Source organism: Veillonella parvula (assembly GCF_002005185.1).
In the GTDB taxonomy this organism is placed as follows: Bacteria; Bacillota; Negativicutes; order Veillonellales; family Veillonellaceae; genus Veillonella; species Veillonella parvula_M.
The window spans coordinates 57,672-173,014 of record NZ_CP019721.1 but is presented as its reverse complement, the minus strand read 5'-3'; the positions used below and the strand labels follow the sequence as shown (position 1 = coordinate 173,014).

Genomic DNA, 115,343 nt, shown 5'->3' with positions numbered 1-115,343 from the left:
AATGCTCGTGTAGAAGCACAACAAATTGTTGAAAAAGCAATTCAAGAAGCAGAAAATACTACACGAGAACAATTGGCAACAGCTCGCGAGCAAATTGAACAAGAAAAAAATCGTGCTCGTCAAGATATTGCCATCGAACGCGATCGTGCTATGAACAGCTTGCGTAACGAAGTGGTATCTTTATCTGTAGCTATGGCTGGTAAAGTTGTTGCTAAAGATATGAACAGCGAAACTAATACAAAATTGATCGAAGACGCTATTCGTCAACTTGATAGTAAAACGATAGGGTTGTGATACGATGAGCATAGAAATTGTAGCAGATAAATATGGTTCGGCTATGTTTGAATTAGCTCAAGAACAAAATATTTTGGAACTCATGGAGGAGCAATTAGGTTATGTAGCGTCCGTTATGGCGGAACAGCCTGAACTTCGTTTATTCCTTGAAAATCCAATCGTTACAGAAGATGCAAAGATTAAGTTAGTTGGTTCCATCTTTGAATCTAGTATCGACAAAGTTGCTTTACACTTTATCTATGTGATGATTAAACGCGGGCGCCATCGTTATATTGCACAGGCCATTGCAGCGTTTATTCAAAAATCACGAGAGGCTCGTGGTATTTTGGAAGCTACTGTAACTGTAGCAGAACCAATCACAGCTGATGTAGAAGCATCTGTACAAGCTAAATTACGAGAAGTAACAGGGAAAGATGTTATTTTATCTGTGCGTCAAGATCTATCTATTATGGGTGGTATTATTATCCAAGTAGGGGATAAACGCATTGATGGCTCTGTATCTCGTCGTTTAGAGGAATTAGAAAAATCTTTATTAAGAACGAACTCTATTAGATAGGGGTGAATGGGTATATATGAAAATGAAGCCTGAAGAAATCACTGCTATAATCAAACAGCAGATTCAGGACTATGATGTTGACCTCAATGTCGATGATGTGGGTACTGTTCTCGACGTAGGGGATGGCATCGCCCATATTTATGGTCTTGAAAGAGCCATGGCCGGTGAGTTGCTAGAATTACCACACGGCGTATATGGCTTGGTTTTGAACTTAGAATTAGATAATGTGGGTGCCGTACTATTAGGTGATGACTTCTTGATTAAAGAAGGGGACCAAGTGCGCCGTACTGGCAAAATTATGGACGTTCCTGCCGGAGATGCCTTGATTGGTCGCGTAGTAAACCCTCTTGGTCAACCTCTTGATGGCAAGGGTGCTATTCAAGCTACAGAACGTCGTCCTATCGAACATCCAGCACCTGGTATTGCGGATCGTCAATCCGTAAATGAACCATTGCAAACAGGTCTTAAAGCAATTGATGCGATGGTACCAATCGGCCGTGGTCAACGTGAGCTTATCATCGGTGACCGTGGTACAGGTAAAACTGCGATTGCCTTAGATACTATTCTGAACCAAAAAGGCAAAGATGTTATTTGTATTTATGTAGCTATTGGTCAAAAAGAATCTACAGTTGCTCGCGTAGTACAAAAACTTGAAGAAGCAGGCGCTATGGAATATACAATCGTAGTTTCTGCGAGTGCTTCCACAGGTGCACCTCTTCAATACATTGCCCCATATGCTGGTGTTGCCATGGGTGAATACTTTATGTACCAAGGTAAACACGTATTATGCGTATATGATGACTTAACAAAACAAGCGGCTGCATATCGTGCTATGTCCCTATTATTGCGCCGTCCACCAGGGCGTGAAGCATATCCAGGCGACGTATTCTACTTACATAGTCGTCTATTAGAGCGGGCTGCGAAACTTTCATCTGAACTTGGTGGAGGTTCTATTACAGCGTTGCCAATCATTGAAACACAAGCAGGTGACGTATCTGCATACATTCCAACAAACGTAATTTCCATTACTGATGGTCAAATTTTCTTGGGAACAGATATGTTCTATTCTGGTATTCGTCCAGCTGTTGACGTAGGTCTGTCCGTATCCCGTGTAGGTGGTAGCGCACAAACTAAAGCGATGAAGCAAGTGGCGGGCCAATTGCGTTTGGACCTTGCTCAATATCGTGAGTTGGCTGCTTTCGCTCAGTTTGGTTCTGACCTTGATGCGGCTACACGCGCTCAACTTGATCGTGGTGAACGCTTAACTGAAATGTTAAAACAAGGTCAATATGAGCCTATGAGTGTAGCGGAAATGGTTATCAACCTTTACGCTGGTACTAAAGGGTACTTAGCAGATATTCAAGTGGCAGATGTATTGTCCTTTGAAGCTGAACTTTTACGTTATGTAAAAGCAAATTATCCTGAAATCATCACTAACATTGAAACGTCTAAGAAAATTGACGAAGAAACTGAAAATCTATTGAAGCAAGCAATCCCAGAATGTGTTGAAGCATTTGGCTCTACACATACATTAGTGTCTCGTAAGGAGGCGTAATGTATGGCTAGTGCACAAGATTTGCGAAAACGCATAAAAAGTGTTACCAATACGCAACAAATTACAAAAGCGATGAAGATGGTAGCTTCTGCTCGTCTTCGTAGGGCACAAACAAAAGCGGAAGCTACTCGTCCTTACGCAGAAAAGATAGGGCAAATCTTGCGTCATATGTCTAATAGTGATTTAGAAGGCTTTGAAAGTCCTCTTTTAGATGTGCGACCTGTAGAGCGCACTTGCTATATTGTAGTAGGTGCAGATAAAGGTCTTGCAGGGGCATTTTCGTCTAATGTATTGAAATTTGCCATGGAACAATTACATGGTAAATCTCCTGATACATACCGTGTTATCACGGCAGGCAGAAAGCCTAGAGACAGCATGAAATCTAGAGGTGTTCGCATCGATAAGTCTTATGCGGGCTTCTCGGATAAACCATCCTATGAACATGCGCGTACTATTATGCATGAAGCACTTTCACTATATGAACGTCATGAAGTAGACGAAGTCATCATGATCTATACACGTTTTGTAAATTCTATGACGCAAATTGCACAGGCTGAGCGCTTGTTGCCAATAGAGCAACCACAAGATGAGGTAAAAGGCGAAGAGTATGATTTCATGCCGTCCGCCGTATCCGTCTTGGAGGCGTTGCTGCCAAAATACTTAGAAATTACAGTTTATAATGGATTGTTGCAATCTGCAGCTAGTGAATTAGGTGCTCGTATGACGGCCATGACATCGGCTACAGATAATGCAGGGGAACTCATTGAGTCCTTAGGCCTTGAATACAACAAGTTGCGTCAATCTAGTATTACAAACGAAATTTCTGAAATCGTTGGTGGCGCTAATGCCTTGCAATAGATAAGGAGACATCTGTCGATGAGTAATAATATTGGTAAAGTTGTGCAGGTCATCGGCCCAGTTGTAGACGTGCGCTTTGATGCTGGTCATTTACCAGCTATCTACAACGCCATCCACATCTACCATGACCACAAGGCACACGATAGACAAAAAATCGTAGTAGAGGTTATGCAACACTTAGGCGACGATACAGTTCGTTGCGTTGCCATGAGTTCTACTGACGGTATGACACGTAATATGGAAGCAGAAGATACTGGTGCTCCAATTTCCGTTCCTGTAGGGGAAGGCGTATTGGGTCGTATCTTTAACGTACTTGGTGAAACTGTAGACCATGATCCAGCTCCAGTTGTGGCTGATGAAAAATGGCCTATTCACCGTCCAGCACCTAAATTTGATGACCTTTCTCCAGATACACAAATCTTGGAAACAGGTATTAAGGTCGTTGACCTTATCGCTCCATACGTAAAAGGTGGTAAAATCGGTCTTTTCGGTGGTGCCGGTGTAGGTAAAACCGTATTGATTATGGAATTGATTCACAATGTTGCTACAGAGCACGGCGGCTATTCCGTATTCTCCGGTGTAGGGGAACGTACTCGTGAAGGTAATGACTTGTGGAACGAAATGAAAGAGTCTGGCGTTATCAATAAAACAGCCCTCGTATATGGACAAATGAATGAGCCACCAGGGGCTCGTATGCGCGTAGGTCTTACTGGTCTTACAATGGCTGAATACTTCCGTGATGTGAAAAAACAAGACGTGCTCTTGTTCATCGATAACATCTTCCGCTTTATTCAAGCGGGGTCCGAAGTATCCGCCCTCTTAGGTCGTATGCCATCTGCCGTAGGTTACCAACCTACATTGGCTAATGACGTAGGGGCATTGCAAGAGCGTATTACATCTACAAAAGAAGGCTCTATTACCTCCGTACAAGCTGTATATGTACCTGCCGATGACTTGACTGACCCGGCTCCAGCAGCGACATTCGCTCACTTGGATGCGACAACAGTATTGTCTCGTTCCATTGCGGAACTTGGTATCTATCCAGCGGTGGATCCTCTGGACTCTACAAGCCGTATTTTGGACCCACATGTACTTGGTGAAGAGCACTACGCAGTAGCTCGTGGAGTACAAGAAGTATTGCAAAAATATCGCGATCTTCAAGATATTATCGCAATCCTCGGTATGGAAGAATTGTCTGACGAAGATAAACTCACTGTATCTCGCGCTCGTAAGATTCAACGTTTCTTGAGTCAACCATTCTTCGTAGCAGAAGTATTTACCGGTTCTCCTGGTAAATATGTGCCATTGTCCGAAACATTGAGAGGCTTCAGAGAGATCTTGGATGGTAAACATGATGAATTGCCAGAAGGTGCATTCTACATGGTTGGTACCATTGATGAAGCCATTCAAAAAGCAAAGGAAATGCAAGAGAAGGGGGAATAATCCATGGCGGAACCTATGACCCTACAGATAATTACACCTGATGCAATCGTATTCGAGGGCCAATCTACATTCTTTGTAGGTAAAGCTATCGATGGTGGTTTTGGTATTTTGCCAAATCATGCGCCTATGATTATTGCATTAGACTTGGCACCTTTACGCATTGAACAACCAGATGGAACATCTCGTGAATATGCTGTATTTGGTGGCTTCTGTGAAATTGAACATAATAAGGTGAGTATTGTAACCCCTGACTGTCAAGATCCAACATCCATTGATGTGGAACGTGCTCGTCGAGCTAAAGAGCGTGCAGAAGGTCGGTTATCAAATCCTACACCTGATATTGATGTAGAAAGAGCGGAAGCAGCATTGCAACGTGCTTTACTGCGCTTGCATGTTACAAAAATGTTATAAGAAAAAGGCTAGCCATCTGGCTAGCCTTTTTATCTTTCTAATTTTGATTATAAAACGCTCACACCTTTTAAGGAGTATGCAGTATTCTTAGGTTGTTCTACTTGAAAATCTAATACAACAGGTGCCTCAGAATTGATACCAGGTGCTTGGTAGCGGTCACGATCTGTTGGAATTCGTTTGTATGGTAATTTATCAAGTAATATAGTCATAACTTTGTTCCAAACTGATTTATGTGTTGGCATAGTTAAAGAGTCATCAGTTTGGTTGAAGCCCGTACGAACAGTATGGATTACCTTATCGTTTACATCATAATAGTATAAAAGGGCATTAACCTTTGCAGCGATATAAATTTCATGATTATCCTTATTGTATGGATCTGGGCTGTTAATAGTATTAACTTGTACATATACGTCTTGTAATGGTACAGGCATAATAACGATTTCAGAATTTTGGGCCTCTGCAATTTGAGCAAGATCAGCGGCTTTAATTTCTGCAGTTGGTGTGTTAGTACTTACAATGGTTGTATCATAGTAAGGATATTTAAGTGTATTTGATAAGCGATCTGTCATGTAGTGACCAAATTGAGCTGTGTTTTCATTGCGCAAATTTGCTGGTACAACAATAGTTACTTTGCGGCTTGGAAAGTTTTCCAAGTGACCATCATGACTTGTACTAGTAGCATTAATAGTTGCTTTTTCTGAAACTCCAGAAATTGGTGTAGATGTTGGTGTGGCAGCTACTTTTATGACAGGCTCCATATTTGTTTTAGGGGTCAATGTAGAAGCCTCATTACTTGTGTTACTTTGTATAGTGCTAAGAACCACAGGTTGCGTTGTATTTGGTGTTAGCTGACTCAAATCGATCATAGCGGCACTGGCTGTTGTAAATGCAGTTGTGAGTAGTACAGCAAGTACTGTAAGTAGTGGACGTTTATAGAGTCCGAAGTTATGTAACATAATTCCTCCTCTTAATAAAACTCTTTTAAAATTACAAATTATACAATTTATATTATTATATCATATATATAAAAAAAAGGAGCAAGCTTAACAGCTTGCTCCTTTAGTTTGGTGGACGATGACAGGATCGAACTGCCGACATCCTGCTTGTAAGGCAGGCGCTCTCCCAGCTGAGCTAATCGTCCATATGTGGTGACCCGTCCGGGAATCGAACCCGGGATACCGCCGTGAAAGGGCGGTGTCTTAACCGCTTGACCAACGGGCCAGAATGGCTCCTCGAGTAGGACTCGAACCTACGACCGATCGGTTAACAGCCGATTGCTCTACCGACTGAGCTATCGAGGAATGGTACGATTGTTATTATATGTTAGATTAATTATAAAAGCAAGCATTTTTTTTAGAACACTATAAAATAGATACTATCAATTATGACTAAAAGACATAACTTTATAAATAAAATTGGTTATCAATAATTTTGATGAGAGAGTCATTAAAATTAATAAAATCTATAGAGCTTAATAATTATAGATATTTACTGTGTTCTAAGGTGATTGTATGACTCCAAATGCATGGGAGTTAGCAATATAAGTATATTGAAGATAATCGGTATACATATGCATTATAGAAAAGTTTAAAAGATTTAGTTGAAAAGTAGTATCAGTTAAGAAAGAAGTGTATTTATCTTATTAGATATAGCCTATGTTTGTGGTTCATTTTAAACCAAATCTATATATAATAAAGTAGGTAAAAATATAAGATATAAAAATCTTATTGATATATGATAGACTATGACTTTTATCACAATGCAGGGCTATTTTAGTGACTAGAGAATAAGGTCTATATAGCCTATTGAAAAACCGAAATATATACAAAAATATTCATGAAAACAATTCTCAAAAACCGAAAAAGCATTGAGAAAACTGTATAGGTAAGGCGTTGAATCCCCCTATATTGTGTGCTACGATTTATGTATAGAGTTAATCTCATCGGTTTGAGATAGATATTCTTTCATATGTTTGAGAATTTTATTTTATCTCATCGGTATTAGAATTAATATTCAACTATTTTCCTGAGGAGGGATTATCTTGCGCGAGATTCAAGTATCTGAAATCACAAAAACAGTCCGTCAAATGTGTATGGACGCAGCTTACCACTTGCCAAAAGACATCTATGAAGGTTTGAAAAAAGGCCGTGAAACAGAAGAGTCTTCAGTAGGTCGTATCGTTCTTGATCAAATTATTAAAAATGCAGAAATTGCCGATGCTGAAGATCGTCCATACTGCCAAGATACTGGTATGACTATGGTATTCTTAAAAGTTGGTCAAGATGTTCATTTCGTTGGTGGTGATCTTACAGAAGCTATCAATGCTGGTGTTGCAGCTGGTTATGTTGAAGGTTATCTTCGTAAATCCGTTGTAGCTGAACCATTGTTCAATCGTAAAAATACACAAAATAACACACCTGCAATCATCTATACTGAAATCGTTCCTGGCGATAAAGTAGATATTCAAGTAGAATTAAAAGGTTTCGGTTCTGAAAATAAATCCGATGTAGCTATGCTCGTACCTGCTGATGGTGTGGAAGGCGTTAAAAATGCAGTCCTTGAAATCGTAAAACATGCAGGTCCTAACCCATGCCCTCCAATTGTACTCGGCATTGGTATTGGCGGTACTATGGACCAAGCAGCAGTTATGTCCAAAAAAGCGTTGCTTCGTGACATTAGCGTACCTCATAAAGATGCAGACTATGCAAAATTAGAAGAAGAAATCATGGAAATGGTTAACAAAACTGGTATTGGACCACAATTGGGTGGCACTACAACTTGTATCGGTGTAAACATCGAATGGGGTGCAACTCACATCGCAGGTCTTCCTGTTGCAGTTACTATCATGTGCCATGCTGCTCGTCATGCTCACGTAGTACTTTAATCGATAGGAGGTAAAAACAATGGCTGAATCAATTCGCATTAATACTGAAGAATATAATGAAGAGTTTTCCCGCAAATTAAAAGTTGGTGATAGCGTTCTTATCACTGGTAAAATTTACTCCGCTCGTGACGCTGCTCATAAAGTTATGACTGAAGCTTTAGCGCGTGGTGAAAAATTACCAATCGACTGGACAAATAAATTCGTTTATTATCTTGGACCAACACCTGCAAAACCTGGTGATCCAATTGGTTCCGCTGGTCCTACAACTTCCGGTCGTATGGATGCTTACACACCAACAATGCTTGACCAAGGTATCAAAGGCATGATTGGTAAAGGTTCCCGTAAACCAGAAGTAGTTGAATCCATGAAGAAAAATGGTTGCACATACTTCGCAGCAGTTGGTGGCGCAGCAGCATTGATTGCAAAATCCATCAAAAAATATGAAGTACTTGCTTATGGTGAACTTGGACCAGAAGCTTTGGCTGAATTGACTGTTGAAGATTTCCCTTGCATCGTGGTTGGCGATACTGAAGGTAATAACTTCTACGAATTAGGCCAAAAACCTTACAGAAAAATCTAATATCACCATTGAGTGATTGAAAGAGGCTTGCTAAAGCAAGCCTCTTTTTGTTGTTAAGCCATAATCATAAGATGTTCATCCGTTACGTGTAGAGTTTAGTCTACCGATTCTGTCGGTTTTATGATAATATACATATAGATTTTATACATTCAATTTGAGTGAGGCGATAACATGACTTCTGTAGAAACTATTCGTCAGTCAACTCGCAACGCGATGGCTGAATTACTTGATTTAGCAAAGGTTCGCGAAGGTCAATTATTCGTTGTTGGCTGTTCCACTAGCGAAATTGTAGGTAAAAAAATCGGCACTGACTCTCACCTTGATGTGGCTCAGGTCGTATTTGATGAAATATACAATGCTGTTAAGGCTAAAGGACTTAACTTGGCTATTCAATGTTGTGAACATATTAATCGTGCACTTGTTATGGAACGTAGTGCGATGACATGGGAGGAGGAAGTTAATGTTGTTCCTCAACGTCATGCGGGTGGTGCCCTGGCTGTGATGGCGTACGAATATTTTGATGATCCTGTGATGGTTGAATTTATTCAAGCTGATGTAGGCATCGATATTGGAGATACTTTCATTGGTATGCACATGAAACACGTTGCAGTGCCTGTACGTCTTTGTGTGAAAGAAATTGGGAAAGCACATGTGACCGCTTGTCGTGTTCGTCCGAAGAGCATTGGCGGTGAGCGTGCTGTATATAATGAAGCATTGATGTAGGGGGATAGTATGTCAAACCTAATACCGTATTTTGTATTAGCCGTCGTGGCATTGGGATTCTTTGCTGTTTGCTATGCTGTATTTAGCGGTGGTGATGGTGAAAGTAAGGCAAAAGAAAAATCCTATAAAAACATAAGTAATAAAAATAATCCTAAAGCGCATAATGATGTTATATTTGCAACGGAGTCGCAAGAGGGCAATGTAACAATCACACATACGAGTGGAACTAATGTATATACTGCATCAATTCCGGATACAGTTGAAACGGTGGTCGGTGAAGAGCGAGAACCGGCTGAACCTCTGGTTGATCCTATAGATACCTCTTATAATAAAAGAAGTACTCTAAAGTCTAATTCAAGTCATGTTTCAGAGGGAGAATATGCGTTAGCATTAGGTTCGGATAATGGAACACCAATAGGTTCGGATAATGGCACACCAATAGGGGATGAAACCATTGTGATGACAGCTGTATCAGATCTTAAGCAAGCTAATCAAGCCAATCAAGGTGTTACTCCGTTGGTGGATAAAACTATTGTCCTCGATGTTGTTACAGATGAACTTCTCAATAGCGCAAACTCTGTTGAAGATACAATTGCTATGGGTGAATCTGTGGAAGCCTTTGAAGCTGATGAAGCGGATAGCATAGATGCTACACAAATGATAGGTGGTGCAAACGAAATACAAACCGCGGAAGGTCCATCGGTATTAGATGAAACGCGTTTGTTTGATGCTTCTGAAATTGAAGCACAATTGGCGGCAACAAGTTTAGCTGAAGAGGAGGAACCGCATGGTCAATGGGCAAAAACGGCACATGAGGATAAATGCGTTGAGTTGGCTATAGCACCATTTGTTCATTCCTTTGGGGTGTTACATGGTGATACGCAACACTATGTAGAATCTATTACAAGAGATGCTTTAGCGGCTCTCAATATTACAAAAATTGTTGAAGTGAATGCATTACTAGAGAATATTGTTATTCAAGAAGCGTTGATGAGTATGCAAAAGGCATATGCCGCTACAAATACAGAGTGGATGAAGTCCGCTGCGTTAGGTGCTTTTCTAGATGTGGTTCAATCTCCTAAATCTAGTACGCCATACCTCGTAGCTTTTGATGCATTACGTGTATTACCTCATTTAACATTAGGTCACTTCCAAGTTATGGCCTTAACATTATTGTTACAATATTCTAGAAATTCTAATAACTATGGATTGATTCACTTCCAACATTATGTGGAAAAATATATTGAGCCATTCATCTCTGATTTACCTCGAAATGATTCCTTCTATCGCCAGCTGGACTACTTACGCTGTACACAAGAAGAACAAGAGCCTATCACTTTATGCCAAGTGTTGTCGAATTCATATCCGTTTGTATTCAACTATCGTGGTTTCTCTAAGGAAGAACTCTTCCGTGCTACAGATGGTCATGGTGTGGATCCACGTTATGTGGTGCGTAGCTTGAACTCCAATCTTTATAAATTAGCCTTGGTAGATGAGTCTTTAGCACCACAATTCTTTAGACAAACACGAATTTCTAATGCTATGGTTCAACGTGATCTTTTAGCTCTGATGAAGAGCAAACCTACTGCTTTCAGGGGACAAGAGGCGCGTGATATCATGGATGATATTTCACCGGTTCTATTGGACTTAGCTGATGTCTTTGATAGCACGCCAATGTCTAAAATTAGCTTAACATTGTTAGGCCTTTACTTAGGTCGTGCTCATGTGAAAGCAACCATTGGTGAAGAATTTGATTTGTCTCATTGGTTCTAATTTACAATTTTAAGCACTATATAGTTTGAAAAATTATATTATATAGTTATTATATACTTAAAACCGTTATATATTTTATGAGTCGTGTAATAAAAAAGTCTCTCAAGATAATCTTGAGAGACTTTTTAGTTTGTTAAATTTAATAGACATTAAGTATTAAAAGGTGTTAAAGCCGAATTCTTCAATGTCTTCAATATTTTTAATTGTTACGGTGCGCCCTGTAATATCAATGAGACCTTCATCGCGAAGGCGTCCTAATTCACGGCTAAGGGCTGTGCGAGATACATTGAGAACCTCAGCCATTTGCTCGCGGTTGTGGGGTAATTGAATTGTGTTAGAATGCTGACGTTTATAAATATCTGTTAAGTACGCAAAAATCTTTTCGCGCATCCCTTTTAATGTGAGGTAGTGGACTTTTCTGGTTAATAGAATTGCTTTTTCAGATAAATCCTCTAATAGATTAGATAGGATTTTAGTTTGGCATTGATGACAATCCGGTAATGTTTTAATAAAGGTTTCAAGGGGAATAAACATAATTTTAGTTGCTTTTGTTGCTTTAATGGTAGCAGGCCATAAAGGCTGTTTGCTAAATAGTAGTGCTTCTCCAAAAATATCTGATTGCTCTAAGTTTGCCATAATAACCCGTTGCCCCATTACATTTTCACGAGTCAGTAAAGCGCTGCCTTCAAGAATGACACCAATACCCTCCATAGGATCTCCAGCGAGGGCTATAAAATCATTTTTTTGGTAACTGTGGATGATAACTTTGGCATTATTTAAATAGCTACGCAGCTCTGGCTCTCCTAATGTATTGAATAAAGGACATTTCACGAGGGTGGGCATATATTGATTAATGATATCGTTTGAAAGTATTTGTTTCATAAGCACCTCCGGTGTGATAAAGTCTATAGCAATTAAAAATGATTATTGTATAATAAAAGTATAAGACTAAATGGTCTACCTGTTCCATAAGGGAAGTCAGGAAAATTTTTGAAAAAGTTTTTATTTGTTGCTCAAGCTACAGAAATTGTATCATCTTTACGTTATACTTTCAAATGTAATCAATCAGACAACTGATAAAACATCAGTGTAATGTATAGGTTTTATATTATCTAGCTTGACTGCGAGGAAGTCTCGCAAAGGAGGATTTTTAAATGAGTATGTTCTGTTATCAATGCGAACAATCTGCAGCACCAGGTGGCTGTACTGTACAAGGTGTATGTGGTAAAACTGCACCAGTTGCTAACTTACAAGACGAATTAACTGCTGCCTTAGTTGGCTTGGCTCGCGCTTTAGACGTAAAGGGTCATACTAAAGAAGGTATCGATTATATTATGCGCGGTTTGTTCATGTGTGTAACAAACGTAAACTTCTCTGAAGACCGCGTTCAAGAATTCATTGACGAAGTAAATGCTTACCATGCAAAAGTGGATAGCGCTCAACAAAATTTCGATTGGGAACAATTGTGGAAAGGTGAAGAAGACATCGTATCCCTTCGTTCCACATTATTGTTAGGTATGCGTGGTATGGCTGCATATGCATGGCATGCTGCTCGCCTTGGCTTCCACGATGCTGATGTTGACGCTTGGTTCGTTAAAGGCATGGTAGAATTCGCTAAAGATCACAGTGCTGAAGAATGGCTTGATCTTTTGATGGAATTTGGTCAAATTAACTTGAAATGTATGGCTGTTCTTGATAAAGCTAATACTGAAACATATGGTACACCTGTACCAACTACAGTTCCTTTGACTGTAGAACCAGGTCCTTTCATCGTTGTAACTGGTCATGACCTTCATGACTTGAAACAATTATTGGAACAAACTGATGGTAAAGGTGTAAATATCTATACTCATGGTGAAATGTTGCCTTGCCACGCTTATCCTGAATTGAAGAAACATCCTCAATTGAAAGGTAACTTCGGTACAGCATGGCAAAACCAACAAAAAGAATTTGTTGATGTTCCTGGTGCATTCTTGTTCACTACAAACTGCATTATGCCACCAAAAGAAAACTACAAAGCTAATATCTTCACTACAGATATGGTAGGTTTCGATGGTTGTGCACATATCGAAGAAAAAGAAGATGGTACTAAAGACTTCTCCGCAGTTATCAACCGTGCTATCGAATTGGGCGGCTACAAAGAAGCTCAAGAATTCACTGGTATCAACGGTGGTCATGAAGTAACTACTGGTTTCGGTCATGGCACAGTATTGGGTATTGCTGATAAAGTAATTGACGCTGTAAAAGCTGGCGCTATTAAACACTTCTTCTTGGTAGGTGGTTGTGACGGTGCTAAAGTAGGCCGTAACTACTACACTGAATTCGTTAAACAAACTCCAAATGATACTGTAGTATTGACATTGGCTTGTGGTAAATTCCGTTTCAACGACATGAACATCGGCGAAATCGGTGGTATCCCTCGTATCCTTGATATGGGTCAGTGTAACGATGCTTACTCCGCTATTCAAGTAGCAGTAGCTTTGGCTGGTGCATTTGAATGTGATGTAAACGACTTGCCATTGACATTGGTATTGTCTTGGTACGAACAAAAAGCGGTATGTATCTTGTTAACATTGTTGGCATTGGGTATCCGTAACATTTACATCGGACCTTCCTTGCCTAAATTCTTCTCCAGCAATGTATTGAACATTTTGGTAGAAAAATTCCAATTACATCCAATTACAACTCCAGAAGCTGACATGAAAGCTATCTTGGGCTAATAGGATCTATTAATCTGTTAACTACAGTCCTACGTCCCCTCTCTTTTATGATTTAGGACTGTTGTTATAAATAACGCACCTAGGGTTATCCTTAGGTGCGTTTTTTTACTATTATTGTGAAAGCTATCTATCGAGTGTTTGTATATTGATGGGGCCCAGTTTTGTATCCACAACTTAGTTAAAAAGGAAAGACTATACTTCTTTGCTCCTCGTGACCTGATGTCGCTGCATAAGTATAGTCTTTCCTTTTTATAACTGTAGATATGGATGCGTCCCATCAATATACAAAGTTTTAGAACAGCTTTCACAAGAATAGTAGTCCTCTGTAGACAAACAAATATGCCTCTAATGTGCATATAGACAAGGCTCGATATTGGTTGCTATACTATAGGTGAAATAGGATTTTTTCACATGGTTTATGTGTATATAGAGGTATGTATGAACAGTATTTTTGATATTATAGGGCCTATTATGATTGGTCCGTCTAGTTCGCATACAGCGGGTGCTGCGCGATTAGGCAAGATGGCGCGGTGTATTTTTCGTGCTACTCCTAAAAAGGTAGATTTAACATTATATGGATCTTTTGCAAAAACTTATAAAGGGCATGGTACGGATCGTGCTTTGATTGGCGGCTTATTAGGTTATAAAGAGGATGATGCGAACATCCGAGTTGCCCATGAATTAGCGAAAAAAGAGGGGATGGAGTTTTCTTTTATTGAGTCTCCTCTTGATGTAGGGCATCCGAATGTGGTGCGTTTTGATATGTATGATGAACATAATCGTCATATGACTGTTATTGGTCGCTCTCTCGGCGGTGGTCAGATTATGATTACCGAAGTAGATGGAAATGATATGTCCATTACAGGAGATGAGTTTACGCTCGTTGTGTTCCATGAGGATAGACCTGGTGCGATTTCTCTTGTGAGCCAAGCATTGAGTGAGTCTGATATTAACATCGCTACGATGCACGTATTCCGTAAGGGCAAGCATAAGGATGCAGTCATGGTTATTACTACAGATACAGTGGTAAATCCTATTACAGTTCAGTTTATGCGCGAGTTTCCAGGCATCCAGGATGTGATGACCTTTGAAGCATTATAGGAGGGCGAATGATGAGTTATGCATATGATACAATTGCAGATATTATTCGCCTAGGTGAGGAAAACAATATTTCTTTTGGCGATGTAGTATTGCGTTATGAATTAGAGAATTACGACCGCAGTGAAGACGCGGTTGTTCGTGAAATAGAGAATCGCTTAGATATTTTTGAAAGCTCCATTCAAGATGGCATAGCTTATGCGGAGAAAACGGCTTCTGGTATGTCCGGTGGTCAAGCGGCACAGCTTAATGGGCAAACACCTCGTTTTATGAGTGATATTGCGTATAAGGCAATGACGTATGCTATTGCTGTAAATGAGGCAAATGCAAAGATGTTCCGCATTGTTGCTTGTCCTACGGCGGGTTCTTGTGGTGTTATGCCTGGTGCTGTGAAAGCCGTAGCGGACCACTACCAATTAGATAGAGCTACAGTGGTAAAAGGCTTCTTAGCTGCGTCTGGTATTGGTAATGTAGTAGCAAATCGCGCTTGTGTTGCTGGTGCTGTTGGCGGTTGCCAAGCGGAAATCGGTACAGCGGCGTGTATGGCGGCAGGAGCCATTGTTGAAATGATGGGTGGATCACCACGTCAAGTAGGTCATGCTATTGCATTGTGCATGAAAAATCTATTGGGACTTGCTTGTGATCCGGTAGCAGGGCTCGTAGAGGTGCCATGTGTTAAGCGTAATGGCTTTTATGCAGTCCATGCTATTACTGCATCTGAAATGGCGTTAATGAATATTGAAAGCCAAATTCCACCAGATGAAGTCATTGAAGCGATGAATAATATAGGTCGCGCTATGCCGGCAGCATTGCGTGAAACAAGTGATGGCGGCCTTGCGGTGACACCGACAGGTACAGCTATTGCAGAACGAGTGCAATCCTTATAAGGATTGCACTTTTTTCATGCTTTCATTTGTAGTAAAATAAAGATTAGACTAGTTCAGAAAGGAGCGTGTATGATGGAACAAGCAAATCGAATATTGACCATATTAGAAGAAGCCGGCCATGAAGCTTATATCATAGGCGGCGCTGTGCGCGATATGTTGATGCATCAAAAGCCACATGACTTCGATATTGTGACGTCTGCACGTCCCGATACAGTGATTGAGGTTCTTCGCGGTCATGATATTCAAACGACAGACCTCGTAGGAAAATCTTTTGGTGTAGTGGTAGCTACATTAGAGGGCAAGCAATACGAAATCGCTACATATAGAACAGAACGATATGGTGCAGATAGCCATCGTCCCGAAGAAATTACTTATGCCGATACCTTAGAAGAAGATGTGTTGCGTCGTGATTTTACTGTCAACGGCATAGCTATGAACCGTTATGGTGAAGTTATAGACCTTGTAGGTGGACGACGTGATATCAAACATAAAACGTTACGAACCATTGGTAATGCGCAGAAACGTTTTGAAGAAGATGCATTACGATTATTTAGAGCATGCCGTTTTGTGGCGAAGTTGGATTTTTTGCCGAGTAAAGACCTATTAGAGGCTATGCCCAAGGCTTTTCACCGCGTACCTGGATTGTCATTAGAACGTGTACGAAATGAGATTAATCGTCTCATGTTAGAGCCTGCAGTGGCTAAGGGCCTTGATGTTCTTGTTCAATCCCGCTTGGCAGAATGCTCTTGTCGTGTTGTAGAAAATGGTGCGGCTCGGGAGATTCCCATCTTGCCTGAACTATATCATCTCGTGAATTTGCCCCAAGAAAAGGACTTTCACGAATTCGATGGTTGGTACCATACACTAGCCGTTGTGTCCCATACGGAGCCGGATTTGGTGCTGCGTTGGGGTGCCTTATTACATGATGTGGCAAAGGGAATGCCAGCGGTACGTGCTGTTATCAATGGACGCCTTACGGATCGTGGCCATGATACACTAGGCGCGGAAATGGCAGAAACGTTATTAACCCGACTAGGATATCCGAAGGCCTTTGTAAAACGCGTGGCGTGGATTGTGAAAAATCACATGCGCTTTCACTATTTTGTACAAAATGGCGATGCAAACGAGAAAAAATGGCTTCGCAAGGAAGCCCGTAGTGGTGAATTCCGAGATAGCCAAATTATGCGCACTGCATGGGAGCAATTAGCTAAGGTTTGTGCTGCCGATGTATTAGGTTGTGGGAAACCTTACTCGTCTACAGACGGAACATTAGCCTTTGGAGAATGTATGGCAGATCTTAGTTTAGAGATGCCTGTACATACCAAGGACTTAAATTATGACGAACGAGTGATTAAGCTCGCTGGGAAACAAGTAGGGGAAGGATTGCAGTATTTATTAGGTCAGGTACAAAATGGGGTTATTCCTAATAAACCAGATGCGCTATATGACGCATTAGACCATAAGTTACGCCGTCCAGTGGAGAAATGATGAAGTTATTAAATAAAGCGTTATTACGCATGAGTGATTGGAGTCGCACTACATGGTGCCTTGCCATACTCATGACCGTTGCTTTCGTCCTTATCGGTCGTTTAGCACAGTTACAGGTCTTTGATACCTTTGACCTAGAGAAGAAAAACTTATTACAAGTTCAAGTAGATAGAAAATTACAATCGCCGCGGGGTACAATCTATGACCGTAATGGCAAGCCATTGGCGATGAGTGTAGTTACAAAATCTTTATATGCGGATCCGAAGATGATTAAACAGTCTCCTCAAGAGATTGCGGAGCTCATCTCACCGTATGTAACGATGTCAAAAGAGAATATTGTAAAAGCTTTGCAAGAGGATACCGCCTTTGTCTGGTTGAATCGTATGATGGATGCAGACAAATCAAAAGCGGTACAACAAGTTATTAAGGATAATAATATTGCAGGCCTCAATTTCGTTGAAGAATCTAAGCGCTATTATCCAAATGGTGTCTTAGCGGCACAAGTATTAGGCTTTGTCGGCACTGATGATAAAGGTCTTGATGGTCTAGAAATGGTTCTTGATGACGAATTAAAGGGGGGCGTACAACAAGAAATTGTAGCTACTGATAATAAAGGGAATGCCATCTTTGGTTCCGTATTATCTAAATTTTTACCAGATAAGGGTAAAAGCGTAACCTTAACCATCGATGCAACAATTCAATTTATTGCAGAACGCGCTCTTGATAAGGCGATGGTTGATACAGGAGCTAAGCATGCCAGCGTTATCGTTATGGATCCAAAGAACGGTGAAATATTAGCGATGGCCAATCGTCCAAGTTATGATCCTAATAACTACAACCAAAGTGGTGAAGAGGCTTTCAAAAATATTGCGGTTACCAATTTATATGAACCAGGCTCTACATTCAAACCTATCATTGCATCTGCAGCTCTTGCAGCAGGCAAATGGAAGTTAGACACTGTGTATAACGATAAAGGGGCCTTCGCTGCCAATGGACATATCATTAGAAACTGGAATGGTGAGGGATATGGTCCTGTTCGTTTGCTAGATATTTTGAAGTACTCTATTAATACTGGTATGGCTGAAATTGGTACATTAACAGGTGCAGATATTCTCTCGAAATATATACGTGATTATGGCTTTGGCTCTGAAACAGGTATTGAATTGCCTGGTGAAGGAGCAGGTATTTTGTATAATCCAGAGGATATGAGTAAGCTAGACGTTGCGACTATGTCCATCGGTCAAGGTATTGCGGTTACACCATTACAAATGGTTCGCGCCTTTGGTGCACTTTCTAATGGTGGGGCTATGATGAAACCACATATCATCAAGTCTTATAGTAACTCTCAAGGCGATGTTACAAGTACGACTGAAACATCTGTTGTGGGACAACCAGTTCCGGCGGAAACCGCTAAAACCATTGTAGATATTCTAGAAAAAGAAGTATCCGAAGGTGGCGGTACAAAAGCGATGGTAGAAGGTTATCACTTCGGCGGTAAAACTGGTACGGCGCAAAAACTAGATACCAAACATGGCGGTTATCTCGACGGACAATACATTGCGTCCTTTATTGGCTTTGGCCCTGTAGAGGATCCAAAATTTGTAGTTCTTGTCGTTATTGATGACCCACAAAAGGGTTCTTATTATGGTAGTCAAATTGTAGCCCCTGTATTTAAGGACATCGTATCTCAACTTGTACGGTATTACCAAATGAGTCCGTATGTTAAAGAAAGTACACCAGTAGCTGTTAAAGCTGCTAATACATTACCTGAACCAAAACCGGGAAGTGATGGTTCTGTTACATTGCCTAACTTTACTGGTTTTACCTATGGTGAAGTGCGTGATTGGTTACATAAGGCGGGACTTGCCTTTAAACCGGATGGAACTGGTACGGCTACATCTCAAGATGAAAGTAGCGGTACAACTGTTCAGGCTGGTACAGCAATTACTGTTCATTTCCGTAGATAAAACGAATTCGGTCATAATTAGAAATTATAGACAGTTCGTTATATAATAGAATAAGAGACTTAGGTGCCTCTCCGGAGGCACCTTATTTTATAGATAGTTTGAATGAATGGAGATACTTATGATCGAATTACGCGGTAAAGCAGTAGCAGACGCTCACAAGGCGATTTTACAAGAAAAAGTTGCAGCAGTTGGCGACTCTGTAATTACTATGGCAGTATTACTCGTTGGTGAAGACCACGGTGCTCATATGTACGCTACATTTATGGAAAAGACAGCCAAGAACTTTGGCTATGGCTTTGTGTTAAAACAATTACCTGAAACGGCTACACAGGATGAAGTAGTTACAGCATTGCAAGAATTAAATAATGATGCGGCTGTTCATGGGATTTTACCGTTAATGCCGATGCCTAAACACATTGATACAGAGGCTCTTATCGATATGCTAGATCCTAAAAAAGATATCGATGGTCTAACTACGTATAATATTGGTCTTGTAACTGCCGGTAAAGGTGGCTTTGCCCCTTGTACTGCCAAGGCGTGCATGGCGATTTTAAACCACTATGATATTCCTGTAGAGGGTAAACATGTGGTAGTAATCGGTCGTAGCCAAGTGATTGGTAAGCCGGTAGCTCTTATGACACTTGGTGCACATGGTACGGTTACAATGTGCCATTCCAGAACCCCTGATTTGGCAGAACAAGTAAAACGTGGCGATATCGTTATTGCTGCAGCGGGTCGTGCTCATATGATTACAGCAGATATGATTAAGCCAGGTGCTGTTGTTATCGATGTAGGCATTAATGAACTAGAAGGTAAGACGGTAGGCGATGTTGATTATGAAGCGGTAAAAGATATTGCGTCTGCAATTACTCCAGTGCCAGGAGGTGTTGGATCCGTAACAACGACAATGATGTTAGAAGCGGTATACGAGGCATACCATGCATGAGATGTCTATAGCAGAAGGTATTCTTGATGTAGCGCTCGATACCTTACGTCAACACGATGCGACAGTCATTCATTCTATTCAACTAGACTTAGGGTTAATGAGTGGGGTAGAACCTGATTCATTGTTATTTTGTTGGGAAGCCATTACAAAGGGAACCCCTGCGGAAGGCTCACGCATAGAAATCAATACTATTCCTATTGAAGGAAAGTGTTTAGATTGTGATAAAATATTTTCTGTAAAAAATTATACGTTTATTTGTCCTTATTGTGACAGCCATTTCGTACAAACTATAGGCGGTCGTGAGTTACAAGTGACCTCTATGGATATCGATTGATAGAAAGGTTAGGGCATGCAAGTTCAAGTTAAAACTAATGTACTGGCAAAAAACGATGCTATTGCAGAGGCTTTACAACAGTTGTTTAAGGAAAAGAATATATTTGTATTTAATCTGTTAGGTTCACCTGGGGCAGGTAAGACTTCCCTTTTGGAGGCAACCCTACAAGATTTAAAAAAGGAGTATCGCTTAGCCGTTATTGAAGGCGATTTATTTACGGCAAAGGATGCCAAGCGCATTCATGAGTTGGGTGTGCCTGTTATCCAGATTAATACGGTTGGTGGGTGCCATCTCGATGCACAGATGATTCAAGATGCCTTAGGTGATCTGAATCTTGATGACCTCGATATGATTATTATCGAAAATGTAGGCAATTTAGTGTGCCCTGCGGAATTTGAGATTGGTGAAAGCATGAAAGTAACGGTTTTATCTGTTACCGAAGGTGAAGATAAGCCCCTTAAGTATCCGTTAATCTTTAAAGAGTCTAAGGCCATCCTTATTAACAAGATTGATTTATTGCCCTATGTGCCTTTCAAAAAGGAGCAGGCAATACAAGATATCCGTAATTTAAATCCAAATGGAGAAATTTTTGAAGTAAGTTGCACCGCCCACAACGGTCTTGAACCATGGTTGAATTGGTTGCGTGCACAGTTGGAGAATAATCGATGAACTATTCTATGAAGAGCCGTATTGTAGCGGCCCTCCTTGTGGGTTTGTGTGCTACTACAATCAGTTATGCAGCAGAGCCTGCCATTTCCACTTTTAATCCAGTTGCAGTAGAAACTACTGATGACACTAACGTTGTAGCTCAAGATTCCGCTAATGCGAGCAATGATGGTAGTGTAGATGGAACTGGTGAGGTTGATAGCTTGTCTTACCTTGATAATGCACCAGTTAGAGTTGTTAAGCTAGATCCAAAAACGAAACAGGAAGGTTCTAAAACCGGATGGCTCGCAGAGCAAATGGCTGTAACTGAATTTGGTGATTCTATACAATTCTGGCAAGCGGCTAGTGAGAACGAAGGTTCTTTGCCGAGTATCACTCAAAATAATTTAGCTGATATTGGTAAGTCTTATACGGCAAACAGTTTACCGCCTTTAGGTTCTCAGGATGACTATGCTATCGGCACATACCGATTGGGAGATCAGTTTGAAGTTCCAAAAGATGTAGAAAAAACTGAGGTACGTGATAACTTTACTACGTATTACATGAAAGATGTAGCAGTAACTGTATATACTGGACCTGCTCAAGAATTGTTGGTTAACAATCAATTACGTGGGCAAGGGGCGACTTACTTCTTTGAACCAAATACTATTACAAATATTCATAGTACGAAAAAAGGCTCTAATACAGTACGCGACATTGGTCCTGGTAGCACACGGATGGAATTGATATTTGCCTATGGCAGTCCTAATGCGATGTGGCGTGATAAGAAAAATGAGACATATATTTTCCTTTATGAGGGGCATTCCGAAAATTCATTGCCTCAAAAAAAGGAGTTTAAGAGTCCCGTAGAGAATACAAATAGTGATAGCCAACAACAATCTATGCTTGGTCAGCAAAAAGAATATATTGCTTTCACCATTAAACAAAGTAATATAGAGGCTGTAGATATTATTAGTGGACAAGTATGGCCTAGATTTGGATTGCCGAAAGCTGAAGTGTATGATTTTGAAGCTGGTACACTTACGGCTGATGATTTTGTATTGCGTGGGTTCAAGTTGAATGACCATTTTGTTAATGATCCTAATAATGATTGGAAACATCAAGGCATATTGTTTGGTTCCACTTTTATTGGCTATAATGAATACGGTGTGAGTGTAGATAAAAAAGATCTTATCAATCGCGTATTATTAAATGTGTATACGCCTACACGTCGTGGAATCGCAATGGGTGATACCAAATATTTATTGCTCTTTGTGTATGGTATGCCAACTCGTATTGTTGAATCTACAACAAAGGCGGGGACGTCTACCGTATATGAATATAAAAATCCAGCGGCAAGCAACTCTTATTTACAGTTTGCCCTAGATGATAAAAACCAATATATCAAATCCGTTATGTTATCTGACCGTCCTGTAAAATAGGATAGGTCACAGCGAGGAGGCAAAGGGTATGGTTACTGTACAAGATGTAAAAGAACGTTGGGAAAAGATTCAAGGTGATGATGAACGTATATTGTTTATCGTTGGTGGTCCAGGTTCTGGTAAAAGTTTGCTAATTCGTGAACTGTCTGAGCAGAAGGGCTGGAAATACTTGGAAGCTAAGCAACTCATCGAGGAAGAGTTTTTGCTCGTGCCTCGTGATGAACGGCCTCAATTAGCGGAAGAAGTTATTTGCCGTGCTCTTAGCCGTAGCGATACGGAAGTAGTTTTGCTAGATGGTATTAATGTATTCTTTGCACCTATCTTAAATCTAAAACCATTTGAGTTGTTAAAAACTATTAGTAAGAAGTATCCTATTGTCGTTGGCTGGCGTGGACATATTGAAGGGGACCAGTTGTACTTAGAACATAACAATAATCCTAAACATGCTGTAGTTAGTATTGCACATCCAGATCATGTTATTGCAATCGATTAAATGTATGTTTGAACATATTGGTTGAATATAGAAAAAACTATAAATGTATAGAAGGAGATAGCGGTCTATCTCCTTTTTTAGTTATATAATTACAGTTATTAGGTAAAATATAGTTCTGTAACTTCCTATTATTTGATTCTACTAAACCTGAAATATGGATGGTAGTAAGTATGGACTGGTAAGGAATGCAACTATGTAAAGGTATATAAAGAATATACTAGTAAATAAAAGTTGATTACTGGATATATCCTGAAAACAAGGCATTTTATAGAGGATTGATAAAATATAAATTTTTTTTGACAAAATACTTGCATAGGGTATCGTTTCATGTTATTATGATTAAGCACTAAGGGTGACCACAGTGAACGAAAAAACTTCAAAAAAGTTTTTAAAAGGTTCTTGACACTTAGTGTGCTAGGTGATACAATTCATCTTGTCGTAATGATGCTGGCGTAGCTCAATAGGTAGAGCAGCTGACTTGTAATCAGCAGGTTGTGGGTTCAATTCCTATCGCCAGCTCCATTTTATTTATGGAGGGATTCCCGAGCGGCCAAAGGGAGCAGACTGTAAATCTGCCGTCTTCGACTTCGAAGGTTCGAATCCTTCTCCCTCCACCATTCATAGCGGGGTGGAGCAGTTGGTAGCTCGTCGGGCTCATAACCCGAAGGTCGCAGGTTCAAGTCCTGTCCCCGCAACCATAAAAACCACAGTGAAATGATCGTTCATTGTGCTGGTGTAGCTCAGTCGGCAGAGCGTATCCTTGGTAAGGATAAGGTCACCGGTTCAATCCCGGTCACTAGCTCCATACATGGCGGCATAGCTCAGTTGGCTAGAGCAATCGGTTCATACCCGGTGTGTCCGCGGTTCAAATCCGTGTGCCGCCACCATTAAACCTCACCTTGGTGGGGATTTTTTTATTTCTTTACATATGACATGCTATTCTAAGACTTTGTATATATGGTATAATAATAGGTAAGGAAATCTTATATTCCATTGATAAATTAGGGTTAATATATTATATTAATACTAGAATGTAATTTGTTTTTGTGAAGGAGGATATAATCCTAATGGCAAAAGAAAAATTTGAACGTACGAAACCGCATGTTAACATCGGTACAATCGGTCACGTTGACCATGGTAAAACTACTTTGACTGCTGCAATCACTAAAGTATTGGCTGAAAAAGGTCAAGCTGACTTCCAAGATTACAGCATGATTGATAAAGCTCCAGAAGAACGTGAACGCGGTATCACAATCAACACTGCACACGTTGAGTATGAAACTGCTAACCGTCACTATGCACACGTTGACTGCCCAGGCCATGCTGACTATGTTAAAAACATGATTACTGGTGCGGCTCAAATGGACGGCGCTATCTTGGTTGTATCCGCAGCTGACGGCCCTATGCCTCAAACTCGCGAACACATCTTGTTGGCTCGCCAAGTTGGTGTTCCTGCAATCGTAGTATTCTTGAACAAAGCTGACATGGTTGACGATGAAGAATTGATCGAATTGGTAGAAATGGAAGTTCGTGAACTTCTTTCTTCCTACGAATTCCCTGGCGACGAAGTACCTATCGTTGTAGGTTCCGCGTTGAAAGCTTTGGAAGGCGATGCTCAATATGTAGCTAAAATTGACGAATTGATGGACGCTGTAGACTCCTACATCCCAACACCAGTTCGTGATACTGATAAACCATTCTTGATGCCTGTGGAAGACGTTTTCACAATCACTGGTCGTGGTACAGTAGCAACTGGCCGTGTTGAACGTGGTCAAGTAAACGTTGGTGATACTGTTGAAGTAGTAGGCTTGAAAGAAAAAGCTGAACAATATGTAGTAACAGGTCTTGAAATGTTCCGTAAAGTGTTGGATTCTGCAGTAGCAGGTGACAACGTAGGTGCATTGCTTCGTGGTGTTGATCGTAAAGACATCGAACGTGGTCAAGTATTGGCTAAACCAGGCTCCATCAACCCACACACAAAATTCAAAGCAGAAGTATACGTATTGACTAAAGAAGAAGGTGGCCGTCATACTCCATTCTTCTCCAACTACCGTCCACAATTCTACTTCCGTACAACAGACGTAACAGGTGTTGTAAACCTTCCTGAAGGTGTAGAAATGTGTATGCCTGGCGATAACGTAACAATGGAAATCGAATTGATTACTCCAATCGCTATCGAAGAAGGTCTTCGCTTCGCGATCCGCGAAGGTGGCCATACAGTAGGCGCTGGCGTAGTAACAGAAATCGAAGGTTAATACAAGTTTATAGCTCAATGTATCGATACATTAGCTATATAATTGAATTTTAGATTCAATAAAAGGGACCCGTTGGGTCCCTTTTATTTTATATATTTTGATGATTAAGAGTATAGGATTGAATCACTAATATATTGAAACAATGATGATTTTGTAATGTGACATATACGTTGTATTCAGGCTTCAAAGAATAATCATACTATTGATACAAATTGAGAAGAAATTTTAATATATTGTAACCTTAGATACAACTTTATTTATAAAATTAGTGTATATTATATATAAGGAGAGCATAGGCTCTCTTTTTGTGCTTTTATAGAAAAGGAGGTAATGTGATGGGCGAATACAAAAAGTATTGGATAGCCGTAGTAGCAGTTCTTATTATTGGATTCTCTATTCTTGGCTATTTGGGTACTGATGTATATCATCAAGCGCCACCGGTACCAACCGCGTATGTATCTCAAGATGGACAGGTTTTGTTCACTAAGGATGATATCTTACATGGTCAATCGGCTTGGCAATCTACAGGTGGTCAATCTGTAGGGACCGTACTAGGTCATGGCGCATATCAAGCCCCGGACTGGACAGCTGATTGGTTGCACAAAGAAGTGTCCGTAATGCTTGATATCAAGTCTCAAGAAGCTTTTGGTGTTCTTTATGAACAGTTAGGTGATGTGCAGAAAGCGGCTGTTAAAGAAGCAGTTAAAGCAGAGTACTTTAACAGTGCTGTTCGTGAAGATGGAACTGTTGTGCTTTCACCGGAACGTATTACAGCGATGAATTTAACCGGACAATATTTTATTGAACTGTATGGTGATAACCCTAAATTGTCCGAAACACGCGATCATTTTGCGATGAAAGACAATACGTTGCCAGAATTAAAAGATCGTATTGATATGGCACGATTCTTCTTCTGGACTACGTGGATGGCATCGACTCAACGCCCTGGTACAGATGCAACATACACCAACAATTGGCCTCACGAGCCATTGTTAGATCATAATCCAACACCGGAAAGCGTAGCTTGGTCTGTTGTGAGTGTTATTATTTTACTTTGTGGTATTGGTATTGTCGTATGGATGTGGGCATTCGGTCGCAAACAAGATGAACATGAATTAACACCACCTGCGGAAGATCCAATTTCCAAATTGCATCTCACACCATCTCAACGGTCTTTAGGAAAATATTTATTTACGATTTTGGCATTATTTTTACTCCAACTTGGTATGGGTGGTATCATTGCGCACTACACCGTAGAAGGACAGGCTTTCTATGGCATTCCATTGGCGCAGTATTTCCCATATTCTATTGCTCGTACTTGGCATATTCAAGCATCCTTGTTCTGGATTGCGATGGCATTCTTGAGTGCCGGTTTATTCTTGGCGCCGATTATTAATGGCGGTAAAGATCCTAAGTTCCAAAAATTGGGCGTGGATATTTTGTTCTGGGCACTCGTTGTGTTGGTAGTGGGTTCCTTTACAGGTACATATTTAGGTGTTGCTCATGAGATTCCGGCGTCTCTAAACTTCTACTTGGGTCACCAAGGATATGAGTTTATCGAGTTGGGGCGCGTATGGCAATGGATTGAATATATCGGCATTCTATTTTGGCTTGTACTCATGGTGCGCAGCATCATTGGTGCTTTCAAAAATAAAGGGGATAAAAACCTTATTGCTGCCTTTATTTTCTCCGTTGTGATGGTCGGTATTTTCTATGGACCAGGTCTTTTCTACGGAGAACACAGCCACTTGGCAATCATGGAATACTGGCGCTGGTGGGTTATTCACCTTTGGGTAGAAGGATTCTTTGAAGTATTCTCTACTACGTTGATGGCCTTTATTTTCGTAACACTTGGTCTCGTATCTTACCGTGCAGGTACCATAGCAGCGATTTCGTCCGGTGCCATTTACCTTATCGGCGGTATCCCTGGTACATTCCATCATCTTTATTTCACCGGTGTTACATCGACTATCGTGGCCACAGGGGCATCGTTCTCCGCGTTGGAAGTAGTGCCTCTTGTACTCTTGGGATATGAAGCGTTTGAAAATTATACACGCCTTCATAGTGCTCCTTGGATGCATCGACTAAAATGGCCTGTATACTGCTTCATTGCCGTATCCTTCTGGAACTTGGTGGGTGCAGGCATCTTCGGCTTCTTAATTAATATGCCGGTTTCCTTGTTCTATATTCAAGGTCTAAATACGACAGCTGTTCATGCTCATACGGCGTTGTTCGGCGTATACGGGTTCTTGAGTTTAGGCTTTGTATTCCTCATCGCTCGTTATATTCGACCTGAAGTGGAATTTAACGACAAGTTGATGAAATTCGGTTTCTGGGCATTGAATTGGGGCCTTGCGTTAATGGTTCTTATCAGTCTATTGCCAATTGGCTTGATTCAAAGTTGGGCAAGTGTTACACAAGGCTTATGGCTCGCTCGCAGTGAAGACTTTATGCAACAACCATTGTTACAAAATTTGCGTTGGCTTCGCATGGTTGGCGATACCATCATGATATTGGGGGCATTGGCCTTCTTCTGGCAAATCGTGAAAGTAACTTTCACAAAGAAACAGTAATAAACGAAGCAATAATAGTAAATATGTAATTATAATATTAAATATAATATATATAAGCTAACTATAAGCTAATATGACATGGCGTTCTTTGGGTAGACAAGGGGCGCCATTGTCTGTTATACTATCCATGTCAGGCATACGTGCCTGGCTTTTTTGAGTTGCTTAATTTCTTGACATCGCTTGCTACGTATGATATAGTTTTTTAGTATGTAGTCGAGCGTTTTCGAGTACAAGAGACAGATTAGTAAATATAAAGCGAGGTGTATCCGGATGCGTAATGCCATTACTTTAGCTTGCACAGATTGCAAACAACGCAACTATCAAACGAACAAGAATAAAAAGAACAATCCTGATCGTATTGAAATGATGAAATATTGCAAATTCTGCGGTAAACATACATTACACCGTGAAACAAAATAATTCTTATCATTCATTACCTGTTGATTTGAGGATGTGAAACACAATGGCAAAGTCTAACTCAGCAGTGCAGCAGCGTGGTGGATTTGGAAAATTCTTCCGCGGTGTGAAAGCTGAACTAAAAAAAGTAGTCTGGCCAACAAAAAAAGAGCTTATCAATTACACAATAGTAGTATTCTTAGTGACCATATTCATCGCTTTGATTATTTCTGTGCTTGATGGACTCTTTGCCCAACTTTTTAATACGTTGTTGCACTTTGTTGGATAAGGGGGCCATTACATGGAAGCAGATAAGAAGTGGTATGTAATTCATACCTATTCAGGCTACGAAAATAAAGTAAAAACCACTCTTGAACTTAAAGTTCAATCTATGGGGCTACAAGATGTGATCAGCCGAATTTTGGTGCCTCTTGAAGACGAAATAGATGAAAAAGATGGGGTTAAAAAAGTAGTAAAACGTAAGATATTTCCTGGGTATGTATTGGTGGAAATGGAAGTTAATGACCGTTCTTGGTATGTTGTACGCAACACGCCAGGTGTAACAGGTTTCGTTGGCTCTGCTACAAAACCAGTTCCACTTTCTGATTCCGAAGTAGAACATATACTTAAGTCTCAGGGCTTGGATAAGAAACCAACCATTAACGTTGATGTAGAAGTTGGTGAAACGGTTCGCATTACGTCCGGTGCCTTTGAAGATAAACTAGGTGTTATTACCGAACTTAACCCTGAAAAAGGAACATTGAAACTTAGTGTGGAAATGTTCAATCGAGATACCGAGGTAGAGGTAGAGTTCTCTCAAGTTGAGAAAGCTCTTTAATATATAAATATAACTCTAAAAAGAGCAATCGATTTTGGTTGCCAGTGGGAGGATGTATATCCGTTACCACCACAGTATAAGCATAGGAGGTTTAATTACCCATGGCTAAGAAATTAGTTAAACAAGTAAAACTACAAATTGAAGCCGCTAAAGCTACTCCAGCACCACCAGTTGGTCCTGCACTAGGTCAAGCAGGTGTTAATATCGTTGCTTTCACAAAAGAATTCAACGAACGCACTGCTAAACAAGCTGGCTTAATTATTCCAGTAGTTATTAATGTATATGAAGATCGTAGCTTCGACTTCATCACTAAGACTCCACCAGCTGCAGTATTGTTGAAAAAAGCTGCAGGTATTCCAAAAGGTTCTGGTGTACCTAACCGTGATAAAGTAGCAAAAGTAGGTCGCGATAAAGTTCGTGAAATTGCTGAATTGAAAATGCCTGACTTGAATGCTAATACCGTAGAACAAGGTATGCGCATGGTGGAAGGTACTGCTCGCAGCATGGGCATTGAAATCGTTGACTAATAAGCGTACGACTTGCGCATAAGGCGCAAATCGGTGGGAGGGAATTCCCGTTTGACCACATAAGGAGGATATTATAATGGCAAAAGTAGGTAAGAAATACGCTGAAGCAGTAAAACTTATTGAAGCTGGTAAATTCTACGAACCAGTAGAAGCAATTGAGTTGGTTAAGAAAACTGCAACTGCAAATTTCGATGAAACAGTTGAAATGGCTTTCAACTTGAATGTCGACCCTAAATACGCTGATCAACAAGTTCGTGGTGCAGTAGTATTGCCTCATGGTACTGGCAAAACTAAACGCGTTCTTGTATTCGCAAAAGGCGACAATATTAAGGCAGCTGAAGAAGCTGGTGCAGATTTCGTAGGTTCTGAAGAGTTAGTAGCTAAAATCCAAGGTGGTTGGAGCGACTTCGACGTAGTAGTTGCTACACCAGACATGATGGGTCAAGTTGGCCGTCTTGGTAAAATCTTGGGTCCTAAAGGCTTGATGCCAAACCCTAAAGTTGGTACAGTAACTCCAGACGTTGCTCGTGCAGTAAACGAAATCAAAGCTGGTAAAATCGAATACCGTACTGATAAAGCAGGTATTATCTCTTGTTCTATCGGTAAAGCATCTTTCGATGAAGAAAAATTACTTGACAACTACCGTACAATCGTTGATACTATTATCAAGGCTAAACCTGTAGCAGCTAAAGGTCAATACATTAAATCTGTAACCTTGTCCGCTACAATGGGCCCTGGTGTACCTTTGAACGTGTTCAAATTGAGCACTGTTTCTAAAGAGCAATAATTAAATATGTCTCTTAGCTGTAGACGGCTGGTATGTATAATGGATGAAAATCCGCCCGCTGAGGCTGACACTAGAACAACCTAGGACTAGTTACGACCTCATCGCGTGCGATGGGGTCGTTTTTACGCTAAGATAGTACATAGAGCACCAAAAAAATCTACAAGGAGGTAATCTAATGGCTGTCACTGAATCAAAAAAAGCAATCGTTGCTCAAATGAAAGAAACTCTTTCTGAAGCAAAAGGTGCTGTATTGATTGGTTACTCTGGTTTAACTGTTGCGCAAGCAACTGATCTTCGTCGCAAAATGTTGGCTGAAGGTGTTGAATACAAAGTAATCAAAAATACTTTGACTCGTATCGCTGCAAACGAATTGAATCTTGAAGGTTTCTCTGAGCATTTAGAAGGTCCAACTGCGTTGGCTACTTCTAAAGACGATGCTGTTGCACCTGCTCGTGTAATCGAACAATTCATCAAAGCAACTGAAAAAGAAGTTGTAACAGTTAAAGCTGGTATCGTTGAAGGCGAAGTTATGGACGCAGCAGGCGTTAAAGCAATTGCATCTCTTCCAAATCGCGAAGGTATGCTTTCCATGTTGCTTTCCGTATTGCAAGCTCCTGTTCGCAATGTTGCATACGCTGTCAAAGCTGTTGCAGAAGCAAAACCTGCAGAATAATATTTTTTGCAAAGTATTCGTTGGCCGCTTGAGGCTGGCACTATAAACTAATTTATGGAGGAAATCTAAAATGGCATTGAACATTGAAAACATCGTTGCTGAATTGAAAGAAGCAACAATCCTTGAACTTAATGATCTTGTAAAAGCAATCGAAGAAGAATTTGGCGTAACTGCAGCAGCTCCTGTAGCTGTAGCAGCTGCTGGTGGTGCTGAAGGCGGCACTGCTAAAGATTCCTTCGACGTAATCTTGAAAGATGCTGGCGCATCTAAAATCAACGTAATCAAAGTTGTTCGTGAAGCAACTGGTCTTGGCTTGAAAGAAGCTAAAGCTATCGTTGACGGTGCTCCTGCACCTGTAAAAGAAGGCGTTGCTGCTGAAGCTGCTGAAGCTTTGAAAGCTCAATTAGAAGAAGCTGGCGCATCCGTAGAATTGAAATAATTCTAACCATATTAAAGGCGTACCCTATGGGTACGCCTTTTTTATTGAAGCTTATAAATTGATGCGAGTTTTGTTTTGTTGACTAATTTTGCCTTTGGATACGGTAATGCATTAGAGAAATCCTTGTCATATTTTTTAGGAACGATGACATAGGCACCACGATTATTTGATACATCTTTTAGAAATGTTTCTTTAGTTATTGTAGGCATCAATGTTTTGCCTTCGGTCCATATAGAATCATCTGTTGTATCTACAAAAACTTGGGTAGGTGTAGTGTCCATGTAATATACAATAGAAGTATAGTAACTGCCATATACATATATTGGTTTTGATGTATCTTCGATGAACGTTCTAAACTGTAAACCAGATTGATTAAATAATATTGGTGGTACTGTAATTGTAATAGCTGAGTATAAAGTAATTAGTGGAACTAAAGCATATATTGCTAGTTTAAAAAATGATGTTATGTAGTATCGACCGATTAAAATCATACATACTATAATAAAGGAACCTACGATTAACGGTTTACTATCAAGACTTTTATCAAAAGCTGTAGTAAATGTAAAAATCATGTAGTAAATACCTAGTGGTAGGGTAATTAAATAATTAAACTTTTTGAATGATTGAGTAAATTCACCGGTTTCTTTGTCAGTAACTAATTCACAAATTTTTACAGCCGCCCATATTATACAAGGGATAATGGCAGGTAATGTGTAGGTTAGATACTTTGTAGCTACTAGAGAGTAGAATAGAACTATAACTATAAACCATATAATACCTAATAGATCAAAATCATCTTTCCAGTTAAGATCTTTTAAATGATAGACTATTACAGGTGTCCATGGTAATAGTGAAAGGGGTACAATTAATAGATAGTAATACCATACATTAAATTTAGGATGCTCAGATATAAGAGCTCGATCTACATTGTGTAGACCTAAGAATCCGGAAATAAACTGCTCACCGTGAATGGAATACATAGCGATATACCAAGGGCTAGCTATCGCTATAAAGGCTAATAGTCCTAAGGGATTAAATAGTAATTTAATATCCTTTGAAAGCTGATAACTTTCATCTTTTCTATGGACTATATAGCGAGCGCATACATAAATGAGTAATATCAGGCCGGGCAAGATGATGCCTATAGGTCCTTTGGTAATTACAGCTAAGGCAGCAGCAATGTAAGCTTTCACCATAGCTGACTTGTCATTATTGGTAAAAGCTAAATAGCTATATCCAAATATAGCTAAGGTGAAGAGAAGTAGAAATCCGTCGGTTATAATTGCATGAGATATGTACCAAAACTGTAGTGTACTCATTAATAGAATAGCACAGAGTACACTAGCAAAAGTATTTTTAGATATGCGGTAAATTATATGGTACATTAGGGCCACGCTGGCTCCCGCAACAAGCGTATTTGGTATACGAGATGTAAAGTCAGATATGCCAAATAGTTTGTACGTAATCATAAGTGCCCAATAGGTGAGCGGTGGTTTATCATACCATACGTGATCGTATATCATGGGGGATATCCATGAGTTATGTTTTAGCATGGTGATGGCGGAGAGAACATAGTTGGACTCCACCGGATCAGTGATTGGCAAATAGGCATTATAAAAGCCGTAGCTCAAAACGGTTAATAAAAAGAGCGCACCTATGCGCAGCATGTGATTGTTAATCATAGTTACTCCTTACTTACATAGTTTATATTATTGTACTATAGGGCGTGTAATATTTAAACCAATCAAAGATAAAAACAGAGCCTTTATAAATATGGAGATAATATGGAGATAATTACAAAAAAATAATTATTTATGAAATAATATATTGTATAGAATATTGTTTATTCGGAATACATGAAATAACTTTTATGTATACAAAATACATGCTATAATGAGCGCATAAGATAAAACCGTTTCATTAAACTATCATCTAATATATGAAATAGTGGAAAGAGGATCTATTATGAGAAAAGAACATGATTTCCTAGGTGAATTAGAAGTAGCGGATGAGTTATATTATGGTGTGCAAACGATTCGTGCCTTAGAAAACTTCCATATTACAGGGAAACATTTAGACCAAGATTTTATTAAAGCTCTAGCGATGGTAAAAAAAGCATCTGCTTTAGCTAATATGAAAACAGGTCGTCTCAATGTATCTATCGGTAAAGCGATTGTTCAAGCAGCTGATGAAGTTATTGCAGGTGAATTTGCTGACCAATTTCCAGTTGATCCAATTCAAGGTGGTGCTGGCACTTCTGTGAATATGAATATGAACGAAGTGTTGGCAAATCGTGCTTGTGAAATTTTAGGTCATCCAAAAGGTAGCTATGATATTGTAAGCCCTAACAATCACTGTAACATGGCACAATCTACAAATGACGCTTTCCCAACAGCGATTAAAGTTTGTGCAATTTTGAAATCTAAACCGTTACTTGAAGCTTTGCAACGTCTTGTTGATGAGCTTGAGAAAAAAGCTGAAGAATATAGTGAAATTTTAAAAATGGGACGTACTCATTTACAAGATGCGGTGCCTATTACATTGGGCCAAGAGATGGGCGCTTATGCATCTGGTATTCGTCGTGGTATTAAACGCATTAAATCTGCCGTTGAAGGTGCACATGTAATCAACATGGGTGCCACTGCAGTTGGTACAGGCCTTAATGCTGAGCCTAATTATATTCATGATGTAGCTTATGAACTTAGTGAAGTAGTAGGCGAACCGTTCTACACCGCGGAGAACTTAATCGATGCCACAAACAATACAGACGTATTTGCTGATATCTCTAGCGGTTTGAAGGTAACTGCACTTGTGTTGATTAAGATGGCAAATGATTTTCGCTTAATGGCATCTGGACCTCGCTGTGGCATTGGTGAATTAAAATTGCCTGCCCGTCAACCAGGCTCCTCTATCATGCCAGGAAAAGTAAATCCTGTTATTGCTGAAGTATTGAATCAAGTGTGTTACCAAGTTATCGGTAATGACCTTACTATTACATTAGCTGTAGAAAATGGTCAATTCGAGTTAAATGTTATGGAACCTGTATTGGCATACAACTTGTTCAATAACCTTTGCTACCTTAAAAATGGTGTAAATACATTCGTTGATAAATTGCTCGTTGATCTTGAAGTAGATCGTGAACAATGCGAATACTGGTTGAACCGTTCCGTAGGTATCGTAACAGCATTGTTACCACACCTTGGTTACGAAACTGCATCTGCATTGGCGAAAGAAGCGTATGAAACTGGTCGAGCTATTCGTGATATTATCTTGGATCAAGGCTTATTGACTGAGGATGAAATCAATCATATTCTTTCTCCTAAAGAAATGACTCGCCCTGGTATTGCTGGTGCGAAACTTTTAAAACAAAAAGGTAACTAATCTTATAGTTCTCTTTTGATACATGAATAGAGCATGAAAGTGAAAGACTGTCAACCCTTTTGGTTGACAGTCTTTTTTAATACTGATAAAATTATATATTGCAAAAGTAGCGTTTTCTGCTTTTGGATGTAAAAACTATAACACAAATAGTGATGAGGTTTTCTTCCAAGGTTGTGCTTGGTTAATGGGAAGCAAGGTTATTTTAAAAATGAAATGGACCTTGCTTTATTTGACGTTGCCCGAGCAGGAAAACTGAGACCTGTAAGATGTCTTTTTCATGCCGTTATAGAAAATGGTAGACCAGTGTGTTTTGATAGGGGTGAAAGCAAATATGTTCAAACCTGAACAGGTAGGCAAACGAACTCGTTATACGTACGCTAAAATTAACGAAGTTATCAAGATGCCGCATTTATTGGACATTCAACGTAAATCGTATGAGTGGTTCTTGGAGAGTGGTTTACAAAATATTTTCAACGATATTTCTCCGATTAAAGACAATTCAGGTAATCTAGTACTTTCTTTTGAAGGTTTCAGCTTAGGTGAACCTAAGTATGATATTAATGAATGTAAAAATCGTGATGCTACTTACGCAGCACCACTTCGTGTAAATATTCGCTTGGTAAATAATGATCCAGAAAATATGGACATTAAAGAACAAGAAGTATTCATGGGCGATTTCCCATTGATGACAGATACAGGTACTTTCATCATCAATGGTGCAGAACGTGTTATCGTATCCCAATTGGTACGTTCTCCAGGCGTTTACTACAATAAAGAAATCGATACAATGGGTAACCGTTTGTATGATTCCACAGTTATTCCTAACCGTGGTGCATGGATTGAACTTGAAACAGATGCTAGTGAAGTGGTAGCTGTTCGTATCGACCGTAACCGTAAATTACCAGCCACTGTATTGGTACGTGCATTAGGTTGGGATACTAATGAAAGTATCCTCGACCTCTTCTGGAATGGTAAAACTGATGAGGATGGTTTACCAGTATATGATGAACGCATCGTTCGTACATTAGAAAAAGATACAACTCAATCTGCTGATGAAGCATTGGTTGAAATCTATAAAAAATTACGTCCAGGTGAGCCTCCTACTGTAGAGTCTGCTCGCAACTTGTTCGATAACTTGTTCTTCGATGCACGCCGTTATGACTTAGCGCGCGTTGGTCGTTACAAATTGAACAAAAAACTTGGCTGGCGCCAACGTATGTTGGGTCAAACATTGGCTCAACCAATTGTAGATCCAGAAACTGGCGAAATTATCCTTGATGCAGGCGTACAAGTTGGGGAAGAACAACTTGATATCGTTGCTAATAGCCATGTATTCGATGGTGAAGGTTTCGCTGAATTCTACATTGTAAATAATGATGGTGTAGAGTCCAAAGTTATCTGTAATAACTGCAACTTACCATATGATCACCGTACAGTAACACGTGAAGACATGATCGCTAACATTTCTTACTTGCTCAACCTTATGGATGGTGCAGGTCATACAGATGATATCGACCACTTGGGAAACCGTCGCCTTCGTTGCGTAGGCGAATTGTTGCAAAACCAATTCCGTATCGGTTTAACTCGTATGGAACGTGTTGTTCGTGAGCGCATGACCATTCAAGAAACTGAATCCATTACGCCTCAAGCGTTGATCAATATTCGCCCTGTAGTGGCAGCTATCAAAGAATTCTTTGGTTCCTCCCAGTTGTCCCAGTTCATGGACCAAACAAACCCATTAGCAGAATTGACTCACAAACGTCGTTTATCTGCCCTTGGACCTGGCGGTTTATCTCGTGAGCGTGCAGGCTTCGAAGTCCGTGACGTGCATCACTCTCATTACGGCCGTATGTGTCCTATTGAAACTCCAGAAGGTCCAAATATCGGTTTGATCAACTCTTTGTCCAACTATGCAAAGGTAAACGAATTTGGTTTCATCGAAGCACCATACCGTAAAGTAGAAAAAGTGTATGGTAAAGGCAAGGATGCTGATAAAGTTGTTAAAGTGCGCGTATCTGACAGCGTAGTATATATGACAGCTGATGAAGAAGAAGGCATGACAATTGCCCAAGCAAACTCTCCGCTTGATGCAGAGGGGTACTTCACAACTGAACACGTAGCTTGTCGTCGTGGTCATGACGTATTAGAAGTTACACCGGATAAGGTTGACTATATGGACGTAAGTCCAAAAGAAGTTGTATCCATTGGTACAGCTATGATTCCATTCCTTGAAAATGACGATGCTAACCGTGCCTTGATGGGCGCGAACATGCAACGTCAAGCAGTACCACTTTTGCGCGCTCAAGCACCACTTGTTGGTACAGGTATGGAATATACAGCAGCTACTGACTCTGGTGTTTGCGTATTGGCGCGTGAAGCAGGTAAAGTTGTACGTTGTTGGGGTAATGAAATCCACGTTCTTCGCGACAGCGATGGTCGTGTTGATACATACCGTTTGAATAAATTCCTTCGTTCTAACCAATCCACATGCTTTAACCAAAAACCAATCGTTAATCGTGGCGATCATGTTGTAAAAGGCCAAGTATTGGCTGATGGTCCTGCTACAGATGGCGGCGAATTGGCATTAGGTTATAACGTTCTTGTAGCGTTCATGCCTTGGGAAGGTTATAACTACGAAGATGCTATCTTGCTTAGTGAAGAACTCTGCAAAGAAGATATCTATACATCTATTCATATTGAAGAATACGAATGTGATGCTCGTGACACCAAATTAGGTGCTGAAGAAATTACTCGTGAGTTGCCTAATACAGGTGACGACACACTTAAAAACTTAGACGAAGATGGTATTATCTGCATTGGTGCAGAAGTACATCCTGGCGATATCCTTGTAGGTAAAGCTACACCAAAAGGTGAAACTGAGCTTACTCCAGAAGAACGTTTGTTGCGTGCTATTTTTGGTGACAAAGAACGTGAAGTTCGCGACACTTCCTTGCGCGTGCCTCATGGTGAATCTGGTAAAGTCGTAGATGTAAAAGTCTTTACCCGTGAAAATGGCGACGAATTACAACCAGGTGTAAATAAACTTGTTCGCGTATATATCGCTCAAAAACGTAAGATTCATGAAGGCGATAAAATGGCGGGCCGTCATGGTAACAAAGGTGTCGTTTCTCGCGTTATGAGAAAAGAAGATATGCCATTCCTTCCAGATGGTACTCCAGTACAAATCGTATTGAACCCATTGGGTGTACCTTCTCGTATGAACATCGGTCAAGTTCTTGAAACTCACTTGGGGTGGGCTGTTCAAGGCTTAGGTATGAAAATTAAAGCTACAGACCTTCACATTCAAAACGTGTTGAAAGAAGCCCGTACTGATGCATCTTACTGGGAACAAATCGATGCAATCCGCGACCTTTATGCTCAAATTGAAGCATTGGAAGCGAAAGTTTCGGAAGATGTTACGGTAAATCATTTCGAAGAAAATGAGCAAATCATTACTTTGAAAACTAAAATCTTAAAACATGTAGAAAAAGCAGCGCAAAAGAAATTGGATGCTATGGGTGGTGAAGCTCGTTTCCAAGAGCTTAAAGCTATTGAAGCTAAATACAATGTACTTCATGTAGAATTTTTTGATTCTGAAGAAGAGGCTCCTGAAATGGATCCTGCGCTTGTAGAAGAATTAGAGGCAATTAGCAAAGTCAAGAATACTCTTAACAACATTCACTCTGCTGAAGAAAAACGCGTTGAAATTCGCAAAGAGTTGGAAAGCCTTGGCTATGATTTTGACAAATATGGCATGCCAAAACCAGATGTAGCAGGTATTCATATTGCTACACCTGTATTTGATGGTGCTCACGAAAAGGACGTATTCGAAACATTGGCGATTGCAGGTCGTCCTGATGATGGTAAAACTGTTCTATATGATGGTCGTACTGGTGAACCGATGGATAACCGCGTTACTGTTGGTTACGTTTACATGCTTAAACTCCATCATTTGGTTGATGACAAAATCCATGCTCGTTCTACAGGTCCGTACTCCCTTGTTACACAACAACCTTTGGGCGGTAAAGCTCAGTTCGGTGGCCAACGTTTCGGGGAAATGGAAGTTTGGGCTCTAGAAGCATATGGCGCAGCCTATACCCTTCAAGAGCTATTAACTGTTAAGTCTGACGACGTTGTTGGTCGTGTGAAAGCATACGAAAAAATCGTTAAAGGCGAAAATATCCCTGAACCAGGTGTACCTGAGTCCTTCAAGGTATTGCTTAAAGAACTTCAAAGTATCGGTCTTGATGTAAAAATCTTGAATGAAGATCAAGAAGAAGTTGTTATGAAAGAACTTGAGGACGAAGATGAGGTGGTAGAAACTGGTATTGAAGAAGTTATGGAAGGCAGTGCTGTAGAAACTGATGAAGTAACTGTAGTAGAACCAGAAGTAGAGGAAGAGGAAGACTTACCAGCTGATAATGGCGGTGAAGATGATATCCTTAGCCAATTGGCGTACCCAATGGGCGACTCCTCTAACGATGAAGACTAAAACTATCTATAAGGAAGGGAGCGATAGTAGTGCTAGACGTAAATGAATTCGATTCCATGCGAATCGGTTTAGCCTCTCCAGAGCAGATTTTATCCTGGTCTCATGGGGAAGTTAAGAAACCTGAAACAATTAACTACCGTACGTTGAAGCCAGAACGTGATGGTCTATTCTGTGAACGCATTTTTGGACCAACAAAGGACTGGGAATGTCACTGCGGCAAATATAAACGCATCCGCCATAAAGGCGTAGTCTGCGACAAATGTGGTGTAGAGGTTACCCGTGCGAAAGTACGTCGTGAACGTATGGGCCATATTCAATTGGCTACTCCTGTATCTCACATTTGGTACTTCAAAGGAATCCCATCCCGTATGGGTCTTATCCTTGACATATCACCACGTTCTTTGGAACGCGTATTATACTTTGCTTCCTACATCGTAGTAGATCCAGCTGGTACACCATTGACAAAACGTCAATTGTTGTCCGAGCAAGAATACCGCGAATACGAAGCTCAATTTAATGAAGACGGTTATACTATCGGTGGTAAATCCGTCGTAATCGAAACAGTGGCTCAACGTAATGAACGTTTAGCTATTGTTCGTGAAGCACAACGCAAAGAGCGCTATAATGCGGCTCTTCGTGATGATGCAACAATACCAGAAGCTGATAAGGAATACGAAGAATTAACTCGCGAAGAACGCTATGAGTTAGGCGCTGCTGAAGAGGTTCTCTTCGCATGTATCGACATGGGTGCTGAAGCGGTAAAAGCTCTCTTATCAGAACTTGATCTTGAAGCATTGAATGCCGAATTGCGCGAAGAGTTGAACACTGCTAGTGGTCAACGTAAAATCCGTGCAGTTCGTCGTTTGGAAGTAGTAGAAGCATTCCGTCAATCTGGGAACCGTCCAGAATGGATGATTATGGACATCGTTCCTGTAATCCCACCTGAATTGCGTCCTATGGTCCAATTAGATGGTGGCCGTTTTGCTACATCTGACCTCAACGATTTATACCGTCGTGTTATCAACCGTAACAACCGTTTGAAACGTTTACTCGACTTGGGTGCTCCTGATATCATCGTGCGCAACGAAAAACGCATGCTTCAAGAAGCGGTTGATGCATTGATTGATAATGGCCGTCGCGGTCGTCCTGTTACAGGTCCTGGTAACCGCCCATTGAAATCCTTGTCCGACATGCTTAAAGGTAAACAAGGTCGTTTCCGTCAAAACTTGCTCGGTAAACGTGTTGACTACTCCGGTCGTTCTGTAATCGTAGTAGGTCCTGAACTTAAAATGCACCAATGTGGTTTGCCAAAAGAAATGGCATTGGAATTGTTCAAACCGTTCGTTATGAAACGCTTGGTAGAACGTGGTCAAGCATCCAATATTAAGGCTGCTAAACGCCAAGTCGAAAGAATCGGCCCTGGCGTATGGGAATCCTTAGAAGAGGTAATCAAAGAACATCCAGTTCTCTTGAACCGTGCCCCTACATTGCATAGACTTGGTATTCAAGCCTTCGAACCAATCCTTTGGGAAGGTCGTGCTATCAAATTGCATCCATTAGTATGTACAGCCTTCAATGCCGACTTTGACGGTGACCAAATGGCGTGTCACTTACCATTGTCCGTAGAAGCACAAGCGGAAGCTCGTACATTGATGCTTTCTAGCCATAATATTTTGTCCACTAAGGACGGCAAGCCGGTAGCAGTACCTTCTCAAGATATGATCTTAGGTACATACTATTTAACAGTTGTACGCGAAGATACTCGTGATAAAGCAAAAACATTTGCTACCTATGATGAAGTTATGCTTGCCTATGAGTCTCATATCATTGGTTTGCAAGATATTCTTTATATCCGTTTACCTGATCATGGCCGTGTAGAAACAACAGCAGGTCGCTTGATCTTCAACAATGCTTTATTCCCAGAATTGTGGCAATACGAGAAACGTGAAGATGGCACTTACTCTTTAGGTAAGGTTATGGATAAGAAAACAGTTGGTAAATTGGTTGATCAATGTTTCCAATTGTTTGGTAATGAAAAAACAGCAGAACTATTGGACCGCATCAAGTCCTTGGGTTACTCCTTCGCTCGTCGCGCAGGTATGACGGTAGCTATTGCTGATATTAAAGTACCAGAAGTTAAAACTAGTTTGTTAGATACAGCGGAACAAGAGGTAGAAAAAGTATCTCGTATGTACCGTCGTGGTCTTATTACAGAAGAAGAACGTTATCGTAAAACTATCCAATTATGGACAAAGGCAACAGAAGATGTTACCGATGCGATGATGGATAATATGGCGTGCGATAAAGACGGCTTTAACCCTGTTTACATGATGGCTATCTCTGGTGCCCGTGGTAATAAACAACAGATTCGTCAGCTTGCTGGTATGCGTGGTTTGATGGCCGATCCATCTGGTCGAATCATTGACTTGCCAATTAAAGCAAACTTTAAAGAAGGTTTGACTGTATTGGATTACTTTACATCCTCTCATGGTGCTCGTAAAGGGTTAGCCGATACAGCGCTTCGTACAGCTGACTCCGGTTACTTAACACGTCGTCTTGTTGACGTATCTCAAGACGTAATCGTTCGTGAGGACGATTGTGACGTTGTAGGTATCGATCTCGTTCGTGAACGTGCTCGTTTGGCTACATCTCCACGTCAAGCATTAGAATTGCTTAAAGATAAACTCATTGGTCGCGTTTTAGATAAAGATGTTGTGAATGCTGAAACAGGGGAACTTGTTGTACCAGCTGAAACTATCTTGGATGAACAATGCTTGGCAGATATTGCTGAAGCTGGTGTTACATCTATCGCATTGCGCGGTGCACATTTGGGCTCTGATAGCGATATTAACCATACTAACTTGGTTCAAAAAATTATTCTTGGTGAAAGCGACGATAGCATCCGTGCAACATTGAAAGAAACTATGGTTCAAAATATGTTGAACAAGGATACTGTACAAGCAATCGTTGACAGCGAAGGGGTAGAAATCTTCCCAGCTGATACACGTCTCACTGAAGAAGGTATCGAAGCTATCCTTAACTCCGATGTAAAAGAAGTACAAGTACGCAACAATGAGATCCACGGTATTGAAGTGGAAGCTATCGTTGAAGGTACTGGTGTTATCGAGCCATTAAAAGACCGTATCGTAGGTCGTATTGCAGCTGAAGAATTAGTTAACAAGGAAACTGGCGAAGTCATCGTTCCTCTTAATGGTGAAATCACAGAGGCGTTAGCTGATGAAGTTGTAAAACACTATGAAACAGTAAAAATCCGTTCCGTATTGACTTGTCGTAGCCCATATGGCGTATGTCGCAAGTGCTATGGTCGTGATCTAGGAACTGGCAACCAAGTTCAAGTTGGTGAAGCTGTTGGTATTATTGCGGCACAATCCATCGGTGAACCTGGTACTCAGTTGACAATGCGTACATTCCATACTGGTGGTGTCGCAGGTGATGATATTACACAAGGTTTGCCACGTGTCGAAGAATTGTTCGAAGCTCGTAAACCAAAACGTAATGCTATCATCGCTGAAAATGAAGGTACAGTTCGTGTTGTACCTAATGAAGGTAAGAAAGGTACGAACACTATCTTTATCACTGGTGAAGATGGTATTGAACTTGATTACCTCATTCCTTACGGCTCCCGCATTATCGTTAAAGACGGGGATGTGGTATCCTTGGGAGCTCGTTTGACTGAAGGCTCCATCAATCCTCATGACATCATGCGTGTCATGGGTACTGAAGCAACTCAACGTTACCTCGTATACGAAGTACAAAAAGTATACAAATCCCAAGGTGTAGAAATTAACGATAAACATATCGAAGTTATCGTTCGTCAAATGCTTCATAAAGTTAAAATTGAAACAGCTGGCGATGCGGATATGCTTCCAGGGGATATGGTGGACGTTAATACCTTTGACGAAGAAAACCGTCGTCTTACTCTCAATGGTCGTGAAAATGCTACAGGCAAACGCACGCTATTGGGTATTACGAAAGCCGCTTTGGCAACGGACTCCTTCTTGTCTGCTGCATCATTCCAAGAAACGACACGTGTTCTTACCGATGCTGCTATCAAGGGTAAAATCGATCCATTGTTGGGCTTGAAAGAAAACGTAATCATTGGTAAGTTGATTCCTGCTGGTACAGGTATGAGTCGTTACCGTAAGATTGAAGTTGTAAAAAATACACCTGAAATCATTGATATTACGGAAGAGGTTATGTCTGAAGATTAATTACTTTGGATTAGCCGTTAAGCTATATTAACTGTATAGACCTGTTGCATAGTTGATATTGTGCGACATAATAAAAAGGGTGCACCTGCGAGGTGCACCCTTTTGTTATAGGTATTATTGGTTTCTATTCAGCTGCTTCTTCCGCGTCATGAGACATGATGTCATAACCGACGTCATCCGATAAAGTAAGATATCGTTCGTACTGTCGAATGATATCGGTAATGATATCCTCCCGTGTCATATACTGTGCATCGTATCCGGCGCGCCCGTCACTGAAATATGTCATAGGAATTGCGTTGGTGCTTTCAGTAATGTGAGGAATGTTAGGATCTTCAATGAGATGATCCGATACTTCTTGCGTAACGAGTTTGATGCCGTAGGTAAAGTTGCGCATTGATTCTTTTTCGATGGTTAACTCTACGGAAGCGTCGTTACCATTGAAATGTTTGTCAATTCTCGCAGTTAATCCGTACTCTTCGGTTAATTCTTTATTGAGCTGATACATAGCAGGCAGTGCTGTTGTTTTCATAAAGGAAATAACATCTTCCGACTGCGTTTGGTTGAGTATCTTGGCAAGACCTTGTTTCCAGTTCTTGCTGTCCCAGTAGATGGATGTGGTTGAAAGTTTTGTGTTAAAGTATTGCGTATCTGTCAATAATCCTTGCCATAAGCTGTAGCACATGATAACCATCAAGGCTGCAAATGGTAAGGCGAGAATGAGCGTTACCGATTGTAGTACATTAAGCCCACCGATGCTGAGCAAACTGATGGCAAGAAAGGACATTACAGAGCCCCACATCAAGCATTGCCACTTTGGAGATGAAGTGGATTTATCATAGGCCGCAATATTATTTAACACATAAATACCTGAATCGGCAGATGTAATAAAAAATAATGCTAATACGATAATCGATAGAAGACTAGTTAAACCGGATAAAGGTAAATATTCAAGGAATGCAAAGAGTAGTTGTTCTGGTTTATCGGTTAATGCACCGAGTGCACCGTTTGCTACTGTTTCATCGATATAAATTGCAGTATTACCAAAGATAGTAAACCAAACGATAGTAAAAACAGTTGGAATAATGAGTACCCCAAAGATGAACTCTCGAATAGTCCTACCTTTTGAAATACGCGCAATGAACATGCCCACAAATGGTGCCCAAGATAACCACCAAGCCCAGAATAGTATGGTCCAGCTGAAGAACCATGGACGGGTTTCTGGTGTATAGATAGATGTATAGAAGCTTTGCCCTAAAATATGTGATAGATAGTATCCAAAGTTTTCTACCATTGTATTTAATAGGAGTAATGTAGGACCTGCACATAGTACAAAAAGCATTAAGACTAATGCAACAGATATATTGATTTCGCTGAGCAGCTTAACGCCTTTATCAATACCTGTAACAGCAGATAGAACGGCAATGGACATAATGATGATAATGATGACCGTTTGTGCGGAAAAGTCATTAGTGGAGATGATATCAATATATAGGAACCCTGCACCTAGTTGGGCCGCACCAAATCCTAAGGTGGTTACGATACCTAATAAAGTTACACAAAGTGCGATGATATCAATAATGTGCCCTCGTGGGCCATTGATCTTATCCTTCCACAGCGGATAGAAACATGAACGTAGTGATAATGGCAACTTATAGCGAAAACCAAAATACGCTAATGCTAAAGCCATAATTCCGTATACCGTCCATGCATTGATGCCCCAGTGGAAGATGGAGCGGAATAACGCTTCCTTGGCGCTAGGAACACCATCGACTAAGCCTACAGCGGAGTGATAATGTGAGAGCGGTTCAGCAGTACCGAAGAACATGAGACCTACACCAGTACCTGCCGCAAATAACATGGCGAGCCAAGCTGTATAAGAGAATTCCGCTTCTTCATCGTCGCTACCAAGTTTGATGTCACCTAGCGAACTAAGTGCAAGAAAGATATTGAAGATAAAGAAGAGACTTATGGATAAAACATAAAACCAGCTGAAATCTTCAAATATAATATCACGAATCCCTTGGAGGATCGTTTGAGATATTTGCGGAATCAGAAGGGCACATAAGCTCAGCCCTAAGACGATAGACAAGCTACCTATAATTACAGGGGGATTAAAGTTTGAATAACGTTTAATGAGTTTAATCATATAATCTCCTTTCTTTAGTAACTTATAAATACAAATATTTGTTCTGTATTAATTTATATCATAATAAAATGGTGTTTATATTAATTTTGCATAATTGGTAAAAGAAAAAATAATAGTAAATGCATAGAATGATTATTTATACATAAAAATAATGATATATGAATAAAAAATCACTCTTCATTTATAATTCAAGTTTGAATGGAACACACGGATAAGTGTACACATAAAATGCAGCTGTAGAGCGGTGTGTGACATTGGAAATTGTTTGACATGAACTGCTGTAATTGATATACTTACATAGTGCTTTAGGCGAGGTATGCCTAATGGGCATAATTTCGTAAGGAGAATTAGTACAATGGACATTGCCCATCTGAAGTCGGTGAACAAAACAATCGGTGCCAAGCAAACGTTGAAACAAATTGCTAAAGGTGCTGTGAAGTACGTGTTCCTGGGTTGTGATAGTGATGAACGTGTGGTACAGCCTTTACGGATTGCTTGTGAAGAACAGGGAATACCTGTGAATGACAAACACACCATGGATGATCTCGGTCGTGCGTGTCGCATTAAGGTGCGGGCCACAGCTGTAGGCGTCCTACGTTAATCTTGGTAATATCCGATGTAACACTTTGTTATGACGGATCAATTATAAATCTCAAATTTGGAAAGGAGGTGCCCAAATGCCAACAATTAATCAGCTAGTACGCAAAGGCCGCATGAGCTTGACTAAAAAATCTACAGCTCCTGCCCTTCAAGAATCTCCACAAAAACGTGGTGTATGTACTCGTGTGTACACAGCTACTCCAAAGAAACCAAACTCCGCGCTTCGTAAAGTTGCCCGTGTACGTTTGACAAACGCTATTGAAGTAACTGCTTACATCCCAGGCATTGGTCACAATTTACAAGAACACAGTGTTGTACTTATCAGAGGCGGTCGTGTAAAAGACCTTCCAGGTGTGCGTTATCACATCGTTCGTGGTGCATTGGATACAGCTGGCGTACAAAATCGTATGCAAAGTCGTTCCAAATACGGCGCGAAAAAAGCTAAAAAATAATTTTAGCCATTAAACGAAATTAACACACATCATTATAAAGGAGGAATTGAACATGCCAAGAAAAGGCCCTGTTCCGAAACGTGATGTACTTCCAGATCCGGTGTACAACAGCAAATTAGTAACACGTTTCATTAACAAAGTTATGTACGATGGTAAAAAAGGCATTGCTGAAACTATCGTATATGATGCATTCGAAATTATTCGTTCCAAAATGGGTCAAGACCCAATGGAAGTTTTTGATCAAGCATTGAAAAATGTTATGCCTGTACTTGAAGTACGTGCTCGCCGTATCGGTGGTGCGAACTATCAAGTGCCAGTTGAAGTTCGTGCTGATCGCCGTCAAACCCTCGGTATTCGTTGGGTTGTAAATTATGCTCGTCTTCGTGGTGAACGCACTATGAAAGAACGTTTGGCAGGCGAATTGATGGACGCTTTCAACAATGCAGGCGCTGCAATCAAGAAAAAAGAAGATACTCATAAAATGGCAGAAGCTAATAAAGCATTTGCTCATTATCGTTGGTAATAAGAGGTGACAACTGTGGCAAGAGAGTTTTCCTTAGCAAAAACTCGTAATATCGGTATCATGGCTCACATCGATGCTGGTAAAACAACAACTACAGAACGTATCCTCTACTATACAGGTATCGTTCACAAGATCGGCGAAGTACATGAAGGCGCTGCTACGATGGACTGGATGGAGCAAGAGCAAGAACGTGGTATCACAATCACTTCTGCTGCAACAACTTGTCAATGGAAAGAACATCGTATCAATATCATCGATACTCCTGGTCACGTTGACTTTACTGTAGAAGTAGAACGTTCTCTACGTGTACTTGACGGTTCTGTTGCGGTGTTCAGTGCTAAAGGTGGCGTTGAACCTCAATCCGAAACAGTATGGCGTCAGGCTTCTAACTACGGCGTACCTCGTATCGCTTATGTAAATAAGATGGATACTGTAGGTGCTGACTTCTTCAACGTAGTTGACATGATGAAAGCTCGTTTGGGTGCAAATTCCGTAGCTATCCAAGTACCAATCGGTGCTGAAGATACTTTTGAAGGCATCATTGACTTGATGACTATGAAAGCGGAAATTTATAAATCCGATGACGGTAAAGAATATGAAATCACTGATATCCCTGCTGAATATCAAGAAGTAGCAGAAGCTCGTCGCGAAATGATGATCGATGCTATCGCTGAAACAGATGATGATATCATGATGAAATATTTGGAAGGCGAAGAAATTTCTGTGGAAGAATTGAAAGCGGCATTGCGTAAAGCTGTTATTGCTAACCAATTATTCCCAGTTCTTTGCGGTTCTTCCTATAAAAATAAAGGTGTTCAAATGTTATTGGATGCTGTTATCGATTACATGCCAGCTCCAATCGATATTCCACCTATTAAGGGTGTTGTTCCTGGAACTGAAGAAGAAACAACTCGTCCTTCTTCCGATGAAGAACCATTCTCTGCGTTGGCATTCAAAATCATGGCTGACCCTTATGTTGGTAAATTAGCGTTCTTCCGTGTGTACTCCGGTACATTGGAATCCGGCTCCTACGTTTTCAACTCCACTAAAGGTAAAAAAGAACGTATCGGTCGTATTCTTCAAATGCACGCTAACTCCCGTAAAGAAATCGAACGCGTATATTCTGGTGACATCGCTGCGGCGGTTGGCTTAAAGGATACTACTACAGGCGACACATTGTGTGATGAAAAATCTCCTGTAATTCTTGAGTCCATGGAATTCCCTGAACCAGTTATCTCCGTTGCTGTTGAACCTAAAACAAAAGCTGACCAAGAAAAAATGGGTACAGCTCTTGCTCGTTTGGCAGAAGAAGATCCTACTTTCAAAGTTCGTACTGATGAAGAAACAGGTCAAACTATTATCTCCGGTATGGGCGAACTTCACTTGGATATCATCGTTGACCGTATGAACCGTGAATTCAAAGTAGATTGTAACGTAGGTAAACCTCAAGTAGCATACCGCGAAACTATCCGTAAAGCTGTTAAGGCTGAAGGTAAATTCGTACGTCAATCTGGTGGTCGTGGTCAATATGGTCACTGCTGGTTGGAATTGATTCCTCAAGAACCAGGTGCTGGCTTCGAGTTTGAAAACAAGGTTGTAGGTGGTGCGATTCCTCGTGAATACATCGGACCTGTTGAAAGCGGTGTTAAAGAAGCTATGGAATCCGGTGTTATCGCTGGGTACCCTATGGTTGATGTTAAAGTTATCGTATTTGATGGTTCCTACCATGACGTTGACTCCAACGAAATGGCCTTCAAAATTGCTGGTTCTATGGGCTTCAAAGAAGGTGCTCGCAAAGCAGATCCTGCATTGCTTGAACCATACATGGCTGTAGAAGTAGACGTTCCTGAAGAATATATGGGCGACGTTATCGGTGACTTGAACTCTCGTCGTGGTCGCATGGACGGCATGGAAGCTCGTAATGGTTCCCAACATATCAAAGCATATGTTCCATTGAGCGAAATGTTCGGTTACGCAACTGACCTTCGTTCCAAAACGCAAGGCCGTGGTAACTACTCCATGACATTCGATCATTACGAAGAAGTTCCTAAGAAAATTGCTGAAGAAATTCAAGCAAAGAAAAACGGTTAATCTCATATTAGATTAATAGAATTACTATTTTCCTCGGAGGATAATTTAAAATGGCAAAAGAAAAATTTGAACGTACGAAACCGCATGTTAACATCGGTACAATCGGTCACGTTGACCATGGTAAAACTACTTTGACTGCTGCAATCACTAAAGTATTGGCTGAAAAAGGTCAAGCTGACTTCCAAGATTACAGCATGATCGATAAAGCTCCAGAAGAACGCGAACGCGGTATCACAATCAACACTGCACACGTTGAGTATGAAACTGCTAACCGTCACTATGCACACGTTGACTGCCCAGGCCATGCTGACTATGTTAAAAACATGATTACTGGTGCGGCTCAAATGGACGGCGCTATCTTGGTTGTATCCGCAGCTGACGGCCCTATGCCTCAAACTCGCGAACACATCTTGTTGGCTCGCCAAGTTGGTGTTCCTGCAATCGTAGTATTCTTGAACAAAGCTGACATGGTTGACGATGAAGAATTGATCGAATTGGTAGAAATGGAAGTTCGTGAACTTCTTTCTTCCTACGAATTCCCTGGCGACGAAGTACCTATCGTTGTAGGTTCCGCGTTGAAAGCTTTGGAAGGCGACGCTCAATATGTAGCTAAAATTGACGAATTGATGGACGCTGTAGACTCCTACATCCCAACACCAGTTCGTGATACTGATAAACCATTCTTGATGCCTGTGGAAGACGTTTTCACAATCACTGGTCGTGGTACAGTAGCAACTGGCCGTGTTGAACGTGGTCAAGTAAACGTTGGTGATACTGTTGAAGTAGTAGGCTTGAAAGAAAAAGCTGAACAATATGTAGTAACAGGTCTTGAAATGTTCCGTAAAGTGTTGGATTCTGCAGTAGCAGGTGACAACGTAGGTGCATTGCTTCGTGGTGTTGATCGTAAAGACATCGAACGTGGTCAAGTATTGGCTAAACCAGGCTCCATCAACCCACACACAAAATTCAAAGCAGAAGTATACGTATTGACTAAAGAAGAAGGTGGCCGTCATACTCCATTCTTCTCCAACTACCGTCCACAATTCTACTTCCGTACAACAGACGTAACAGGTGTTGTAAACCTTCCTGAAGGTGTAGAAATGTGTATGCCTGGCGATAACGTAACAATGGAAATCGAATTGATTACTCCAATCGCTATCGAAGAAGGTCTTCGCTTTGCGATCCGCGAAGGTGGCCATACAGTAGGCGCTGGCGTAGTAACAGAAATCGAAGGTTAATTTAACCTTTTATGCTCATCGTAGAATGCGTTGAGCACAATACATGCAGCACTCAGAGCGGCAGATAATGCCGCTCTCGTGTTGTGTTTTTAAACTATGAAGTAGAAGGTTGCCTCTGCGGAGGAGAATTTCTATGGAGCAGCCCATTCACGAAATGGACGACAGGAGGAATTATTAATAATGGCTAAACAGCAAAAAATCCGTATTCGCCTTAAGGCATACGACCACAAAGCTCTCGATCAAAGCGCTGCTAAGATCGTAGACACTGCAAAAAGAAATGGCGCTATGGTATCTGGTCCGATTCCATTGCCAACAGAAAAGAATATCTTCACAATTCTTCGTTCTGTACACGTAAACAAAGATTCTCGTGAACAATTCGAAATGCGTACACATAAACGCTTAATCGATATTCTTGAACCAAATTCGAAAACAGTAGATGCTATCACTCGTTTAGATTTACCAGCTGGTGTATCTATTGAAATAAAACTATAAGGAGGTGCGATAATGTCTAAAGCTATTTTGGGTAAAAAATTAGGAATGACACAAGTCTTCACAGCTGAAGGCCAATTAGTTCCTGTAACAGTAGTGGAAACTACCCCAAGCGTTGTAGTGCGCGTAAAGACTGTAGAAACAGACGGCTACGAAGCAGTACAAATTGGTTACGGTTCCATTAAAGAAAAACATTTAACAAAACCTGTAAAAGGTCAGTTCGACAAAGCTGGCGTAGCTCCAGTGAAATATCTTCGCGAAGTTCGCGTAGCTAATGCAGCTGACTACACAGTAGGCCAAACTCTGGCAGCTGATATCTTCGCAGAAGGTGAATTGGTGGACGTAGTGGGTACAGGTAAAGGTAAGGGTTTTGCTGGCACAATTAAACGCCATAACTTCTCCCGTGGTCCTGAAACTCATGGCTCCAAATCTCACCGTGAACCTGGTTCCATCGGTCCTATGATCTCCGGTGGCGGCGGTAAGGTATACAAAGGTAAAAAACTCCCTGGACAAATGGGTGGTTACAGAGTTACCGTACAACGCTTATCCGTTGTGAAAGTTGATGCTGAACGTAACCTTTTATTGGTTAAAGGTGGTATCCCAGGCGCTAAAGGTAGCTTGGTTATGGTTCGCAACACGGTTAAACCTGTTAAATAATCATTTGTCGAAAGGAGGATTATGTAATGCCTACAGTAGCAACATATAATCAATCCGGCATTAAAGTCGGTGAAATACAGTTAAACGATGCAGTATTCGGCGTTGAAGTTAACGAAGCCGTAATGCATCAAGCCGTAGTTCGTCAATTGTCTAACGAACGTCTCGGCACACATGCAACAAAAACTAGAGGTATGGTTCGTGGCGGTGGCCGCAAACCTTGGAAACAAAAAGGTACTGGCCGTGCTCGTGCAGGCTCCAGCCGTTCCCCAATCTGGATCGGTGGTGGTACTACATTTGGTCCACAACCTCGCAGCTATTACAAAGCTATGCCTCGTAAGGCTAGACGTTTAGCAGTTAAATCTGCTCTTAGCGATAAAGTGAATAATAGCGAATTATACGTTTTGGAAGAAATCACATTAGCAGCTCCTAAAACAAAAGAAGTGTTGAACATTATTAACAGCTTCAACGTTGGTGATGCAAAAGTATTGTTCATCACTGAAGGTGATGTAAATGTTGAACGTTCCGCTCGTAATATCCAAGGTGTTAAAGCTTTGGCTTGCGAAGGTATGAACATTTTCGATCTTCTTCATTACGATAAGCTCTTCATTACTAAAGGCGCTGTCGCAAAAATCGAGGAGGTGCTCGGATAATGCAATTACATGATGTACTAATCCGCCCGGTTATTACCGAAAAATCCACTATGCTTATGGAAGAAGGCAAATACACTTTCCGTGTGCCTTTGACTGCAAATAAAGTGCAAATCCGTCAAGCAGTTGAAAAAATCTTCAATGTAAAAGTAGAAAAAGTAGCTACTATTCGTGTTTTAGGTAAGACTAAACGCATGGGTCGTACACAAGGTAAACGTAGCGATTATAAAAAAGCTATCGTAACCTTAAAAGCTGGCGAATCCATTGAATTCTTTGAAGATGTCTAAGAGTCTAGTTGTAAGGAGGCCCACTAATGGCAATTAAATCATTTAAACCGTACTCCGCTGGTCGCCGGTTTATGACAGTATCCGCCTTCGACGAAATCACAGCAAGCAAACCAGAAAAATCCTTGCTCGCTAAGATTTCTCAAAAAGGTGGTCGTAACAATACTGGTAAAATGACAGTTCGTCACCAAGGTGGCGGTCACAAACGTCAATACCGTATTATTGACTTCAAACGTACTAAAGATAATATTCCAGCTAAAGTAGCAACAATCGAGTATGATCCTAACCGTTCTTCTCGTATCGCTTTGCTTAACTACGCTGATGGTGAAAAACGCTACATTTTAGCTCCTAACGGTCTAAAAGTTGGTGACGTTGTATTCTCCGGTCCTGAGTCCGATATTAAACCTGGTAACTGCTTACCATTGGCTAATATTCCAGACGGTACACAAATCCACAATATCGAATTGAAAATCGGTAAAGGTGGTCAAATCGTTCGTTCCGCTGGTACATCTGCTCAATTGATGGGTAAAGATAATGGCTACGCTATTCTTCGTTTACCATCTGGTGAAATGCGTCGTGTTCGTCAAGAGTGCCGTGCAACAATTGGTGTTGTTGGTAACGCTGACCACAGCAACCTTGTAATTGGTAAAGCTGGTCGTCATCGTTGGATGGGTGTTCGCCCTGGCAACCGTGGTGTTGTAATGAACCCTTGTGACCATCCACATGGTGGTGGTGAAGGTAAATCTCCTGTTGGTCGTAAACATCCTGTTACACCTTGGGGCAAACCAGCACATGGTGTTAAAACTCGCGACAAGAAAAAAGCTTCTAACAGCTTAATCATTAAACGTCGTACAAAATAGGATAAAGGAAAGGAGATAAAATAGTGTCCAGATCTATTAAAAAAGGCCCTTTCGTAGCAGATCATTTGCTTAAGAAAGTTGAAGCTTTAAACGAAACTAACGAAAAGAAAGTTGTAAAAACCTGGTCCCGTGCCTCTACTATTATCCCAAGTTTTGTAGGCCACACAATTGCTGTGCATGATGGTCGCAAACATGTACCTGTATTCATTACAGAAGATATGGTAGGTCATAAATTAGGTGAGTTCGCTCCTACACGTACTTATAGAGGTCATGGTAAGGACGAAAAATCTACAGGCAAAAAATAGGAGGAAATAATACATGGAAGCAAAAGCAATCGCTAGACATATCCGAATCGCGCCTCGTAAAATCCGTATCGTTGCAGATTTAGTGCGCGGTAAAAACATCGGCGAAGCATTTGCCATCTTGAAGTTCACTCCGAAAGTTGGCGCTGATGTAGTAGAAAAAGTTATGCGTTCTGCAATCGCAAACGCTGAACATAATTTCGATATGAATGTTGACAATCTTTACGTATCCGAGATCTTCGTTGATCAAGGCCCTACATTAAAACGCATTCATCCTCGTTCCCGTGGTCAAGCTTTCAAAATTTTGAAACGTACTAGCCACGTAACAGTAGTAGTTAAAGAAAGAGCTTAAGAAGGAGGGAAACAGAGTGGGTCAAAAAGTTAATCCACACGGTTTGCGTGTCGGTATCGTAAAAGATTGGGACGCAAAATGGTATGCAGATAAAGATTTCGCTGCTAATCTTCATGAAGACGTAAAAATTCGTAACTTCTTGAAAGAAACCCTTTTCATTGCTGGTATTTCCCGCATTGAAATCGAGCGTACAAATAAACGTATTAAATTGACTATCCACACTGCGAAACCAGGTATGGTTATCGGTCGTGGTGGTGCTGGTATCGAAGATATCAAAAAAGCAATGACTCGTTTCACTGATAAACAAGTGGACGTTAACATTGCAGAAATTAAACAAGCAGACATGGATGCAACATTAGTTGCTGAAAACATTGCGGGCCAATTGGAACGTCGTATCGGCTTCCGTCGTGCAATGAAACAAGCTGTAGGTCGTACAATGCGCTTAGGTGCAAAAGGTATTAAAATCATGGTAAGCGGTCGTCTTGGCGGTGCTGAAATCGCTCGTAGCGAATCCTATCGTGAAGGTTCTATTCCTTTGCATACACTTCGTGCAGACATCGACTACGGTACTGCTGAAGCTCATACAACATATGGTTGTATCGGCATTAAAGTATGGATTTACAAAGGTGAAGTTTTGCCAGAAGCAAAACAAGCACCTGCTAAGAAGGAAGAAGGTGGCAAGTAATGCTTATTCCAAAGCGCGTAAAACATCGTAAGCAATTCCGCGGCCGTATGAAAGGTCGTGCTATGCGCGGTAATACAGTGTCTCATGGTGAGTTCGGCTTGGTAGCATGCGAACCATCTTGGATCACTAACCGTCAAATCGAAGCTGCCCGTATTGCTATGACTCGTTATATCAAACGTGGTGGTAAAGTATGGATTAAAATTTTCCCTGACAAACCAATCACAGCTAAACCAGCTGGTACTCGTATGGGTTCCGGTAAAGGTTCTCCTGAATACTGGGTAGCAGTGGTTAAACCAGGTCGTGTAATGTTTGAAATGGACGGTGTGCCAGAAGCTACAGCTCGTGAAGCTATGCGTCTTGCAAGCCATAAACTTCCAATCAAATGCAAATTTGTTGTTAAGGGTAAAGAATTGGGTGGTGACGTAAATGAAGGTTAATGACATTCGCAATATGAGCGCTGCCGAAATGGAACAAAAAGTTTCCGGTCTTAAGGAAGAGTTATTTAACCTCCGTTTTCAGCTTGCAACAGGTCAATTAGAAAATCCTATGCGCATTCGTGAAGTTAAGAAGACAATCGCTCGTATTAAAACTGTACAACGTGAAGTTGAACTTAAATCTGAAAACGCATAATAACAGATTTGTTAAAGTTTGAAAAGGAGGCTTAAAATCGTGGCAGAAGAAAGAAACGTACGTAAAGTCCGCGTAGGTAAAGTTGTTAGCGACAAAATGGACAAAACTGTTGTTGTTGCTGTTGAACGTAAAGTACCTCACGCATTATATAACAAGCCAATGGTTAGCACAAAACGCTTCAAAGCTCATGATGAAAATAATGAGTGTCAAATTGGCGATACAGTTAAAATTGTAGAAACTCGTCCACTTTCTAAAGATAAATGTTGGAGAGTTGTTGAAATTCTTGAAAGACAAAAATAAGAGTGATGTAAGGAGGAATAGACGATGATCCAGCAACAAACAATTTTGAATGTTGCCGACAACACTGGTGCTAAACGTATTATGTGCATCCAAGTCATGGGCGGTTCTTATCGCAAATTCGGCAATATCGGTGACGTAATCGTTGCTTCTGTAAAAGATGCATCACCCGGTGGCGTTGTCAAGAAAGGCGACGTAGTTAAAGCTGTTATTGTTCGTTCTAAAAAAGGTATCCGCCGTCAAGACGGTTCCTATATTCGTTTCGATGAAAACGCAGCAGTAGTTATTAAAGATGACAAGACCCCTCGTGGTACTCGTATCTTTGGACCTGTAGCTAGAGAACTTCGTGAAAAAGACTTCATGAAAATCGTTTCTTTGGCTCCAGAAGTATTATAAGAAGGAGGAACGCAGCATATGGCTAAGCTACAAATCAAAAAAGGCGATACAGTTGTTGTTATCTCCGGTAAAGATAAAGGTAAGCAAGGTACAGTTATCGCAACTGAACCTAAAAAAGAACGCGTATTTGTTGAAGGCGTTAACACTGTAAAACGTCACACAAAACCTTCCCAAGCTAACCCACAAGGCGGCATCGTTACTAAAGAAGCTGGCATTCATGTTTCTAACGTAATGGTTGTCGACCCAGAAACTAAAACAGCTACTCGTATCAAAAAGGTAGAAGGCAAGGACGGTAAATTCGTTCGCGCTACTGTTAAATCCGGTACAGTACTTAAATAATCAGGAAAGGAGGAGCTACATAAATGTCTCGTTTGTTTGAACAATACAACTCTGAAATCAAAAAGAGTATGCAAGAAAAATTCCAATACGGCAATGTAATGGAAATTCCTAAATTGGAAAAAATCGTTATCAACATCGGCGTAGGTGATGCAGTAGGCAATGCAAAAGCATTGGAAGCAGCAGTTAATGACTTGACTATTATTGCTGGTCAAAAACCTGTTATCACAAAAGCTAAAAAATCCATTGCGAACTTCAAAGTTCGTGAAGGCATGGCGTTGGGTACAAAAGTTACTCTTCGTGGCGAACGCATGTATGAATTCCTTGATAGATTGATCAATGCGGCATTACCTCGTGTACGTGACTTCCGCGGTATCAGCGCTACTGCATTCGATGGCCGTGGTAACTACGCTTTGGGTCTTAAAGAACAGCTCATCTTCCCTGAAATCGAATATGATCAGGTAGAACGTGTTACTGGTATGGATATCATTATCGTAACAAGTGCTAAGACAGATGAAGAAGCTCGTGAATTGTTGACTCAATTCGGTATGCCTTTTGAAAAATAATAGGAGGAACATATAGATGGCTAAAAAATCTATGATTGAACGCGAAAAGAAACGCGCTAAAATCGTTGAAAAATATGCAGCTAAACGTGAAGCGTTAAAAGCAGCAGGTGATTATGAAGGCTTATCCAAATTACCAGCAAATGCATCCCCAACACGCTTGCACAACCGTTGCAACTTAACTGGTCGTCCTCACGGCTATATGCGTAAATTCGGTATCAGCCGTATTGCGTTCCGTGAATTGGCGTACAAAGGACAAATTCCTGGTGTTAAAAAAGCCAGCTGGTAATATTAGACGAGAGGAGGTTTTTAGATTATGGTAATGACCGATCCTATCGCGGATATGCTTACGCGCATCCGTAATGCAAACGCTGCACTTCATGAAACGGTAAACATTCCTGCATCTAGAATGAAAGCAGCCGTTCTTGACATCCTTTTACAAGAAGGCTTTGTAAAGAACGTTGAAAAAGAAGAAAACACTTTAAAAGTAACTTTGAAATATGGTTCCAATAACGAGAAAGTTATTACAGGAATTAAACGTATTTCCAAACCAGGTTTACGTGTTTACGCGAAAAAGGAAGAACTTCCTCGTGTACTTGGTGGTTTGGGTATCGCAGTTATTTCTACGTCCAAAGGCGTTATGAGCGACAAACAAGCTCGTAAAGAAGGTCTTGGTGGCGAAGTAATCGCATACGTTTGGTAATAGTAGCAATAGGAGGTAGAAATAATGTCACGTATCGGTAGAATGCCTATCGAGATCCCTGCAGGCGTTACTGTTACATATGATAACCATCATATGAACGTAAAAGGCCCTAAAGGTGAATTATCTCGCGATTTGCATCCAGATATGAATATCACTGTAGAAGGTAACACAATCACAGTAACTCGTCCTTCCGACGATAAAAATCATCGTTCCCTTCACGGTTTGACTCGCGCTCTTGTTGCTAATATGGTAACAGGCGTATCTGAAGGATTTACAAAAACTCTTGAAATCAACGGTGTTGGTTACAGAGCGGCTAAACAAGGCAATAAATTAGCTCTTACACTTGGCTTCTCTCATCCAGTAGAAATGGAAGCTCCAGCTGGTATTACAATCGACGTTCCAGCTCCTAACAAAATCGTTGTGTCTGGTGCAGACAAAGAAGTTGTAGGTGCAGTAGCAGCTGATATCCGTAAATGGAGAAAACCTGAACCTTACAAAGGTAAAGGTATCCGCTATGAAGGCGAAGTTGTTCGTCGCAAAGCTGGTAAAGCTGGTGCAAAAGGTAAATAGTAATATCATCTATATGAATGAAAGGAGTGAATATCTTGCCTCGTAAATCTAGTAGAAATATCGCTCGAGCAAAACGTCATCTTCGTATTCGCCGTCACATCTCTGGTACGGCAACTTGCCCACGTTTGAACGTTTACCGTTCTTTGAGCAACATTTACGCACAAGTAATCGATGACGTAGCAGGTACAACTTTGGTTGCTGCTAGCTCTTTAGATAAAGATTTGAACTTATCCTATGGTGGTAACGTAGCTGCTGCTAAAGCTGTTGGTGAAGCAGTTGCTAAAAAAGCTATCGCTAAAGGCATTGACACTGTAGTGTTTGACCGTGGTGGTTACATTTACCACGGCCGCGTAGCAGCCCTTGCAGAAGGTGCTCGTGAAGCAGGCTTAAAATTCTAAGAAGGAGGAACTATAGACATGGCGAGAATTGACTACACCAGTCTTGATCTTAAAGAAAGAGTAGTATTCATCAACCGCGTAGCCAAAGTAGTTAAAGGCGGTCGTCGTTTTTCCTTCAGCGCTCTTGTAGTTGTTGGTGATGGCAACGGTTATGTAGGCGTTGGCTTAGGTAAAGCAGCGGAAGTACCAGAAGCAATTCGCAAAGGTATCGATGATGCTAAGAAAAATATTGTAAACGTAGCTATTAAAAATGGTACAATCCCTCACAGCGTAACAGGCGTATTCGGTGCAGGCCGCGTATTCTTGAAACCAGCTGCTGAAGGTACTGGCGTTATCGCTGGTGGCCCTGTTCGTGCCGTATTGGAATTAGTAGGTGTTCGTAACATCTTGACTAAATCTTTGGGCTCTTCTAACCCTAACAATATGGTTCGCGCTACAATCGAAGGTTTGAAAGATTTGAAACGCGCTAGCGAAGTTGCTGAGCTTCGTGGTAAAACCGTTGAAGAAATCTATAACGCGTAATAAGGAGACAAGAAATGGCACAAGTTAAAGTAACATTAACAAGAAGCTTAATCGGTCGTCCTGAAGATCAACGCGCGACAGTTAAAGCTTTGGGCTTGAAAAAAACTAATTCTCAAGTCGTAAAAGAAGTAACACCTCAAATCGAAGGTATGCTTCATAAAGTTAGACATTTAGTAAAAGTTGAAGAAGTTTAATACTGATAAGGAGGTGCACTGAATGAAACTTCATGAATTACAACCAGCAGCTGGTTCTAAAAAAACTCGTACTCGTGTAGGCCGTGGTTTAGGTTCTGGCTTGGGTAAAACATCTGGTCGTGGTCAAAAAGGTCAAAACTCCCGTTCTGGCGGTGGCGTTCGCTCCGGTTTTGAAGGCGGCCAAATGCCTCTTTATCGTCGTTTACCAAAACGCGGTTTCAACAACAGCGTTTTTGCTAAACAATATGCTGAAGTTAACGTAGCACAATTAAATCGCTTTGAAGATGGTGCAACAGTTGATCCAGTAGCTCTTATTGAAGCTGGCATTTTGAAAAATGTACGCGATGGTATTCGTATTTTAGGTAACGGCACATTGGAAACTAAAAACTTGACTGTTATCGCTAATGGCTTCACTAAAGCTGCTGAAGAAAAAATCACAGCAGCAGGCGGAAAAGTTGAGGTGATCTAGGGTGCTAGATAGCCTCTCGAACATCTTTAAGATTACTGAGTTACGTAACAAGATTTTGTACACATTGATGATGTTTGCTGTGTTTAGAGCCGGCATTCACATCCCAGTACCAGGTGTAGATGCATCTGTTATCGAATCCTTGTTTACATCCGGTAACCTATTTGGTCTATTAGACTTGTTTGCTGGTGGTGCGCTAAGTAAGTTCTCTATCTTTGCGATGAGTATTACCCCTTACATTAATGCTTCCATCATCATGCAACTGCTTCAGTCTGTAGTTCCTCAGTTTGAAGCATGGAGTAAAGATGGTGAAGACGGGCGTAAGAAAATAGCGAAGGTAACTCGTTATGGCACCGTAGTCCTTGGCTTTGTACAAGCCGCTGGTATGGCATTTGCTCTTAGAGCAAACAACGCTTTGGTAAATAATGATTTCCTTAGCGTATTCGTTGTGGCCATCATCCTCACAGCAGGCACATGTTTGTTGATGTGGATTGGTGAGCAAATCACAGCATATGGTATAGGTAATGGTATTTCCTTGATCATCTTTGCTGGTATCGTAGCTCGATTGCCAGATGGTCTCGAAACTATTTATCAATATATCCAAAACGGAACCATTAACATGTTCCAAGCATTCTTATTTGCTGTAATTGCACTTGCGATGATCGCTGTCGTAGTGGCAGTTACACAAGGCCAACGTCGCATTCCTATCCAATACGCAAAACGCGTAGTAGGGCGTAAAATGTACGGTGGTCACTCTACATTCTTGCCGTTGAAAGTCAATCAGGCAGGTGTAATCCCAATTATCTTTGCGTCATCTGTGTTGATGTTCCCTGTAACAATTGCACAATTTATTGACAATGAATTTGTTCATAAAGCTGCTGATTTATTTACATGGGGGACGCCGTTACAAACGGCATTGTATGCGATATTGATCTTTATCTTTACGTATTTCTATACTGCAATCTCTATCAACATTACAGATATGGCAGATAATATGAAAAAATACGGTGGTTTTATCCCAGGTATTCGTGCGGGTAAACCAACTGCTGATTATGTGGATAACGTGATGACCAAGATCACTTTGGCTGGCGCTGTATTCTTAGCTGTCGTTGCTATTATACCGAATTTCCTCGGTAGTATAACCGGCGTCCAAGGCGTATACTTTGGTGGTACGGCTCTTCTCATCGTTGTAGGTGTAGCACTTGATACAATGCAACAAATTGAGTCGCTCATGGTAACACGCCACTATAAAGGCTTTGTGAAATAGGAGGGAAACAATATGTATATTCTATTAATGGGACCTCCTGGTGCTGGTAAAGGCACTCAGGCAGCTCGACTTATTGAAAAATACGGTATTCCCCAAATTTCAACAGGTGATATGTTCCGCGCTGCGATTAAGAACGAAACACCTCTTGGAGTTGAGGCTAAGAAATACATCGATGCCGGTCAATTGGTACCAGACAGTGTAACTGTTGGTATCGTACGTGATCGCTTGGTGAAAGATGACTGCAAATCTGGATTTATTCTTGATGGATTCCCAAGAACTACAGCGCAAGCTGTATCTTTGGATGCAATCCTTAAAGAATTAGGAATTTCTTTGGACGCTGTACTTAACTTAAACGTTCCTTCTGAGGAATTGGTTAAACGTATTAGCGAACGAGCTGTTCTAGAAAATCGTGCTGATGATAACCCTGAAACAGTACAGAAACGTCTAGCTGTGTACGAAGAATCTACTAAACCATTAATTGATTACTATCGCAATAGCGGATTGTATCAAGAAATCAATGGTTTACAAGATGTAGACGCAGTATTTGCTGACATCATTAAGGCGTTGGAGAAATAATCTATGATTATTTTAAAATCGCCCCATGAGATTGAATGTATCCGCAAGGCAAGTAAGCTTACAGCAGACACGTTGTCCTTGTTAGTAGAAAAGGCTAAACCTGGCATCACGACGCTTGAGTTAGATACAATTGCCGAAGAATATATTCGCAGCCACGGTGGTATACCAAGTTGTAAAGGGTACTATGGATTCCCCGCTACAATCTGTGCTTCTATTAACGAAGAAGTCGTTCATGGTATTCCGAGCGCTAAGCGTAAGCTTAAAAACGGCGATGTCCTCAGTATTGATCTCGTATCATCTATTGATGGATATCACGGCGATTCGGCTGTGACGATTCCTATTGGTCACGTCAAACCCGATGTGATGAAATTGTTAAAAGTTACAGAGGAAAGTCTGTTCAAGGGAATTGAACAAGTGAAAGTCGGTAACCGTATTGGTGCTATCGGTCACGCTGTTCAAACGTATTGTGAGAAACATGGTTACGGTGTCGTACGCGACTTCGTAGGTCATGGTTTAGGCCGCGAAATGCATGAAGATCCGCAAATACCAAACTATGGTAGTCCTGATCAAGGACCTCTTATGAAACCAGGTATGGTATTGTGTATTGAACCGATGATAACTCTAGGGACACATCGTGTTCGTGTATTAGGGGATGACTGGACAGCAGTTACAGTAGATGGTAAACCTGCTGCTCATTTCGAACATACAGTGGTTGTTACAGAAAACGGCCCTGAAATATTAACTATGCGGGAAGAACCGCGGTTAATTAAATAAACAGGTAACCGGAGGAAAAGATATGTCAAAAGAAGACGTTATTGAGGTGGAAGGTACGGTCGTTGAGGCATTACCGAATGCCATGTTCCAAGTTGAATTGGAAAATGGTCATATCGTATTGGCTCATGTGTCAGGTAAAATGCGTATGAATTTTATCCGTATTCTTCCTGGTGATAAAGTTACTATGGAACTGACACCGTATGACTTAAATCGTGGTCGCATCACCTATCGCTTTAAATAAGCATAGGGTCCACAAAGGAGGTACTAATGAAGGTTCAACCATCAGTTAAAAAGATATGCGAAAAATGTAAAATCATTAAACGCAAAGGCCGTGTAATGGTTATTTGCGAAAATCCAAAACATAAACAAAAACAAGGATAATCTGATAGGAGGTGGATGATTAGATGGCACGTATCGCCGGTGTAGATTTACCTCGTGATAAACGAGTGGAAATTGGTTTAACTTATATTTATGGTATTGGTCCAACTTTAGCATCTGAAATTATTGCTAAAACTGGCATCAATCCTGACACACGCGTTCGCGATCTTTCTGAAGATGAAGTAGCGAAAATCCGTGAATTGTTAGATGCTGATTACAAAGTAGAAGGTGACCTTCGTCGTGAAGAAGCTCTTAACATTAAACGCTTAATTGAAATCAACTCCTATCGAGGCAAACGTCATCGTATGGGTTTACCACTTCGTGGTCAACGTACTAAAACGAATGCACGTACTCGCAAAGGTCCTAGAAAAGCAATTGCTGGTAAAAAGAAATAAGATAAAGGAGGGATAAAGCGTGGCTAAAAAAGTTGTTAGAACTAAAAGAAAAGAAAAGAAACATATTGAATCCGGTGCGGCTCATATTCGTTCTACATTCAATAACACTATCGTAACTTTGACAGATACAAACGGTAATGCGTTGTCTTGGGCTTCCGCTGGTGGCTTGGGCTTCCGTGGTTCTCGTAAATCCACTCCATTTGCTGCTCAAATGGCTGCTGAACAAGCTGCTAAAGCTGCAATGGAACATGGTCTTCGCACTGTTGAAGTATTCGTAAAAGGTCCTGGATCCGGCCGTGAAGCTGCAATCCGTGCTTTACAAGCTGCAGGTCTTGAAGTTACTTCCATTAAAGACGTAACTCCAATTCCTCACAATGGTTGTCGCCCTCCAAAACGCCGTCGTGTATAATTTATAGTGACCGATATGATACGGTGCTATAATTAACTATGAACGTGTGTTATATAGGAGGATGTTCCTGATGAGCGAAGAAAAGAAACTTAAAATCGAGAAAGTGGACATCGCCGATGGCGGTCGTTATGGTAAGTTCGTATGTGAACCATTAGATCGTGGTTATGGGATCACTCTCGGTAATAGCTTACGCAGAATTTTGCTTTCATCCTTGGATGGGGCAGCTATCACCTCTATCAAAATTGATGGAGTTCTTCATGAATTCTCTACTATTCCTGGTATTCGCGAAGATGTTACGGATATCATCCTTAACTTAAAGCAATTGTGCATCAAAGTTGAAGAAGAAGCACAATTACCTTTGGAAGTTCATTTCGACTTCCAAAAGGATGGAATATTGACAGCTACTGATTTAGCTGAACAATTCCCGCCAGAGGTAGAAGTATTGAATCCTGAACTCGTGATTGCGACAATGGATGAGACAGCTCATCTCGTAATGGACGTAGTAATCGAACGAGGTAAAGGCTATGTTCCTTCAACGAAGAATAAAAAAGATACTGATGTTATTGGTTGTATTCCAATCGATTCCATCTTCTCTCCAATTCTTCGTGCTAAATACGAAGTGAGTGATGTTCGTGTAGGCAATGAAATGGACTTCGACAAGCTTACATTAGAAGTTTGGACTGATGGCTCCATTACTGCTGCTGATGCAGTGGCAAAATCTGCTGCCATTATGATTGGTTATTTAGGGAACTTCACTAAATTAGCGCATTCTGCAGATGTTGTAGATGTAAACACTGGTGAAGGCGGTATCGTTATAGATCCAGTAGGTTCCGATAATGAAGAACCAGCTGTAGATGACGGCCCAGCAAAGATTTCCATCGACGAGTTGGAACTCTCTGTTCGTGCGTATAACTGCTTGAAACGTGCTGGCATTAATACAATTGCAGACCTGCTAGACAAAACCATTGATGACTTAGGAAAAGTTCGCAACTTAGGTAAAAAATCTATCGATGAAATTGAGGAAAAACTCAATAATCACCCAGGTGGTTTTCAACTTAAACAAAAAGGCGAATAAGGAGGAAGACGAATGTACAGAAAATTAGGCCGCGACAGCTCCGCTCGTAAAGCGTTGTTCCGTAGCATGTTAACATCTTTCTTCCAATATGAGCGTATTGAAACGACTGAAGCTAAAGCGAAAGAACTTCGTTCTTTAGCTGATCAAATGGTAACTTTGGCTAAACGTGGTGATCTTCATGCACGTCGCCAAGTTCTTGCATACCTCATGGATGAAAGTGTAGTAAAAAAATTGTTTGATACAATTGCTCCAAAATATGCAGACCGCCAAGGTGGTTACACTCGTGTAATCAAAACTGGTCTCCGCAAAGGTGACGCTGCACCTTTGGCTATTATCGAGTTAGTTTAATCAAACTCATACGGTGTTGTAACTTACGTTGCAGCACCGTTTTTTTATTGTCAATTTTATGGTACAATCGACTAGTATAATATCGTAATATGTTAGCAGTTATCGTAAATAATGAATATGTATTGTCAACTTTTTGCATAATATCTAAGACATTATTAAATTCCAGTTCTATCAATAGGATAAATTGAAATAAGGGAATCATGCACAGTATGAGTATGATAGATGATGCAAATGGTTCTACTTTCATAGAAACGAAATTGACTAGAAAGATATGAGGTTATCCATGAATGAACAAGACATTATGATTGAGGTCAATCATATGAGTCATATTTATACTGATGAAAACGGCAATGATGTACGTGCCTTAGACGATGTGAGTCTAACCATTAAGCACGGCGAATTTGTTTGTATCATTGGTACTAATGGCAGTGGTAAAAGTACGCTTGCCAAGCATTTTAATGTGCTATTACAACCTAGCGAAGGATATATCAACGTGTGTGGTTTTGATACGCGAGATGAAGCGCATATTTGGGAGATTCGCCAACATGTGGGGATGGTATTTCAAAATCCTGATAACCAAATCGTAGCGGCCGTCGTAGAAGAGGACGTTGCCTTTGGTCCAGAAAACTTAGGTATTCCTAGTGCAGAAATTAGACAACGTGTCGATGCAGCGTTAGCCGCTGTTAATATGACTGAATATAGAGAACATGGGCCCCATTTATTATCGGGTGGACAAAAACAACGTATTGCTATCGCAGGTGTATTAGCGATGAAGCCTGATTGCATTGTTCTTGATGAACCAACAGCTATGCTCGACCCCAAAGGTCGTCGTGAGGTTCTTGAAACAGTTCATAAGCTCAATAAAGAAGAAGGTATTACCATTGTATATATTACACACTTCATGGAGGAAGCTGTTACGGCAGACCGCGTTGTGGTTATGAAAAATGGTGTGAAATTACATGATGGTACGCCTCGTGAAATCTTTAGCCATGTAGATACCTTAAAAGGTCTGGGCCTCGATGTACCGGTGGCATCAGAAATTGCTTTTAAACTGAATGCTAAAGGGTATGAAGTTGGTAAGAGCATCATTAATAATGAAGAGTTAGCAGAGGGCCTTAAAGGCTCAAAGTTAGGCAAGCAATTATCCGCTATACACTCAACAGATGCTTCAAGAGGGGAGGAAACCCACTAATGGCGATCGTATTAGATAATATTACATATACTTACGGCATGGGTACTCCTTTTGAAAAGACTGCACTTCGTGGCGTATCTCTTACCATTGAAAATGGGGAGTTTTTAGGTGTTATCGGTCATACTGGTTCCGGTAAATCTACCTTTGTACAGCATCTAAATGGTCTATTACATCCTACAACTGGTACCGTTACGGTCAATGGTGTAGATATTAGCGCTTCCACAGAGGAAGCTAAAAAAATGCGCCATAAGGTTGGTATGGTATTCCAATACCCAGAGCATCAATTGTTTGAAGAAACCATTGCTCAGGATATCGCCTTTGGTCCTAAAAATTTAGGGCTTAGTGCTGATGACGTAGACGAGCGTGTGCGAGATGCGATGAAGTTCGTAGGACTCGATTACGATACATATGCAGAACGTTCTCCATTTCATTTATCTGGTGGTCAAATGCGCCGCGTTGCTATTGCTGGTGTAGTGGCTATGAACCCAGATTTCCTTGTGCTTGATGAACCATCTGCTGGTCTTGATCCATTTGGACGGGAAGAAATTTTTGAAGAAATCATTCGACTTCATAAAGAAAAGGGAATAACTGTAATTCTTGTATCTCACAATATGGAAGATATTTCTCGCATGGCTTCCCGTCTCGTAGTACTCGATAAAGGGCGTGTCGTTCTCGATGGTGAGCCGATGGACATCTTTAATAATCATCGTGATGAGTTACAAGCTGTGGGTGTAGATGTTCCACCAGTATCTGTTACCATGGAATATTTGCGTGAACAAGGCTTTGATGTATCTAATCGCGTACTGTCTGTAGATGATGCGGTACAAGCAATTCTAGAGGGAGGTAGCCATGTTAAATAACATTACTATTGGTCAATACTTCCCAGGGAATTCCTTCTTGCATCGCATGGACCCGCGAGCAAAGATTATTGCTACTACCATCTTCGTAGTGGCTATCTTCTTGGCAAATTCTCCACTAGCCTATGGCATAGTAGGTGGTTTCACCATCTTTGCAATGCTATTATCGCGTTTGCCATTACGCCTGATGTGGTCTGCTATTAAACCGCTTTGGATTATCATCGTATTTACCATGGGTATTCATATTTTTACGACGCCTGGTAATCCAATTTTCCAATGGGGAATTATTAATATTACGGATCATGGGGTGGCAATGGGTCTTCAAATGGCGGCACGATTAATCTTCTTAATCTTGTTCTCTTCTTTGTTGACCTATACCACATCACCGATTCGCTTAACTGATGGCATCGAGCACTTGCTCAATCCATTCCGTCGCATTGGTGTTCCTGCTCATGAACTAGCCATGATGATGACTATTGCGTTGCGTTTCATCCCTACCTTATTGGATGAGACAGATCGTATTATGAAAGCACAATCTGCTCGTGGTGCAGACTTTGTGACAGGCTCTATTATTCAACGAGCGAAAAACATGGTGCCACTTTTAGTGCCATTATTTATCAGTGCGTTTCGACGGGCCGATGAATTAGCTATCGCTATGGAAGCGCGTTGCTATAGAGGTGGTGTCAACCGTACGCGTATGAAGGAATTACAAGTTACTTATGTCGATTATATTGGTGTTGGCGCTGTTGTTTTGGTAACTATTGTACTTGTCGCATTGTGGTGGTTAGATCTATGAGAAACATACAGATCATAGTGGCTTATGATGGTACAGATTTAGCAGGTTATCAAAAGCAACCTAATGATAAGGGGTTAACGGTACAAGGATGTTTGGAATATGGTTTATCACGTATTTGTAATGAACCGATCCAAATTTATGGTGCCTCTCGTACGGATGCGGGTGTGCATGCTAAATTTCAAGTTTGTACATTTCAAACGTCGGGGACTATACCAGTAGAAAATATTCCTCGCGCCATGATAGCTCATATTCCTAAGGATATAGTCGTTCTAGAAGCGGTAGAAATTCCGCTAGATTGGAAGCCACGGTGGAATATATACGGTAAAGAATATATATATACGATTCATAATCAGCTCATTGCAGATCCTTTGACGCAACGATATCATTGGCATGTGAAAAAGCCCTTAAATATTGCTCGTATGCAGGCTGCAGGTAATGAACTAGTAGGTACACATGACTTTACAACCCTAAAGGGAACCAACTCAACTTCGGCGGATCCTGTAAAGACAATTATGGGAATTCGTGTTGAGGCCCGAGGTTCACAGGTGACGATTTCTGTGATTGGTGATGGTTTTTTATATCATATGGTTCGCAATATTGCAGGCTTACTTGTAGATATAGGTCTCGGTCGTCGTAAGGTTGAGGATATTAAAGGATATTTAGCCGCTAAAGACCGGCGTGCTATAGGGAAAACTGCACCTGCTCAAGGCTTATGTTTAGAAGAAATATTCTTCACTGAAGAGCGACAACAAGAGGTATTACGGAATAAATATTTTAGATGATTCGAGAATAAATATTCTATATAATTTTATATAGACTCTTTTTTTGATGTGAAAGTATAAAACGTTGAGCATAAATACTAAAAGGATACTACTTCAAAAGTAGTATCCTTTTTTTCTTATAATTTTTAGTTATAATACCTTAATTTATACCTATTATTATGTGAAATGATACATTGTAAACCTAAAATATACATGATACAATGGCGATATAAGACAGGTTCGTACTATAAAACATTAACATAGTAAGGTAGACTCTTGTCAGCAGTGTAATTTTTATCCTAAGGAGGGTGAATCTCTTGCAAAAACGTAAAGATTTTATCTGGAAAATGGGCGGCCAACAAGGTGAAGGTATCGAGAGTTGCGGCGAAATTATGGCCACAATCCTTGCTAAAGAAGGCTACTCTTTGTATAGCCAACGTTTATTTGCATCTCGCATCAAAGGTGGTCATACTACATTCGCATTGCGCGTAGCATTGGAACAAATTATGTCCATTGGTGAAGGGGTAGACTTCTTGCTTTCCCTTGATCAAGAAACCGTTGATATGCACGGTTCCGAAGTACGTGATGGTGGATATATCATCTGTGATAGCAAAGTTAATCCAGACTTTTCTAAATTTGAAGGTACAAAGATTAATTGCTTATCTTTGCCTATCTCTGAAACAGCAATGAAACAAGGCTCCTTGTTGATGCGTAATATCGTAGCACTTGGGATGTCCGTAGCGCTTCTTGGCTTTGATACTAAGATGTTTAAAGATGCTATTACTGAGAAATTTGCAAAGAAATCCCAAGAGATTATTGATAAAAACTTGGCTGCTTTCGATGATGGTCATAGCCTTGTAATGGAAAAATTAGGCGATGTTGAAATCGATACATTGCCAGCGCCTGGTAAGAAAGATCAAATGTTCTTATTAGGTAACGAAGCATGTGCTCTTGGTGCTATTGCAGCAGGCTCCCGTTTTATGGCGTCTTATCCTATTACGCCAGCATCCGAAGTTATGGAATACATGATTAAAACTATGGATAAGTTGGGCTCAACTGTTGTTCAAACAGAAGACGAAATCGCAGCATGTATGACAGCTATGGGTGGCGTATACGCAGGTGTTCGTGGCTTCACATGTACTTCTGGCCCAGGTCTTTCCTTGATGGCAGAATCCTTGTCCATGGCTTCTATGGCTGAATTGCCAATGGTTGTTATCGACGTTCAACGTTCTGGCCCATCCACTGGTATGGCTACAAAAGTTGAACAATCTGATATTGATGCGGCTTGTTACAATGCACATGGTGACTATTCTGGTATCGTAATTTCTCCAACATCTATCGAAGAATGCTTCTATGAGATTCAAAAAGCTTTCAACTTGGCAGAAATGTACCAATGTCCAGTTATCTTTATGCCTGACTTACAACAAGGTTTGAATAAACAATCCGTTCCTTCCTTCGATTTGAACCGCGTACCTATTAATCGCGGTAAAATGATGAAAGAAGCTGAACTTCCTGAATTGGTACAACCTAACTACTTCAAACGCTTTGAATTGACTGAAGATGGCATTTCTCCGCGTACAATTCCAGGCATGAAAAATGGTCTATTCCTTTCCACAGGTTTAGAGCATAATGAAGAAGGTAAACCAGCAGAAGCGCCTACAATGCACGTAGCGCAAACTGATAAACGTTTCCGCAAATTGGAAACTGTAGCTGATAACTATGAACCATTCTTGAATAATGCTAAATACGACGAAGCAGATGTACTCGTTGTAGGTATGGCTTCTAGCCGTGGTGCTATTGAAGAAGCCGTTGCTGAATTTGATCAAGAAGGCGTTAAAGTTAATCACTTACAATTGCGCTTAATTAAACCATTCCCAGCAAAGCAATTACAACCGTTCTTTGATGCTGCGAAAAAAGTAGTTATTGTAGAACACAATAAAACTGGTCAATTGGCTAACTTATTTAAAATCAACATGCATAAGAAACATAAGATTTCTAGCTGCTTGAAATACGATGGTAATCCATTCACAAAAAGTTATGTGAAAAATGCGATTAAGGAGGTCCTATAATATGACAACAGCTAAAGATTACAGAAATGATATTCGTCCTAACTGGTGTCCAGGCTGTGGCCATTATGGGGTTCAAGCGGCGATTACTGACGCTGTAGTAGCGAAAAATATTCCACCAGAAAAATTAGCCGTAATTTCCGGTATCGGTTGTTCTAGCCGTATCGGTGGCTATTTTTACGCTTATGGTGCGCATACAACTCATGGCCGTGCGCTTCCTTATGCGCAAGGCGTTAAGCTTGCTAACCAAGACCTAGAAGTTATTGCATTTTCTGGTGACGGTGATGCCTTTGCTATCGGTATGGGTCACACCATTCATGCTTTTAAACGTAATGTAAACATGACATACGTAGTAATGGATAACCATGTATATGGTTTGACTAAAGGTCAAGCATCCCCTCGTTCTGACATCGGTTTTGTTACAAAAACAACTCCTCATGGTGCGTTTGAGTCTCCATTGTCCGTTTGTGAAACTGCGATTGCAGCAGGTGCTACATTTGTAGCGCAAAGCTATATGGTGAATCGTAAAGAGCTCGTTGATTTGATTCAACAAGCTATGGATCATGAGGGCTTCTCCTTCATCAATGTATTTAGCCCATGTGTTACATACAACAAACGCAATAGCTATGATTGGTTCAAAGAACATTTAGTAGCATTGCCTGAAGGTTATGACCCAACAGATCGTGCAACAGCGCTTAAAACTTTGGGTGATACTGATGGTTTGGTTACAGGCCTTATCTATCAAAATACATCTAAACCTTCCTTTGAAAAAGCAATGGCTGCAGCAAATGGCGGACCACATCCTCGTCCATTGACTGAAGATGTTGTAAAACCTGACCAAGCATTATTTGATAGTCTTTGCAATCAATTTAAATAATATTAGTATCGTACCCATTAGGTAGGATGCTGATTAAAGAAACGTGTCACCTTTGGGTGGCACGTTTTTTGTATGTACTATTTTATGAAAAACTATTTAGTATATTGCTTTCTGCGATTTGTCCCATGTGGTTATATAACGTGATATAATAAGGACATTGTATGATATTCATTGCAATCGTATCGTATTCATTGCAGAGGTTTTTATGAAAGCATACGAAAAGGGGATTAGTCTATCTATCTGGACTTTGAGTTGGCCTATATTTATTGAAGTGTTCCTACAGATGCTAGTAGGTAATATAGACCAATTGATGATGAGTCACTACTCGCCTCAAGCGGTAGCAGCGGTAGCTAATGCCAATCAGATTTTAAATATCTTTATTATGCTCATCATCGTCATGAGTACAGCTACGACGATTTTGATTGCCCAATATTTAGGAGCGAGAAACCAGTCCAAGCTATCAGAGGTATGTACGGTCAGCTTAGTGATGAATTTTCTCTTTTCATCTATAGCGGCAGTATTCTTTATTACTTGCCATGAATGGATCTTTACATGGCTAGGTATACCACCAGAAACGATGAGTGATACGTCGATATATACTACTATCGTTGCTGCAGGGCTACCGATACAAGCGATGTATTATGCGTTAGTAGCCGTATTTAGAGGTCACTCATTAACACGCGTTACCATGTACATTGCTCTTGTGATGAATATCATTCATATTCTAACAAACTATGTATTAATCTTTGGACATGGTCCAATACCAAGTCTTGGGGTATTAGGCGTTTCTATTTCAACATGGCTATCTAAAGTGGTAGGGCTCGTGATTATTGGATATACTTTTAAGAAATTATTAACCTTAGAGGTGAGCTTTACATTCTTAAAACCATTTCCGTGGCATACGGTTAAATCTTTATTGCATATCAGTGTTCCTTCTGGTGGAGAAACATTGAGCTATCAATTATCTCAAACTACGATTATGAAAATGGTCAATATTTTAGGCTTAGCAGTTATTAATACTAAAGTTTATGTATCTGTTATCGCCATGCTTTGTTATGTATACACCATAGCACTATCCAATGCTTCACAAGTTATCGTAGGTTTCCTAATGGGCGCTAAACGCCAAGAGGAGGTTACTAGTCGTGTATGGAAGTCCATGTATTTAGCGATTGCTATTAACGTAGGTCTTGCTACATTCTTCTATGTGACTAGTGATTTTGTTGTCTCTGTGTTTACTTCGGATCCGGAAATCCTAGAGTTAGCACATAATGTATTACTGGTTGAGATCTTTCTTGAGTTAGGACGTGCAGTAAATATCGTTATGGTTGGTTGTTTGCAGGCTGCCGGTGATATTCGTACACCTATGCTAGTGGGAATCTTTGGCATGTGGTTATGCGCCGTGCCATTATCGTATCTATTTGGTATTTACTGGGGTTGGGGCCTTGTTGGTATATGGATTGCCATGGCCGCTGATGAAATCTTGCGAGGTTTATTGTTTATATATCGTTGGTATAGCGGTAAATGGAGAAACAAGCATCTTATCGAAGCTTAATTTCATTCTCCCTAATTTTGATTTACAATTAGCTAAATAATAATGTAATATAACTAGCATTATATTGGAGAATAGATATTGCTAGTTTTACTTGAAAGTAGGTTTATATGAGTAAGACAGTAGGCATTATTGGCTTAGGCCTATTAGGTGGATCCTTGGCAAAGGCCTTAAAGGAATATACAGATTATGAGGTAGTAGGCTATGCACGTCGTCAAGAGGTCTGTGATGCGGCCATTCAAGATGGTGTGGTAAAAGCTGCGTGGACTGAAGTTGAGCCATTGATTAAGAACTCAGATATCGTTGTGTTCTCCTTGCCACCTGATACAAACGCACGGCTTTTTACTGAAACGGCTCATCTATTTAGACCGGGGCAAGTCGTAACCGATGTATCTAGTGCGAAGGAAAACTTTGTACGAGCCGTTTATGAATCGATTCCTAAGGGGACCGTTTTCGTATCTGTCCATCCTATGGCAGGATCCGAAAAGGGTGGGTATGAAGTATCTCATAAAAACCTATTCAAAGGTATGGGCTGGATCGTGTTAGAAGATAAGGCATCTGATGTATATAGTGAAGAAGTAGCTCAAGAATTAGCTGACATGGGTCGTGCCTTAGGGTCTCGTATCGAGTTTGTCGATATTTATGCTCATGATGCATATCTGGCTATGGTTAGTCATATGCCTCACTTATTGGCCTCTATTTTAACACAAGTTTCGGGAGGCGATGAATTGGGCGAATTGCGTATGAAATTGTCCGCAGGGGGCTTTAGAGACTGTACACGTGTGGCTGGTGGATTACCATCGATGTGGCGCGAAATTATCTATGGCAATCGTCATAATGTTATTGAAGGCCTTACACAAATTGAATCAGAAATTGAACATGTTAAAGTGATACTTTCACAAGATGACGAAGGACAAGAATTAGAAAGCTATCTTGAACGAAGTCGCGAGATTCGAGGAAAGTTACCGTATTTAACTGGTCAAATCAAGGATAATTAAAATGGCGTAGTTTTGTATCCTATAAGAGAGTAAATGTAACTGAAAAAACATGACATATATCAAGAATCGTGTATACTATATATCGATATGAGTATGTAAATATATTATGTTAAGGGAGCTTTTATGAGTTTGTTACAAGAAACTTGTGGCGCTATTACAGGTCGCAGCCTAGAGATTGAACAATATATATTTAATAGTTGGAATGCAGAATCGCCGGTGGAACTATATGGTAGTCTTGTAGATGTTGTGGCTCAATATGGGGCGGCTACAAATCAAGAGCAGGTAACCGTGCCAAAACCATGTATGATTATTGCTTCTGCAGATCATGGCGTAGCTGATATGGGCGTCAGTGCGTATCCAAAAGAAACGACCGTTGGGATGACACAAAATTACCTGATTCCTAAGGGGGCTGGCGCTAATTCTCTAGCGAATTACTGTGGAGCTCAAATGGAAGTTATCGACATGGGCATTGATGCGGATATGAGTTGGGTTCCAGGCCTTCGTATTCATAAACTTGGGATGGGTACGAAAAACTTCGTAGAAGAGCCCGCCATGACGCGCGAACAAGCCGTGGAGGGCATCGAAACAGGGATTCGTCTAGTAAAAGAAAAAATTGATGAAGGCTTCAATGTATTTTTAGTAGGCGAAATGGGCATATCGAATACGACAGCTAGTGCCCTTATGACCGCTAAGTTTGCAGGACTTACAGCGGAAGAGGCGACGGGACGAGGAACGAATATTTCCGATGAACGACTCAAACTAAAACAGCGGATCGTTCATGATGTGCTAGAAAAATATAAGGATATTAGTAAGGATGATGCTCTTGGTATTTTATCTTCTGTAGGCGGTTTTGAATTTGCTTGTATTGTGGGTGTTATCTTAGGCGCTGCAGCAAATCATGGGTTAGTTATTATCGATGGATTTAATACATCGGCTTGTGCATTGGTGGCTAAAACATTGGCTCCAAAAGCGATGGATTATGTGATGGCTTCACATTTATCTGCTGAAAAAGCGGCCAAATCTTCCTTAGAAAATTTAGGCCTTGAAGCCTATGTAGATTTAGGCCTTTGTTTAGGTGAGGCTTCTGGTGGGTCCATACAAATGGGGATGCTAGATCTTGCGGTGCATATGTATATGGCCATTACAGGAGGTAATAAATGAGAACTTTCAAAGTTGAGCCGTTAGATACACAAGCAATGGAAATATGTCGATTCCGTATTGATAATTTGACAAAGCCTATCTATAGCCTGGCTACGTTAGAAACTATAGCGGAGCGTTTTGCAGGAATTTTAGGAGACCCTAAACCGAATCATTTGCGTCAAGGTGTGCTCGTTGTGGCAGCTGATCACTTGGTAGATGGACCGCAAAATAATCAACATGGTAGTGAAAGTTATGCTGCCATAAAACGCTTTAATGAGGGAAGAACAGCTACACAAGGGGCTGCAGCTAAATTAAATGCTGTTGTACACGTGGTGAATGTAGGTCTAGAACAAGACACTTCTGATTTAGCAAATATTGAGCAACAGGTGATTCGAAAAGGATCCCATTTCTTTGGCGTAGAACCTGCTATTTCTCGTGAGGAATTAGAGCGTGCTCTTGAGCTCGGCTTTACCTATGCAGATAGATTACATGCTGATGGATTACAAGTGGTGGCGATTGGTAACGTAGGGGAGAGGGCCTTTCTAGATTCTCTTGTCACGACGGCGACGATCACAGGTTGTGCGTATGAGGATATTCTCGTTCATAATGAATATGGACCTACAGTAGAGCAACGTGCTGCTCATATTCATTCTTTTGTAGATCGATTTAATATCGGTGTTGATGATTGGTCTGCTTTGAGTGAAAGCGAGCGCCGTGATGCGGTATTGAACTTGCTTCATGTAGCAGGTGGTTTAGATATTGCGTTTTTAACGGCCTTCATCTTGGGGGCTGCTAGCCATCGCATGGCTGTAGTCTTTGATAATGTAGTAACTGGTGCAGCTATTTTGGCGGCGGTTACCATTGATCCCCTAGTTAAGGACTATGTGTTCCCATCAGCTGTCTATGATGAGCCTATACATGATGAACCTATACATAAGGAACAATGTCGTTTCTTAGGGGTAAAGCCTTATTTGCACTATAATCTGCTAATCGATGAAGCCTTAGGTTCAACTATGGGACTATCTATAATCGATGCATCCATGCATATGCTAAATGACATGAAGACCTTCATCGAAGCGGAAGTTAGCGTGGCTGAAGATGGGGCTGGTAAAGGTAGACAAAAGGATAAAGAATAATCTATTTTAAAGGGGGATTGTATATCCCCCTTTCTCGGGTAAAAGATGTTCTTGTATGCTATATTTTCAAGGAACTTTACGGAAAAACCATTGACACTATATGTGTAAATTGATATTATTATATGGCAGTCAGGATGGACTTAATTCATCCTTGACGACAGATTGATAATTATGTTATAGTAATTATCGGTTCTGTATGCGGGAATAGCTCAGCGGTAGAGCACCGCCTTGCCAAGGCGGGGGTCGCGAGTTCGAATCTCGTTTCCCGCTCCATACATTCCTCGATAGCTCAGTCGGTAGAGCAATCGGCTGTTAACCGATCGGTCGTAGGTTCGAGTCCTACTCGAGGAGCCACTTGACTCACTAGCTCAGTTGGCAGAGCACCTGACTTTTAATCAGGGTGTCCCGCGTTCGAGTCGCGGGTGAGTCACCATTTCTGGCCCGTTGGTCAAGCGGTTAAGACACCGCCCTTTCACGGCGGTATCCCGGGTTCGATTCCCGGACGGGTCACCACATATGGACGATTAGCTCAGCTGGGAGAGCGCCTGCCTTACAAGCAGGATGTCGGCAGTTCGATCCTGTCATCGTCCACCATTTGCGGGAATAGCTCAGCGGTAGAGCACCGCCTTGCCAAGGCGGGGGTCGCGAGTTCGAATCTCGTTTCCCGCTCCATAAACATTCCTCGATAGCTCAGTCGGTAGAGCAATCGGCTGTTAACCGATCGGTCGTAGGTTCGAGTCCTACTCGAGGAGCCATTTTTATTGGCCCGTTGGTCAAGCGGTTAAGACACCGCCCTTTCACGGCGGTATCCCGGGTTCGATTCCCGGACGGGTCACCACATGGACGATTAGCTCAGCTGGGAGAGCGCCTGCCTTACAAGCAGGATGTCGGCAGTTCGATCCTGTCATCGTCCACCAAAGCAAACGGTTATCTTCGGATAGCCGTTTTTTAGTATGTAAAATTATCGCGGTGCGTACATGATGATATATACACCTACAAGACATACGATACCACCGATGATATCATACATGTCTGGTCGCAAGCCGTCCACAAGCCATCCCCAGAGAATAGAGAGGGCAATGAATACACCGCCATAGGCGGCGTAAACTTTACCAAAACTAGCTTCTGGTTGAAAGGTAGGGATAATACCGTATAAAAATAATATAAATGCACCTGCGATCAGGTAAATCGGTCCTTTGTCATCGCGCATATAAAGCCATACGAGATAGCCACCACCGATTTCCGCAAGTCCTGCCAATATAAAGAAGAGAATAGATAAGAGCATAGTAACCTCACTGTATTCTTGCAGTATTAATTGAAATCTATTCTCTATTTTACAACCTGAGTTAGAAGAGAGCAATTATTTTATACCCTTAGACTATTAACTGTTTAGAATGAAAGAGAAAATTTACTTAAATATAGATTTTAGCAGTGATGGAATTGAGTCGTGTTGTAAATATAACAAAACCCCGTACACCTAAAAAAGTATACGGGGTTTTGTTATTTTTTATAAACGTGGTGGTGATTCGCTTTGTACATAATCCATGAAGGTATGCATGGTTTCTGTTTTAGAATTGTTCTTCTTAAATGCGAAACACACTTGAAGTTTGAATGGTTTTTCTAAAGGTACAAAGCCATCATTGATATTTAAGGAACTTAAAATTTGACGTGCTACAATGCAGCCAGATTTATTCTTTTGACAATAGTCAATCATTGTATATGGATTGGACAGGCGACTACCGCGGATATGTAGGTTTTGCTGACCGTTTCCAACATAGTTTTTTAATGTGCGGTACATAAAGTATTTAGGAGGATACATGAGCAATGGTTGCTGCTGGATAGCTTTCAAACTAGCCGTTTCCATACCGTTCACTAAGTTTGGCGCATAGTATACAAACTCATCTTCTCTAAGTGCAGTGGATTCGTATGCAGACATATCCTTATTGTTTGGCAAATAGAGTAATGCAATGTCGATGCGATTTTCGCGCAAGTCGAGCATCAATTCTTCTTCCTCCATGTCGTAAATACTGACAGAGAATTCAGGATGGTTTTGGAAGAAGTGGGATACGTAACCATTTAGACGGATATCCCCGAGACTACGTAATACGCCAATGTTTAGAATTGGTCGTTCAACCTTGCTGGCCAAACGAATGGATTGGATCGCTCGTTCCAATGTGTCGAGAACTTGTTCTGCTTCTGGTAGAAATAACTCACCTTCTGGTGTTAAACGGCTACCTCTTGTAGAACGGGAGATTAATTTTACACCAACTAAACGCTCTAATTTTTTCATTTGAGCGCTGAAAGCTGATTGTGTAATATTCATAGATTGTGCTGCTAATGTAAAGCTTCCTGTTTTATTATAGGTAATAAAACTTTGTAGCTCTTGCATTGTAGGTAACTCTTTCATGCTATTCCCCCAATTTAGTTATAAGAATCCAATGATACCTATTACCTTACTTATTCATATTGTAGCATACTATAATTGATTTTTCATCTAAATCTATAAAATATGATGAAACATGCACAATCGATATAGAGAGTAGTATTATCGTAAAAAAGTGTAATCAAAAAATGTGATTATGCACTTATTTCAATAACTTTCACAAGTATCGATAATTGACATAAGTAGATGAAAATGATATTATACTTGGGTACCATTATGTGTAGGTACAAGTTTATTTTAATCTTATGAGGTGATAATCACATGGCAACGAGAAGAGAGGCTCGATTCAAACTTTGTCGTCGCTTTGGTGTGAACGTATTCGGTCACGCAAAAGCCTTGAATCGCGTCAAAAAAGACCAACGTCAGAAGAAAATGTCTGAGTATGGCACACAATTATTAGAAAAACAAAAAGTTAAAGCTTACTACAACTTGCTAGAACGCCAGTTCGTACGCTATTATGATAAAGCGAAAAAAATGCAAGGTGTTACAGGTCAAAACATGTTGATCCTTTTGGAACAACGCCTTGATAACCTTGTATATCGCATCGGCTTCGGTAACTCCATTCGTCAAGCTCGTCAAATGGTAAACCATGGCCACATCTTGGTAAACGGTCGTCGTGTAGACATTCCTTCCTTCTCCTGCAAACCAGGCGATGTAATCGAATTACGCGAAGCATCTCGTGACAACGAAATGTTCAAAACTAATTTCCAAGAACTTCGTTCTTTCGAACTTCCTTACATTGAAAAAGACTTGGACGGCTTCAAAGCTACTTTCACTCGTCTTCCTCAACGTGAAGAACTTCCTATCGAAGTTAACGAAACACTTATCGTCGAATTGTACTCCAAATAATTTGGCGCTTTTGGGAAAACCACTCAGAATTGGGTGGTTTTTTCTTTATGAATATTAGTGTCAAAGGGCTATGACAGTGCAAAAAACAATTGACATAGACAACCAAAATCTGTATACTATTTTGAGTAAGCTTTAGTCGTGTTTCCATTAGCCCCGGAAGCAAAGGACAAGCTGATTTTGGTAGAATTATGACGTTATTAGGAGGATATGCAGCATGAAAACTACATATATGGCCAATCCGAACACAATCGAACGGAAATGGTATGTTGTTGACGCTGAAGGTAAAACTTTAGGACGCCTTGCTGCCGAAGTTGCAAAAGTTCTTCGGGGCAAAAATAAACCAACTTTCACACCACACGTAGATACTGGTGACCATGTGATTGTTGTAAACGCAGAAAAAATTCGCGTAACTGGTAAAAAATTGGAACAAAAGGAATACTTCCGTCACTCTGGTTACCCAGGTGGTTCCCGTTTCACTAAATTGTCCATGATGCTTGAAAAACAACCTGAACGTGTTGTTGAGATGGCAGTTCGTGGTATGCTTCCAAAAAATAAATTGGGTGCACAACAATACCGTAAATTAAATGTATACGCTGGTCCTGAGCATCCACATGCAGCTCAAAAACCAGAAGTGTTAGAAATTTCCGTACGATAATCTAGAGGGAGGAATATATAATGGCAGTAGCACAATATTACGGCACTGGTCGTAGAAAATCTTCCGTTGCTAGAGTTCGTCTGGTACCGGGCACAGGTAAAATCACTGTTAACAAACGTGAACTTAATGATTATTTCGGTCGCCAAACTTTGGAATTGATCGTAAAACAACCTTTGAACTTGACTAACACAGTTGAACAATACGATGTTATCGCAACTGTAGCTGGTGGTGGTCCTTCTGGTCAAGCTAGTGCAATTCGTCACGGTATCTCCCGTGCGTTATTGGACGTAGATGGCGAACTTCGTCAATCTTTGAAAAAAGCTGGCTTCTTGACTCGTGACCCACGTATGAAAGAACGTAAAAAATACGGTCTTAAAAAAGCCCGCAAAGCAAGCCAATTCTCCAAACGTTAATATTTGGAATACAGGATATTACACCTGCAGACAATGTCTGCAGGTGTTTTTGCATTATTAGATAATTTTTAATACTCAAGTCAGCTTAATTTTCATTCTTTCATTTACATCTATATTTAATTCTCCTATAATAGATATATAATAATCGAATTTTTTCGAAAATAGATTTTCATATAGGAGAAATCATATGATTTATAATACAATTCAGTACGTAGTGGACAACGGTATTGGTACGTTGTCCTTTAATCGGCCAACCGTAGCCAATGGTTTTAATATCGAGATGTGCAAGGAGATCCTTGAGGTCTTAGATAAAGCTCATAATGATGAAAGCGTGCGTGCATTGCTCATTAATGCAGAGGGTAAGGTATTCTCTGCGGGTGGCGATTTAACAGAGATGGAGCGCGCTGTAAACGAAGGGGATACTGAGTCTTTATTTGAAATTGTTGAGCTGGTAGCTGAGATTTCTATGGCTATGAAGAAATTACCAAAACCTGTTATCATGAGCCTTCAAGGTGCTGCAGCAGGAGCGGCATTTAATATGGCTTTGGCAGCGGACTTTGTTGTGGCTGCTAATAACGTACGCTTTATTCAAGCCTTCGTAAATGTAGGTCTTGCTCCTGATGCGGGCGGGTTATTCTTGTTAACTCGCTCTATTGGTATGAATCGTGCTATGCATATTGTCATGACCGGTGAAGCCGTATCTGCTGAAAAGGGTAAGGAACTTGGCTTTGTGTATAAGGTTTGTGAATTAGAAGATTTAGAGACTGCTACAAGACGCCTTGTTGAGAAATTGGCAAAAGGGCCTGCACAATCTTACCGCGTTATGAAGGAAATGATGTGGAATAGCTTCTTAGCGGGTTGGGAAGAGTACAAGAAGTTTGAAGTAGAAAACCAATGTGCATTAGGTCTTTCAGAGGACTTCAAAGAAGGAGTCCGTGCTTTCACAGAGCGTCGCCGTCCTAAATTTGGTCAACAATAATATTGATTTATGAATATACGGAATGGAATTTCCTGTAATTCATAGGTAAATACAAATATAATTAGAACCGATGTGGCTCCAACTATTGAGTTACATCGGTTTTGCTTTCATTACACAGAAAAAGTGTATATAATAGAACTATTGAAATAGTTTTAGGAGGTCATTATTACATGGCTCAAGATACAATTAAATGTTATGACAGCCCTAGCGATGTAGTTCAAGCATTGGCAGAGGATTTTATTGCTTTCACCAACGAGGAAATCAATCGCACTGAAACGTGTGTTGTTGGTATTACGGGCGGGACTGTTATTAATGGTTTATTAGAATTGCTTAATTCCCCAGAATATATAGAGCGCCTCAATTGGGAACGCATATTCTTTGTGTGGACTGATGAGCGATTCTTACCGCAATCTCATGAGGATAATTACTTCAATCGCGTGAAACCTTATTTGTTGTGTAAGGCGAAAGGGGCGGCTCATTTCTTGCCAATCAATACAGATTCTAAAACTGTAATAGAAGCGGCAGCGGAATACGAGAAAGAGGTTAAGAATGTTCTCAAGGCTTGTAAAAAAAGTGGCCTAGATTTGGCATTGCTCGATCTTGGCGAAGATGGTCATACAGCCGGTCTATTTGCAGGTTCTCATGCATTGCGTGTCACAGATCAAGACGTGGTAGCTGTTGAGGATGGAAAGGTGTGGGAACGTATTTCTATGACCTTTTCGTTCTTAGCAAAATCTGATGCGGTTTGGTTTACCGTAACTGGTGAAAGTAAGCGAACTGCTTTGACAAAGGTATTGTATCAACGCGAAGATTACGAGGATTTACCTTGGGAAAAACGCATTGGTCGTGTATTGCCTGGAGCGGTGCTTTCACAAGAAGCTATGACCTGGTATGTGGACAAGGCAGCCTATGATGATGTACACTAAAGAGTATAAGTAGTAGTAAAAATAAAGGAGATACATATGGGGTCTATAGGAACACCTGAATTAATAGTTATATTAGTGATTGCTCTAGTTATCTTCGGACCTGGTAAATTACCTGAAGTCGGTAAAGCTATTGGTAAAGGCATCAATGAGTTTAAAGATGCTATTTCGGGGCCTAAAAAGGCTGTTGATGAAACGAAAGAAGCCGTTAAGAAAGCGACTACTATCGATGTGACAGCAGGGGCTAAGAACGACGATAAACATAAAGAAGCTAAGGATTAATAGGAGGTAACACTATGTGCAAAGATTGTGGTTGTGGCGAAGATAATGGCGTTGTAACAAAGGTATTTACTGTACCGGGGATGATGTGCAACAACTGTAAAGAAACAGTTGAAGGTGCATCTCTAGGTTTGCCTGGCGTATTAAGTGCAGAAGTAGATTTGCCAGAAAAGACAGCTACCGTTTCTTTTGATCCAACAAAAGCATCTGTAGAAGTTATTACAAAAGCCATTGAACGAACTGGCTTTGAAGTGGCAGGCGTTGCAGACGGTGTACAAAAACATAGTCATGGATTACTAGGCACTTTGAAACGTCTCTTCAAATAATCGAACCGATGGAGCTGTATTGAAACCTTGTTTCGATGCAGCCCTTTTTTGTTTAAAGAGGTAATATGATGATACGTAAGTTTGATGCTAAAAATTTTAAGTGGGACGGTATCGAAACCTTGGTATATAAGCAAGATGGTAGCCCTTTTAAAGATGTAACACGTCAAGTATTATACGATGGTGCTTATGATATTCCGTGTCAATTCCGCTATTTTGAATGTTTGCCAGGGGGATATTCTACCTTGGAGTATCACGATCATACGCATATGGTTATGATATTTCGCGGCAAGGGGCAAGTCTTATTGGGCGATGAAATCCACGATGTAGAAGCTGGTGATTTTATCGAAATTCCAGGCAAAACAATTCATCAGTTCCGTGCTAATAAGGGCGATTATATTGGTTTTCTTTGCTTGGTAAATCAAGATCGAGATAAGGTAAAGTTATTATCCCCTGAAGAGATGGAAATGTTACGAGCAAATCCTAAGATCAAAGAATTCTTGGAAAGTTGTTAAGCCTAATGGAGGTTCTATGAATACTTTTACACGAGCGGCCCTTACCGTTTTAGTGGGCCTCGCCATTTGGTTTTTACCTCATACAGAGGCAATCAAGCCTGAAGGTTGGCATTTATTAGCTATCTTTACGGCTACTATTGTGGGTTTTATCTTGCGACCTTGGCCAACGGGCATTATGGCGCTTTTTGGTATTGTTGTAGCCGTAGCCACTAACTCCATCACTATGGTACAGGCACTAGGTGGCTATGCAGAGGCGAATGTGTGGCTTATCGTAGCAGCCGTATTCTTTTCACGAGGTATTATTAATTCTGGTCTTGGTAAGCGTATTGCGTATACTTTGATTCGCTCCTTTGGCACAAGCTCATTAAAGCTTGCCTATGCTTTGGCCTGTACGGATTTGATTATTTCTCCAGCTACACCATCTAATACGGCGCGTGGCGGTGGTATCGTATTCCCCATCGTACAAAATATTTCTTTAGCTTTTGGCTCTGAACCTTATGGTAATACGGCTCGCCGCATTGGGGCATACTTGATGACGACGGCACATACTATTAACACCATTACAGTAACGATCTTCTTGACTGCATGTAGTGGTAATTTACTTATTACGTCCTTAGGGGCGAAGTTATTCGGCTATGATATATCTTGGTGGGAATGGTTCCAAGCCGGTGTGATTCCTGGTGTGATTTGTATGATTTTGATGCCTTGGTTTATCTATAAAATCTATCCACCAGAAATCAAGGAAACACCAGAGGCTGCAGCAATGGCTCAAAAAGAACTAGATGCTCTTGGTCCTATTACGAAGGCTGAAATTTCTGTTGCCATTATTTTTGTTCTTTGCATCTTGCTTTGGGCTACAGCGATTTGGACTAAGCTTCATCCTACAGTTGTTGCGATGATGGGCGTTCTTGCTTGTGTAGTAACTGGCTCTCTTACTTGGGAGGATATTTTGGGTGAACGCACCGGTTGGGATATCCTCATCTGGATGGGTACGCTCGTGGGCATGGCTGGGCTGCTTGGTAAACTCGGTGTAGTAGCTGTCTTTGCAGATTTTGTAAGTCAACATTTAGCTGGCTTTGACTGGTTCTGGGCGTCTTTTATCATTTCCGCTACCTTTGTGTACTCTCAGTATTTCTTTGCCAGTGGTACGGCGCGTATTACGGCTTTATTCTCCGCCTTTGCGGCCATTTTAGTGGCGATGGGGGCTCCTATTCCGTTTACGATATTGCTCTTTGGTTTGATGAACAGTCCTGGCTGTACATTGACTCACTATAGTTCAGGTGTAACACCGATCTTCTTCGGTGCTGGCTATGTGCCACAAGGTACATGGTGGCGCGTAGGTCTTGCCATTTCCGTGGTGAGCTTCCTCATTCATTTCTGGGGTGGCACCTTTGGCATGTGGCTCTTTGGTATTTTATAATATATTCAATCCCTCACTACGGTGAGGGATTTTTCTTGTTATATCTATATTTTTTATACCTTACTAGGTTTGCTATAGTTTTTGGGTATGGTGAACTTCATAAAAAAACTATGATGAATCTATAGAATTTATTGTGAATTATCTTGCGCGGGATAATATAACGTGTTATTATTATTCCGTGATTAATATTACAGAATATTTTAGGAGGAAACATGTTAGGTTTAGTCATTAGCTTATTGATTATTGCGCTAGTCGTGATTATTAATGACATTCGAATTATGAACAACAACTTAACACGTTTTTGTCTTAGAAGTTCCGCGAATGGTTTAATATACAATCAATAAGATTTGACTATATGGTTTGTTTCTTATGTGTATATTTTCCAAGGGGTACATAGGATTATTTATGTATATAGGAATTCTGTAAACAAAAGGAATATCATTTGTAAACTTTTAAGACGATTCATTGGAATCGTCTTTTTTTATGCGTCGTGAAAGCTGTCCAAGTGGATGCTTTCAAAAGTGAGGAGATTAACATGAGTTGTAGAAGTGACAATTTGAAAACAGGCGTAGCACGTGCACCACACAGATCTTTACTAAAAGCTCTAGGTTTTGTTGATGAAGAAATGGGTAGACCAGTCATCGGTATTGCCAATTCTTTCAATGAAATCATCCCTGGTCACGTAGGCCTGAAAAATATTGTACAAGCCGTAAAAGACGGTATCCGCAACGCAGGTGGTGTGCCAATTGAGTTCAATACTATCGGTATTTGTGATGGTTTGGCAATGAACCATATCGGCATGAAATACTCCTTAGTTACACGTAATATCATTGCAGATTCCATCGAAGCTACTGCTATGGCTACACCATTCGATGCGATGGTATTCATTCCAAACTGTGATAAGGTAGTGCCAGGCATGTTGATTGCAGCTGCTCGCCTTAATATCCCATCTGTATTCGTATCTGGTGGGGCCATGCTCGCTGGTGTACATAAAGGTAAAAAAATTGGTTTGTCCGACGTATTCGAAGCCGTAGGCAAACATCAAACTGGTGAAATGGATGATGCTGAGTTAGCTGATATCGAAAATACGGCATGTCCTACATGTGGTTCTTGCTCTGGTATGTATACGGCAAATACAATGAACTGCTTAACAGAAGCTCTCGGTATGGGCCTTCCTGGCAATGGTACAATCCCAGCGGTATATTCTGAACGTTTGCGTTTAGCTAAGTTAGCTGGTATGCAAGCGGTAGAGATATTAAAAGCAAACCTTCGCCCTAAAGATATTATGACTCGTGAAGCCTTTGAAAATGCGGTAGCTCTTGATATGGCTTTGGGCGGTTCCTCTAATACGGCGCTTCATTTACCGGCTATTGCTCACGAAGCAGGTGTACCATTATCCTTAGACGATTTTGATCGCATCGCTCAAAATACACCTCAATTATCTAAATTATCTCCATCTGGCGTATACTTCATTGAAGACTTGTACGCTGCAGGTGGTGTATCTGCCGTGTTGAAACGTTTAGCAGAAAATGGTCGCCTTCATACAGATTGCAAAACTGTTGCTCTTAAAACACAAGGTGAAATTGCAGCGGCAGCTCATGTTGTGGATGAAGATGTTATTCACCCATGGGATAATCCAGTACATGAAACTGGTGGTATCGCGGTTCTTAAAGGTAACCTTGCTGTAGATGGTTCCGTTGTAAAAGCCGGTGCCGTAGATGCAGATATGCTTGTTCACTCTGGTCCAGCAAAGGTATTCAACAGTGAAGAAGAAGCGGTTGAAGCTATTACAGGCGGTAAAATCGTGAAAGGTGATGTTGTAGTTATCCGTTACGAAGGCCCTAAAGGCGGTCCTGGTATGCGTGAAATGTTGACTCCAACATCTATGATTGCCGGTATGGGTCTAGATAAAGATGTAGCATTGTTGACAGATGGACGCTTCTCCGGTGCTACTCGTGGTGCATCCATCGGACATGTATCTCCAGAAGCAGCTGCAGGCGGTACCATTGCTATCGTTGAAAATGGTGATATTATCAACATCGATATTCCAAACGGTAAATTGGAACTAGCTGTATCTGATGATGAAATCACTCGTCGTAAAGCTGCATTGAAACCGTTCAAATCCAATGTAACTGGATATCTTAAAAAATACGCTCTTCACGTATCCTCTGCTGCACAAGGTGCTATCGAAGTATTTGAAGACTAATACTAGACTTTCATTTAATACTAACTAGAGGAGATAGTGTACATGCACAAATTATATGATTTTATGGAGGCTCGAGAGCGATTAAGCACAATCACGGTGAAAACGAAATTGCTTCACAGCGATGTGTTTTCTGACGAGTGCGAAAATGATGTATATATCAAGCCAGAAAACTTGCAAATAACAGGCTCTTTTAAGGTTCGTGGAGCTTATAATAAAATTGCAAAGCTGACAGAAGAAGAAAAGGCGCGCGGTGTTATCGCTGCGTCTGCCGGTAATCATGCACAAGGCGTGGCCCTTGCTGCGAAACGTCTTGGCATTAAAGCGACTATTGTCATGCCGAAACATACACCTCTTATCAAGGTGAATGCTACAAAACAATATGGTGCAGATGTTGTACTATTTGGCGAGATTTATGACGAAGCCTATCAAAAGGCGATGGAGTTGCAAAAAGAACACGGTTATGTGTTCGTTCATCCGTTTAATGATGAAGATGTAATAGAAGGGCAAGGTACGATTGCCCTTGAAGTTCTTGATGAATTGCCTGATGCGGATATTTTGCTCGTTCCTGTTGGGGGCGGTGGTATCGTATCTGGTATTGCGGCTGCTGCGAAATTAAAAAATCCCCGCGTTAAGATTATCGGTGTAGAACCAGAAGGTGCAGCGAGTGCCCTAGCTGCCTTAAAGGCTGATCATCCTGTACCTCTCGATGAAGTGGCGACGATTGCAGATGGTACGGCAGTACGTCAAATTGGAGAAACTACATTAGAATATATCAAGCAATATGTAGATGAAATTATTACCGTTTCTGATTATGAATTGATGGAAGCATTTTTATTGCTTGTTGAAAAACATAAGTTAGTAGCCGAAAATTCTGGTATTTTACCACTCGCTGGTCTTAAGAAATTAGAGTGCCGCGACAAAAAGGTGGTAGCTATCGTCAGCGGTGGTAATATCGACGTACTTACTATATCGTCCATGATTAATAAAGGTCTCGTATTGCGTGGTCGTATCTTTACCTTCTCCGTTAATCTTCCTGATAAACCAGGTCAATTGGTTGCGGTATCTCAAATGCTGGCGGATGCAGATGCAAATGTTATTAAACTCGACCATAATCAGTTCAAAAACCTTGACCGTTTCCATGAAGTGGAATTGCAAGTAACGGTAGAAACAAATGGTGAAGAGCATATCCAACACATTATTGATACTTTCAAACATAATGGTTACATTATTAAACGTTTAAATTCCAGCGAAATATTGTCTGAATAGCTGGTTGAAAGGGTTCCTATGAGCGCAGAAACAATCAATGGGGCACGCATTGTCCTTGAAACATTGCATCGCTTAGGCGTAACCGATATGTTCGGTTATCCAGGTGGCGCAGTAATCCCAATTTATGATGAAATTTATAGCTTCCCTGAAATTAAACATTACTTCGTCCGTCATGAACAAGGTGCAGCTCATGCGGCAGATGGCTATGCTCGCGTATCTGGTCGCGTAGGTGTATGTCTTGCTACGTCTGGTCCTGGCGCAACGAATCTTGTAACAGGTATTATGACTGCGTACATGGACTCCGTACCTATGGTGGCCATTACTGGTCAGGTTGGTCGCCCTTTTATCGGTAAGGACTCCTTTCAAGAGGCGGATATCCAAGGCATTACGATGCCTATAACCAAGCATAACTATCTTGTTCAAGATATTCATGATTTGCCTCGCATCATTAAAGAGGCGTACTTTATTGCTGGCACAGGTCGTCCAGGCCCTGTACTCATTGATATTCCGAAGGATATTCAAACCGAAAAAATATCCATGGCGGAATACAACAAATTGTACGAAGTACCTATTCATCTTGAAGGCTATGATCCAACCTATAAAGGTCATCAAGGTCAAATCAAAAAAGCAGCTACTCTCATCAAAAATGCAAAGCGTCCACTTATTATTGCTGGGGCAGGCGTATTGAAGTCTGGTGCTATGGATGAGCTTAAAGAATTAGCTGAAAAGGCTCAAATCCCAGTGACGAATACATTAGTTGGCCTTGGTGGCTTCCCGGGAGATCACGAATTGGCCCTTGGTATGGTTGGTATGCACGGTTCTGTTGCAGCTAATAATAGTACAGATGAGGCTGATCTCGTGATTGCTGCAGGGATTCGTTTCCATGACCGCATCACAGGCCATCCAGACTTCTTCTGTAAAAAAGCTAAAATCATCCATATCGATATTGACCCAGCTGAAATTGATAAGAATGTTACAATCAATGTGCCTATCGTAGGGGATTTAAAACAGGTATTAACGGAGCTTAATGCTCTTGTAGAACCTACAACGCATGAAGCGTGGCTTGAGCAAATCCGAGAATGGCAAGCGGAATACCCTATGGTGATACCTGAGTCTAAAAATGGTGTATTGCATGCACAATATGTGTTATCTGAGCTTAATAAAATTGCCAAGGAAGATGCCATAATCGTAAGTGATGTAGGCCAACATCAAATGTGGGCGGCTCAATTCTTAACTCATAAAAAACCTCATACTATCGTTACCTCTGGCGGTGCGGGTACCATGGGGTATGGCTTGCCGGCGGCTATCGGTGCTCAAGTAGGGGCGCCTAAGAAACAAGTTATCCTCGTTGTCGGTGATGGTGGATTCCAGATGACTTGTGAAGAGCTCATGATGGTGCGCCAATATAATTTGCCAATTAAGATTGTTATTATTAATAATGGCTATCTTGGTATGGTTCGTCAATGGCAAGAAATATTCAATAATAGACGCTATTCCTATGTGGACTTAGAAGTGAGTCCGAACTTCTTGAAACTCGCAGATGCATTTGACTTGAAAGCAGCTCGTCTAGATAATGTTGAAACTTTCAATAAAGAATTTAAATCATACATTACATCGGATGAAAGCATTGTCTTGGATTGTCGCGTTGAACGAGAGGATAATGTATTACCAATGATTCCAGCAGGCGGCACGATAAGCGGTATGATGGGGAAGAAAGGGGTGCTATAATGGCGAAAGAACATCAAGTCTTAATCATTGCAAAAAATGCACCGGGTATTGGTACACGTATCTTGGCACTCTTTAACCGTCGTGGCTTTAACGTTACAAAAATGACATCTGGCATTACAAATCAGCCAGGTTATGCACGTATTACTATTACTGTAGAGGCCGATGACCGAATTCTCGATCAAGTGCAAAAGCAAATCTACAAGCTTATCGATGTTGTTAAGGTTAAAGTGTTTGAAGATCATGATGTGGTATGCCGTGAGTTAATGCTTATCAAGGTAAAAGCATCTGCTTCTACAAGATCACAAATTGTACAGATTGCCGATGTATATCGTGGTAATGTGTTAGATATTTCTCCTACATCTATGATCATTGAAGTCATTGGCAGTGTAGAAAAATTACGTGGCTTCATTCAAATTATGGAAACTTATGGTATTCTTGAAATTGCCAAAACAGGTATCACCGCTATGAGCCGCGGAGAAAAAATGTAGGAGTTGATAACGTGGGGCGTGAATTACTCCATTATGAAAATGTCTGCTTTCGCCGTGATGGTAGACCTATTTTAGATAATGTAAATTGGCATATAGAGGACGGTGAACATTGGGCTTTATTAGGGCTTAATGGGGCTGGTAAATCGACGCTGCTCAGCATGATACCTGCTTATCAAATTCCCACAACGGGTACTTTACGTGTGTTTGGCAAGGAATTTGGTAAATATGCGTGGCCCAAAATCAAGGCTAGACTAGGATTTGTTAGCTCTGCGCTTGGACAATTTCAGTCAACCTTGGATAAACAAGTCGTTGAAGATATCGTTATTTCTGGTGCATTTAGTAGTATTGGTATATACCAAGAGGTAGCACCTGAGGTGCGCCAACGAGGTATGCAATTATTATCTGAATTTGGACTAGACTATTTGGAAGGTCATCGTTTTCGCACCTTATCTGCTGGCGAACAGCGCCGGGTATTGTTAGCGAGGTCTATTATGGCAAATCCAGAATTATTGATTTTGGATGAGCCTTGCTCTGGTTTGGACTTACCAGCGAGGGAGCAGTTTTTACGCACCGTATCCACTTTGGTAGCTGAGCAGCAGACACCGATTATCTATGTGTCACATCAAATTGAAGAGATACTATCGTTTATTACTCATGTAGCTATCTTGCGAGAGGGTAAGATGATTCATGCAGGTCCTAAACACAAGGTACTAACTGATGATATTTTATCTGATGTCTTTGGACTTTCCGTACAAGTTGTATGGAAAGATGATCGTCCATGGGTGATGGTTCGCTAGTTATCAAATTTTTTTATCAGAGGCTTAAAACTCGGCTTACTGATACTAAATTAATGTACGCCACATCTTGCAAAAATTTGTTAGATTGTGTACAGTATATATAATCTATATTCTATTGAATATGTTTGGAGGTTGTCTAATATGGCAGGTAAAATTTTAGGTACTACAGTTTATTATGATGCAGATTGTAATTTAAGCAAATTGGAAGGCAAAAAAATTACAGTGTTAGGTTACGGTTCCCAAGGTCATGCTCATGCATTGAACTTGAAAGAAAATGGTATGGACGTAACAATTGGTCTTCGCGGTGGTTCTTCTAGCTGGAAAGCGGCTGAAGAAGCAGGTCTTACAGTAAAAGAAACTGCAGAAGCCGTTAAAGGCGCTGATATCGTTATGGTATTGATTCCAGACGAATTGCAAGCAGACGTATATGCACAAGATATTGCTCCAAACTTGAAACAAGGTGCGTACTTGGCATTTGCTCATGGCTTTAACATTCACTTTGGTAAAATCGTACCTCGTGAAGACATCAATGTATTCATGGTAGCTCCTAAAGGTCCTGGTCATTTAGTTCGTCGTACATACCAAGAAGGTTCTGGCGTTCCTTGTTTGTACGCTGTAGAAAAAGACCCATCTGGCGATACTGAAGAAGTGGCATTAGCATGGGCATCTGGTATCGGTGGTGGCCGTTCTGGTATTTTGGAAACTAACTTCAAATCCGAAACTGAAACTGACCTCTTTGGTGAACAAGCTGTATTGTGTGGTGGTGTTACTGAGTTGATCAAAACTGGCTTTGAAGTATTAACTGAAGCTGGTTATGAACCTGTTAACGCTTACTTCGAATGCTTGCATGAAATGAAATTAATCGTAGACCTTATCTACGAAGGTGGCTTCCAAAAAATGCGCCACTCCATCTCCAACACTGCTGAATACGGCGATTACCATGCAGGTCCTCGCGTAATCACTGCAGATACTAAAAAAGCTATGGAACAAATCTTGGCGGATATTCAATCTGGTAAATTTGCTGATGAATTCTTAGCAGATTCTAAAAATGGTCAAAAATTCCTTAAAGAACATCGTGAAGCAGCTGCTAATCATCCAATTGAACCAGTTGGCGCAGAACTTCGCAACTTGATGAGCTGGTTAAAATAAGAGTATTACTTAGGTAATCTTTTGTGAGATTATATGCTTATTAAAAGCGACCCCGTAAGGGGTCACTATTTTTTATCTTTTCTTACATTATTTTGGGCCATCTTGACGATTACATCGAAAATATTGGAATCAAATATGGTATAATAAAAAGTAATATTTGAAAGGAGTGTAGCATGGATTTTTACACATTAGCCTATGTTGAAAGTCAGGCTGTAATAGGTCAAACTTGGGGCTTTATTATAATTGTAGCTGTTCTGTTAGCATTACTCATTTTGGGAGTACAAGTATTGCGAAATGGTTTTACTAGTCGCTATCGTGACCTGATGATTATATTGTCTTTAATCGTAGTGTTCTTCTTAGGGCTTGAATACCAAGAGTATAATCGGATGAAAACCTATTCTGAGGACTCCTCTCGTATGGCTCAATTTTTACATTCTTTTAGTTCAGATCGTTCCGTACCGAGCGACCAATTGGCGGTTAACTCCTTAAAGATTCGTAATGGTATGATTTTAAAAGTAAGTGACGCTTACTATGAGGTTCAATTTAATCCAGAATTTTCAACCTATACTATTACACGTGTTTATAAGGTAAGCCCTATAGATCGAATTCACGATAAAGAGGATGCATTACAATAAGGAGGACCACATATGACAGAAGCTATGGCCGTCTATGGGATGGTCTTTGCAAAACTCGCCATCGGTCTCTTGGCGATTATTTTACAAATCAATTTAATGGGTAAGGGCAATTTAGCCCCAACCTCTGCCTTAGATCAACTGCAAAACTACGTACTTGGTGGTATTATCGGTGCCATTATTTACAATGATCAAATTGGTATTTTACAATTTATGTTAGTCCTTATTTTATGGACTATCCTCGTAATGACTCTTAAGTTTTTAAAAGGGAATCTTCGTATTTTTAAAGCAATTCTTGATGGTCATCCAGTTATAGTAATCGAAAAAGGTCATATTCTAACAGAAGAATGTATGCGTTATGGTATACAAGCGGCTGAACTTAAATTAAAACTTCGTGCTGCCGGTGTTCAATATGTTACGGATGTTAAGCGTGCCGTATTGGAGCAAAACGGTCAGCTCAACGTGGTTCAATTCGGTGAAGATAATATCCGATTTGATCTTATCGATGATGGTCAAATTAATCAGTTTACCCTCGATGTAATTGAAAAAGATAGAGAGTGGCTTGAACAAGAAATCCAAGCTCAAGGATACTCTGTTAAGGATATATATATTGCAGAATATAAAGATGGAAAAGTTGTTGTATATCCTTACGAAAGAAAACATCGTCCACAAATTGTAAGCACTCTTAAAAGTAAGACCAATTATACTAAAGATAAATTGAAATCTAAATTATAATATCTATTGCTCTTATAGTATAGGCGAGATACGTATTTCGTAGTCTTATAAATATATAAATAATATATATAATGTTATTAAGCCCACTATTCGTAGTGGGCTTATATAGAAAGGAAATTAGTGAATCGTAAAGATTTAATAGATCGATTACAAGAATTATATAAAGATGAAGATAGTCGGGTAACAGTAAATCCTCATGCAGGGCAAAAGGTGGCCATCGTCTATCCAAATACATACTTCGTGGGCATGAGTAATCTTGGACTTCATATCATTTATGAGGAAATCAATTTGCGAAATGATAGCGTTTGCGAACGGATTTTCTTGCCTGAGAAAAAGGAATTAGAAGCTTACGATAAGACTAAGACTCCCCTTATGAGCGTTGAAACACAACGGCCTATGCATCAATTTGATGTAGTCGCTTTTGATGTTACCTTTGAAATGGACTATTTCCATATTCCTTTGATGTTGCGTCATGGCCGAGTCCCTATCATGGGAAAAGACCGTACCGAGTTTGATCCTATCGTTATTGCAGGGGGCCCTTGTGCGACCTTCAACCCTGAGCCTTTTGCTGATTTTATTGATGCTTTCATCATCGGTGAAGGGGAAGGCATCGTAAGTCGTGTACTAGATATCATTCGAGATGGAAAAATGGAAGGCTTGGATCGCCATACTATTTTACGTCAATTAGCGGATATATCGGGCGTGTATGTACCATCCTTATATGTGCCGATTTACAGTGAAGACGGTGAATTTAAAGGCTATGATATTGCAGAGGGCGTGCCTAAAACGATTAAACGGCACTTTGAAATGCTCACTAGCGGTGGTGAAACGGTAGTGGCTACGAACTATACTGAATTTGGTGCTATGTATATCATTGAAGTAGCCCGTGGGTGCGGTCGTCATTGTCGCTTCTGTATGGCTGGGTATTGCTTCCGCGTACCTCGTGTACGTCCTTTAGACATTTTGAAAGAAGGCGTAGAGCGCGCAGAAAAGCTAGGTAAAAAGGTAGGCCTCATGGGCGCTGCTATCTCGGATTATCCTGAGGTAGACGAACTCGTTAATTATATTCGCTCTAAAGATATGCGTTACTCTTGTGCATCCTTGCGTGCTGACTCGTTAACACAAGCCGTGGTGGATGGACTAGCGGATAGTGGACAAAAGACGATTACCATTGCGCCAGAAACGGGCAGTGAACGTTTGCGTCGGGTCATTAACAAGGGAATCAGTGAAGAGCATTTACAAAATGCAGCCACCTTATCTGCGAAGTCAGGTATTCAGCATATGCGCTTGTATATTATGATTGGGTTGCCAACGGAAACCGATGAGGACATTGAGGCTATTGTAGGTCTTGCGGAAAGAACACAGGCTCATATGGAAAAAGTAGGCTGTAAAGGTCGTTTAACGCTCAGTATTAATCCGTTTATTCCTAAACCTTTTACACCGTTCCAATGGATGGCCATGGATAACCAAAAAGTGGTGGAGAAAAAGTTACAATACATAAAGAAAGCATTGCAAAAGAATCGCCGCATCGAGGTTCTCGTAGAGTCGCCTAAAGAGGCGTATATTCAAGGCGTTCTTGCTCGTGGGGATCGCCGCTTAGGCGCTGTTATTGCAGCATGTGCAGCCGATCGAGGCAGTAAATCTTTTAAGTCCGAAATGAAGGCTGCTGGCCTGGATATGGATAATATGAATTATCGTGAACGCAGTTTTGATGAATTCTTGCCGTGGAGCCATTTAGACATGGGCATGCAGGAGGGGTATCTTGAAATGGAATGGCAACGATCCCTCGATGAAGCATATACCCCTCCATGTGCAGCAGGTTGTAAACGCTGTGGCGTTTGTAAATAGGAGGAACAGATGAATCAATCTGTAAAACGTATAGATGTGAAAGGCCCTCATGGAACATGGTCTTATGAGGCGCCAAGCTGGGTTGATCGATTTCCTATTGTAATGGGCGATACTTATCGTCATGGTGGCGTATCTAAAGCCCCTTATGAATCATTAAACCTAGCGTTTCATGTAGGGGATGAAGCTCAAAGCGTACGAGAAAATCGAGCTATTATTGTGAAATATTTAGGTGTTGAACCAAACCGTATTTCTTGTGGCAATCAAGTCCATGGTTTAAAGGCTGTAGAAATCACAGAAGACCTTGTTGGGGCAGGTGCTTTTGGAGAAGATACCGCTATCGATGATTGTGATGCGGTATTTACAAATCTACCGCATGTGCCATTATTTCTGTTCACAGCAGACTGCGTTGGCGTAGGTATTTACGATGCTAAACATCATGCGATTGCTACGGCGCATGCAGGTTGGCGTGGTGCCATTGGCCGTTTACCAGTCCTTACCATTGAGGCCATGAAAGAGGCGTATGGGACCGAGTTCAAAGATTGCTATATATATCTTGGGCCTAGTATTGGACCTGAGTCTTTTGAAGTAGATGTAGAACTAGGTAAACGCTTTGAATTGGCTTGGAGAGATATGACAGACCGAGATTCATCTGATGTTGTCAATTATTCTGCTGATAAATTGGACAAGGCTTATATCAATTTATGGAACTTTATTGGTGAGGATCTCGTTGTAAATGGCGTTCCTCCAGAGAACATCACGATTGGTGGTACCGATAGTGTAACGGAAGTAGATTGTTATTCCTATCGTCGAGAGGCAGGTCGAACCGGTCGTATGGCTTTATTTGCGATGTTACAAGAACGATAAAACTCGACTTTCACAGGAATCATAATAACGTATGATATTTTTATTATATTTGCTTGGATTTGTGGAGGGGATAGCCTTAAATCATGTACATTTGACCTTAAATACTATATAATAAAATAGTCTATACAAATATATTTGATGATTATGATATATAGATTGAAGGGGGCATTCACATGATTGAAGAATCCCTACACGCTATACAGCAGCGCATGGCTGATGCTATGGCGCGTGTTGGTCGCGTAGATACAGCATTATTAGTGGCAGTTACAAAGAATCACCCTGTGTCGGCTGTGGAAGAGGTCGCACGGCTCGGTGTCACTCATGTAGGGGAAAATCGAGTACAAGAAGCCAAAGAAAAACAGCTAACCTATAAGGGGCCACAATTAACATGGCATTTAATTGGCCATTTACAGGTCAATAAGGTGCGTCAAGCGGTTCCTATGTTTGATTTAATTCATTCTGTGGATAGCCGTAAATTATTAGATGAAATCGAAAAGGTTGCTACAAAGCACGACAAGATACAAGATGTATTATTGCAAGTCAATGTGGCCCGCGAAGCTTCTAAAACGGGAATGACCGTTGAAGAGTTTCCAGAAATACGAGACTATGCAAAAACATTGCCTCATGTACGCGTACGAGGCTTGATGTGTATGGCACCATTTTTCGATGATCCACAGGAAGCTCGTCCAATCTTCCGCGTAGCGAATGCCTTGTTTGAGGATATGAAACGCTACTTTGAAGAAGGGCAGATTCAATATTTATCTATGGGGATGACTCACGACTTTGAGGTCGCTTTGGAAGAAGGGGCTAACATCGTTCGTGTAGGCACAGCAATTTTTGGGGAACGTGTATATTATTAAGGTTCGGGTTACCTGATAATCGGAAGCGTTAATTGTATTAGGAGGAAATCCAAATGGCATTGGGAGATTATTTAGACAAAGCAAAAAACTTATTCTTAGGCAGAACTGATGATGACTATGAATATGATGATTACGAATACGAAGATGAAGAGGAATACGAAGCTGAACCTACCCCAGTAGCAACAGCGGCTCCCGTGTCCGGCGCATCTGAATTTCATCCACGCAAGGTAGGAGGCCAATCTACGATGACACAACGTCCAACAGCTATGAAAGTAGTTGTAATTGAACCAAAAGTATTTGAAGATTCTGAAAATATTACACATCAATTGCGCGACATGCGTCCTGTATTGATTAATTTTGAAAATACAGACCCTCATGAAGCAGCTCGTATTGTAGATTTCGTATCTGGTGCGACCTATGCATTGGATGGCAAATTGGAAAAAGTAGGTAAAGACATTTTCATGTGTGTACCTGTAAATATTTCCATTGATTATAATGACAATGAAAGCAACACAACTGAGCAAAACGAATATTCTTGGGAAAACAAATAATCTCTCTATAAATGGTGGTGATAACTATGTTAGGTAAAACCCTATGTATAGGCGTTGGCTCAATGGGGGGCGCTCTATTGCGCGGTGCATTACAGCATGGTGTGTTGAAAGCCTGTGATACACACATTCTAGTGCGTCGCGAAGAACAATGTAAGGCTCTTGCAGAGGAGCTTGGTGTAGTAGGTTTTACTACATTGCCTAATGTAAACGAGTACAACACTATTCTATTGGCTGTGAAACCACAAGTGTTACCATCTGTGTTAGAGACTTTAAAAGAAGTACCTTATGGGACTGTTATGATTTCTGTTGCCGCAGGCGTCACATTAGATACTCTTGATGCGGCGATTCCACAAGCTAACTGGTTTAGAGCTATGCCAAATACACCGGCTTCTATCGGTGCTGGCATGACGGCACTTGCTGGAGATGATGTGAATACTGACCTAGGTCGTACTGTACAAGCCTTATTTGAGGCTGTAGGTGAGGTAGCAGTGGTGAGCGAAGCCGATTTAGATCGCTTAGGCGCACTATCTGGCGCGGGCCCTGGCTATATGTTTGTTATCCTTGATGCTTTAGCTGATGCAGGCGTTCGTATTGGTTTACCACGTCAGCTAGCCATAAGGGCAGCTGCTCAAACGATGTACGGTGCTGGTAAGATGGCTCTTGAAAGTGGCAATCATCCAGCAGTACTACGAGATCAAGTGACCAGCCCCGGTGGCACCACCATTGCTGGTATTGGTGCCATGGAAAAAGGTGGACTTCGCAGTGCTCTCCAAGATGGCGTAGTAGCATGTCTTTCTCGGTCGAATGAATTGGGGAAATAATTTTGGCAGATACTAGTAAATTAATACGATATTTCGAGGCCAGTGGCAGCGGTGAGGAAGCTCGTCGCATGCTTGACTTGGCTGAGCAGGTTGTTAAAGGTCGCCCCTATCGTGTGGCGGATTTTACGAGTCCTGCAGGCCTTGTTATTGCAGATGCTATCAAGGCTAATTACCCACAGTTAACTGTTAAAACTGACGGTGGCTATGAAGGGGCGGAACGTATCCGTATCGCCTTTGTAGATAGCGACTTTAACGGTACCGTGGACATGGGCATTCGCGCCCTTAAGGTGAATTGGGACCCACGGTTCCGATTGCTTACCCATCGCGATGTGCTGGGCTCCTTGATGGGCCTTGGCATTGATCGCTCCAAATTTGGGGACGTTATCGTCCAGCAAGGGGGCGCTCAGATTATGGTGGATGAAAGCGTGGCTGATTTCGTAATTCAAAACTTTACGAAAATTGCTATGGTTTCTGTATCTGTAGAGGCTATTGAGTTATCAGATATTGCACCAAAAGAAGAAAAAATTAAAGAAGTCCGCACTACAGTCGCTTCCTTGCGCTTAGATGCGGTAGCAAGCTCTGGATTTAGTATATCTCGCACTAAATTGGTGAGTGCTATCAATGCGGGCTTATTACAAGTAAACTGGCAACCAGCTAAGGGGGCATCCCAAGAGGTTAAAGAAGGGGATGTCATTTCCATGCGTGGTCGTGGCCGAATGAAGGTAGAAGCTATTACAGGTACCTCTCGTAAAGGGCGTATCGGCGTATATCTGAAACGATTTATGTAGGCAGTTGAAAATCGGCTTGACCATCAAGCCGATTTTTTTGTATATAGTAGGACAGCCATGGTATCCATAACATTTCAACCTACAACTGAAAATATAATCCTATTCGTAGGCGGCGGAGAAGTAGCGGAACGACGGATGCAGCTTTTTATTGAGGAGCCTTGCCAAATTGTCGTTATTGCTCCAACTGTGACGGATACGATTAGCCAATGGGCAAAGGAAAATCGTATCACTTGGTGTGATCGGGCTTTCACAATGGATGACGAAGAGCATATTATTTCGAGTAGTTTGCTGTTTATCTGCACAGATAATCATGAATTAAACGATACCTTGTATGAGCTAGGAAAAAAACATCGCGTGTGGACCAACCGCAGTGATGATCCGAGCGCGTGTAGCTTTACTGTGCCGTCATCCCTTGAACTCGGCGATCTTCATATTGCTATTAGTGCCAATAATGTAGGACCTCGTATCAATCGTCTCGTACGACAAGATATGATGAATCGTTATGGTCAGTTGCAAAAGGCTATGCCTAGACTTAAAATATTTAGAGAAGAAGTAAAGTTACTGCTTCCTACTCCAGAGGCTCGACAGAAATTTTGGCGAGACAATCTGACGGTAGAAACATTTGAAGCCATTCTCAAGGGAGATTGGATGATTATAGAGGAGAAACTTAACCATGCAATTAGTGGTATTAGGTCTAAATCATAGAAGTGCCGCTGTAGAGGTGCGTGAACGTTTCTCGTTTGATAAAGACGAGGTAGTTGCCGCACTAAACCGCCTCTATGAATTTGACTGTATCTCAGAATGCGTTATATTATCCACCTGTAATAGAACGGAAATTTATGCTGCTTTAGAAGGTGTAGAATTCCCGAAGGATTACATGTTGGCAGTGTTAAAAGATTTAAAAAGAGCAGATCATATCGATGCAGATGCATTCTTCTTCTACGAAGAACGAGATTGTATTGAGCATCTATTCCGTGTTTCTGCTAGTCTTGATTCCCTTGTGTTAGGGGAAGGCCAAATCTTGAGCCAATTAAAAGGGGCTTATATTCAGGCTTATAGCGCAGGCTGTACGGGAACAATTTTTAATATTTTATTCCAACGGGCTATTAGCGTTGGTAAAAAGGTACGTACTAATACGGGCATTGCTAATACGCCTGTATCTGTTAGTTACACGGCGGTCAATCTTGCGGAGGACAGTTTAGATAAGCCATTATCCGAAGCTACAGTACTTATTTTGGGTGCTGGTACGATGAGTGAATTGACAGCTACTCATTTACAAGCGAAGGGTGTAAAAACGATTTTCGTATCTAATAGAACCTTTGCTAAGGCTGAAATGTTAGCGGAACGCTTTAATGGTAAAGCTGTTAAGCTCGATAACTTTGTAGACTATGCTAAAGATGCGGATATTCTTATCACATCTACAGGGGCACCGCATTATATTATTACTGAAAAAGAAGCGAAGAAAATTACGACTCTTCGCAAGGGTGAACCAATCGTTATGATCGATATAGCGGTACCTCGTGATATCGATCCTGCGGTGGCAGATTTGGACGGTATTTACCTATTTAATATTGACTCTCTTGAAAGTGTAGTAGAAGAAAATAAGGCGCAGCGCGAAGAAGAAGCTCGTCGTGCGGAGCCTATTATTCATGATGCTATTGAAGAGTTATTGGATAAGTTGAGCTATTTAACAGTGCGTCCGATGATGGCATTGCTTACAGAAAAAGCGGAGCGTATTCGCCGTCGTGAATTACATCGCGCATTAGCTAAATTACCAGATATTTCCGATAAAGAGCGCCGTGTTATGGACTCGATGAGTCGCATGATCATTCGCAAAATGTTGCGTGAACCGATGATTCACTTCAACGAAATTGCTGGTACAGAGGAAGAAGGCTTGTACTGGGACTTATTCAAAGATATGTTTAATCTTGAGAAAGAAGGCTAATGCCATGAGAGATCATATTCGAATCGGCACGCGAAAAAGTGCCCTTGCCCTATGGCAGGCTGAACATATTAGTGCAGAATTACAACGTCTGTACCCCAATATTACGGTAGAGCTAGTTCACTTTAATACAAAGGGTGACCGTATTTTAGAGAAACCACTGGCTCAAGTTGGTGGTAAAGGTTTATTTACTGCTGAATTAGAAGAGGCTATGCATGCAGGCGACATCGACATCGCCGTACATAGCTTAAAGGATATGCCTACAGAGTTGCCAGAAGGCCTTACTCTTGGTGCCATCTCCGCTCGTGAAGTGCCTTATGATGCACTAGTGAGTCCCGTGTATAAAACACTGGACAAATTGCCACAAGGCGCTCGCGTTGGCACTAGTAGTTTACGCCGGCAAGCACAGCTATTACATGTCCGACCTGACCTAAAGGTAGAGGTTATTCGCGGTAATGTGCAGACTCGTTTGAGCAAGATTGAAACGGAAAAGCTAGACGGTGTTATCTTGGCTCAAGCAGGCCTTAAGCGATTGGGGTTAGAAGACCAAATTACACAAGTCTTCAAGGCCGACGAAATGATTCCTGCCGTTGGACAAGGGGCACTCGCTATCGAGTGTCGTGCCGACGATACGGAGATGCTTGACATGTTGGATCCTATCAACGATGAAGCAACGCGTTATGCCGTTGAAGGGGAGCGTAGTTTCTTGCGTCAATTAAATGGTGGTTGTCAAGTGCCAATGGGCGTACATGGCACCATCAATAAAGGTCAATTGACTTTAAAGGCTATGATTGCATCCCTCGATGGAAAAACTGTGTACGAAGGGGAAATCTCTGGTCCCGCTAAAAAAGGCGAGATCCTTGGTAAAAATCTTGCAAAAGCCTTATATGAAGAAGGGGGCAAACGTATTGTGGATGCTCTCATAGAGGAAGGAATCATAAAATGACAGGTATGGTATATCTAATCGGTGCAGGCCCTGGCGATGTTAAACTCATCACTGTAAAAGGCCGTGAATGCATCGAAAAAGCAGATGTAATTGTATATGATTATTTAGCGGATGCTCATCTGTTAGAGTGGGCGCGCCCAGATGCAGAATTAATTTACGCTGGTAAGCAGTGTAAAGAGCACACAATGCATCAATGGGAAATCAATGAGCTATTAGTCCAAAAAGGTAAAGAAGGCAAAATCGTAGCACGATTAAAAGGCGGTGATCCGCTCGTATTTGGTCGTGGTGGTGAAGAAGCGATGGCTCTTGGCGAAGCCGGTGTGCCATTTGAGTTCGTGCCAGGTGTAACATCTCCTATCGCAGCGCCTGCCTATGCAGGGATTCCTGTAACACAACGCGCTATGGCCACATCCTTTGCGGTGGTAACAGGTCATGAGGATCCTACAAAAGCAGTATCTGGCATCCATTGGGAAGGCCTTGCTACGGCGGTAGATACACTTTGCTTTGTAATGGGTGTTGGTAACTTGCCTGTCATTGCGGAAAAATTGATGGCTCATGGGCGAGCAGCCTCTACACCAGTAGCGCTTGTTCGGTGGGGAACAAAAACAGTACAAGAGGTATTAGTTTCTACCCTTGAACATGTCGTTGAAGATGTAGCAAAGGCTCAATTGAAAGCGCCAGCTATCATCGTAGTAGGTGATGTTGTCAACCTTCGTGAAAAATTACAATGGTTCGATAATAAACCTTTATTCGGAAAAACTGTTGTGGTCACACGCGCTCGCTCCCAAGCAAGTGCATTCCGCGAAAAATTAGCGGCTCAAGGCGCAAATGTAGTGGAAGCAGCGGCAATCAAAACATCTCCATTGGAATTGTTTGAGGAAGATAAACGTATCATTAATAATACAAAACAATACCAATGCATCGTATTCACATCTGGTGAAGGGGTTCGCTACTTCTTCGATGCTCTATATAAAGAAGGCAAAGATACACGTGCTTTAGGTAATTCTAAAGTGGCGGCTATCGGCTGTGCTACGGCTCGTGAACTTCATAAGTATGGCATCGTACCGGATATCATTCCTGTAGACTATAAGGCTGAATCTGCTGTAGAGGCTCTTGAAGAAGAACTCAATGCAGGGGATTCTGTACTGTTGATTCAACCAAAGGTAGCACGCGATGTGATTCCACGTTGCTTGCGTCACCGCGATATGAATGTAGATATCTTGCGTTTATACGAAACTACACAAGATACATCTCAACAAGAAGCATTAGTAACAGCGTTAACAGAAGGCAATGTAGATTATATTACCTTCACAAGCTCCTCTACTGTAACAAATACAATCCAATTATTGGGCGACAATGCACTAGAGCTATTAGGCAAAACTAAAGTGGCTTGCATCGGTCCAATTACGGCTGCTACGGCTATGAGTGCAGGTCTTAAACCGGCTATCATCAGCGATGTATATACAACAGATGGCTTAGTAAATGCTATTGTAAAAGACATTTAGGAGGATTACATGTACGATTTAACATACCGTCCTCGCCGCTTGCGTATCAATCCAGAAATGCGTGATTTGGTACGCGAAACGACACTCGACGTAACTGATTTGATTTATCCATTATTTATCGTGCCTGGTGAAGGTATCAAAAAAGAAATCGACACATTGCCAGGTCAATATCACTTGTCTGTTGATGAGGCTGTGAAAGTAGCTCAAGAGGCTTATGATCTTGGTGTGCGTGGTGTAGAAATCTTTGGTATTCCTACATATAAAGATGAGCAAGGTTCCTCTGCTTGGGATATGTCCCAACCAGTACAACAAGCCATCAAAGCCATCCGCGAAGCCGTGCCAAATCTTTTGGTTATTTCTGATGTATGCTTGTGCCAATATACCTCTACCGGTCACTGTGGCATGATTGATGACCATGAAATCTTGAACGACGAAACATTACCATTGCTTTGTAAAGTTGCGGTAAGCCAAGCAGAAGCTGGTGCACATATGGTGGCTCCATCCGATATGATGGACGGTCGCGTAGGTGCTATTCGTGAAGCCCTTGATGCGGCAGGTTATACCAATGTATCCATCATGAGTTATGCAGCAAAATATGCATCTGCTTACTATGGGCCGTTCCGCGGAGCTGTTAATTCTGCGCCAAAATTTGGTGACCGCAAATCTTATCAAATGGACCCGGCTAATCGTTTAGAAGCTTTCAGAGAAATCGAACTCGACATCGCTGAAGGTGCAGATATTATCATGATTAAACCGGCCTTGTCCTACTTGGACATCGTTCGTGAAACGCGTGACCGCTATGAATTGCCTGTGGCGGTATACAATGTATCCGGCGAATATGCGATGGTTAAATCTGCTGCTACGGCTGGTCTCATCGACGAAGAACGTCTCGTTATGGAAACAATGCTGTCTATGAAGCGTGCTGGTGCTAAAATCATCATTACGTACCATGCCTTAGATATTGCTAAATGGTTACAACAATAAGGAGGAACTATGTTCCAACTCGGTAAATCTGAAAAGGCCTTTAACGAGGCTAAACGTTATATGCCAGGCGGCGTAAATAGCCCTGTTCGCTCTTATCGCAGCGTAGGCTCTAACCCTCCGTTTATTAGCAGCGCCAGTGGCAGCCGCATTTATGATATCGATAACAACGAATACATCGACTATGTGTTGAGCTGGGGTCCTATGATTTTGGGCCATGCGAATCCTGAAGTTATTGCTAGTTTGCAAGAGGCGATTCCTCGTGGTACTAGCTATGGTGCGCCTACACTACTAGAAACAGAATTGGCTAAAAAGATACAAGCCTTCATGCCATCTATGGAGGTTATCCGCCTCGTAAACTCTGGTACAGAGGCTACCATGAGTGCCTTGCGCGTAGCTCGTGGCTATACTGGTCGCGATCGTATCGTAAAATTTGTAGGCTGTTACCATGGTCATAGTGATGCGCTCTTGGTGAAAGCTGGCTCTGGCCTTGCTACTTTTGGCGTGCCGGATAGCCCTGGCGTTCCTCAAGGCGTAGCAGAGAATACCATAACATTGCCGTACAATGATTCTGATGCGGTTCGTAAATTATTTGACGAGATCGGCGATACTATTGCGGCTATCATCGTGGAACCTGTAGCAGGTAATATGGGCTGTGTGCCTCCAGTACCAAGTTTCCTCGAAACCTTGCGCGAAGTAACTAAGGCTCACGGTGCTGTACTGATTTTTGACGAAGTTATGTGTGGCTTCCGCGCTAGTAGTGGCGGTGCTCAAAAACGTTACAAGATTAAACCAGATCTTACATGCCTTGGTAAAATCGTTGGCGGTGGCATGCCACTTGCCGTGTTTGGTGGCTCTCGCGAGATTATGAACCAAATTGCACCAGCTGGTCCTATCTACCAAGCTGGTACATTGAGTGGTAACCCAATTGCCGTTACCTCTGGTTTGGCAACGCTTTCCATTCTGCAACGTGATCCAACGGTGTTTAAACAAGTAGAAGATACGACGATTGCCCTTTGTGAAGGCTTTGAAAGATTGGCGGCACAATATAATGTGCCTGTTGTAGTACAACGTGTAGGCTCTATGTTCACCATCTTCTTTACTGACAAACCAGTTAAGAACTTTGATGATGCTGCAGCGTGCAACGAAGAACAATTTAAGATGTTCTTCCATCATAACTTGAGCCATGGTATTTACTATGCGCCAAGCCCTTATGAAAGTAATTTCGTATCTATCTGCCATAAGAGCGGTGAAGTGGAACGCACATTAGCCGTTGCTGATGAAGCTTTCAAAAAAATCAGTGATACATTATTATAAAAGTATATAGTTTGTAGTTGTTTATGTATCGATACAGGTGATGAACATGCAGTTTTACAAGAACTTAAAGCGTGCTCGCGTGCGCATGGGCAAAAGCCAAATCGAAGTAGCAAAGGCCGTAGGTATCAGTAATGCGGCGCTTTCAAATTACGAAACAGGGTATCGCGAACCAGATTTAGATACACTCTGTGCTCTGTCTCGCTATTATGGATTGACCTTGGATGAGCTGTTGGATGTAAATGGAGAAGAACACGAGCCCATCTATGATCTCAGTCCTGTACTAAAAAATAAATACATCGCCTATAAAGGTGAAGTATTCGAGTTGAAAGACTCACAAAAACGTGCGCTCTTGCGCGAGCTCGACAATCTGTTTACTAAATTTGAGAAATCAAAAGTAGAAGATAAGGACAGCAAGCCAAAGACGTACAAACATGGGAACCCTCATATCAATCGGGCTGGCCTAGCTAGCAGTGCGGGTAGTTTAGCGGCACGACGAAATATAAAGTAGTTTAATATACTAACATTGTAGATTGAGTGAGACATGTTTATTTGAACAATTTAATTAACTTAATTATAAAAAGTACCATCTATTTGGGGAGCTAAACGACACATAAGTCGTCCCTTGATAGATGGTACTTTTTTTGCCGCAACATAACAAAATATTCGTTGGTGGTATACGCTAGTTTAACATATAATTGAATTATAGAAGGGGAATAAATATTTATTAATTAGATATGATATTTGATATTATTAAAAGATGTTGGTGTTTTGTATGAAGCTATTTGATTATATAGCTTAGGTAGTTTGGTATGAAAAAAATTTGTTCTTTAATACTGATTGTTATAGCAATTATTAGTACCACTATTTATCAGTATTATTATCACGATGGTTCTCCTAATAATATAGTTATTCTGGATGAGTCCCATGAATTAGTAGATACATCAATTAAAGAAACCGTCTCTAGTCGTATTTTAGCCGTATATCTTGATGAGCCTTACTATTATTATTTAGGCTATGATGGAATCGGTCGATATGATATTAGAAATCACATGTTAGATGTTCTAGAATTTGAAATTTACGGTGATGAGACTGGCAAGCATAAAATTAATTATTCAAGATCTAAGATGATTGTTAATAAGAAATCTAAGTTAGAAGCTTTTTCAAAAGAGACTTTAGATAACTTTGAAAAAATGCTGATGAACTCAGAACGTGGTGCTAAATATTATAATAAACGATGGTATCATTCAGGCTATGAAGCCACATTTCTCGACTTAGATAAGCATCTAATTATTACAAATGACGTAAGAGGAATAAAAGAGACTCCTACTAAAATCTTAATATTTAATGTTAGTGGTTTTATTATCATTGATAAAGAAACAAATAATATACAAGTATATTTTGATGAAAGTATTGCTGGTAAAAAGGTTAGAGACTCTTTAATTACTATGTTGAAATATAACTATGGCGATTATCTAACCATATTAAATAGTCTTGATGAAATTGGGAAAGACGAACGGACCATCTTGTTACAATTAAGAGATAATTATGTTAATAAAAAGTAGTAATATATTATATTTATATTCATAATATTGTGTAGTAAAAATTGAGAGTACTTTAACGAGTTGATTTGATGGAGTTGTTAGTTTTGAAAAAGATAGGAATGTAAATATTCTATTTAGTATGTATTATCTTAATTATAAGGAGATTTAGTAGATCGATGGAGTTCTTTGATTCTTTTTTGAATTTATATGATACAAATTATGAGGTTAAAGGTACAATTCAGGCTATAGGATTTTTAATTGCATTTATTTGTATTCCTGAGTTGATTGGTAATCATGATAGTATAGAATCTTTTACTTCAGCTAAGCCTATAGTGAGATGTGTAGTAAGGATTATTTTGAGTATTTTCTTATTTTTTGCAATATTTACTTTGTTGGGTTTGCTGATGGATAATGGACTATTATAATTCACTAAGTAAAACGGGTTAATGATGAACGTATAGATTTTAAGCTAGAATAAATTAGTGGATAGAGGTATAAATATGATCTATTTTAAAAGTAAAAAAAGCTTAGATACATTTTTAATGGTCTTTATATTGGGTGCTGTTAAGGCATATAGACGAAATTATATTGACTTGACCATTTTAGAATATTACATATTTAGTATGTTAATTCGATTAATGTGTAGAAAAGCACATCTGTCCGATAAACTGTTAAATATAATTGGTGATGGGATGAGTTTAGAGGATGTTGATGAGTGGATGGCTCGTAGAATCCCTATACCAGCATTAAATGATACGTTAGATGATATTGAATGCAGTAGTTGGATTGCTTTAATAGAACGGGAGTTAGAGGGTAATACTTTATCTGAAGTGTTAAAGATTTCTACACATGATGAAAAGAAGTTCGGTATCTATTTCTTTACCGATTATGTAGAGGAGATATTTTGGGCGTTGTTTTTGTTAGGATTGTATGAAGTCTTACAAAAACCTGAATTCATTTCTGAATCAATCTTAAGTTGTATTAAACAGACCTATTTGTCTGAAATATATACGTGTGAACGTATTCAGAATGAAGATCTTCAAGCATGTATTTCCAATTTACAGGAGATAGCGGATACTAATATATCCGGGCAATTAAGTAAAGATTTAATTACTATGAAAGCAAAATTAGCATCATTACAGATATTATTACCATTTTATGATGTGAGTTTTGACAAGTTAAAAACAGGCATTGATTTAAAAGCTACTAAAGGGATGTTTTGGCAGATTAAAGTTTCAGGGGAGTTTATAGACTTAGGATTATAGATTCTAGAAGATTTTTAAGTTGTATATATACTTATGATTATTATTTAAGAAAACTAAGCTAGAAGACTTTTCAAAAGAGGCTTTATATAACGTTAGAAAAATGCTAATGAACTCAGACCATGATGCTAAATACTAACAATAATCGCTGGTATTATTTAGGTTATGACCTAACATTTCTTGATTTAGATAAACATCGAATCATTACTAATGATGATGTAAGAGGAATAGAAGATTTTCTGACGAAATTCCTAATAATTAATGTGAGGATATATGGATATATATATTAATAAAATAAGAGATATACTTATTGATTGTATGCCAATACATTGGTATAAGTGTTATTTGTTTTTTGAATGTACAGAATCAGGTATGAGTTCGGCTTGTTATTATGTAAAAACCCCGGCTGGTTCAATCATTAGTTATGGAGATTTGCTATATAATTGCAGTGATGAAAAAGTAAAATCTATAAAAGCTGGAACTAGTGAGATTTTAACGTATGTACGTTTACTTCATGAAGCCTCTACAGAACAATGGACGTGGGGAACAATGTATATTTCACGCGATGATTATGAGCCACATTGTGAATTTCATAATGACCCTGTAACTGACGATTGCTGGCTCCAAAATAGATATAAGTGGGTATATAAAAACTTTGGTGTTTTGGAAAATGAAGATGAATTTGATCCGGATGTATATAAAGAAATGCTAAAAGGTCCACGAGGTGTTTTATTATTGGAAGATATGGAATCTCGTGTATTAGCAAAAAATTATACTGCCATTGATAAGGCATTTAAGTTAAAGCATAAAAGCTTAGAATCGGAACTTGAAAAACATTATAATAAAGTAGCCAAAAGTATATACAAGTTAACGCCTCTAAATTGGCATCGTGCTAAATTACACTTTGATATGAATGTTAATAATTCCTCTGTAGAGCTTTTGGTTTATAAAACTGAGGATGATTCATATATTACAAAGTATGTAGAAAATAATGATGAAGAGCCGGCTATTATTTCGGAAGTTATGTATAATTTAAAGAATGAAATTTTATCAATGATTGAGACTTTTAAATTCTATAATCAAAATCCGTTCTCTGGATTAATATTTATATTAACAGCTAATGGTGAAGTATCTTTAGAATTATCTTACTCAGATTAGTAGGTTAGTATTACATACTATTATAATGACACCTATACCACCAACAAGGGCTTGGTATAGGTGTCATTTTTATATTACAAAATGATAAAAAATCATTATTACTTAAAATCTAAGTAGTTCTATTAAAATCACCAGATTTCTAAGTTTTTATGAGTGTTTTATGATAAAATAAAAGATATGAATATCTCAACAACTAGATTTATTATTTATAATAGAGATATTATTGAGTATAAGATGACGTGAGTTTATGGAGAAATATTACTAATATACAAATATGAATAAAATAATTGTTTTTATTAAAGGTCTACTGCAGTTATCCACGATATTGGTAGGTATATTTGGTCTATTTCTCTTTATAGGTGGGGGTTGGTTATATCATGATTTACAGTATCGGTATGTAGTTGATAGCAGATACAATACAATTTTTGATAAGGCCAACAGTGTATATCTCATTAATAAAGGTATTTCGATGGATATTATTAATGATAAAATTTATGCGATGAATGATGATGTCTATGTTATTATTAATCAAGAGAGCAATACAATTATTGTATATTATTTAAATCCAGAAGATGTTGAAATTATAAATAATTTTACAAGATTACAACAATGGTATTACGGTGATAATATGATATTACAACCGATTGAAAGTTTAGGTCCATCTGAAACATTTGATATATATAAGAAATTGTCAGAAGCGCCTGGAAGGTTTCAATCACAAGGTAGCCGAATTTCTTTTTAATAGCAGTATAATTTTAGATTCCAAGTTCTAATAACGTAGTTAGGACTTGGAATCTTTTATTATTTTTTGATCAGTTTAAGCGGTAGTCATTAAATATAAAACTTCTTAATTAAAGAGGAGTATTATGTTACTTATATTAAATAAGTCCTATTAAAATTACCGGAATTTTATGATTTTATGAGTGTCTTATGATAAAATAGATGCTGCATTTGGTAATGCTAAAGCTGCATTCGGAAAATTAAAGATTGGTGTTAGAATGACAAAAATTTCTGAAGATAAAGTTCATGTGGTTGGGCAAGCAAAAGATTTATATAATTTTGAATGGCTTCCTGATTACGATAATAAAATCGGATCTATTCCTCCGGCAGAGCTTTCTACTGCGTATATAGATAAACTATGGTCTATGGTAATGAGTGCATCAAAGGAGAGTGCATTAATTGCTGCAGCTAATATTGCATATTTAGAACAGAGAGCTAGAATTATAAAGCCTTTTAAATATGGAATTCAAATTGATACTGTTATTTAAGCTGAAGTGAGAGCATAGTAGAGATGAAATATATATTAATTATTTTGGTAAGTATTTTGAGTTTAGCAGTATGCTCAATAATCTATATTGGTGAATCTAATTCATATAAATATGAACCTCGTTATTTTTTGGGATATTCCAAGGGTGAAAATTATATATTGGATAATAAAACTGGGTCCACATTAGAATATAATGGATACTCTTACGAATCACAATTAAACTATCTATATAGTTATGGAAAAACAGGTTTTCTAAAAATTGATTTAATTTTAGATCAAATATACTATTTATTTGATGAGGAAACCGATGAAAATTATAAAAAATATACTTTAAACAACTATTTGATAGAGAAAAAAGAGCTAGAAAAAGAACAGAAACCAATTCACATACATATTTTATCTAGTAAGGCAGACCTAACTTCTGAGGAACAGGATATTTATAATCGGTTGAAAGATAAGAAGATGAGATATCCTAATCGTTCTATTATTGTTAAAGTAAAATAATATGCTTAATATTTTGGTAATTTGGATGCTTCGTAAGACAAGCTTGTGATGTATTTATTAAGACTTTTCTATACTAATAAATAATTTGATATTACAGATTATTTTAATGACACCTATACCACCCATAAGGGCTTGGTATAGGTGTCATTTTTATATTACAAAATAGTAAAAAATCAGAATTACTTAAAATCTAAGTCATTCTATTAAAATCACTAGAATTTTACGATTTTATGAGTGTTTTATGATAAAATAAAAGGTATGAATACTTCAACAACTAGGTCTATTACCTATAATGGCGACAGAATTGAATATGAGTTAACCATCAAGCGTGTGAAGAACATGAACATGCGCATTACCAGGGATGGTGTGATCCATGTGTCGGCGAATGGGTACATACCGGATTATGTGGTGGATAAATTTGTCATCGAAAATATGCCCTCCATTGAGCGGGCTCGTTACAAGATTGATGCATTGAATGCCAAGTGCGTTGAGGCGTTGCAGTATGTGAATGGTGAAAGCTTATCAATTCTTGGTATTCTCGTTACCTTACGCCTAGTTGAGCAGGATGGAAAGCCTCATATCGGCTTTGACGGAAAAGCCATCCTTACCATGGTAGTACCTCGTGGTACGACCTTTGAAGCAAAGCATAAATTAATGCAAAGTTATTGGCGTAATTTAGGGGAGAAGGTCTTTGTCCACTGGGCGAAGGTCGTATATCAGCGCTTTCACAAGCAAGGTATTGATGTACCTATGCCAACCATAAAGCAGCAGCGCATGAAGAGCCGTTGGGGTTCTTGTACGCCTGCAAAGCAGCTCATTAAGATGAATACCCGCTTATTAGAGGGGCCACAGGCGTATATTGAATACGTTATGGTTCATGAGTTTGCCCATTTTAAATATTTAGACCATTCCAAGAACTTTCACAATCTCGTGGCACAGTTTTTGCCAGATTGGAAGGTCCGCAAGAAGTCATTGAACGTGTATTTTGCTCATCGCCCTTAAAGGAGGTGTACCATGCAGCCATTTGTACATTTACATAGTCATACAGAATTTAGTTTGCTGGACGGCATCAGTCGTTTGCCTGACATGGTACGTCGTGCGAAGGAGTTAAATCAGCCGGCCCTTGCCATTACAGACCACGGCAATATGTACGCCGCCATTTATTTCTATAAAGAGTGTATGGCCCAAGGCATTAAGCCTATCATTGGTTGTGAAGTATATGTAACGGAAAATAGCCGATTCGATCGTCCAGAAGGTCGCAGCCGTGAAAGACTAAAACATCTTATCTTGTTGGCTGAGACCATGGAAGGGTATCGTAATCTCGTTAAAATCGTATCTAAAGCATCTACAGAAGGTATGTTGTATCGTCCTCGTGCAGATCGTGATTTATTGCGCCAATACAGCAAGGGTATAATTGCCCTTAGTGCTTGTATTCAAGGAGAAATCCCTCAGTATATCTTGCAAGATAATATGGAGGGCGCGAAGCGTTCCATCGAATGGTATATTGAGACGTACGGGAAAGACAATTTCTTCTTGGAAATCCAAAATCACGGGTTACCAGAAGAAGCAAAGGCACAAGAGGAGCTCATTAAGCTCAGCAAGGAATACGGTCTTGGCATCGTAGCGTCTAATGACTTCCACTATGTCTTAAAAGAGGATGCAGACGCTCAGGATATTAAGGTTTGTATTTCTACAGGCCGCCGCCGTGCCGAAGTGGACCGCTTAAAGTTCCCTAATGATGAGTTCTATTTGAAATCCGGGGATGAGATGGCGCAGTTGTTCTCTCATATTCCTGGGGCCATTGAAAACACATTAAAAATTGCAGAGCGCTGTAACGTAGAATTCAACTTCGACGAACATCACTTGCCTCACTTTGATGTGCCAGAAGGGGAAACGTCTAAAACGTATTTACGTAAGGTTTGTGAACAAGAAATTCCACGCCTTTATGGTGAAACGTCTGAAGAGTTACAAAAGCGTCTCGACTACGAGTTAGATGTTATCGGTACGATGGGTTTTGAGGATTACTTCCTCATCGTATGGGACTATGTACGATATGCCCGTGAGCACGATATCTTAGTAGGTCCAGGTCGTGGTTCTGCAGCTGGTTCTGTAGTAGCCTATCTATTAGGTATTACAGGTCTTGATCCATTAAAATACGATTTGCTCTTTGAACGGTTCCTCAATCCGGAACGTGTCAGTATGCCCGATATCGATATTGACTTCTGCTATGAAAAACGTGGTCAAGCTATCGAATATGTAACGCGAAAATACGGACAGGAGCGCGTATCCCAGATTATTACCTTTGGTACAGAGGCAGCGCGTGCCGTAATTCGTGACGTAGGTCGCGTGCTGGACTTACCACTGGCTGAAGTGAACCGCATCGCTAAGATGATTCCCAACGAACTAGGGATTACCTTGGATAAGGCTTTACAAGGTAAAGAGTTAAAGGCTTTATACGAAGCTGATCCAAACGTTAAAGAATTATTTGATTTTGGTAAAAAGCTAGAAGGCATAGCGCGAAATTCGTCCACGCATGCGGCGGGCGTCGTAATTTCTGCGGACCCTCTAGATGACCACGTACCAGTACAAAATGCCAACGATGAAGGCTTTGTAACGCAGTACGATAAGGATAACATCGAGGAATTAGGGCTTTTAAAAATGGACTTCTTGGGCCTCCGTACCTTGACGGTTATGGGGGATGCC

The 115,343-nt window shown here is 40.6% G+C and carries 122 protein-coding genes and 17 tRNA genes (2 of these 139 cut by a window edge); 130 read left to right on the top strand and 9 right to left on the bottom strand.

Annotation, left to right across the window (positions count from 1 at the left end; all coding sequences use genetic code 11):
- The 6 genes in view from atpF to atpC are tightly spaced (at most 18 nt apart) and all read left to right on the top strand, a layout consistent with a single transcriptional unit that may run on beyond the window.
- On the top strand, positions 1-294 hold the 3' portion of the coding sequence (atpF, locus tag B1A77_RS00950; protein WP_012864787.1) for a F0F1 ATP synthase subunit B. 204 nt of this gene lie to the left of the window's left edge; only the last 294 of its 498 coding nucleotides appear in the window; the start codon falls outside the window, past its left edge; it ends in the stop codon at positions 292-294.
- A gap of 4 nt (positions 295-298) precedes the next feature.
- Positions 299-850 (top strand): ATP synthase F1 subunit delta, encoded by a 552-nt coding sequence (gene atpH / locus B1A77_RS00945; RefSeq protein WP_021148537.1) that lies wholly within the window; start codon positions 299-301, stop codon positions 848-850.
- Between the two features lie 16 nt (positions 851-866).
- Positions 867-2,405, top strand: a complete 1,539-nt coding sequence (gene atpA, locus B1A77_RS00940) for a F0F1 ATP synthase subunit alpha (protein ID WP_004697546.1) — start codon at positions 867-869, stop codon at positions 2,403-2,405.
- A 3-nt stretch (positions 2,406-2,408) separates the two neighbouring features.
- The gene (gene atpG, locus B1A77_RS00935; protein ID WP_021148536.1) at positions 2,409-3,263 is read left to right on the top strand and encodes an ATP synthase F1 subunit gamma; all 855 of its coding nucleotides are present in this window, start codon (positions 2,409-2,411) and stop codon (positions 3,261-3,263) included.
- Between the two features lie 18 nt (positions 3,264-3,281).
- Positions 3,282-4,706, top strand: a complete 1,425-nt coding sequence (atpD, locus tag B1A77_RS00930; RefSeq protein ID WP_004697530.1) for a F0F1 ATP synthase subunit beta — start codon at positions 3,282-3,284, stop codon at positions 4,704-4,706.
- A 3-nt stretch (positions 4,707-4,709) separates the two neighbouring features.
- Entirely contained in the window at positions 4,710-5,117 is a 408-nt protein-coding gene (atpC, locus tag B1A77_RS00925; RefSeq protein ID WP_004697509.1) for an ATP synthase F1 subunit epsilon, read from the top strand.
- A 47-nt stretch (positions 5,118-5,164) separates the two neighbouring features.
- Here the strand turns inward: atpC and B1A77_RS00920 are convergent, their stop codons facing one another.
- The 4 genes from B1A77_RS00920 to B1A77_RS00905 all read right to left on the bottom strand — a co-directional run bounded on the left by B1A77_RS00920 (position 5,165) and on the right by B1A77_RS00905 (position 6,418).
- On the bottom strand, positions 5,165-6,073 hold the full coding sequence (locus B1A77_RS00920) for a hypothetical protein (protein WP_021148535.1): 909 nt from the start codon (positions 6,071-6,073) through the stop codon (positions 5,165-5,167).
- A 109-nt stretch (positions 6,074-6,182) separates the two neighbouring features.
- Positions 6,183-6,258, bottom strand: a tRNA-Val gene (locus B1A77_RS00915).
- Between the two features lie 5 nt (positions 6,259-6,263).
- A tRNA-Glu gene (locus B1A77_RS00910) sits at positions 6,264-6,338 on the bottom strand.
- Between the two features lie 4 nt (positions 6,339-6,342).
- A tRNA-Asn gene (locus tag B1A77_RS00905) sits at positions 6,343-6,418 on the bottom strand.
- A gap of 740 nt (positions 6,419-7,158) precedes the next feature.
- Here B1A77_RS00905 and B1A77_RS00900 point away from each other — a divergent pair.
- From B1A77_RS00900 to B1A77_RS00885, 4 genes are all read left to right on the top strand, one after another.
- On the top strand, positions 7,159-8,001 hold the full coding sequence (locus tag B1A77_RS00900) for a fumarate hydratase (RefSeq protein ID WP_004695072.1): 843 nt from the start codon (positions 7,159-7,161) through the stop codon (positions 7,999-8,001).
- Positions 8,002-8,020: 19 nt separating this feature from the next.
- Complete coding sequence (locus tag B1A77_RS00895; protein ID WP_004695073.1) at positions 8,021-8,581, top strand: Fe-S-containing hydro-lyase; 561 nt, start codon at positions 8,021-8,023, stop codon at positions 8,579-8,581.
- Positions 8,582-8,752: 171 nt separating this feature from the next.
- Positions 8,753-9,304, top strand: a complete 552-nt coding sequence (locus B1A77_RS00890) for a TIGR01440 family protein (RefSeq protein WP_008602458.1) — start codon at positions 8,753-8,755, stop codon at positions 9,302-9,304.
- A 9-nt stretch (positions 9,305-9,313) separates the two neighbouring features.
- Positions 9,314-11,077: an LPO_1073/Vpar_1526 family protein gene (locus B1A77_RS00885; protein ID WP_008602460.1), complete on the top strand. Its 1,764-nt coding sequence runs from the start codon at positions 9,314-9,316 to the stop codon at positions 11,075-11,077.
- 156 nt (positions 11,078-11,233) lie between these two features.
- On the opposite strand, the gene B1A77_RS00880 is transcribed toward B1A77_RS00885, so the two are convergent.
- Entirely contained in the window at positions 11,234-11,959 is a 726-nt protein-coding gene (locus B1A77_RS00880; RefSeq protein WP_021148534.1) for a Crp/Fnr family transcriptional regulator, read from the bottom strand.
- A gap of 272 nt (positions 11,960-12,231) precedes the next feature.
- Between B1A77_RS00880 and hcp the strand changes: the two genes are divergently transcribed.
- The 24 genes from hcp to rplL all read left to right on the top strand — a co-directional run bounded on the left by hcp (position 12,232) and on the right by rplL (position 31,585).
- Positions 12,232-13,797, top strand: a complete 1,566-nt coding sequence (hcp, locus tag B1A77_RS00875; protein ID WP_004695081.1) for a hydroxylamine reductase — start codon at positions 12,232-12,234, stop codon at positions 13,795-13,797.
- A 438-nt stretch (positions 13,798-14,235) separates the two neighbouring features.
- Positions 14,236-14,898, top strand: a complete 663-nt coding sequence (gene sdaAB, locus B1A77_RS00870) for an L-serine ammonia-lyase, iron-sulfur-dependent subunit beta (RefSeq protein WP_038149923.1) — start codon at positions 14,236-14,238, stop codon at positions 14,896-14,898.
- 11 nt (positions 14,899-14,909) lie between these two features.
- Positions 14,910-15,782, top strand: a complete 873-nt coding sequence (gene sdaAA, locus B1A77_RS00865; protein ID WP_077707631.1) for an L-serine ammonia-lyase, iron-sulfur-dependent, subunit alpha — start codon at positions 14,910-14,912, stop codon at positions 15,780-15,782.
- A gap of 69 nt (positions 15,783-15,851) precedes the next feature.
- Positions 15,852-17,270 carry a CCA tRNA nucleotidyltransferase gene (locus B1A77_RS00860; RefSeq protein WP_077707630.1) on the top strand — a complete coding sequence of 473 codons (1,419 nt, stop codon included), beginning with the start codon at positions 15,852-15,854 and terminating at the stop codon, positions 17,268-17,270.
- A complete protein-coding gene (locus B1A77_RS00855; RefSeq protein ID WP_038125692.1) occupies positions 17,270-19,237 on the top strand; it encodes a penicillin-binding transpeptidase domain-containing protein in 1,968 nt (655 codons plus the stop codon). The genes B1A77_RS00860 and B1A77_RS00855 overlap by 1 nt, the downstream gene beginning before the upstream one ends.
- A gap of 118 nt (positions 19,238-19,355) precedes the next feature.
- Positions 19,356-20,183, top strand: coding sequence for a bifunctional 5,10-methylenetetrahydrofolate dehydrogenase/5,10-methenyltetrahydrofolate cyclohydrolase (locus B1A77_RS00850; protein WP_060924355.1), 828 nt, complete (start codon positions 19,356-19,358; stop codon positions 20,181-20,183).
- Positions 20,176-20,517, top strand: a complete 342-nt coding sequence (locus B1A77_RS00845; RefSeq protein WP_008602471.1) for a hydrogenase maturation nickel metallochaperone HypA/HybF — start codon at positions 20,176-20,178, stop codon at positions 20,515-20,517. The genes B1A77_RS00850 and B1A77_RS00845 overlap by 8 nt, the downstream gene beginning before the upstream one ends.
- Before the next feature lie 15 nt (positions 20,518-20,532).
- Positions 20,533-21,186, top strand: coding sequence for a hydrogenase nickel incorporation protein HypB (gene hypB / locus B1A77_RS00840; protein ID WP_060919012.1), 654 nt, complete (start codon positions 20,533-20,535; stop codon positions 21,184-21,186).
- Positions 21,183-22,604: a hypothetical protein gene (locus tag B1A77_RS00835; protein WP_077707629.1), complete on the top strand. Its 1,422-nt coding sequence runs from the start codon at positions 21,183-21,185 to the stop codon at positions 22,602-22,604. Before hypB ends, B1A77_RS00835 begins: the two co-directional genes overlap by 4 nt.
- Before the next feature lie 28 nt (positions 22,605-22,632).
- On the top strand, positions 22,633-23,097 hold the full coding sequence (gene brxF / locus B1A77_RS00830) for a BREX-3 system P-loop-containing protein BrxF (RefSeq protein WP_004695092.1): 465 nt from the start codon (positions 22,633-22,635) through the stop codon (positions 23,095-23,097).
- Between the two features lie 446 nt (positions 23,098-23,543).
- Positions 23,544-23,619, top strand: a tRNA-Thr gene (locus tag B1A77_RS00825).
- A gap of 10 nt (positions 23,620-23,629) precedes the next feature.
- Positions 23,630-23,714, top strand: a tRNA-Tyr gene (locus B1A77_RS00820).
- 5 nt (positions 23,715-23,719) lie between these two features.
- Positions 23,720-23,795 (top strand) — tRNA-Met (locus B1A77_RS00815).
- A gap of 31 nt (positions 23,796-23,826) precedes the next feature.
- A tRNA-Thr gene (locus tag B1A77_RS00810) sits at positions 23,827-23,902 on the top strand.
- Between the two features lie 5 nt (positions 23,903-23,907).
- Positions 23,908-23,984, top strand: a tRNA-Met gene (locus tag B1A77_RS00805).
- Between the two features lie 180 nt (positions 23,985-24,164).
- The gene (gene tuf / locus B1A77_RS00800) at positions 24,165-25,352 is read left to right on the top strand and encodes an elongation factor Tu (protein ID WP_012864763.1); all 1,188 of its coding nucleotides are present in this window, start codon (positions 24,165-24,167) and stop codon (positions 25,350-25,352) included.
- 335 nt (positions 25,353-25,687) lie between these two features.
- Positions 25,688-27,925 carry a nitric-oxide reductase large subunit gene (locus B1A77_RS00795; RefSeq protein ID WP_004693527.1) on the top strand — a complete coding sequence of 746 codons (2,238 nt, stop codon included), beginning with the start codon at positions 25,688-25,690 and terminating at the stop codon, positions 27,923-27,925.
- A gap of 270 nt (positions 27,926-28,195) precedes the next feature.
- Complete coding sequence (gene rpmG / locus B1A77_RS00790; RefSeq protein WP_004693530.1) at positions 28,196-28,345, top strand: 50S ribosomal protein L33; 150 nt, start codon at positions 28,196-28,198, stop codon at positions 28,343-28,345.
- A gap of 43 nt (positions 28,346-28,388) precedes the next feature.
- Positions 28,389-28,610, top strand: a complete 222-nt coding sequence (secE, locus tag B1A77_RS00785) for a preprotein translocase subunit SecE (RefSeq protein WP_004693531.1) — start codon at positions 28,389-28,391, stop codon at positions 28,608-28,610.
- A gap of 12 nt (positions 28,611-28,622) precedes the next feature.
- Complete coding sequence (gene nusG, locus B1A77_RS00780; RefSeq protein ID WP_004696753.1) at positions 28,623-29,159, top strand: transcription termination/antitermination protein NusG; 537 nt, start codon at positions 28,623-28,625, stop codon at positions 29,157-29,159.
- 101 nt (positions 29,160-29,260) lie between these two features.
- Positions 29,261-29,686: a 50S ribosomal protein L11 gene (gene rplK, locus B1A77_RS00775; RefSeq protein WP_004693535.1), complete on the top strand. Its 426-nt coding sequence runs from the start codon at positions 29,261-29,263 to the stop codon at positions 29,684-29,686.
- 76 nt (positions 29,687-29,762) lie between these two features.
- Positions 29,763-30,473 carry a 50S ribosomal protein L1 gene (rplA, locus tag B1A77_RS00770; protein WP_077707628.1) on the top strand — a complete coding sequence of 237 codons (711 nt, stop codon included), beginning with the start codon at positions 29,763-29,765 and terminating at the stop codon, positions 30,471-30,473.
- A 175-nt stretch (positions 30,474-30,648) separates the two neighbouring features.
- Complete coding sequence (rplJ, locus tag B1A77_RS00765; RefSeq protein ID WP_008714932.1) at positions 30,649-31,146, top strand: 50S ribosomal protein L10; 498 nt, start codon at positions 30,649-30,651, stop codon at positions 31,144-31,146.
- 70 nt (positions 31,147-31,216) lie between these two features.
- On the top strand, positions 31,217-31,585 hold the full coding sequence (gene rplL, locus B1A77_RS00760; protein WP_008714934.1) for a 50S ribosomal protein L7/L12: 369 nt from the start codon (positions 31,217-31,219) through the stop codon (positions 31,583-31,585).
- A 41-nt stretch (positions 31,586-31,626) separates the two neighbouring features.
- Here rplL and B1A77_RS00755 read toward each other — a convergent pair whose 3' ends face one another.
- Positions 31,627-33,267, bottom strand: coding sequence for an ArnT family glycosyltransferase (locus tag B1A77_RS00755; protein ID WP_077707627.1), 1,641 nt, complete (start codon positions 33,265-33,267; stop codon positions 31,627-31,629).
- A 283-nt stretch (positions 33,268-33,550) separates the two neighbouring features.
- On the opposite strand from B1A77_RS00755, the gene B1A77_RS00750 reads away from it, so the two are divergent.
- From B1A77_RS00750 to rpoC, 3 genes are all read left to right on the top strand, one after another.
- Positions 33,551-34,966, top strand: coding sequence for an aspartate ammonia-lyase (locus B1A77_RS00750; protein ID WP_077707626.1), 1,416 nt, complete (start codon positions 33,551-33,553; stop codon positions 34,964-34,966).
- A 331-nt stretch (positions 34,967-35,297) separates the two neighbouring features.
- Complete coding sequence (gene rpoB, locus B1A77_RS00745) at positions 35,298-39,458, top strand: DNA-directed RNA polymerase subunit beta (protein ID WP_077707625.1); 4,161 nt, start codon at positions 35,298-35,300, stop codon at positions 39,456-39,458.
- A gap of 29 nt (positions 39,459-39,487) precedes the next feature.
- Complete coding sequence (gene rpoC, locus B1A77_RS00740; RefSeq protein WP_004693548.1) at positions 39,488-43,690, top strand: DNA-directed RNA polymerase subunit beta'; 4,203 nt, start codon at positions 39,488-39,490, stop codon at positions 43,688-43,690.
- A 124-nt stretch (positions 43,691-43,814) separates the two neighbouring features.
- Here the strand turns inward: rpoC and B1A77_RS00735 are convergent, their stop codons facing one another.
- On the bottom strand, positions 43,815-45,836 hold the full coding sequence (locus tag B1A77_RS00735) for a BCCT family transporter (RefSeq protein ID WP_077707624.1): 2,022 nt from the start codon (positions 45,834-45,836) through the stop codon (positions 43,815-43,817).
- Positions 45,837-46,191: 355 nt separating this feature from the next.
- Between B1A77_RS00735 and B1A77_RS00730 the strand changes: the two genes are divergently transcribed.
- From B1A77_RS00730 to B1A77_RS00465, 54 genes are all read left to right on the top strand, one after another.
- A complete protein-coding gene (locus B1A77_RS00730; protein ID WP_004693552.1) occupies positions 46,192-46,437 on the top strand; it encodes a L7Ae/L30e/S12e/Gadd45 family ribosomal protein in 246 nt (81 codons plus the stop codon).
- Between the two features lie 76 nt (positions 46,438-46,513).
- Positions 46,514-46,888, top strand: a complete 375-nt coding sequence (gene rpsL, locus B1A77_RS00725) for a 30S ribosomal protein S12 (protein ID WP_004693554.1) — start codon at positions 46,514-46,516, stop codon at positions 46,886-46,888.
- Between the two features lie 52 nt (positions 46,889-46,940).
- Entirely contained in the window at positions 46,941-47,411 is a 471-nt protein-coding gene (gene rpsG / locus B1A77_RS00720) for a 30S ribosomal protein S7 (protein ID WP_004693556.1), read from the top strand.
- A 15-nt stretch (positions 47,412-47,426) separates the two neighbouring features.
- Entirely contained in the window at positions 47,427-49,502 is a 2,076-nt protein-coding gene (fusA, locus tag B1A77_RS00715) for an elongation factor G (protein ID WP_004693557.1), read from the top strand.
- A gap of 50 nt (positions 49,503-49,552) precedes the next feature.
- Positions 49,553-50,740, top strand: coding sequence for an elongation factor Tu (gene tuf, locus B1A77_RS00710; RefSeq protein WP_012864763.1), 1,188 nt, complete (start codon positions 49,553-49,555; stop codon positions 50,738-50,740).
- Positions 50,741-50,920: 180 nt separating this feature from the next.
- Entirely contained in the window at positions 50,921-51,232 is a 312-nt protein-coding gene (gene rpsJ, locus B1A77_RS00705; protein ID WP_004695100.1) for a 30S ribosomal protein S10, read from the top strand.
- Positions 51,233-51,244: 12 nt separating this feature from the next.
- The gene (gene rplC / locus B1A77_RS00700; protein ID WP_004695102.1) at positions 51,245-51,886 is read left to right on the top strand and encodes a 50S ribosomal protein L3; all 642 of its coding nucleotides are present in this window, start codon (positions 51,245-51,247) and stop codon (positions 51,884-51,886) included.
- A 26-nt stretch (positions 51,887-51,912) separates the two neighbouring features.
- Complete coding sequence (gene rplD, locus B1A77_RS00695) at positions 51,913-52,536, top strand: 50S ribosomal protein L4 (protein WP_077707623.1); 624 nt, start codon at positions 51,913-51,915, stop codon at positions 52,534-52,536.
- Complete coding sequence (gene rplW, locus B1A77_RS00690; protein ID WP_077707622.1) at positions 52,536-52,820, top strand: 50S ribosomal protein L23; 285 nt, start codon at positions 52,536-52,538, stop codon at positions 52,818-52,820. Before rplD ends, rplW begins: the two co-directional genes overlap by 1 nt.
- 26 nt (positions 52,821-52,846) lie before the next feature.
- Positions 52,847-53,677, top strand: coding sequence for a 50S ribosomal protein L2 (gene rplB / locus B1A77_RS00685; RefSeq protein ID WP_004695109.1), 831 nt, complete (start codon positions 52,847-52,849; stop codon positions 53,675-53,677).
- 23 nt (positions 53,678-53,700) lie between these two features.
- Entirely contained in the window at positions 53,701-53,982 is a 282-nt protein-coding gene (gene rpsS / locus B1A77_RS00680; RefSeq protein ID WP_004695110.1) for a 30S ribosomal protein S19, read from the top strand.
- A gap of 13 nt (positions 53,983-53,995) precedes the next feature.
- Positions 53,996-54,331: a 50S ribosomal protein L22 gene (gene rplV / locus B1A77_RS00675; RefSeq protein WP_004695112.1), complete on the top strand. Its 336-nt coding sequence runs from the start codon at positions 53,996-53,998 to the stop codon at positions 54,329-54,331.
- Positions 54,332-54,347: 16 nt separating this feature from the next.
- On the top strand, positions 54,348-55,016 hold the full coding sequence (gene rpsC / locus B1A77_RS00670; protein ID WP_004695113.1) for a 30S ribosomal protein S3: 669 nt from the start codon (positions 54,348-54,350) through the stop codon (positions 55,014-55,016).
- Positions 55,016-55,453, top strand: a complete 438-nt coding sequence (rplP, locus tag B1A77_RS00665; RefSeq protein ID WP_004695114.1) for a 50S ribosomal protein L16 — start codon at positions 55,016-55,018, stop codon at positions 55,451-55,453. The genes rpsC and rplP overlap by 1 nt, the downstream gene beginning before the upstream one ends.
- Entirely contained in the window at positions 55,443-55,646 is a 204-nt protein-coding gene (rpmC, locus tag B1A77_RS00660) for a 50S ribosomal protein L29 (RefSeq protein ID WP_004695115.1), read from the top strand. The genes rplP and rpmC overlap by 11 nt, the downstream gene beginning before the upstream one ends.
- Positions 55,647-55,685: 39 nt before the next feature.
- Entirely contained in the window at positions 55,686-55,946 is a 261-nt protein-coding gene (gene rpsQ, locus B1A77_RS00655; protein ID WP_004695116.1) for a 30S ribosomal protein S17, read from the top strand.
- Between the two features lie 24 nt (positions 55,947-55,970).
- Positions 55,971-56,339, top strand: a complete 369-nt coding sequence (rplN, locus tag B1A77_RS00650) for a 50S ribosomal protein L14 (protein ID WP_004695117.1) — start codon at positions 55,971-55,973, stop codon at positions 56,337-56,339.
- 18 nt (positions 56,340-56,357) lie between these two features.
- The gene (gene rplX / locus B1A77_RS00645) at positions 56,358-56,678 is read left to right on the top strand and encodes a 50S ribosomal protein L24 (protein ID WP_004695118.1); all 321 of its coding nucleotides are present in this window, start codon (positions 56,358-56,360) and stop codon (positions 56,676-56,678) included.
- A gap of 23 nt (positions 56,679-56,701) precedes the next feature.
- Entirely contained in the window at positions 56,702-57,241 is a 540-nt protein-coding gene (gene rplE / locus B1A77_RS00640; protein WP_004695119.1) for a 50S ribosomal protein L5, read from the top strand.
- Between the two features lie 16 nt (positions 57,242-57,257).
- Positions 57,258-57,527: a 30S ribosomal protein S14 gene (gene rpsN, locus B1A77_RS00635; RefSeq protein ID WP_004695122.1), complete on the top strand. Its 270-nt coding sequence runs from the start codon at positions 57,258-57,260 to the stop codon at positions 57,525-57,527.
- A gap of 27 nt (positions 57,528-57,554) precedes the next feature.
- Positions 57,555-57,941 carry a 30S ribosomal protein S8 gene (rpsH, locus tag B1A77_RS00630; RefSeq protein WP_004695128.1) on the top strand — a complete coding sequence of 129 codons (387 nt, stop codon included), beginning with the start codon at positions 57,555-57,557 and terminating at the stop codon, positions 57,939-57,941.
- Positions 57,942-57,965: 24 nt separating this feature from the next.
- The gene (gene rplF, locus B1A77_RS00625) at positions 57,966-58,511 is read left to right on the top strand and encodes a 50S ribosomal protein L6 (protein WP_004695131.1); all 546 of its coding nucleotides are present in this window, start codon (positions 57,966-57,968) and stop codon (positions 58,509-58,511) included.
- 17 nt (positions 58,512-58,528) lie between these two features.
- The gene (gene rplR, locus B1A77_RS00620) at positions 58,529-58,909 is read left to right on the top strand and encodes a 50S ribosomal protein L18 (RefSeq protein WP_005385510.1); all 381 of its coding nucleotides are present in this window, start codon (positions 58,529-58,531) and stop codon (positions 58,907-58,909) included.
- An 18-nt stretch (positions 58,910-58,927) separates the two neighbouring features.
- The gene (gene rpsE, locus B1A77_RS00615) at positions 58,928-59,431 is read left to right on the top strand and encodes a 30S ribosomal protein S5 (protein WP_004695136.1); all 504 of its coding nucleotides are present in this window, start codon (positions 58,928-58,930) and stop codon (positions 59,429-59,431) included.
- A 14-nt stretch (positions 59,432-59,445) separates the two neighbouring features.
- Positions 59,446-59,625, top strand: a complete 180-nt coding sequence (rpmD, locus tag B1A77_RS00610) for a 50S ribosomal protein L30 (protein ID WP_004695138.1) — start codon at positions 59,446-59,448, stop codon at positions 59,623-59,625.
- A gap of 22 nt (positions 59,626-59,647) precedes the next feature.
- The gene (gene rplO, locus B1A77_RS00605) at positions 59,648-60,094 is read left to right on the top strand and encodes a 50S ribosomal protein L15 (RefSeq protein WP_004695141.1); all 447 of its coding nucleotides are present in this window, start codon (positions 59,648-59,650) and stop codon (positions 60,092-60,094) included.
- Between the two features lies 1 nt (position 60,095).
- On the top strand, positions 60,096-61,358 hold the full coding sequence (gene secY, locus B1A77_RS00600; protein WP_004695143.1) for a preprotein translocase subunit SecY: 1,263 nt from the start codon (positions 60,096-60,098) through the stop codon (positions 61,356-61,358).
- A gap of 12 nt (positions 61,359-61,370) precedes the next feature.
- Complete coding sequence (locus tag B1A77_RS00595) at positions 61,371-61,934, top strand: adenylate kinase (RefSeq protein WP_004695145.1); 564 nt, start codon at positions 61,371-61,373, stop codon at positions 61,932-61,934.
- A 3-nt stretch (positions 61,935-61,937) separates the two neighbouring features.
- On the top strand, positions 61,938-62,708 hold the full coding sequence (map, locus tag B1A77_RS00590) for a type I methionyl aminopeptidase (RefSeq protein ID WP_008602519.1): 771 nt from the start codon (positions 61,938-61,940) through the stop codon (positions 62,706-62,708).
- Positions 62,709-62,730: 22 nt separating this feature from the next.
- Positions 62,731-62,949, top strand: a complete 219-nt coding sequence (gene infA, locus B1A77_RS00585) for a translation initiation factor IF-1 (protein ID WP_004695147.1) — start codon at positions 62,731-62,733, stop codon at positions 62,947-62,949.
- A gap of 26 nt (positions 62,950-62,975) precedes the next feature.
- The gene (gene rpmJ, locus B1A77_RS00580; protein ID WP_004695148.1) at positions 62,976-63,089 is read left to right on the top strand and encodes a 50S ribosomal protein L36; all 114 of its coding nucleotides are present in this window, start codon (positions 62,976-62,978) and stop codon (positions 63,087-63,089) included.
- Between the two features lie 23 nt (positions 63,090-63,112).
- Entirely contained in the window at positions 63,113-63,481 is a 369-nt protein-coding gene (rpsM, locus tag B1A77_RS00575) for a 30S ribosomal protein S13 (RefSeq protein ID WP_004695149.1), read from the top strand.
- Positions 63,482-63,500: 19 nt separating this feature from the next.
- The gene (rpsK, locus tag B1A77_RS00570; RefSeq protein ID WP_004695151.1) at positions 63,501-63,890 is read left to right on the top strand and encodes a 30S ribosomal protein S11; all 390 of its coding nucleotides are present in this window, start codon (positions 63,501-63,503) and stop codon (positions 63,888-63,890) included.
- 70 nt (positions 63,891-63,960) lie between these two features.
- Positions 63,961-64,965 carry a DNA-directed RNA polymerase subunit alpha gene (locus B1A77_RS00565; RefSeq protein WP_008602523.1) on the top strand — a complete coding sequence of 335 codons (1,005 nt, stop codon included), beginning with the start codon at positions 63,961-63,963 and terminating at the stop codon, positions 64,963-64,965.
- Positions 64,966-64,977: 12 nt separating this feature from the next.
- Positions 64,978-65,313, top strand: a complete 336-nt coding sequence (gene rplQ, locus B1A77_RS00560; protein WP_004695155.1) for a 50S ribosomal protein L17 — start codon at positions 64,978-64,980, stop codon at positions 65,311-65,313.
- Between the two features lie 283 nt (positions 65,314-65,596).
- On the top strand, positions 65,597-66,505 hold the full coding sequence (locus B1A77_RS00555) for an energy-coupling factor transporter ATPase (protein ID WP_039965263.1): 909 nt from the start codon (positions 65,597-65,599) through the stop codon (positions 66,503-66,505).
- A complete protein-coding gene (locus B1A77_RS00550; RefSeq protein WP_024062823.1) occupies positions 66,505-67,365 on the top strand; it encodes an energy-coupling factor transporter ATPase in 861 nt (286 codons plus the stop codon). The genes B1A77_RS00555 and B1A77_RS00550 overlap by 1 nt, the downstream gene beginning before the upstream one ends.
- The gene (locus B1A77_RS00545) at positions 67,355-68,158 is read left to right on the top strand and encodes an energy-coupling factor transporter transmembrane component T family protein (protein ID WP_008602525.1); all 804 of its coding nucleotides are present in this window, start codon (positions 67,355-67,357) and stop codon (positions 68,156-68,158) included. The genes B1A77_RS00550 and B1A77_RS00545 overlap by 11 nt, the downstream gene beginning before the upstream one ends.
- A complete protein-coding gene (gene truA, locus B1A77_RS00540; RefSeq protein WP_008602528.1) occupies positions 68,155-68,940 on the top strand; it encodes a tRNA pseudouridine(38-40) synthase TruA in 786 nt (261 codons plus the stop codon). Before B1A77_RS00545 ends, truA begins: the two co-directional genes overlap by 4 nt.
- A 296-nt stretch (positions 68,941-69,236) precedes the next feature.
- Positions 69,237-70,988 (top strand): 2-oxoacid:acceptor oxidoreductase subunit alpha, encoded by a 1,752-nt coding sequence (locus tag B1A77_RS00535; protein WP_004698101.1) that lies wholly within the window; start codon positions 69,237-69,239, stop codon positions 70,986-70,988.
- 1 nt (position 70,989) lies between these two features.
- Positions 70,990-71,862: a 2-oxoacid:ferredoxin oxidoreductase subunit beta gene (locus tag B1A77_RS00530; RefSeq protein WP_008602530.1), complete on the top strand. Its 873-nt coding sequence runs from the start codon at positions 70,990-70,992 to the stop codon at positions 71,860-71,862.
- A gap of 205 nt (positions 71,863-72,067) precedes the next feature.
- Positions 72,068-73,414, top strand: coding sequence for an MATE family efflux transporter (locus B1A77_RS00525; RefSeq protein WP_008602531.1), 1,347 nt, complete (start codon positions 72,068-72,070; stop codon positions 73,412-73,414).
- A 107-nt stretch (positions 73,415-73,521) separates the two neighbouring features.
- Positions 73,522-74,409 carry a prephenate dehydrogenase gene (locus B1A77_RS00520; RefSeq protein WP_008602533.1) on the top strand — a complete coding sequence of 296 codons (888 nt, stop codon included), beginning with the start codon at positions 73,522-73,524 and terminating at the stop codon, positions 74,407-74,409.
- 123 nt (positions 74,410-74,532) lie between these two features.
- Positions 74,533-75,570, top strand: coding sequence for a nicotinate-nucleotide--dimethylbenzimidazole phosphoribosyltransferase (locus B1A77_RS00515; protein ID WP_008602535.1), 1,038 nt, complete (start codon positions 74,533-74,535; stop codon positions 75,568-75,570).
- Complete coding sequence (locus B1A77_RS00510) at positions 75,567-76,685, top strand: nicotinate-nucleotide--dimethylbenzimidazole phosphoribosyltransferase (RefSeq protein ID WP_008602537.1); 1,119 nt, start codon at positions 75,567-75,569, stop codon at positions 76,683-76,685. Before B1A77_RS00515 ends, B1A77_RS00510 begins: the two co-directional genes overlap by 4 nt.
- A 198-nt stretch (positions 76,686-76,883) precedes the next feature.
- Positions 76,884-76,958: transfer RNA gene (locus B1A77_RS00505), tRNA-Gly, on the top strand.
- A 5-nt stretch (positions 76,959-76,963) separates the two neighbouring features.
- Positions 76,964-77,039 (top strand) — tRNA-Asn (locus B1A77_RS00500).
- Between the two features lie 3 nt (positions 77,040-77,042).
- Positions 77,043-77,118: transfer RNA gene (locus B1A77_RS00495), tRNA-Lys, on the top strand.
- Between the two features lie 5 nt (positions 77,119-77,123).
- A tRNA-Glu gene (locus B1A77_RS00490) sits at positions 77,124-77,198 on the top strand.
- A gap of 5 nt (positions 77,199-77,203) precedes the next feature.
- Positions 77,204-77,279, top strand: a tRNA-Val gene (locus B1A77_RS00485).
- Positions 77,280-77,282: 3 nt separating this feature from the next.
- Positions 77,283-77,357, top strand: a tRNA-Gly gene (locus B1A77_RS00480).
- Positions 77,358-77,364: 7 nt separating this feature from the next.
- Positions 77,365-77,440, top strand: a tRNA-Asn gene (locus tag B1A77_RS00475).
- A gap of 8 nt (positions 77,441-77,448) precedes the next feature.
- A tRNA-Glu gene (locus tag B1A77_RS00470) sits at positions 77,449-77,523 on the top strand.
- A 3-nt stretch (positions 77,524-77,526) separates the two neighbouring features.
- A tRNA-Val gene (locus B1A77_RS00465) sits at positions 77,527-77,602 on the top strand.
- A 44-nt stretch (positions 77,603-77,646) separates the two neighbouring features.
- Here B1A77_RS00465 and B1A77_RS00460 read toward each other — a convergent pair.
- Complete coding sequence (locus B1A77_RS00460; protein ID WP_008602538.1) at positions 77,647-77,970, bottom strand: YnfA family protein; 324 nt, start codon at positions 77,968-77,970, stop codon at positions 77,647-77,649.
- Positions 77,971-78,192: 222 nt separating this feature from the next.
- Positions 78,193-79,092 (bottom strand): LysR family transcriptional regulator, encoded by a 900-nt coding sequence (locus B1A77_RS00455; RefSeq protein ID WP_004695178.1) that lies wholly within the window; start codon positions 79,090-79,092, stop codon positions 78,193-78,195.
- Positions 79,093-79,389: 297 nt separating this feature from the next.
- Here B1A77_RS00455 and rpsD point away from each other — a divergent pair, with 297 nt between their 5' ends.
- From rpsD to B1A77_RS00260, 39 genes are all read left to right on the top strand, one after another.
- A complete protein-coding gene (gene rpsD, locus B1A77_RS00450) occupies positions 79,390-79,977 on the top strand; it encodes a 30S ribosomal protein S4 (protein ID WP_008602541.1) in 588 nt (195 codons plus the stop codon).
- 214 nt (positions 79,978-80,191) lie between these two features.
- Positions 80,192-80,632: a 50S ribosomal protein L13 gene (rplM, locus tag B1A77_RS00445; RefSeq protein WP_004695186.1), complete on the top strand. Its 441-nt coding sequence runs from the start codon at positions 80,192-80,194 to the stop codon at positions 80,630-80,632.
- Positions 80,633-80,652: 20 nt separating this feature from the next.
- On the top strand, positions 80,653-81,045 hold the full coding sequence (gene rpsI, locus B1A77_RS00440) for a 30S ribosomal protein S9 (protein WP_077707621.1): 393 nt from the start codon (positions 80,653-80,655) through the stop codon (positions 81,043-81,045).
- Positions 81,046-81,232: 187 nt separating this feature from the next.
- Positions 81,233-82,024, top strand: coding sequence for a trans-2-decenoyl-ACP isomerase (fabM, locus tag B1A77_RS00435; RefSeq protein WP_077707620.1), 792 nt, complete (start codon positions 81,233-81,235; stop codon positions 82,022-82,024).
- Between the two features lie 170 nt (positions 82,025-82,194).
- Positions 82,195-82,950, top strand: a complete 756-nt coding sequence (gene pgl, locus B1A77_RS00430) for a 6-phosphogluconolactonase (RefSeq protein ID WP_077707619.1) — start codon at positions 82,195-82,197, stop codon at positions 82,948-82,950.
- 36 nt (positions 82,951-82,986) lie between these two features.
- Entirely contained in the window at positions 82,987-83,229 is a 243-nt protein-coding gene (locus B1A77_RS00425; RefSeq protein WP_008602548.1) for a Sec-independent protein translocase subunit TatA/TatB, read from the top strand.
- Positions 83,230-83,243: 14 nt separating this feature from the next.
- Positions 83,244-83,552 carry a heavy-metal-associated domain-containing protein gene (locus B1A77_RS00420; RefSeq protein WP_021148497.1) on the top strand — a complete coding sequence of 103 codons (309 nt, stop codon included), beginning with the start codon at positions 83,244-83,246 and terminating at the stop codon, positions 83,550-83,552.
- Positions 83,553-83,620: 68 nt separating this feature from the next.
- Entirely contained in the window at positions 83,621-84,064 is a 444-nt protein-coding gene (locus B1A77_RS00415; protein ID WP_004696849.1) for a cupin domain-containing protein, read from the top strand.
- Between the two features lie 16 nt (positions 84,065-84,080).
- Entirely contained in the window at positions 84,081-85,484 is a 1,404-nt protein-coding gene (locus tag B1A77_RS00410) for a DASS family sodium-coupled anion symporter (protein ID WP_004695199.1), read from the top strand.
- Between the two features lie 535 nt (positions 85,485-86,019).
- Positions 86,020-87,690 carry a dihydroxy-acid dehydratase gene (gene ilvD, locus B1A77_RS00405; protein WP_008602556.1) on the top strand — a complete coding sequence of 557 codons (1,671 nt, stop codon included), beginning with the start codon at positions 86,020-86,022 and terminating at the stop codon, positions 87,688-87,690.
- Positions 87,691-87,732: 42 nt separating this feature from the next.
- Positions 87,733-88,956 (top strand): threonine ammonia-lyase, encoded by a 1,224-nt coding sequence (gene ilvA / locus B1A77_RS00400; protein WP_077707618.1) that lies wholly within the window; start codon positions 87,733-87,735, stop codon positions 88,954-88,956.
- Between the two features lie 18 nt (positions 88,957-88,974).
- Positions 88,975-90,684 carry a biosynthetic-type acetolactate synthase large subunit gene (ilvB, locus tag B1A77_RS00395; RefSeq protein WP_077707617.1) on the top strand — a complete coding sequence of 570 codons (1,710 nt, stop codon included), beginning with the start codon at positions 88,975-88,977 and terminating at the stop codon, positions 90,682-90,684.
- Positions 90,684-91,172, top strand: coding sequence for an acetolactate synthase small subunit (ilvN, locus tag B1A77_RS00390; protein WP_004695208.1), 489 nt, complete (start codon positions 90,684-90,686; stop codon positions 91,170-91,172). Before ilvB ends, ilvN begins: the two co-directional genes overlap by 1 nt.
- An 11-nt stretch (positions 91,173-91,183) precedes the next feature.
- Complete coding sequence (locus B1A77_RS00385; RefSeq protein WP_008714969.1) at positions 91,184-91,969, top strand: ABC transporter ATP-binding protein; 786 nt, start codon at positions 91,184-91,186, stop codon at positions 91,967-91,969.
- Between the two features lie 141 nt (positions 91,970-92,110).
- Positions 92,111-93,118, top strand: a complete 1,008-nt coding sequence (ilvC, locus tag B1A77_RS00380; RefSeq protein WP_004695212.1) for a ketol-acid reductoisomerase — start codon at positions 92,111-92,113, stop codon at positions 93,116-93,118.
- A gap of 173 nt (positions 93,119-93,291) precedes the next feature.
- On the top strand, positions 93,292-93,753 hold the full coding sequence (locus tag B1A77_RS00375; protein WP_008602566.1) for a DUF3290 family protein: 462 nt from the start codon (positions 93,292-93,294) through the stop codon (positions 93,751-93,753).
- Positions 93,754-93,765: 12 nt separating this feature from the next.
- Complete coding sequence (locus tag B1A77_RS00370) at positions 93,766-94,485, top strand: DUF421 domain-containing protein (RefSeq protein WP_038125705.1); 720 nt, start codon at positions 93,766-93,768, stop codon at positions 94,483-94,485.
- A 120-nt stretch (positions 94,486-94,605) separates the two neighbouring features.
- The gene (locus B1A77_RS00365; RefSeq protein WP_008602571.1) at positions 94,606-96,333 is read left to right on the top strand and encodes a radical SAM protein; all 1,728 of its coding nucleotides are present in this window, start codon (positions 94,606-94,608) and stop codon (positions 96,331-96,333) included.
- Between the two features lie 9 nt (positions 96,334-96,342).
- Complete coding sequence (locus B1A77_RS00360; RefSeq protein ID WP_039965269.1) at positions 96,343-97,197, top strand: purine nucleoside phosphorylase YfiH/LACC1 family protein; 855 nt, start codon at positions 96,343-96,345, stop codon at positions 97,195-97,197.
- Between the two features lie 173 nt (positions 97,198-97,370).
- Positions 97,371-98,057 carry a YggS family pyridoxal phosphate-dependent enzyme gene (locus B1A77_RS00355; protein WP_077707616.1) on the top strand — a complete coding sequence of 229 codons (687 nt, stop codon included), beginning with the start codon at positions 97,371-97,373 and terminating at the stop codon, positions 98,055-98,057.
- A gap of 53 nt (positions 98,058-98,110) precedes the next feature.
- The gene (locus B1A77_RS00350; protein WP_004695224.1) at positions 98,111-98,608 is read left to right on the top strand and encodes a cell division protein SepF; all 498 of its coding nucleotides are present in this window, start codon (positions 98,111-98,113) and stop codon (positions 98,606-98,608) included.
- Between the two features lie 26 nt (positions 98,609-98,634).
- Positions 98,635-99,429 carry a pyrroline-5-carboxylate reductase gene (proC, locus tag B1A77_RS00345; RefSeq protein WP_077707615.1) on the top strand — a complete coding sequence of 265 codons (795 nt, stop codon included), beginning with the start codon at positions 98,635-98,637 and terminating at the stop codon, positions 99,427-99,429.
- Between the two features lie 2 nt (positions 99,430-99,431).
- Complete coding sequence (locus tag B1A77_RS00340; protein ID WP_077707614.1) at positions 99,432-100,217, top strand: YlmH family RNA-binding protein; 786 nt, start codon at positions 99,432-99,434, stop codon at positions 100,215-100,217.
- A 57-nt stretch (positions 100,218-100,274) separates the two neighbouring features.
- The gene (locus B1A77_RS00335) at positions 100,275-100,922 is read left to right on the top strand and encodes a precorrin-2 dehydrogenase/sirohydrochlorin ferrochelatase family protein (RefSeq protein WP_077707613.1); all 648 of its coding nucleotides are present in this window, start codon (positions 100,275-100,277) and stop codon (positions 100,920-100,922) included.
- Positions 100,891-102,162, top strand: coding sequence for a glutamyl-tRNA reductase (hemA, locus tag B1A77_RS00330; protein ID WP_077707612.1), 1,272 nt, complete (start codon positions 100,891-100,893; stop codon positions 102,160-102,162). Before B1A77_RS00335 ends, hemA begins: the two co-directional genes overlap by 32 nt.
- 4 nt (positions 102,163-102,166) lie before the next feature.
- Positions 102,167-103,105, top strand: a complete 939-nt coding sequence (gene hemC / locus B1A77_RS00325; protein WP_004695234.1) for a hydroxymethylbilane synthase — start codon at positions 102,167-102,169, stop codon at positions 103,103-103,105.
- Positions 103,102-104,610 (top strand): uroporphyrinogen-III C-methyltransferase, encoded by a 1,509-nt coding sequence (gene cobA, locus B1A77_RS00320; RefSeq protein ID WP_077707611.1) that lies wholly within the window; start codon positions 103,102-103,104, stop codon positions 104,608-104,610. Before hemC ends, cobA begins: the two co-directional genes overlap by 4 nt.
- A 9-nt stretch (positions 104,611-104,619) precedes the next feature.
- Positions 104,620-105,594, top strand: coding sequence for a porphobilinogen synthase (gene hemB, locus B1A77_RS00315; RefSeq protein ID WP_077707610.1), 975 nt, complete (start codon positions 104,620-104,622; stop codon positions 105,592-105,594).
- A 9-nt stretch (positions 105,595-105,603) separates the two neighbouring features.
- Positions 105,604-106,908, top strand: a complete 1,305-nt coding sequence (hemL, locus tag B1A77_RS00310) for a glutamate-1-semialdehyde 2,1-aminomutase (RefSeq protein WP_077707609.1) — start codon at positions 105,604-105,606, stop codon at positions 106,906-106,908.
- A gap of 46 nt (positions 106,909-106,954) precedes the next feature.
- A complete protein-coding gene (locus B1A77_RS00305) occupies positions 106,955-107,416 on the top strand; it encodes a helix-turn-helix domain-containing protein (RefSeq protein WP_077707608.1) in 462 nt (153 codons plus the stop codon).
- Positions 107,417-107,717: 301 nt separating this feature from the next.
- Positions 107,718-108,470, top strand: a complete 753-nt coding sequence (locus tag B1A77_RS00300; RefSeq protein WP_012864734.1) for a hypothetical protein — start codon at positions 107,718-107,720, stop codon at positions 108,468-108,470.
- A gap of 155 nt (positions 108,471-108,625) precedes the next feature.
- Positions 108,626-108,874: a hypothetical protein gene (locus tag B1A77_RS00295; RefSeq protein ID WP_012864733.1), complete on the top strand. Its 249-nt coding sequence runs from the start codon at positions 108,626-108,628 to the stop codon at positions 108,872-108,874.
- Between the two features lie 75 nt (positions 108,875-108,949).
- Entirely contained in the window at positions 108,950-109,714 is a 765-nt protein-coding gene (locus B1A77_RS00290; RefSeq protein ID WP_077707607.1) for a DUF3969 family protein, read from the top strand.
- Between the two features lie 270 nt (positions 109,715-109,984).
- Positions 109,985-110,869, top strand: coding sequence for an immunity protein YezG family protein (locus tag B1A77_RS00285; protein WP_077707606.1), 885 nt, complete (start codon positions 109,985-109,987; stop codon positions 110,867-110,869).
- A gap of 469 nt (positions 110,870-111,338) precedes the next feature.
- Positions 111,339-111,611 (top strand): hypothetical protein, encoded by a 273-nt coding sequence (locus tag B1A77_RS10115; RefSeq protein ID WP_187658824.1) that lies wholly within the window; start codon positions 111,339-111,341, stop codon positions 111,609-111,611.
- 181 nt (positions 111,612-111,792) lie between these two features.
- A complete protein-coding gene (locus B1A77_RS00275) occupies positions 111,793-112,137 on the top strand; it encodes a hypothetical protein (protein ID WP_229039603.1) in 345 nt (114 codons plus the stop codon).
- Between the two features lie 23 nt (positions 112,138-112,160).
- Complete coding sequence (locus tag B1A77_RS00270) at positions 112,161-112,640, top strand: hypothetical protein (protein ID WP_077707604.1); 480 nt, start codon at positions 112,161-112,163, stop codon at positions 112,638-112,640.
- Positions 112,641-112,874: 234 nt separating this feature from the next.
- A complete protein-coding gene (locus B1A77_RS00265; protein WP_077707603.1) occupies positions 112,875-113,642 on the top strand; it encodes a M48 family metallopeptidase in 768 nt (255 codons plus the stop codon).
- 12 nt (positions 113,643-113,654) lie between these two features.
- Positions 113,655-115,343 carry the start of a DNA polymerase III subunit alpha gene (locus B1A77_RS00260; RefSeq protein WP_077707602.1) on the top strand. 1,719 nt of this gene lie beyond the right edge of the window, so only the first 1,689 of its 3,408 coding nucleotides appear in the window; the start codon lies at positions 113,655-113,657; its stop codon lies off the right edge, out of view.

Bases quoted from the DNA above. Each gene is read 5' to 3' on its own strand.
- atpH (WP_021148537.1), top strand. From the start codon at position 299: ATGAGCATAGAAATTGTAGCAGATAAATATGGTTCGGCTATGTTTGAA.
- atpA (WP_004697546.1), top strand. From the start codon at position 867: ATGAAAATGAAGCCTGAAGAAATCACTGCTATAATCAAACAGCAGATT.
- atpG (WP_021148536.1), top strand. From the start codon at position 2,409: ATGGCTAGTGCACAAGATTTGCGAAAACGCATAAAAAGTGTTACCAAT.
- atpD (WP_004697530.1), top strand. From the start codon at position 3,282: ATGAGTAATAATATTGGTAAAGTTGTGCAGGTCATCGGCCCAGTTGTA.
- atpC (WP_004697509.1), top strand. From the start codon at position 4,710: ATGGCGGAACCTATGACCCTACAGATAATTACACCTGATGCAATCGTA.
- B1A77_RS00920 (WP_021148535.1), bottom strand. From the start codon at position 6,073: ATGTTACATAACTTCGGACTCTATAAACGTCCACTACTTACAGTACTT.
- B1A77_RS00895 (WP_004695073.1), top strand. From the start codon at position 8,021: ATGGCTGAATCAATTCGCATTAATACTGAAGAATATAATGAAGAGTTT.
- B1A77_RS00890 (WP_008602458.1), top strand. From the start codon at position 8,753: ATGACTTCTGTAGAAACTATTCGTCAGTCAACTCGCAACGCGATGGCT.
- B1A77_RS00885 (WP_008602460.1), top strand. From the start codon at position 9,314: ATGTCAAACCTAATACCGTATTTTGTATTAGCCGTCGTGGCATTGGGA.
- B1A77_RS00880 (WP_021148534.1), bottom strand. From the start codon at position 11,959: ATGAAACAAATACTTTCAAACGATATCATTAATCAATATATGCCCACC.
- hcp (WP_004695081.1), top strand. From the start codon at position 12,232: ATGAGTATGTTCTGTTATCAATGCGAACAATCTGCAGCACCAGGTGGC.
- sdaAB (WP_038149923.1), top strand. From the start codon at position 14,236: ATGAACAGTATTTTTGATATTATAGGGCCTATTATGATTGGTCCGTCT.
- sdaAA (WP_077707631.1), top strand. From the start codon at position 14,910: ATGAGTTATGCATATGATACAATTGCAGATATTATTCGCCTAGGTGAG.
- B1A77_RS00860 (WP_077707630.1), top strand. From the start codon at position 15,852: ATGATGGAACAAGCAAATCGAATATTGACCATATTAGAAGAAGCCGGC.
- B1A77_RS00855 (WP_038125692.1), top strand. From the start codon at position 17,270: ATGAAGTTATTAAATAAAGCGTTATTACGCATGAGTGATTGGAGTCGC.
- B1A77_RS00850 (WP_060924355.1), top strand. From the start codon at position 19,356: ATGATCGAATTACGCGGTAAAGCAGTAGCAGACGCTCACAAGGCGATT.
- B1A77_RS00845 (WP_008602471.1), top strand. From the start codon at position 20,176: ATGCATGAGATGTCTATAGCAGAAGGTATTCTTGATGTAGCGCTCGAT.
- hypB (WP_060919012.1), top strand. From the start codon at position 20,533: ATGCAAGTTCAAGTTAAAACTAATGTACTGGCAAAAAACGATGCTATT.
- B1A77_RS00835 (WP_077707629.1), top strand. From the start codon at position 21,183: ATGAACTATTCTATGAAGAGCCGTATTGTAGCGGCCCTCCTTGTGGGT.
- brxF (WP_004695092.1), top strand. From the start codon at position 22,633: ATGGTTACTGTACAAGATGTAAAAGAACGTTGGGAAAAGATTCAAGGT.
- tuf (WP_012864763.1), top strand. From the start codon at position 24,165: ATGGCAAAAGAAAAATTTGAACGTACGAAACCGCATGTTAACATCGGT.
- B1A77_RS00795 (WP_004693527.1), top strand. From the start codon at position 25,688: ATGGGCGAATACAAAAAGTATTGGATAGCCGTAGTAGCAGTTCTTATT.
- rpmG (WP_004693530.1), top strand. From the start codon at position 28,196: ATGCGTAATGCCATTACTTTAGCTTGCACAGATTGCAAACAACGCAAC.
- secE (WP_004693531.1), top strand. From the start codon at position 28,389: ATGGCAAAGTCTAACTCAGCAGTGCAGCAGCGTGGTGGATTTGGAAAA.
- nusG (WP_004696753.1), top strand. From the start codon at position 28,623: ATGGAAGCAGATAAGAAGTGGTATGTAATTCATACCTATTCAGGCTAC.
- rplK (WP_004693535.1), top strand. From the start codon at position 29,261: ATGGCTAAGAAATTAGTTAAACAAGTAAAACTACAAATTGAAGCCGCT.
- rplA (WP_077707628.1), top strand. From the start codon at position 29,763: ATGGCAAAAGTAGGTAAGAAATACGCTGAAGCAGTAAAACTTATTGAA.
- rplJ (WP_008714932.1), top strand. From the start codon at position 30,649: ATGGCTGTCACTGAATCAAAAAAAGCAATCGTTGCTCAAATGAAAGAA.
- rplL (WP_008714934.1), top strand. From the start codon at position 31,217: ATGGCATTGAACATTGAAAACATCGTTGCTGAATTGAAAGAAGCAACA.
- B1A77_RS00755 (WP_077707627.1), bottom strand. From the start codon at position 33,267: ATGATTAACAATCACATGCTGCGCATAGGTGCGCTCTTTTTATTAACC.
- B1A77_RS00750 (WP_077707626.1), top strand. From the start codon at position 33,551: ATGAGAAAAGAACATGATTTCCTAGGTGAATTAGAAGTAGCGGATGAG.
- rpoB (WP_077707625.1), top strand. From the start codon at position 35,298: ATGTTCAAACCTGAACAGGTAGGCAAACGAACTCGTTATACGTACGCT.
- B1A77_RS00735 (WP_077707624.1), bottom strand. From the start codon at position 45,836: ATGATTAAACTCATTAAACGTTATTCAAACTTTAATCCCCCTGTAATT.
- B1A77_RS00730 (WP_004693552.1), top strand. From the start codon at position 46,192: ATGGACATTGCCCATCTGAAGTCGGTGAACAAAACAATCGGTGCCAAG.
- rpsL (WP_004693554.1), top strand. From the start codon at position 46,514: ATGCCAACAATTAATCAGCTAGTACGCAAAGGCCGCATGAGCTTGACT.
- rpsG (WP_004693556.1), top strand. From the start codon at position 46,941: ATGCCAAGAAAAGGCCCTGTTCCGAAACGTGATGTACTTCCAGATCCG.
- tuf (WP_012864763.1), top strand. From the start codon at position 49,553: ATGGCAAAAGAAAAATTTGAACGTACGAAACCGCATGTTAACATCGGT.
- rpsJ (WP_004695100.1), top strand. From the start codon at position 50,921: ATGGCTAAACAGCAAAAAATCCGTATTCGCCTTAAGGCATACGACCAC.
- rplC (WP_004695102.1), top strand. From the start codon at position 51,245: ATGTCTAAAGCTATTTTGGGTAAAAAATTAGGAATGACACAAGTCTTC.
- rplD (WP_077707623.1), top strand. From the start codon at position 51,913: ATGCCTACAGTAGCAACATATAATCAATCCGGCATTAAAGTCGGTGAA.
- rplW (WP_077707622.1), top strand. From the start codon at position 52,536: ATGCAATTACATGATGTACTAATCCGCCCGGTTATTACCGAAAAATCC.
- rplB (WP_004695109.1), top strand. From the start codon at position 52,847: ATGGCAATTAAATCATTTAAACCGTACTCCGCTGGTCGCCGGTTTATG.
- rplV (WP_004695112.1), top strand. From the start codon at position 53,996: ATGGAAGCAAAAGCAATCGCTAGACATATCCGAATCGCGCCTCGTAAA.
- rplP (WP_004695114.1), top strand. From the start codon at position 55,016: ATGCTTATTCCAAAGCGCGTAAAACATCGTAAGCAATTCCGCGGCCGT.
- rpmC (WP_004695115.1), top strand. From the start codon at position 55,443: ATGAAGGTTAATGACATTCGCAATATGAGCGCTGCCGAAATGGAACAA.
- rplN (WP_004695117.1), top strand. From the start codon at position 55,971: ATGATCCAGCAACAAACAATTTTGAATGTTGCCGACAACACTGGTGCT.
- rplX (WP_004695118.1), top strand. From the start codon at position 56,358: ATGGCTAAGCTACAAATCAAAAAAGGCGATACAGTTGTTGTTATCTCC.
- rplE (WP_004695119.1), top strand. From the start codon at position 56,702: ATGTCTCGTTTGTTTGAACAATACAACTCTGAAATCAAAAAGAGTATG.
- rpsN (WP_004695122.1), top strand. From the start codon at position 57,258: ATGGCTAAAAAATCTATGATTGAACGCGAAAAGAAACGCGCTAAAATC.
- rpsH (WP_004695128.1), top strand. From the start codon at position 57,555: ATGGTAATGACCGATCCTATCGCGGATATGCTTACGCGCATCCGTAAT.
- rplF (WP_004695131.1), top strand. From the start codon at position 57,966: ATGTCACGTATCGGTAGAATGCCTATCGAGATCCCTGCAGGCGTTACT.
- rplR (WP_005385510.1), top strand. From the start codon at position 58,529: ATGAAAGGAGTGAATATCTTGCCTCGTAAATCTAGTAGAAATATCGCT.
- rpsE (WP_004695136.1), top strand. From the start codon at position 58,928: ATGGCGAGAATTGACTACACCAGTCTTGATCTTAAAGAAAGAGTAGTA.
- rpmD (WP_004695138.1), top strand. From the start codon at position 59,446: ATGGCACAAGTTAAAGTAACATTAACAAGAAGCTTAATCGGTCGTCCT.
- rplO (WP_004695141.1), top strand. From the start codon at position 59,648: ATGAAACTTCATGAATTACAACCAGCAGCTGGTTCTAAAAAAACTCGT.
- B1A77_RS00595 (WP_004695145.1), top strand. From the start codon at position 61,371: ATGTATATTCTATTAATGGGACCTCCTGGTGCTGGTAAAGGCACTCAG.
- map (WP_008602519.1), top strand. From the start codon at position 61,938: ATGATTATTTTAAAATCGCCCCATGAGATTGAATGTATCCGCAAGGCA.
- infA (WP_004695147.1), top strand. From the start codon at position 62,731: ATGTCAAAAGAAGACGTTATTGAGGTGGAAGGTACGGTCGTTGAGGCA.
- rpmJ (WP_004695148.1), top strand. From the start codon at position 62,976: ATGAAGGTTCAACCATCAGTTAAAAAGATATGCGAAAAATGTAAAATC.
- rpsM (WP_004695149.1), top strand. From the start codon at position 63,113: ATGGCACGTATCGCCGGTGTAGATTTACCTCGTGATAAACGAGTGGAA.
- B1A77_RS00565 (WP_008602523.1), top strand. From the start codon at position 63,961: ATGAGCGAAGAAAAGAAACTTAAAATCGAGAAAGTGGACATCGCCGAT.
- rplQ (WP_004695155.1), top strand. From the start codon at position 64,978: ATGTACAGAAAATTAGGCCGCGACAGCTCCGCTCGTAAAGCGTTGTTC.
- B1A77_RS00555 (WP_039965263.1), top strand. From the start codon at position 65,597: ATGAATGAACAAGACATTATGATTGAGGTCAATCATATGAGTCATATT.
- B1A77_RS00550 (WP_024062823.1), top strand. From the start codon at position 66,505: ATGGCGATCGTATTAGATAATATTACATATACTTACGGCATGGGTACT.
- B1A77_RS00545 (WP_008602525.1), top strand. From the start codon at position 67,355: ATGTTAAATAACATTACTATTGGTCAATACTTCCCAGGGAATTCCTTC.
- truA (WP_008602528.1), top strand. From the start codon at position 68,155: ATGAGAAACATACAGATCATAGTGGCTTATGATGGTACAGATTTAGCA.
- B1A77_RS00530 (WP_008602530.1), top strand. From the start codon at position 70,990: ATGACAACAGCTAAAGATTACAGAAATGATATTCGTCCTAACTGGTGT.
- B1A77_RS00525 (WP_008602531.1), top strand. From the start codon at position 72,068: ATGAAAGCATACGAAAAGGGGATTAGTCTATCTATCTGGACTTTGAGT.
- B1A77_RS00520 (WP_008602533.1), top strand. From the start codon at position 73,522: ATGAGTAAGACAGTAGGCATTATTGGCTTAGGCCTATTAGGTGGATCC.
- B1A77_RS00515 (WP_008602535.1), top strand. From the start codon at position 74,533: ATGAGTTTGTTACAAGAAACTTGTGGCGCTATTACAGGTCGCAGCCTA.
- B1A77_RS00510 (WP_008602537.1), top strand. From the start codon at position 75,567: ATGAGAACTTTCAAAGTTGAGCCGTTAGATACACAAGCAATGGAAATA.
- B1A77_RS00460 (WP_008602538.1), bottom strand. From the start codon at position 77,970: ATGCTCTTATCTATTCTCTTCTTTATATTGGCAGGACTTGCGGAAATC.
- B1A77_RS00455 (WP_004695178.1), bottom strand. From the start codon at position 79,092: ATGAAAGAGTTACCTACAATGCAAGAGCTACAAAGTTTTATTACCTAT.
- rpsD (WP_008602541.1), top strand. From the start codon at position 79,390: ATGGCAACGAGAAGAGAGGCTCGATTCAAACTTTGTCGTCGCTTTGGT.
- rplM (WP_004695186.1), top strand. From the start codon at position 80,192: ATGAAAACTACATATATGGCCAATCCGAACACAATCGAACGGAAATGG.
- rpsI (WP_077707621.1), top strand. From the start codon at position 80,653: ATGGCAGTAGCACAATATTACGGCACTGGTCGTAGAAAATCTTCCGTT.
- fabM (WP_077707620.1), top strand. From the start codon at position 81,233: ATGATTTATAATACAATTCAGTACGTAGTGGACAACGGTATTGGTACG.
- pgl (WP_077707619.1), top strand. From the start codon at position 82,195: ATGGCTCAAGATACAATTAAATGTTATGACAGCCCTAGCGATGTAGTT.
- B1A77_RS00425 (WP_008602548.1), top strand. From the start codon at position 82,987: ATGGGGTCTATAGGAACACCTGAATTAATAGTTATATTAGTGATTGCT.
- B1A77_RS00420 (WP_021148497.1), top strand. From the start codon at position 83,244: ATGTGCAAAGATTGTGGTTGTGGCGAAGATAATGGCGTTGTAACAAAG.
- B1A77_RS00415 (WP_004696849.1), top strand. From the start codon at position 83,621: ATGATACGTAAGTTTGATGCTAAAAATTTTAAGTGGGACGGTATCGAA.
- B1A77_RS00410 (WP_004695199.1), top strand. From the start codon at position 84,081: ATGAATACTTTTACACGAGCGGCCCTTACCGTTTTAGTGGGCCTCGCC.
- ilvD (WP_008602556.1), top strand. From the start codon at position 86,020: ATGAGTTGTAGAAGTGACAATTTGAAAACAGGCGTAGCACGTGCACCA.
- ilvA (WP_077707618.1), top strand. From the start codon at position 87,733: ATGCACAAATTATATGATTTTATGGAGGCTCGAGAGCGATTAAGCACA.
- ilvB (WP_077707617.1), top strand. From the start codon at position 88,975: ATGAGCGCAGAAACAATCAATGGGGCACGCATTGTCCTTGAAACATTG.
- ilvN (WP_004695208.1), top strand. From the start codon at position 90,684: ATGGCGAAAGAACATCAAGTCTTAATCATTGCAAAAAATGCACCGGGT.
- ilvC (WP_004695212.1), top strand. From the start codon at position 92,111: ATGGCAGGTAAAATTTTAGGTACTACAGTTTATTATGATGCAGATTGT.
- B1A77_RS00375 (WP_008602566.1), top strand. From the start codon at position 93,292: ATGGATTTTTACACATTAGCCTATGTTGAAAGTCAGGCTGTAATAGGT.
- B1A77_RS00370 (WP_038125705.1), top strand. From the start codon at position 93,766: ATGACAGAAGCTATGGCCGTCTATGGGATGGTCTTTGCAAAACTCGCC.
- B1A77_RS00360 (WP_039965269.1), top strand. From the start codon at position 96,343: ATGAATCAATCTGTAAAACGTATAGATGTGAAAGGCCCTCATGGAACA.
- B1A77_RS00355 (WP_077707616.1), top strand. From the start codon at position 97,371: ATGATTGAAGAATCCCTACACGCTATACAGCAGCGCATGGCTGATGCT.
- B1A77_RS00350 (WP_004695224.1), top strand. From the start codon at position 98,111: ATGGCATTGGGAGATTATTTAGACAAAGCAAAAAACTTATTCTTAGGC.
- proC (WP_077707615.1), top strand. From the start codon at position 98,635: ATGTTAGGTAAAACCCTATGTATAGGCGTTGGCTCAATGGGGGGCGCT.
- B1A77_RS00335 (WP_077707613.1), top strand. From the start codon at position 100,275: ATGGTATCCATAACATTTCAACCTACAACTGAAAATATAATCCTATTC.
- hemA (WP_077707612.1), top strand. From the start codon at position 100,891: ATGCAATTAGTGGTATTAGGTCTAAATCATAGAAGTGCCGCTGTAGAG.
- hemC (WP_004695234.1), top strand. From the start codon at position 102,167: ATGAGAGATCATATTCGAATCGGCACGCGAAAAAGTGCCCTTGCCCTA.
- cobA (WP_077707611.1), top strand. From the start codon at position 103,102: ATGACAGGTATGGTATATCTAATCGGTGCAGGCCCTGGCGATGTTAAA.
- hemB (WP_077707610.1), top strand. From the start codon at position 104,620: ATGTACGATTTAACATACCGTCCTCGCCGCTTGCGTATCAATCCAGAA.
- hemL (WP_077707609.1), top strand. From the start codon at position 105,604: ATGTTCCAACTCGGTAAATCTGAAAAGGCCTTTAACGAGGCTAAACGT.
- B1A77_RS00305 (WP_077707608.1), top strand. From the start codon at position 106,955: ATGCAGTTTTACAAGAACTTAAAGCGTGCTCGCGTGCGCATGGGCAAA.
- B1A77_RS00300 (WP_012864734.1), top strand. From the start codon at position 107,718: ATGAAAAAAATTTGTTCTTTAATACTGATTGTTATAGCAATTATTAGT.
- B1A77_RS00295 (WP_012864733.1), top strand. From the start codon at position 108,626: ATGGAGTTCTTTGATTCTTTTTTGAATTTATATGATACAAATTATGAG.
- B1A77_RS00290 (WP_077707607.1), top strand. From the start codon at position 108,950: ATGATCTATTTTAAAAGTAAAAAAAGCTTAGATACATTTTTAATGGTC.
- B1A77_RS00285 (WP_077707606.1), top strand. From the start codon at position 109,985: ATGGATATATATATTAATAAAATAAGAGATATACTTATTGATTGTATG.
- B1A77_RS10115 (WP_187658824.1), top strand. From the start codon at position 111,339: ATGGATATTATTAATGATAAAATTTATGCGATGAATGATGATGTCTAT.
- B1A77_RS00270 (WP_077707604.1), top strand. From the start codon at position 112,161: ATGAAATATATATTAATTATTTTGGTAAGTATTTTGAGTTTAGCAGTA.